Here is a 111,759-nt window from a genome sequence, read left to right as displayed (position 1 = left end):
ACACAGCCCGCGACCTGGACCTGATGCGCCAGGTGCTGGGCGACACGAAGATGCACTACTTCGGCATCTCGTACGGCACCGAACTCGGCGGCGTCTACGCCCACTTGTTCCCCCGGCACGTGGGGCGGCTGACCCTCGACGCGGTCGTCGACCCGAGCGCCGACACCGTGGGTCACGCCGAGAACCAGACCAAGGGCTTCCAGCGCGCCCTGGACGACTACCTCAAGTCGACCGGCCAGGACCCGAAGCAGGGCGCCCAGAAGATCGCGAACCTGGTGAAGCGGCTCGACACGAACCCGCTGACCACCTCGTCCGGGCGGAAACTGACGCAGACGCTCGCCCTGACCGGCATCGTCCTGCCGCTGTACAGCAAGGCCGGCTGGCCGACGCTGACCAGCGCTCTGAACTCGGCGGAGCAGGGCGACGGTTCGGAGCTGCTGGCGCTCGCCGACGGTTACAACGACCGCGACACATCGGGGCACTACGGCACGACCACCCACTCGCAACGAGTCATATCGTGCCTGGACGACAAGCAGCGGCCGACCGCCGAGGAGACGAAGAAGCTGCTGCCGGCGTTCGAGAGGATCTCGCCCGTCTTCGGGGACTTCCTCGGCTGGGACACGGCCGGCTGGTGCCACGACTGGCCGGTGGCCGGACAGTACGACAACCCGGAGGTGAGCGCGCCCGGTGCGGCACCGATCCTGGTGGTCGGCAACACCGGCGACCCGGCGACTCCGTACGAGGGCGCCCGGAAGATGGCCGACGAGCTGGGCAGAGGCGTCGGCGTGGAGCTCACCTGGAAGGGCGAGGGACACGGCGCGTACGGCAGTGGGAGCGACTGCGTCGACTCGACGGTGAACGCGTATCTGCTGCAGGGGACGGTGCCGAAGGACGGCAAGGTCTGCGCCTCGTAGCCCGGGCACTCCCGGTCCGGGAAGCGGACAGGGGCCCGGCACGCGAAGTGCCGAGCCCCTGCCGAGAAGGCGTGCGCCTGGTGCGCCGACCAGTACACCGGCCTGTCGGGCCAGTACACCGGCTTGCCGGACTAATACACCGGCTTGCCGGGCTCGATCTGGTGGACCCAGCCGATCACGCCGCCTCCGACGTGCACGGCGTCCGAGAAGCCCGCGGACTTCAGGACCGCGAGGACTTCCGCACTGCGGACACCCGTCTTGCAGTGCAGGACGATCTTCTTGTCCTGCGGGAGGCTCTCCAGGGCGGTGCCCATGAGGAACTCGTTCTTCGGGATCAGCTTGGCGCCGGGGATCGAGACGATCTCGTACTCGTTGATCTCGCGCACGTCGATGATCTCGATGTTCTCGCCGTCGTCGATCCACTCCTTGAGCTGCTTGGGAGTGATCGTCGAGCCGGCGGCGGCCTCCTGGGCCTCCTCGGAGACGACGCCGCAGAAGGCCTCGTAGTCGATGAGCTCGGTGACGGTCGGGTTCTCGCCGCAGACCGCGCAGTTCGGGTCCTTGCGGACCTTCACCTGGCGGTACTGCATCTCCAGGGCGTCGTAGATCATCAGGCGGCCGACGAGGGGCTCGCCGATGCCCGCGAGGAGCTTGATGGCCTCGTTGACCTGGATGGAGCCGATGGACGCGCACAGCACGCCCAGGACGCCGCCCTCGGCGCAGGAGGGGACCATGCCCGGCGGCGGGGGCTCCGGGTAGAGGCAGCGGTAGCAGGGGCCGTGCTCGGACCAGAAGACGGAGGCCTGGCCGTCGAAGCGGTAGATCGAACCCCACACGTACGGCTTGTTGAGCAGCACGGCCGCGTCGTTGACCAGGTAGCGGGTCGCGAAGTTGTCCGTGCCGTCGACGATCAGGTCGTACTGGCTGAAGATGTCCATCACGTTGTCGGCCTCGAGCCGCTCCTCGTGAAGGATCACGTTCACGTACGGGTTGATGCCAAGGACGGAGTCGCGCGCGGACGCGGCCTTGGAGCGGCCGATGTCGGCCTGGCTGTGGATGATCTGGCGCTGCAGGTTCGACTCGTCGACCTCGTCGAACTCCACGATGCCGAGCGTGCCCACGCCCGCCGCGGCCAGGTACATCAGCGCCGGCGAGCCCAGGCCGCCGGCGCCCACACAGAGCACCTTGGCGTTCTTCAGCCGCTTCTGCCCGTCCATCCCCACGTCGGGGATGATCAGGTGGCGGGAGTACCTGCGGACCTCGTCTACGGTGAGCTCAGAAGCGGGCTCGACCAGGGGTGGCAGCGACACGGGGACTCCGTTGGTCGGTCAATCACTACAGTTGTTCTCCCCGTAACACTGCCACGGCCTTCTTCATTCCGAGACACCCGTTCCAATCCGCGAGACGATTTCGTCCCAGTAGCCGGGCATGGTCGCCCAGGGGTCGCTGCGGCCACTGCGGTCGGTGTGATCGGTGAAGTAGATGGTCGAGGCGCCCTGCCAGCGGGCGATGCGCAGTGCCTCCTCCAGGTGCGGGCGGGGCACCCCGTGGACGAAGTGGCAGAAGCGCTCGGGCGGGTGGCCGGCCGTCCACTCGGCCACCTGCGACCAGCGGTAGTCGCTCCAGGGGCCGCGGAAGGTGACCATCTGGTCGGCGCTGTCCGCATAGCCGGGGTGCGGGTGGGTGCCGTGGCCGAGGACGATGTGGGCACCGTCACGGATCGTGCGGAGCGTGCCGGCGATGCGGCGGATCTCGGGGAGCGAGACGCGTTCGCTCGGGCAGCGGTCCAGGAGGAAGCCGTCGACCTGGTACCAGTCGATGTGGCGGTACGCGTCGGAGATCGCCTCGCCGAAGGACCGGGCCCCGTACGCGCAGTCGAGATGGCCGAGGACCCTCACGCCCGCGTTGCGCAGGCGTCCGGCTGCCTCGAGACAGTGTGGATCGGGGCGGGAGCCGGGGCCGTCGGACACGTTGAGGACGACCCAGTGCAAGGGCGTTCCCGGGCGGGTGAGTTCGGCCCACTCGGTGGGGGCGACGAGGGGGTGTGCGTAGCCGGGGATGCCGAAGCCGGTGCGGACGTCGGTGCTCGCGGTGCCCGCTCTGGTGCTGGTCAGATACGACATGCAGCCTCCATCCAGATGTCGGCGAGGGACTCTTCGAGGTTGATCCGGGGACGCCAGCCGAGCCGGTCGCGTGCGGTACGCACGTCGGCCTGCTGCCAGCTGCCGCAGCCGTCCGGGTACGGGTACGCGACCGGGGCCGCGTGGTCGGGTTCAGGGCGCGGGTGGCCGATGGTCGGCCGCAGGGCTCCGGGCGGGGCGTCGAGTTCGTGGAGGGCGCCGCCGTATCCGGCCACGCGGGCGAGCACGCCGGCGGCGTCACGCAGGCGGATGGCGCGGCCCGAGCCGATGTTGATGACGCCCTGTGCGGCCGAGAGCGAGGCCGCGTGCACGGCGCGGGCCACGTCCCGTACATCGATGAAGTCGCGCTGGACGCCGAGGCCGCCGAGCTTGAGTTCGCCGTCGCCGGACTGCATGGCACGGCGCATGGCCTCGGCGAGGCGACCGAGCGGCGAGCCGGCGGGGGTGCCGGGGCCGGCCGGTGAGAAGACCCGCAGGACGACCGCGTCCAGGCCGGAACCGAGGACCAGTTCGGTGGCGGCGAGCTTGCTCACGCCGTACGGGCCGCCGGGGCGCGGCACCGCGTCCTCGGCCGTGGAGGAGCCCGCCTGGCTCGGGCCGTACTCGGCGCCACAGCCGATCTGCACCATGCGGGCGCCGCAGCCGCTGCGCCTGAGGGCTTCGCAGACGGTGGCGACGGCGACGGTGTTGTGGCGGGTGAGGTCGCGGGCTCCGCCCCGGGTGGCGCCGGCGCAGTTGACGACGACTCCGGGGTGGACCGCGTCGAGGAAGCGGGTGAGCGCTCCGGGGCTGCCTGACGCGAGGTCGAACCGGACGTCGGCGTCGTCCCCGCGGCCGAGCGCGGTGAGCTGGACCGCCGGGTCGGCGAGCAGACGGTCGGCGACGAAGCGGCCGAGGTAGCCGTTGGCTCCGATCAACAGGACTCTCATCGGGCGGCTCCCGGGGCCGAGGCGTCGGGTCGGGAGGTGATCATCTGGACTTCTCCTTCGGAGGGGGTGGTGCGGTTGCCTCGCGCGGCGGGACCGGGCGGCTGCGGCGTGGTGCGGGCCGAAGCTCGCCGGCCTGGGGGCGACTTGTGGAGGTGCTCCGGGGGTGTCCGGCGCGTCAGCACGGCCGGTCCTCGGGGGCGTGGGCCGAGGCCCGGGTGAGGGTGCGGGCCGAGTGGATCAGCAGGGTCAGCGCCGCCGCCCCGCAGGCGAGCGCAGGGACGCTGCCGGGGCCCCAGGCGTCGGACACGGTTTCCACCGGGACGGCGAGGAAGCCGCACCCGGGCAGGCGGCCCGCGAAGACCGTGGCCAGGGCGGTCGCCTCGGCCGTGGCCGTGGCGGTGAGAGCGAGTGCCGGACCAAGGGTGAAGCCGTGTGTGGTGAGGAGGCGGGCGAGGAGCAGCAGGGCGCCCAGGGTGACGGTCTGGGCGTAGGCCGCGCTCTCCCCCAGGGCTGTGCCGCACAGGGCGAGCAGGGCCGTCAGGGCGCACAGGAACAGGGCGAACGCACCGAGCAGCAGCGGCCGTACGGAGACGGCGAACTCCTCCAGGCCGCGGCTGGCGGTCAGTCTGCGACGGGCGCGTACGGCGAACAGGTGGGCGCACCAGGCGGCGGGGGCGCAGGACAGGGTGAGGGCCAGGACGGGGGCCGTGGCGAGGGGCCAGGAGCCGTCGGCGACGGCCTCCTGCGCGCGGACCTCGGGGCCTCCGGCGAGGGCCGCGCGCAGGAGGCCGTCGCCGAGGACGGCGTAGGCGACGAGCCAGTACGTCCACACTCGGCTGCCGGACCCGCGCCCGGATCCCGGAGGTGTGCGGTTCGTGGCGCCGAGGGGACCGCGGGTGAGCGCGGTGCGCAATGCGAGGGCCACGGCGAGGACGCCGACGCCGGCCGCGATCGCTCGGGACTGTCCGTGGGTGAGGTGCAGGGCGGCCACGGTCGCGGCGCACAGTGCTCCGGGCAGGAGGGTGAGCAGGGCCCAGTCGGCGCGCGCCCGGGGGGTGTCGAGGGGTGCGGGGCGGGCAGGGGCGTCGTCGTCGCGGCCCATGCGCGCGAACATCTCCTCCGCCAGGGAGAAGACGTCCCGGTGGCGGAAGCGGGTGGCGGTCCGGTCCGTGACGCCGTGGGCTTCGAGGCCCGCCGCGATCTCCAGGGAGTCCACTGCCCGCTCGCACAGCTCACGGTGACGGTGCATCAACGCCTTCACGGGGTCGGCGCCGGCCCGCCGGGGGGCGGGTTGCCGCCGGGCGGCCGGGGCGTCGGCGTTGGCATCGGCACGCGCGCGTAAGGAAGCCTCGGTGCCGGCGCCCCCGCACCCGGTGGCCTCCGCCTCGCCACCGCCGCACCCTGGTGTCTCGTCACCGTCGGGCAGACCCGGCGCCGCTTCGCCTCCGGCGGCGCCGTCCGCCATGGAGGTCTCCTCGGCGAGCCACCCCTGTGACCGTTCGTCCCAGGCTCCGGGGCTGTGCATGCCGGGACGGTCCAGTGCTCCCAAGTCGCTCATCGCGCACCCCCCGTGGCCGGCATCGCGGGCCTGGCAGGCGCAGGCCGCGTCGCGCGTCCCGGTGCGTCCGCCGCCGCCCAGCCGGGTCCGCCCCGGGCCACGACGCGTTCTGCCGGGTCGGTCCAGCGGCCGGGCACATGGGCCTCGGCGGGGGCGGCGAAGGGCAGCGGCTCCCCGGCGGCATCGAGGACGACCCGGCGCACCGGCGTGTGCGAGACGATCTCCAGGTAAATGCCGTGAAATGCCGTGGTGTTCTGCTCGACGGTGAACAGTTCGAGCGCACGCGCGCGTGCGGCGGCGCCCAAGCGCTCACGGCGCTCGGGGTCGCGCAGGAGCGCCAGGCACGCCTCGGCGAGCGCCCGCGGGTTGCGCGGCGGTACGACGAGCCCCGTGCCCCCGATGACCTCCACGACCGCGCCGACGTCCGTGGACACCGTCGCGCGGCCGCAGAACATGGCCTCGATCAGGCTGATCGGGAATCCCTCGACGACGCTGGACAGTACGGTCACGGCGCCGGCGGCGTACGCGTCGGCGAGGTCCGGGAGTTCGGGGCCGCCGACGTCCTGGAAGGAGACGGGGTTGTCGCCGACGGAGTGCAGCCCTTCGGCCTCGTCGGGGAAGAGCTGCGCGGCCAGCACCCGGCAGTGCCCGAGATAGGCCTCGCCCTCGCTGCCGGCCGGTGTGCCGACGATCCGCAGCCGGGCCTTCGGCTCCTCCTTGCGGATCTCCGCGAAGGCGTGCAGCAACGAGACCAGGTCCTTGGCGGGTTCGACTCGGCCGACCCAGACCAGGGTGTCGGGGTCCGCGCATTGCGGGGACTCGCCCACCTCCGCGAAGCGGGAGGCATCCATGCCCGGGTAGACGGTGCGGAGCTTCGCGCGGTCGGCGCCGCAGCGTTCCTGCCAGCGGCGGGCGTGCGCGTTGCCGGGCGTGACGACCTCGGCCCTGTCGTAGATCTCGGCGGCGAGCCTGCCGTGGAAGGAGGCGAGCAGGGACCGTACGGCGGGCGGAGCGTCCGTGGCGGCCAGGTAGTGCGTGCGCAGCCGGACACCGTACTCGGTCACGAGCAGGGGTACGCCGTGGAAGTGGCCGGCGAGCAGGCCGGGCAGGGCCGCGGGGCCGCCGGACGTCGCGTGGCACAGGTCGACCGAGCCGAGCCCGTCGTCCTCGTACCAGTCGAGCGAGAGGGGGCGCAGGGTGTGTTCCAGATGTGCGGCGACGGCGAGCAGATCCGGTACGCGGGCCTCGCGCGCCGCCCTCAGGGCGCCCGGCGCACGACAGGCGCGCTCCAGGGCGCGTACCGCCGTCTCGGAGCGGAGCGCTCCCACCAGCCCGCCTTCGTCGCGGGCGAGTTCGGCGAGTGCGTACAGCGCGCTGCCGAAACGGTCCGCCTCAGTGGCGTGGGCATTCCCGGACGCCTCGGAACGGTCCCCGGCGCTCCCCGCGCACAGCGCGGTCGCCAACTCGCCGTAGCACTCGGCGAACCGTCGGCGCGCCCGCCGCCCGTAACGGATCCCGTCGTCGTCGGCCGTCCACAGCGGTGCCGTCCGCACGCGGCTGACCTGCGGTGGCAGCGGGATCCAGCCCTCGTCTTCCTGGTGCTCGGTGCGGCTGAGCGCGTAGACGTCGAACTCGTGCTGCCCGAGCCCGCGCACGAGCCGGTCGCACCAGAGCCTGGCGTCACCGCTCACATACGGATAGCCACCCTCCGTAAGCAGTCCGATGCGCACAAGCGCACCCCCGATCTCCCGTTTGGAGAGCCGCCGTTGACCCGGCGGCTCGCAGCGGGAAGAACGTATGCGGACAAGGCGGTGGCGCGACGGACGGTTGTCCGTCGCACCACCAAAAGGGGTGAACGCTCGTAACTTTCCCGTGCGGGTGGCGTTCGATCGCGCTAAGAGATCAAGTAGTTACGTTACGTCAGGCGGCGGCCAACTCCCGCCGGACCGCCCTGCGTCGGGCCGCGACCTGGGGGTCGAGCGCCGGCACGGCGGCCAGGAGCTGCTTGGTGTACGGGTCCTGGGGGTTGTCGTACACCTCGTCGGCGGGCCCGGACTCGACGATCCGGCCGCCGCGCATCACCATGACCCGGTCGCTGACCTGACGGACGACGGCGAGGTCGTGCGCCACGAAGACGAGCGCGAGCCCGAGTTCGCGCTGGAGTGCGCCGAGGAGGGCGACGACCTGGGCCTGCGTCGTCACGTCCAGCGCGGAGACGGGCTCGTCGCAGACGATGACGCGCGGGTCGGCCGCGAGTGCCCGCGCGATGCCCACACGCTGGCGTTGGCCACCACTGAACTCGTGCGGGTAGCGATCGTAGTGCGCCCCGTCGAGCCCCACGCGCTCCAGCAGCTCCGTCACCCGCCCCCTGATCCGCTTCTCGTCCCGCTCCCCACGCGCGCGCAGCGGGTCGGCGATCGACTCGCCCACGCTGCGGCGGGGGTTGAGGGAGGAGACGGGGTCCTGGAAGACCATCTGCACGGCCGGGTTCACGCCCACGCGCGCGTGCCCGTCGTAGCGGACCTCCCCCGCGGTCGGCTCCAGCAGCCCGACCAGCATGCGCCCCAGGGTCGTCTTGCCGCTGCCGCTCTCGCCGACGACGCCGAGGGTCTCGCCCCGGTGGATGGCCAGCGACACGTCGTCCACGGCCGCGAACGCCCGCTTGCCGCGCCCGAACTCCCGCCTGAGGCCCTTCGCCTCCAGGAAGACCTCGTCGGACGCCTCCGAGGGTGCGCGCGGCGCGTCCACGCGCGGGACGGCACCGAGGAGTTCGCGGGTGTACGCCTGGGCGGGCGATCCCAGCACGGTGCCGACCGGCCCGTGTTCGACCACGCGCCCGTGCCGCATGACGAGCACCTCGTCGACGCTCTCGGCGGCCACGCCCACGTCGTGCGTGACGAGCAGCAGCCCCATGCCGGTCTCCTCGCGCAGCGTGTGCAGCAGGTCGAGGATCTGGGCCTGGACGGTCACGTCGAGCGCGGTGGTCGGCTCGTCGGCGATCAGCAGGCCGGGCTCGCAGGCCAGCGCCATGGCGATGAGCGCGCGCTGCCGCATACCGCCGCTGAACTCGTGCGGACGGGACCGCGACCGGCGCCGTGCGTCCGGAATTCCCACCCGGTCCAGCACGTCCGTCGCACGCGCGCGTGCCGCTCGTCGCGACACGCGCGTGTGCACGCGGTACACCTCCGCGATCTGGTCGCCGATCGCGTAGTACGGGTCGAGGGACGACAGCGGGTCCTGGAAGACCATGGCCGCCTTCGCGCCGCGCAGCCTCCGCAGGCCGTCTTCGGACGCCTGCTGTACGTCGACGCCCGCGACCTCGATCGAGCCGCCGACCCGCGCGCCGGTGCCGCGGTGCAGCCCCAGCAGGGCCGAGGCGACCGTGGACTTGCCGGAGCCGGACTCGCCGACCAGGGCCAGGGCGCCGCCCTGCTCCAGGCTGAAGGAGAGGCCGTCGACGGCCCTGAGGTCCCCGAACTCCACGGACAGATCCGTGACTTGGACGAGACTCACGTCAGTACCACCCGTCGGTCGGCCACCGCGTACAGAACGTCCGCGACGGCGTTGGCGAGGACCACGAAGAAGCCGATCACCAGGACCATGCCGACCACGACCGGGAGGTCCACGACGGTCACGGCATGCACCAGTTCCTGGCCGATGCCGGGCAGACCGAAGAGCGACTCGATGAGCACGGCACCGCCCACCGCACTGCCGAAGTCGTTGGCGTTCAGGGCGATGATCGGTGCCATGGCGCCCCGCAGGGCGTGCCGGCCCACGATGGACCGCTCGCCCACCCCGTAGGCGCGGAAGGTGCGGATGTGGTCCTCCGCGAGCGTCTCCAGCATCGACGCCCGGGTGAGCCGGGCGAAGTAGGCCGACTCGCCGAGGGCGAGGGTGAACCAGGGCAGCAGCAGGCCCCAGGCCCACTGCTCGGGGTCGTCGGAGAAGGAGACGTACTCCGGGAAGGGCAGCAGCTCCAGTTGCCCGCAGACCACGATCATCAGGACGAGGCCGATGACGAAGACGGGTGTGGAGATGCCCGCGAGGGTGAGGCCGGTCAGCGCACGCTCGGTGAACCGGCCGCGCCGCCAGGCGGAGAGCACCCCGGTGCCGACGCCCAGCAGGAGCCAGAGCACCATCGCTCCGACGACCAGCGAGAGGCTGACGGGCAGCTTCGTCAGGATGATCTGGGTGACCTGCTGGTCGGTCTGGTACGAGAGCCCGAGGCAGGGTGCCGAGCAGTGCTCGACGGACGTGCCCGTCGAGTAGTCCTGGCCGACGACGATGCCTTCCAAGAAGTGCCAGTAGCGCAGGTACAGGGGGTCGCCGAGCTTGAGCTGCTGGGCGACCTGGTGGACCTGTTCCGGTGAGCAGCGCGGGCCGCAGGTGATCTGGGCGACGTTGCCGGGAGTGGCGTAGAAGACGACGTAGATGATCACCGAGATGGCGAGCAGGGTGATCACGGTGGCCACGGTCCGGCGCAGCGCGAAACCGGCGAAGCCGCTCATGACCGCGCCTCCGGCTCGGCGCCCGTGTCCGCCTTGGCCTCCTGCTTGCGGCCCGTGCCCACGCGCAGGCGGGAGGCCGCGCGCGGGTCCAGGGCGGTGCGGATGCCGTCGCCGAGGACGGTGAGCGCGAGCACGGTCACGAACAGCGCGCCCGCCGGCAGCAGCAGGTACTGCGGGGCGGCCTGGTACCAGACGTTGGCGGAGGTGAGCATCTGTCCCCAGGACGGCGTCGGAGGCTTCACACCGACACCGAGGAAGGACAGCGCGGCCTCGATGGAGATGTTGGCCGGAACCATGAGCGCGGCGTAGGTGATGACGGGCGCGGCGAGCCCGGGCAGCAGTTCCCGGCGGGCGATCCGCCAGGTGCTCCAGCCACTGAGCCGGGCGGCGGAGACGTAGTCGAGTTCCTTCAGGCCGAGCGTCGCGGCGCGCGCGATCTTGGCGATGGTGCCCCAGGCGACGAAGCCGATGATGAGCGCGACCAGCACCGGCCTCGGGAAGCTGCTGGGCACGATGGCCAGCAGAGCCAACGCCATGATCATCAATGGCATGGCGACGATGATGTCCGCGAGCCGGCTCAACAGTTGATCAACCCATCGGTTGCCGAGCGCGGCCGCGACGCCGACGACGACACCGAGGAAGACCTGCACGGCGGTGGCGGCGAGCGCGACGCCCAGGGAGACCCTGGCGCCGTAGACCAGCCGCGCGAACAGGTCGCGTCCGGTCTGCGGTTCGACGCCGAGCCAGTGGTCCCCGCTCACGCCTCCGAAGGAGCCGATCGGTACGCCCCCGCGCGCGGAGTCGACGAGCGAGGGGTGGTACGTGGTCGGGTCCTGGCCCTCGATCGCCGTGAGCAGCGGCGCGGCGAGCGCGACCAGGACCAGCAGCGCGACGACGGCCGCCGCGACGAGGGCGGCGCGCTGCGTACGCAGCCGCCGCCAGAACTGACGGGCCCCCGAGGTCCCCGAGGAGGACACCTCGGGGACCTGGGAGGCGACAAGGGCTTCGCTCACGGCGCTACTTCACCGAGACCTGCGAGATGTCCAGCACGCCGGTCCAGTCGCTGATCACGACGTTCTTGATGTCGCTGCCGACCAGGCGCTTGTAGACGGGGTGGAACAGCGGCACGGTCAGGGCCTGCTCGCCGATCTTCTTGTCCAGTGCACCCCACCTCTTGGCGGCAGCGTCAAGATCGGTCAACTTGTTGATCGCGTCAATCTCGTCATTGACCGACTTGTCGTTGAGCAGGCCGTTGTTGAAGTTCGCGCCGTCCTTGACGATCTGGCGGCCGTCGAAGATCGGGGCAAGGAAGGGACCGCCGGAGGGCCAGTCGGCACCCCAGTGGGCGAGGAAGAAGCCGGGCTCGGTCTTCACGTTGTGGATCTTGTCCCGGTAGTCGTTGTCCTCCAGGCCCTGCAGCTTGACCGTGATGCCGGCCTTCTTGAGCGCGTCCTGGATCGCGGTCGCGATCTCCGGGCTGGTCTCGAAGTCCTTGGCGTTGGAGTGGCTCAGGGTGATCGTGAACCCGCTCTTGTAACCCGCCTGGGCCAGCAGCTGCTTGGCCTTCGCGGCGTTGCCGGTGGGGCCCGCCGGGAAGAGGTCGTACGGCGTGTAGCCGAAGGACTTCTGGTTCGGCAGGTAGGTGGTGGCCGCCTCGGCGAGCGCGGAACCGCCGGCCGCGTTGATCACCGACGACCGGTCGACGGCGTAGGAGATCGCCTGCCGCACCTTGACGTTGTTGAACGGCTTGACGGTCGGGTTGAACGCTATGTAGTTCGTGTAGCCGAAGTGGCCCGTGCCGACGCGCGCGGCCAGGGACTTGTCGCCCGACACCTTGGCGAGTTCGGCCGGACCGAGGTTGGTGTCCGTCGTGACGGCGGACGCGTCCGCGCCCTGGGACGCGGACAGCCGCTGGTTGATCACGGACGAGTCCAGACCGGACCGCACGTCGACCTTGTCCGGGTAGGCCTTGCGCTCGTCGTCCACGGCCGTGGACCAGTACGTGTTGCGCTCCAGGACGAGGTGCTCACCGTCGTTCTCGTTCTTGACGACCTTGTACGGGCCGGACGAGATCGGGTGCTCCTCGTACTTCGTACCCGCGTCCTTGGCCTTGGGTACGGGCGTGAACTGCGTCTGCGTGGCCAGGTACGGGAACTCGCCCTCGGGCTTGTTCAGGTGGAAGACGACGGTCCGGCTGTCCGGCGTCTCGATCGCCGACAGGCCCTTCGTGTCCTTCTTGTTCTTGTACGGGCCCTGGTAGCCGGCCGCGCCGACCAGCCAGTCCCTCAAGTAGGGGGCACCGCCGGACAGTTCGGGCGCGAACGAGCGCTCGACGCCGTACTTGATGTCGGCGGAGGTGATCGGCGTGCCGTCCTCGTACTTGAGGCCCTTCTTCAGGGTGTACGTCCACACGGTCGCGTCCTTGTTGGGGCGCCCGGTGTCGGTGGCGAGGTCCGGGACGACCTTGGCGCCGGCCGCGCCGTTCTCGCGGTTGCGGGTGGTGAGCGTACGGAAGACCAGGGACGGGACGTTGCCACCGCCGGAGGTGTACAGACGCGCGGGGTCGAAGTCCGTCTGGGCCTCGGAGTTCAGGACCGTGAGCGTGCCGCCCTTGTGGGGGGTGGAGTCGCCATCGGAGCCCTTGGCATCGTTGTCCTTCGGCCCGCAGGCGGCGGCGCCCGCTGCCAGAACCAGGCCTACGGATGCCGCAGCCACACGGCGCGCTGTGGGGGACGGTTGACGCATCGGAATTGACGACCTCTCGGGGTGGTTCGGGCCCGTTGGCCCGAATCGTGAGACAGGTGGACGAGGAGTGAGACGGAAGCGAACAGACCTCTGCCCGGGCGTCAGGTCGTCGAAATCCGTGACCGAGTCACTGGGACCGAATCGCAGTGACCGGCTCACGGAAGGAAGAAAGATCGCGACGCGAACGCCTGAAGGCGGACGTCAGCGACAGTGGATGTCGGCCACGCACAGCGAGGTCACGCCGATGAGCGCCAGCTCGAAGGCGGCGCGCGCGAAGGCGTGGGGGGTCGACATGCCCAGAAATATGTATGAACTTTCTGCGCATGTCAACGTGACATATGAGGCGTCCGTCAATTCCCCGGGTACGGCCAGGGATTGGGCAGACAGTGGATCCCGTCGTGGTCGAGGAACTTGGTCTGCTGCTGCATGACCGGCGCGAGCTGGCCGTTCCTGCTGCAGGAGACGTGGCCGTGGCCGAGCCGGTGACCCACCTCGTGATTGATCAACATCTGCCGGTAGGCGTGAATTTGATCACCGTAGGTCTTGGATCCCTGCGCCCATCTGTACGCGTTGATCATCACGCGCTCGGTCGAGGCCGAGTCGCAGGAGACGTTGTCCTCGGTGGTGTCGAGGCCGGACTTGGCGCACCAAGTCGCCGTCGTTCCGGGGCTGGCGAGTGTGATCACGAAGTCGGGCTTGCCGGTGTGGATGCGCTCGAAGGTCCGGGCGCCGTGGTGCGCCCAGCTCCGGTCGTCGTTCAGCGTCTTCTGCACGGCCTGGGCGAACAGTGCGCCGTCGAGCCCGAGCCCCTGCTCCACGTCCACACGGTAGGTGTACTTCTGTCCCGTGCCCGGCGCCTTGTCGAACCCGGGGACCGCGTCGAACTTCCCCGACCCCTTGAGCGTCGCGCCGAGCGGGTACTTCTCCCCCATCGCCTGCGCATACGTCAGCGTCGCCACGCTCGGCGACGAGGACGGCCGCGCGTCCGGGCCCCGGGCGTCCCGCGCCTGATCGGTGGCCGACCGCGTTCCAACGGCGTCGTCGTCGCGCCCGTTCGCGACCTGCCCGGCGACGATCACGGCCAGCACCGTGGTGACGGCGGCGGCTGCGATTCCGGTGAACGTCCGCCCCTTGCCGCCCTTGGCCTGCGCCGGCACACCGGTCGGCACGCCGGTCGGCGGTGCGTCGTCGTCGGTCTCGGAGGGGACACCGATACCGGTGCGCGGATCCCAGTCGGTGACGGAGGCGTACGGGTCCGCGGCGTGTGCGGCGACGGCGTTGCGAGGCGCGAAGACGTCGTCGTCCTCGCCGAAGGCGTCGAGGTAGTCCTGCCGCGGCCCCCCGGGTGGCGCCTGCCGCTGCCGCGGTATGGAGACGCCGGCCCCCCTCAACTCACCCCATCCGCCGCCACCTTCGCGCTGCTCGGGGTGACCACCACGGACCTGGGGCGTGCCGCGGGCGGGGGTGCCGTCAGCGAGCCGGGGAACACCACGCGCGGGCGTGCCGTCAGGAAGAAGCGGCACCCCACGCGCGGGCGTACCGTCCGCAATCCGTGGCACACCATGTGCCGGCGTACCGTCCGCCGGCCGCGGAACCCCACGGGCAGGCGTGCCCTCCGCCCTGCCCGGCGCCCCGTACGTCGAAGGCTGCTGCCCGGACGGCGGCCCGGGCACCCGGCGACCACCGGCACCGCCCCGCGGCCCCTGCCCCTGCCCCTGCCCCTGCCCCTGCCCCTGCCCCTGCGGCACCGACTCCTCCGAGCCCCGAGCGCCGCGACGCCCCCTGGCATCCCAGGGCCCCGCAGAAGCTCCAACTCCCTCAGGCTCCGCAGAAACCGGGTATCCCGCAGAGCCGGGGGAAGCACCCGCGCTCCCGGTACCCGCAGCGGCTCCGGGCGACCCGGAGCCCCCGGATTCCCGCCCCTCGCCCATGTCCCCTGCGCCCTTCGCGGAGGTCGGGCCTCCGCGGCGGCTGTGGCGTCCCACGTCGGCCCTCAGCTCCCCGAGCTCTCGGCAGCGGTCTCGCCGTCGCCGACGACCGCATCACCGCCGTCGGCGGAGGCCGAGCCCTTGACGGCCGGCTCCCCGGACGGAAGACCCGCCGCCAACTCGCCTGCATCGCGGAGGAGTTCGCAGAAGGCGCGGGCCACGGTCTCCGGGTACTCCATCATCGCCACGTGCCCCGCCTCCGGCAGCGTGAGCAGGCGGGAGTCGCGGAAGGCGCGAGCCGCCCGCCGGGCCATGCGGAAGCCGACGAGCTGGTCCCGGCCGCCGTACACGAGCAGGGCCGGGGCGAGGACGCGCTCGGCCTGGCGCCACAGCCCGTGCTGGCCGCCGAGCGTGTACGCGTTCACGATCCCGCGCGCGGAACGCGTCATCGCGTCCCAGAAGTACGGCAGTTGAAGGCGCCGCTCCATCTCCTCCACGGCGTTGCTGAAACCTTCCGGCGATACCCGTCCGGGGTCGCCGTAGCACAGCGCCGTCACCCCGTGGACGCGCTGCTCCGCGGTCCACTCCCTGGTGAGCCGGGTGAACAGGCCGGTGACTCCGGGCAGCGCGAGCAGCGCCGTCGGCACCGCCGTCCGCTGGACGAGGATCTCCGGCAGCGCCGGCGACACGAGCGTGAGCGTCCGTACGAGGTCGGGGCGCAGTGCCGCGACACGGGTGGTGACGGCGCCACCGAGCGAGTTGCCGAAGAGGTGCACCGGCCCGCGCCCGGCCCCGTCGAGGAAGCGGATGACCGCGCGCGCGTGCCCGGTGACCGAGTAGTCGCCGTCGTCCGGCGGCGGGGAGTCGCCGAATCCGGGCAGGTCGACGGCCTCGCCGTCGACGACTCCCTCCAGCTGCTCCATCAGCGCCGACCAGTTCTGCGAGGAACCGCCGAGCCCGTGGACGTACAACGCGGGCGGCAGCCCCTCTCGTGTCGGTGGTCTCGACCGCACCGTCAGCGTGATCCCCGGCAGTCCGACCGACCTGAGCCGCTCGCCCTCCGCGACCCTGACGGGCGCCACCTTCGGGAGCACATTGGTCGCCGGCACGGACGGCAGCTCGGTCGAAGACATGCGGCAATGTTACGAGACGATCACGTAGTGGCTGGTGTGTTCGCCGTCACAGATCGTCCGTACACCGCATAGCGTCCGGATGCCGTGTCTCCTAGGCTCGTATTGAGGGCACCCGCTGTGGCCCCTGCTTCTTTCAGGGACATTCGTAGGAAGGGAGCCCAACCATGGCCGTAGACCCCACCGATCCCGAGACGTTCGAGGTCGAGGACACGCAGGAAGCCCAGGAGATCGACGTCGAGGCCCCGGAGAACGACGCCGCGGAACAGCTCGCGGGCCTGACGTCGGACCGCGACGACCCTCTTGAGGACGTGGATCCGGCCAAGGCGAACGAGGCCGACATCATCGAGCAGCGCCGCGTCGTCTCCATCGACGAGGACGATTACCGCTGACGCGGGATGCCGAGGGTTACGGAGGCGCCGGAGGGTGCCACTGAGCTGGAACGGGGCCGCTTGTTGCCCGTTTCAGTCTGGTTTGAAACCCTCTGCGGCGCTTTCGTCACCGTCCGGTCCGTGAAATTCTGCGCTCGCACCGCGCACACCAGGGTTACCGAAAAGTACGATGGCGGCGCGGCGCACACCGCATGTGGACGATTTTGGGAGGCGGCGTGACAGCCATCGAGCAGACAGAGGCAGCACGCCCGCGAGGCACGCGCCTGCCGCGCCGTGCCCGACGGAACCAGTTGCTGGGCGCCGCCCAGGAAGTCTTCGTGGCGCAGGGCTACCACGCGGCTGCCATGGACGACATCGCCGAGCGCGCCGGCGTCAGCAAGCCGGTGCTCTACCAGCACTTCCCCGGCAAGCTCGACCTCTATCTCGCCCTGCTTGACCAGCACTGCGAGTCGCTGATCGGGGCGGTACGCGAAGCGCTCGCGTCGACGACCGACAACAAGCAGCGCGTACGGGCGACGATGGACGCCTATTTCGCGTACGTCGAGGACGACGGCGGCGCCTTCCGCCTGGTCTTCGAGTCGGACCTGACGAACGAGCCGGCCGTGCGCGAGCGCGTCGACAAGGTCACGACCGAGTGCGCGGAGGCGATCTGCGAGGTCATCGCCGAGGACACCGGTCTCTCGCGGGCGGAGTCGATGCTGCTGGCTTCCGGTCTCGGCGGTCTCGCCCAGGTGGTGGCGCGTTCGTGGCTGCACAGCGACCGCAGCGTGCCGCGCGACCAGGCGGTGCAGTTGCTGACCTCGCTGGCCTGGCGGGGTATCGCGGGTTTCCCGCTGCACGGCATCGAACAGCACCACTGACGGCGCGGCGGTCCTCTCCGGCGGGCGTTTGTTCCCGTCGCCTGTTCGCTCTTGGCGTTCCGGGGCGGAGCGTGTACGTCCCCTCACCGGGCTAATGTGTGCTGGGTACGGCGCGTAAAGGTCGCGCACTTCACCGACCGTCGGAGGGACTTAGCCGTGGAGGTCAAGATCGGCGTGCAGCACGCGCCCCGCGAGATCGTTCTGGAGAGCGGTCAGAGTGCCGAGGAGGTCGAGCGGATCGTGGCCGAGGCACTTGCCGGGAAGTCGCAGCTGCTGACCCTCGTGGACGAGCACGGCCGCAAGGTCCTCGTCCCGGCCGAGCGCCTCGCCTACGTCGAGCTCGGCGAGCCGGCCCCGCGCAAGGTGGGCTTCGGAGCGCTGTAGGCACACATCACGCGAAGGGGTCCGGCGGCCATCGGCTGCCGGACCCCTTCGCGTTTTCCGCAAGATTTCTTTTCTCCACATCTGGAGCACAACTCGCGCACAGGGGAGGATTGCATTCCGCAGGTCACGGGTATGACGGGCTACGACCGCGATACTCACCGTGACGCGCAGTGCGGCTGTGGGAGGGACCCTCATGATGTTGTTCGAAGCGCTCGGCTCCGCCCTGCTCGGCCTCGTGCTGGCGTGGGGCGCGGACCGCCGCCTCTCCCACCGCCTGCCCGCCCGTTCGCTCGTACTGGCGACGGGTGTCACCGGAGCCCTCTTCGGCGCCTTCATCACCGAGAGTGCCTTCGACCCCGGTTACGCGCTGCTCGTCCTGATCGGCGCGGCGATCGTCTCGACCGCCTCCCTGTCACTGCTGCTGCGCCCGGCGGGAAGACTCCGCCGCCGCTCGGCCCCGGCGTAGGCAGACGGCGCCGGTTCGAGCGACGGCGCCGGCAGCGCCCTTAGGGGCGCGGGGCTGTACCGATCTGTGGCTGCGCCGCGTGGGCTGCGCCGGCCCCATGCCGCCACAGCCCCCACCCCGCCTCAGCCCTCAGCGCCCCGCCGCAGCCCTCACTCGCACCGCCGCAGTCCTCGCTGCGGCGCATAGGGCCGGGCCGCGCGGGGTGCTACGCGGCCAGGCCCAGCGCAGCCATCCGCTTCGTGTGCGCCTCTGTGATCCGGGAGAACATCCGCCCCACCTCGGCGAGATCGAACCCGTCGGCCACACCCCCGACCAGCATCGTCGACAGCGCGTCCCGGTCCGCGACGACCCGCTGGGACTGAGACAGGGCCTCGCCCATCAGCCGCCGCGCCCACAGCGCCAGTCGGCCGCCCACGCGCGGATCGGCGTCGATGGCGGCCCGCACCTTCTCCACGGCGAAGCCGGCGTGCCCGGTGTCGTCCAGAACGGCCAGCACGAGTTCACGCGAGTCCGAGTCGAGCCGGGCCGCGACCTCCCGGTAGAAGTCACTGGCGATCGAGTCGCCGACGTACGCCTTGACCAGCCCTTCCAGCCAGTCCGAGGGCGCCGTCTGCTTGTGGAAGCCGTCCAGCGCGGCGACGAACGGCTCCATCGCGCGCGTGGGCTCCTCGCCGATCTCCGCGAGCCGGTCGCGCAGCCTCTCGAAGTGGTGGAACTCGGCCGACGCCATCTTCGCCAGCTCCGCCTTGTCCGCCAGCGTCGGCGCCAGCTTGGCGTCCTCCGCGAGCCGCTCGAACGCCGCGAGCTCGCCGTACGCGAGCGCGCCGAGCAGGTCGACGATCGCGGCGCGGTACTGGGGGTCCGCGGACGACCGGTCCCAGTCCTGGGCGGCCACTCCGGTGTGCTCGGCGGGTGCGTCAGAGGTGTTGTCAGGCGTCGTCATGAAGCGCACAATAGTCCGCTTGCCGAGCCGCGGAAGTCCCTGGTCAATCAGTGTGATGACGGCTACGTGACCAAATCGGCCACCGCATGTGCGAGATTCCGGGGTATGGTGGTAATGCGCCTGCCGACTACTCGACGGGCCGCACGTATGAGGATGCCCGGTCGGTGGCCCGATCGGCTCCGACCCGACAGCCCTCCTTAGTCCGTACGGCACATTGCGTGCGGCGTCCGGAGGGACATCCCTCAGCGGTACGAGCGCTAGAGCGTCGGCAGTGGTCCCGTGCGTTACGGCAAGCCCGTAAGGCAGCCGACGTCCCCCGGCACGGTCCGTCAAAGACCCCCGCGCTCGCCTCGCACCGCGCACACAGAAGAGGCAGCACCCTGACTACCACGTTCAGAGATCTCGGCATCCTTCCCGAGACCGCCGAGGCCCTCGAAGCCGTCGGCATCATCACCCCCTTCCCCATCCAGGAGATGACCCTCCCCGTCGCCCTCTCGGGCACGGACGTCATCGGCCAGGCCAAGACCGGCACCGGCAAGACGCTGGGCTTCGGTCTCCCGCTCCTGGAGCGCGTCACCGTCCCCGCGGACGTGGAGGCGGGCCGCGCGAAGCCCGACGACCTGACCGACGCCCCGCAGGCGCTCGTCGTCGTCCCCACCCGCGAGCTGTGCACGCAGGTCACCAACGACCTGCTGACCGCGGGCAAGGTGCGCAACGTACGCGTTCTCGCCATCTACGGCGGCCGGGCCTACGAGCCCCAGGTCGAGGCCCTGAAGCGGGGCGTCGACGTGATCGTCGGCACCCCGGGCCGCCTTCTGGACCTCGCGGGCCAGAAGAAGCTCAACCTCAAGCACATCAAGGCACTTGTCCTCGACGAGGCCGACGAGATGCTCGACCTGGGCTTCCTGCCCGACGTCGAGAAGATCATCAACATGCTGCCGCCCCGCCGCCAGACGATGCTGTTCTCGGCGACCATGCCGGGCGCGGTCATCGGTCTCGCGCGCCGCTACATGTCGCAGCCCACGCACATCCGTGCCACCTCGCCGGACGACGAGGGCGCGACGGTCGCGAACACCACGCAGCACATCTACCGCGCGCACAACATGGACAAGCCCGAGCTGGTCGCCCGCATACTGCAGGCCGACGGCCGGGGCCTGGCCATGGTCTTCTGCCGTACCAAGCGCACCGCGGCCGACCTCGCCGACCAGCTCAAGCAGCGCGGCTTCGCGGCCGGCGCGGTCCACGGCGACCTCGGCCAGGGCGCCCGCGAGCAGGCGCTGCGCGCCTTCCGCAACGGCAAGGTGGACGTCCTCGTCTGCACCGACGTCGCCGCCCGCGGCATCGACGTCGAGGGCGTGACGCACGTCATCAACTACCAGTCGCCGGAAGACGAGAAGACGTACCTGCACCGCATCGGCCGTACCGGCCGCGCGGGTGCGAAGGGCATCGCGATCACGCTCGTCGACTGGGACGACATCCCGCGCTGGCAGCTCATCAACAAGGCGCTGGACCTGGGCTTCAACGACCCGCCGGAGACGTACTCCACCTCCCCGCACCTCTACGAGGAGCTGAGCATCCCCGCGGGCACCAAGGGTGTCCTGCCGCGTGCCGAGCGCACCCGCGCGGGGCTCGACGCGGAGGAGCTCGAGGACCTGGGCGAGACCGGCGGCCGCGGCGCACGCGGTGGACGCGGTCGCGGTGGACGTGACGAGCGCGGCGGACGTGACGAGCGCGGTGGACGTGACGAGCGCGGCGGTCGGGGCGAGTCCCGGCCCGCCGAGCGTGAGCGCCCGGACCGTACGCCGCGTCGTCGCCGCCGTACGCGCGGCGGGTCGACGGTGGACGCGACGGCCACTCCGAACATCTCCGCCGAGGTCTCCACGGAGGTCTCGTCGCCCGAGGAGGCCTCCGGTCCCCGCACGCTGCGTCGCCGTCGTCGCACCCGCGGCGGTTCGGGGTCGGAGCCGGTGACGGCCGCGGCCACGGCGCCCGAGGCAGCGGAAGCCGCCGTCACGACGGCGGAGGGCCCCGCCCTGGACGCCGCCCCCGAAGCGCCGGTGACGTCGCGTCGCCGTCGCACCCGCAAGTCCGCGGAGACGACGGCAGCGGAGACCGTTGCTCACGAGACGCCGTCGGTCGCGGAGGCTCCGGCAACCGTGGCGGCATCCGAGCCCGAGGCTCCCGCCGCCAGGCCGCGCCGCCGCACCCGCAAGGCGACGACTGCCGCGGAGACCGCGGTCGACACGGCCGAGGGGACCACCGAGTCCGCCCCGGAGCCGACCGGGACCACCCCGCGCCGCCGTACCCGCAAGGCGACGGCAGCGGCGGAGGCCACCGTCGACACGGCCGAGGCCGCGGAAGCCAAGCCGCGCACCCGGACGCGCAAGACGACGGCTGCCGCCGAGGCCGCCGTCGACACCGCCGAAGCGGTCGAGGCGAAGCCCCGCACCCGGACGCGCAAGGCGGCCTCCGTAGCCGAGATCCCGGCGCAGGCCGCCGAGGAGCCCGTGGCCAAGCCGCGCACCCGGACCCGCAAGGCGACGGCTGCGGCGGAGGCCGCGGTCGACACGGCCGAGGGCACGGAGACCAAGCCGCGCACCCGGACCCGCAAGACGGCTGAGGCCGCCCCGGAGACCACCGAGGCGGCAGCTCCCCGTCGGCGTACGCGCAAGGTCGCCGAGTCCGCCGACGTCGCTGCGGCGCCGGAGGTCACCGAGGCGAAGCCGCGTCGTACGCGCAAGGCGACGGCTGCGGCGGAGACCGCGGTCGACACGGCCGAGGCCACGGAGACCAAGCCGCGCACCCGGACCCGCAAGGCGGCCGCCGCCACCGTGACCCCGGTCGACACGGCCGAGGTCACGGAGGCCAAGCCGCGTACCCGTACGCGCAAGACGACGGCGGCCGCCGCCTCGGAAACCACCGAGGAGACCAAGCCCCGCCGCACGCGGAAGGCAGCGGCCTCCGCGGTCGACACGGCCGAGGCCACCGAGGCCAAGCCGCGCCGCACCCGCAAGGCCGCCGCCGTCGCCGTCGCCGCGATCCCGGCGCAGGCCGCCGAGGAGCCCGAGGCCAAGCCCCGCACCCGCGCCCGCAAGGCCACGGCATCCGCCGAGGCCACCGCGGAGGCGGCCGAGGCAAAGCCCAGGACGCGCCGTACGCGCAAGGCCACGGCCGCAGCGGAGCCCGCGGAGAGCTGATCCCTCCCTCACCGACGGCCCGGTCCACCTCGTGTGGACCGGGCCGTCGGCGTTCCGGCACCGGCCTTCGTGCCTGCCCCCTGCCCGGGCAGACCGCCGGCCCCTTCCGCGACACCGCCCGGACAGACCGCCTCGCTCCCCTCCGCGACGGTCGCATGCCACCCCGGATGCACCAGCCCGTCCCCCTCCCCGTCACCGTCGCCCGATAACCTCACCTCATGAGCAGGCCCCCGAGCTTCACCCCGCCCCCCGGCGCCCGCGCGTACCCGCTGCGTACCGCGCGCGGAGAGTTCGCCGTCGTCGACTCGCCCGTGGCGGACGGAGTCGCGCCCAGGGGAACCGCGCTGTTGCTGCCCGGGTTCACCGGCAGCAAGGAGGACTTCAACCCGCTGCAGGAGACACTTTCGGCGCGCGGTTACCGGACCGTCGCGGTGGACGGGCGGGGGCAGTACGAGTCCGACGGGCCCCAGGACGACGAATCGGCGTACGCCCAGGCCGAGTTGGCGCAGGACGTGCTCGCCCAGGCCGCCGCCCTCGGCACCCCCGTGCACCTCGTCGGACACTCCCTCGGCGGCCAGATCGCGCGGGCCGCGGTCCTGCTGGACCGCGCTCCCTTCCTGTCTCTCACGCTGATGGCCTCCGGCCCCGCCCAGATCTCCGTCTCCCAGCAGCAGCGTGTCAAGCTGCTCCGGGACGCGCTCGCCGTGATGAGCATGGCCGAGGTGTGGGAAGCGATCCAGGCCATGGAGCCGCCCGAGGAGACCGACACCGGTGACCTGGACGCGGGGCTCGACGACCAGGACGACCTGCGCCGCCGCTGGCTCGGCAACAAGCCCGCCCAGCTCATGGCCACGGGCCTCCAGTTGTGCGTCGAGCCGGACCGGGTGGCGGACCTGGCCGCCGTGGCCCTGCCGTTCCACGTCCTGTCGGGTTCCCTCGACGACACCTGGGCGGTGCCTCTCCTCGACGACATGGCGCTACGGCTGCGCGCGCACCGTACCGTCGTACAGGGCGCCGAACACTCACCGAACACGGATAGTCCACTCGAAACGGCCCGCGCGTTCGCGGACTTCTGGGACCGCGCAGAGGCCCGCTAGGGTTCTGCACCGCAACGGGGGAATGCCCACCGAGGGCCCACCGACGGATTTCAGGCGCAGGACACTGGTGCTGTCCGGTGACGGCTAGTACTGCGTTTGCAGGTGCTCCCAGAACCCGTCCCGCAGCGCGCGCCGCAGATCCGCCTGGCCGCGCAGCGAGTACTGCAGCAGGCCCTCCGCCTCCACCAGCAGGTCCTGGTCCACCGAGCCCGGCAGGTAGGGGTGCCCGGGCAGCAGTTCCACCAGGGAGTCACGGCCCCGCGCGGCCAGCCACTTCGCCGCGATCTGCGCGCCGACGAAGCGGACGCCGTCGCGGGTGGGCCGCGCCGTGGCGGACTCGTAGGCGGCCGGGGTGCGCCGGGAGACGTACGGCTTGAAGAAGTCGAGATCGAGGGTGCGCTGGCTGTCGACCTCCCAGAGCAGGGGCTCCGCCTGGTTGCGCCCCTCGGGGGCTTCGATGCCCCACAGGTGGACGCGCGCCCCGTACCCCTGCGCCGCCTCGACCGCTGACACCAGGTCCTCGTCGCCGCCGAGCAGGGCCGCGTCGCTGATCGCGCGGTGTCGGGCCAGTGACTCCAGATCCGACCTGATCAGGGAATCGACGCCCTTCTGCTGGTTGTTGGCGTTGAGATTTCCCAGCCGGACCTTCACGTCCGGGAGCTCGGCGATCGACTGCTGCTCGGCGGTGTGGATACGGCGTCTCGCGCCGTCGTACCAGTAGACGCGGAGCAGCCGGCTGTCCGCGAAGATCGTGCGGGCCTTGTCGATGAGTGCGTCGATCAGGCCCTCCGCGTCCAGGTCGAAGGCGCGACGGTCCTCCGTGCCCGCCACCAGCCGGCCCGCGGCCGCGTACAGGTATCCCGCGTCGACGAAGATCGCATGCGTCGAGGGTGTCTTCGCCACCTCGGCGAGCATGCGCTGCAGCAGCTCGTTCGTGCGGTCGATGCGGGCACTGAGGCCCACGAGGTCGTCGTTCATCGCCTCCATTGTCCCGGCGGTCACGCTGTGGACACAACTGCTCCCGGTCGGTCTCCCCCGCGATGGCTTACCGCCGAGTAGTTAGCCGTTCGAAAAATTTCCTTAGCGTAGGGAATGTTTGTAACACGCAGCCCGTTGACTGCTACGAACACAGCGAGACGAAGGGAGAGGCCATGCGCTTCGAAATCATGCGACTCGACGAGGTCAACGGCACGACCGTGGACAGCACTGTCGTGGACGCCGCCTCCGTCAACCGGATCGTTCAGCAGGCTGCCGCCATCGGGCAGCGGCTCTGGATCCGGCCGGCCGAGAGTGCGGCCGTGTAACAGACGCGGATCACCGCTGAATCTTCAGAGCCCCCGTACGGCATCGATGCCGTACGGGGGCTCTGCGTATACCGGGCGAAGGGCGGGGCGGGCTCACGCGCCCTTGATCACCTGCATGACGCCGTTGATGATCTGCTGCACGGCGATGGCGGAGAGCATCATGCCCGCGAGCCGTGTCACCAGGACCACGCCGCCGTCCTTGATGACCCGGATGATCAGCAGCGAGTACCGCATCACCACCCACAGCACGACATGGATGGCGAGGATCGCGCACCACACCGACACCTGCGTGGCCACACTGTCGGCCTTCTGCACGGCGAGGATCACGGAGACGATCGCGCCCGGACCCGCCAGCAGCGGCATGCCGAGCGGTACGAGCGCCACGTTGACGTCCTTGGTCTGCTTCGGCTCGTCGGTCTTGCCGGTCAGCAGGTCGAGGGCGATGAGCAGGAGCAGCAGCCCGCCCGCGATCATCAGCGCGGGCACGGAGACGTGCAGGTAGTCGAGGATCTGGTGCCCGAGCAGCCCGAAGACGGTGATCACGCCGCCGGCGACACAGACGGCCTGGAAGGCCATCCGCCTCTGCACCTTGCCGGGGCGTCCGGCGGTCAGGGCGAGGAAGATCGGGGTGATCCCGGGGGGATCCATGATGACAAAAAGGGTCAGGAAGAGAGAGCCGAAGACGGCGAGGTCGAACATGGGTGAGTCACTGGCCTTGCAGGAGAGGGACGGTGAGGAACAGACGTGAGCGTGAGCGGGAGGGGGACCGTTGCTCAGGCCCCGCCGGTCCCCGGCACCGGGAACGCCCCCGTCGCCCGCCGCGTGATCTCCCCGTACACCTCGGGATCCGTGACGTACTCGCCGAGCACGCACGTCTTGCGACTGCCGTGGTAGTCGCTGGAGCCGGTGGTCAGCAGCCCCAGTTCCTTCGCCAGCCCGCGCAGTCGCGCACGCGTCTCCTCGTCGTGGTCCATGTGGTCGACCTCGATGCCGTCGAGCCCGGCGGCGGCCATCTCGGCGATCGCGGACTCCGGTACCGTCCGACCGCGCTTGCTGGCACCCGGGTGCGCGAAGACGGTGACGCCGCCCGCAGCCTTGACCAGCCGGATCGCCTCGAAGGGGTCCGTCTCGTGCTTCTCGACGAAGGCCCGGCCCCCGTCGGCCAGCCAGTCCGCGGTGAACGCGTCGCTCACGGTCGGTACGACGCCGAGCTCGACGAGCGCGGTGGCGACGTGCGGGCGCCCGACCGAACCGTCACCGGCGACACGCGCGACCTGCTCCCAGGTGACCGGCACACCCAGCCCGTTCAGCTTGGCGACCATGCCCTGGGCCCGCGGCACCCGGTCGTCCCGCACCAGCTCGCGCTCGGCGAGCAACGCCGGCTCCTCAGGATCGAAGAGGTAGGCGAGCATGTGCATGGAGACACCGTCGACACGGCAGGACAGCTCCGCACCGGTGACGAGCGTGAGACCCTCGGGCAGCGCGCCGATCGCCTCGGCGTATCCACGGGTCGTGTCATGGTCGGTCAGGGCGACGACGTCCAGCCCGGCCGCGGCGGCATTGCGCACCAGCTCGGCCGGCGTGTCCGTACCGTCGGAAGCGGTGGAGTGGGCGTGCAGATCGATACGCACTACGCGAACTCCAGGCGATGACGGGACGGAAGGGAACGCTCAAGGATAACCGGATTTTCCGGCTCCCCTGTCACACCCGCACCCGCCCGGCGCCCCCTACGGACACCCTGTGGGCAGCACCCCGAAGGGGAGCGGGGAACTGCGCGGCCAGCCACGACACACGCACCCCAGCAGCCGCTACGGCTCAAGCAAGCGCGGCGAAAGCGCCCCGCAGGGCACCAACTCCAGCTCGGCCCCGGCATCCCGCAGATCCGTCAGCACCAGCTCGTCGTACATCAGCAGTCCCGACTGCTCGGGCCAGACAACCGCCCAAAGCCACAGGCCGCGCGCCTCACCCGCGAACACCGCACGGTCGGCCGGGCCGCCGGAGACATGCCAGAGCGGAGTGGGCCGGCCGCCGGCCAGCACCTTGGCCTCGGGCGGCTTCTCGACGTTCAGATACGGCCCCGGGTCCGGACCGTCGACACCCGCGTACCGGGCGCCGAGCCCGACACCGAGCTCCTCGGCGACCAGGATCAGCTCTCCCACGCCACCGAGCGGCCCCGGCCCGGAGCAGGCCACCGCGGTGGCCCGGCCGCCGTGGCGGTCGTCGCCCGCGCAGGCCACACCCGTGAACAGCCAGCCGACCGGCAGGGGCCACGGCATCCACACCGGCACCTGAGTGCGGTGCACCACGACACTGAGGGCCTCGACGCTGGGCGGGACCACGGGCTGCACCGGATGCACGGTGCCGTGCTCGTCGCACTGCCACGAATCGGCGAAGAGTCCGGGAGCCCTGACCCGGCCACCACACTTCGGGCAACTGGGTTCGCCCCTCATAGGGCCCCACGGTCCTACCCTCGCTCCCCCACGTCAAGGACGATCACCCGTCCGGACGGAACCCTTCGCCGGAACCCTCACCGGGCAAAACTAGATGCTACTTGCATTAATTAGCATCGCTAACTTGCTATATGCATACACCAATTACTTTCTGGCCGAAGCGAACCGGAGTGAACCGGAGTGGAGGAAGCATGGACGACCCATTCGACGCGGGAGCGGGCAGCATTCTGCGGCAGCCGAAGGCCGTGTGGGCGACGGCCGGCGCGTCCGTCGTGGCGTTCATGGGCATCGGACTCGTCGACCCGATCCTGCCGTCCATCGCCAAGGGCCTGGACGCCACGGCCGGCCAGGTCTCCCTGCTCTTCACCTCGTACTTCCTGATCACCGCCGTCGCGATGCTGGTCACGGGCTTCGTCTCCAGCCGCATCGGCGGCAGGAAGACCCTGCTGCTCGGCCTCGCGTTCGTCGTGGTCTTCGCGGGCCTGGCGGGCACGTCGAACTCGGTCGGCGAACTCGTCGGCTTCCGCGCCGGCTGGGGCCTCGGCAACGCCCTCTTCGTCTCGACGGCCCTCGCGGTCATCGTCGGCGCGGCCGCGGGCGGGAGTGCCGCCGCGATCCTGCTGTACGAGTCCGCGCTCGGCCTCGGCATGGCGTGCGGCCCGCTGCTGGGCGCGCTGCTCGGCAACCAGAGCTGGCGCTACCCCTTCTTCGGCACCGCCTTCCTGATGGCGGTCGGATTCCTGGGCATCACGGCGTTCCTCAAGGAGCAGCCGAGGCCCGCCGGGAAGACCTCACTGCTCGACCCCGTCAGGGCGCTCGGCCACGGCGGGCTCGCCTCGGCGGCGGTCTCGGCGTTCTTCTACAACTACACGTTCTTCACGGTGCTGGCCTTCACGCCGTTCGTGCTGAACATGACCCCCTACAAGTCGGGGGCCGTGTTCTTCGCCTGGGGTGTGCTGCTCGCCGTCTTCTCGGTGCTGGTGGCCCCGCGGATGCAGGAGCGGTTCGGCTCGCTGAAGGTGCTCGGCGGCTCGCTGGTGCTGCTCGGCGCCGACGTCCTCGTCCTCGGATACGGCAGCCACACCACGGCCGTCGTCTGCACGATCCTCTCCGGTGCCTTCATCGGCGTGAACAACACCGTGTACACGGAACTTGCTCTCGGCGTCTCGGACGCGCCCCGCCCCGTGGCGAGCGCGGGCTACAACTTCGTGCGCTGGTTCGCGGCCGCGGCGGCGCCGTACTTCGCGCCGAAGATCGAGGGGTGGAGCAACATCCGCATCCCGTTCGTGGTGGCGGCCGTCACCGCGGTGCTGGGCGCGGTGGTCGTGTTCGTACGACGCGCCTCCCTCACACACGAGGCCGAGGAGCCGGAGCCGAGGCACGCGACCGAGGACGGCGTCGCGGTCTTCGCCAACTGACCTGTTCCAGCGGCGCGTTGGTGAGCTTGCTCACCCGGCGCGGTCAGTCCAGCGGGACGGACCTGCGGGAGGGATCCCGCAGGTCCGTCCCGCTGGTCAGCCAGCGCTCCTGGAGCGCCTGGGCGCCGTGCACGCGCTTCCAGGCGGCCTCGTTCGCCGTCATGGGAAGCAGGGGCAGGAACCGCACGGGGTCCAGGGGCTCGTCGAGGTCGAGGTCCTCGGCCAGGCCGCCCGGCTCGGCGACCAGCACCGAGCTGAACGGGGCGCCGGGCCACAGGGGTTCGCCGACGTCGAGCGAGGCGCCGGGGGCCACGATGACCCCCTCGACCTGCGGGGACGCGGCGAGTACGGCGAGCGGGCGAAGGACCTTGTCCGTGTCGGCGAGGCCGCCGCGCACCGAGAGGATCAGCTCGGCGCGCGGACCCCTGACCGGGTCGGCGAGCGCCGAGGTGGGATCGCTCATCGGCTGGGCGGACATGCCGAGCGTGGCGTAGCGGACGATGTCGCCCTGCTGGAAACGCAGTACCTCGATGCGGTCCGTGCCCAGGAACGTGACCGCCGCGCGGGCGTCCGGTTCACCCAGCGCGGTGCGCAACCGGGCCTCGACCAGAGGGAGAACATCAACCATGCGGTGAGCATAGAACTCGTCAGTACCGGGCAAAGCAGCGCCTTGACAGTTTGGGCGGCTGGTACTCTGGCCCGGTCGTTCGGGGCAGCACGCAGAAGCGTCGCGATCGAGCCCCGACGCCATTGAGACTCCCTTACGGGATTGAACCGTCCCTTACGAGGGACCGGCCGGAGGAGGTGGGGCTGTCATGGATCGAAGTCACCCGTGCAGTACCACTCGCTCTTCCTGCCGCTGATACAGCTGATCCGGCTCTGGCTGACTGCCGCCTTTCACGCTCACGTCTTCTTGCGGAAGAGCACTTCGTTTCGTTTTGCCTGATCTGTCTGAATCTGAATCAGCAGCGAAGCTCACCACCGCGACGGTGCGGTGCTCCCCGCTTTGTGGACGTGCCAAACACCCGCACGCAGGACGTCCCCATTCCGGGTAGTTCCACCCCTCGTCGGTGCCCTTTCGTTGCCTGCCACGAAGGAGCCAGCCATGTCGATGATCCGTGACCTCCGGGCCGCCGTCCGGCCGTCCCGCGCCCCCCTGCGCAAGGACACCGGCGCATACGACACGACCCGCGACCCCGCGACGCCCTCCGCCGTCGTCGACTGCGCGGTGTACCGCGACGGCGCCCGCGTCGACAGCGGCAAGCCGATGACCCCGCAGGAGGCGATGCGCCTGGTGCGTCGCGACGGAGGCTTCGTGTGGATCGGCCTGCACGAGCCGACGGAGGCCGAATTCGCCGGTATCGCGGGCGAGTTCGGACTGCACCCGCTGGCCGTGGAGGACGCCGTCCAGGCCCACCAGCGGCCCAAGCTGGAGCGGTACGACGACTCCCTCTTCACCGTCTTCAAGACCATCCACTACGTCGAGCACGACCAGCTCACCGCCAACAGCGAGGTCGTCGAGACCGGGGAGGTCATGTGCTTCACCGGACGGGACTTCTTCATCACCGTCCGGCACGGCGGCCAGGGCTCGCTGCGTGCGCTGCGGCACCGGCTGCAGGACGACCCCGAGCTGCTCGCCAAGGGCCCCTCGGCGGTGCTGCACTCGATCGCCGACCACGTCGTCGACGGCTATGTCGCGGTCGCCGACGCCGTCCAGGACGACATCGACGAGGTCGAGACCGAGGTGTTCTCGCCGGGGCGCCGGGGCGGCGTCTCGCGCGGTGTGGACTCGGCGCGGATCTACCAGCTCAAGCGCGAGGTGCTGGAGTTCAAGCGGGCCGTCTCGCCGCTGCTGCGCCCCATGCAGCTGCTGAGCGAGCGGCCGATGCGGCTGATCGACCCCGACATCCAGAAGTACTTCCGGGACGTCGCCGACCACCTCGCCCGCGTCCAGGAGCAGGTCATCGGCTTCGACGAGCTGCTCAACTCGATCCTCCAGGCCAACCTCGCGCAGGCGTCCGTCGCACAGAACGAGGACATGCGGAAGATCACGTCCTGGGCCGCGATCATCGCCGTACCGACGATGGTGTGCGGGGTGTACGGGATGAACTTCAAGTACATGCCGGAGCTGCACTGGAAGTACGGCTACCCGGTGATCATGAGCGTCACCGTGGTGCTCTGCCTGGGCATCCACCGTGCCCTCAAGCGCAACGGCTGGCTGTGAGGGCGCCTGGATAGGCTGGGCGCATGACAAGCGAGCTGCTCGACCAGGCCCTCGTCGAGGAGGCCACCAAGAAGTCCGGCCTCATCTGGGTCAGGGGTCCCGGCGTCCCGGCCCGGGCGCTGTGGCACGTGTGGCACGAGGGTGCCGCGTGTGTGATCGGCGACGGACCGGGCGAGCAGCCGCTGCCGGGACTGGCCGACGGGGCAGCGGCCGAGGTGACCGTCCGCAGCAAGGACAAGGGCGGCAGGCTGGTGTCCTGGCCGGCGAAGGTCGTGGAGCTGGCGCCGGGTTCCGAGGTGTGGGGGGCGACGGTCGCCGAGCTCAAGGGCAAGCGCCTCAACGCCCCCGACGGCGAGGCCATGCCGGACCGTTGGGCCCGCGAGTGCCGGGTGCTGCGCCTGGAGCCGGCAGGGGCCTCGGCGCCCCTGCCCGACGGCAGCCTGGCCGAGGCGCCCCTGCCCTCACCGGCCACGACCCGCGAGCCGGTGCCCGCGGGACTGCCGCGCCTGCTGCTCAAGAAGCGCAAACGCCGCCAGTAGTGCCGACGAGCGGGCTACGACGTCGGCAGCTGCTTGCCGTAGTCCACCGTCTCGTTCTTCTTCGGCTCGGTCAGCGCGAAGTCCTTGCCCCAGGACGAGAAGGTCAGCGTGCCGGCGCCACCCGCGCGCTCCAGGCGGAGCGGGTAGGGCCGGCCCTCCAGGGAGACGTCGAGCGTGCCCCCGGAACCCTTGTCGCCTGTGATGCGGACGGTGCGGGTACCTGCCTGCTCGTGGTGGCCGTCCGTGGCCAGCGCGCCGTGCAGGGTCAGCAGACCGTCGAGGAGGACGTCCTTGTCCGTGAACCCGCTGAACTTCTTGTACGAGGGGTCGCCCTGCGGCACCTTCACGTACTTGCCGTCGAGCGTGCCCGAGGTGGCTGACTCGCTGTCGCCGTCCGCGTGGTTCCAGAACCGCGCGTCGGCCTTCAGATACAGCTTCTCCCCGATGCGCAGCAGCCCGAAGGCCGCGCCCTTGGAGGTGACCGTGCCGCTGCCGCCACCGGACTTCAGGCGCATGTCGAGTGTGTACGTGCGCCCGTTGGTGACCACGGTTCCGGAGAGCCGTACCGCCTCGGCCGAGTCGGCGGCCGCCCTGGTCTTCGACTGGATCGTGTCGGCCGGCAGCTTTCCGACCCCGTTCGTACCCGCGTCGGCATCCTCGCTGCACCCCGCGAGCAGCCCCGTCCCCGTCACCACCAGAGCGCACATCGCACCCACCAGCGTCGTCCGACGGATCCGGCCCTGGCGCATCACAGTCACAGGCGGGGCTGCCTTTCTGTCGCGGGACGTGGGCCGACAGGGCCCCAACGGCTACCGCAGCGTACCGGGGTCGTACGGACCGAACGGAGGCAGTCCGTCCGGACCCCCCACCAGGGCGGACTCGATCGGCACGGGCTAGCCTGAAGCCCACCTGAGCGGGCAATTCGGAAAAGACCCACAGCAACTCCACGCACCACACTCCCGGAACACCCGTACGAAAAGGAGGCGCAGCCATGGCAGCGGGCGCCCCCCGGATCTTCGTCTCACACCTCGCCGGCGTCCCCGTCTTCGACCCGAGCGGCGACCAGGTGGGCCGCGTGCGCGACCTGGTCGTCATGCTGCGGGTCGGGCGGCGGCCTCCCCGGGTGCTCGGACTGGTCGTCGAAATCTCCACGCGGCGCCTTGTCTTCCTGCCCATGACCCGGGTGACCGGCATCGAGTCCGGCCAGGTCATCACCACCGGGGTGGTCAACGTCCGCCGCTTCGAGCAGCGGCCCACCGAGCGCATGGTCTTCGGCGAACTCCTCGACCGGCGCGTCACGCTCGTCGAGACCGGCGAGGAGGTCACCGTCCTCGACATCTCGGTGCAGCAGCTGCCGGCCCGACGGGACTGGGAGGTCGGCCGGGTGTTCGTACGGAAGGGCAAGGGCGGCGCCTTCCGCCGGGCCAAGGGCGAGACCCTGACCGTCGAGTGGTCCGCCGTCACCGGCTTCTCCCTGGAGGAGCACGGACAGGGCGCCGAGAGCCTGCTGGCCACCTTCGAGCAGTTGCGCCCCGCCGACCTGGCGAACGTCCTGCACCACCTCTCCCCCAAGCGCCGTGCCGAGGTGGCCGCCGCCCTCGACGACGACCGCCTCGCCGACGTCCTCGAAGAGCTCCCCGAGGACGACCAGATCGAGATCCTCGGCAAGCTGAAGGAGGAGCGCGCCGCCGACGTCCTGGAGGCCATGGACCCGGACGACGCCGCCGACCTGCTCTCCGAACTCCCCGAAGAGGACAAGGAGCGGCTGCTGAGCCTGATGCAGCCCGCCGACGCGGCCGACATGCGGCGCCTGATGTCCTACGAGGAGCACACGGCCGGCGGCCTGATGACGACCGAGCCGATCATCCTGCGCCCCGACGCCACCGTCGCCGACGCCCTCGCCCGCGTGCGCAACCGCGACCTGTCGCCCGCCCTCGCCGCCCAGGTCTACGTCTGCCGCCCGCCCGACGAGACACCGACCGGCAAGTACCTCGGCACGGTCCACTTCCAGCGCCTGCTGCGCGACCCGCCGTACACCCTGGTCAGCTCGATCATCGACGACGGCCTGCAGCCGCTGGCCCCCGATGCCCAGTTGCCCGTCGTCGCCGGGTTCTTCGCCACGTACGACATGGTCGCGGCGCCCGTCGTCGACGAGGCCGGGTCGCTGCTGGGCGCGGTGACGGTGGACGACGTACTGGACCACATGCTGCCCGAGGACTGGCGGGAGACCGAGTTCCACCTGGACGAGGGCGAGGGTGCCGAGGGGGCGAAGGCCCATGGCTCCTGAGCGCGACCACGGCCGCGAACGGTTCCCGGCGGGGGCGACGGCGTCCTCGCGCACGCGTGCCCGGCTGGACCAGCCCCGGCCGGCGCGCCGCCGGATCCTGCCCGAGTGGGACCCGGAGGCCTTCGGACGGTTCTCGGAGCGCATCGCGCGCTTCCTGGGCACCGGACGGTTCATCGTCTGGATGACGGTCGTCATCATCGCGTGGGTGCTGTGGAACATCTTCGCACCGCGTGACCTGCGCTTCGACAACTACCCGTTCATCTTCCTGACCCTGATGCTGTCGCTCCAGGCCTCCTACGCCGCCCCCTTGATCCTGCTCGCGCAGAACCGGCAGGACGACCGGGACAGGGTCAATCTGGAACAGGACCGCAAGCAGAACGAGCGGTCGATCGCCGACACCGAGTACCTGACCCGTGAGATCGCCTCCCTGCGCATCGGTCTCGGCGAGGTCGCCACCCGCGACTGGATCCGCTCCGAGCTGCAGGACCTGGTCAAGGAGCTGGACGAACGGCACGACGGGCACCACGAACATGCCGTATTCCCGGCAGAACGGTCGCGCGGACGTGATGTAGAAGACCGCTGACCGGCATCCCGGGCGCACCTCGCGGCGCCGTACCATCGTCCTTATGGCTAGCGAAGACGCGGTGCGCGAGGCACTGGCGACGGTGAACGACCCCGAGATCAACCGGCCCATCACCGAACTCGGGATGGTGAAGTCGGTGGAGATCGGCGCGGAGGGGACGGTCGCGGTCACCGTGTACCTGACGGTCTCCGGTTGCCCGATGCGCGAGACGATCACCCAGCGTGTGACCGAGGCGGTCTCCCGCGTCGACGGCGTCACCCGCGTCGACGTCACGCTCGACGTCATGAGCGACGAGCAGCGCAAGGAACTGGCGACCGCCCTGCGCGGCGGTACGGCCGAGCGCGAGGTCCCCTTCGCCAAGCCGGGCTCGCTCACGCGCGTGTACGCGGTCGCGTCCGGCAAGGGCGGCGTCGGCAAGTCCTCGGTGACGGTGAACCTGGCGGCGGCGATGGCCGCCGACGGACTGAAGGTGGGCGTCGTCGACGCCGACATCTACGGCCACTCCGTGCCGCGCATGCTGGGCGCGGACGGGCGCCCGACCCAGGTCGAGAACATGATCATGCCGCCGTCGGCCAACGGCGTGAAGGTCATCTCCATCGGCATGTTCACCCCGGGCAACGCCCCGGTGGTGTGGCGCGGCCCGATGCTGCACCGCGCCCTGCAGCAGTTCCTCGCCGACGTGTACTGGGGTGACCTGGACGTCCTGCTGATGGACCTCCCGCCCGGCACCGGGGACATCGCCATCTCGGTCGCCCAGCTGGTCCCGAACGCCGAGATCCTGGTCGTGACGACGCCTCAGCAGGCGGCCGCCGAAGTGGCCGAGCGCGCGGGTTCCATCGCCGTCCAGACCCACCAGAAGATCGTCGGCGTCGTCGAGAACATGTCCGGCCTGCCCTGCCCGCACTGCGGCGAGATGGTCGACGTCTTCGGCACGGGCGGCGGCCAGTCGGTGGCGGACGGCCTGACCCGTACGACGGGCGCGACGGTCCCCGTCCTCGGCTCCATCCCGATCGACGTCCGCCTGCGCGAGGGCGGCGACGACGGCAAGCCGGTCGTCCTCACCGACCCGGACTCCCCCGCGGGCGCGGCCCTGCGCGGGATCGCGGGGAAGCTCGGGGGCCGTCAGCGCGGCCTTTCGGGGCTGTCGCTGGGGATCACGCCGAAGAACAAGTTCTAGGGCAGGTGCAGGCCCGGCCCAGGGCAGTTCCAGGGCCGGATACGACTGTGGGGGCGCCGTCCTGTGTGACGGCGCCCCCACAGTCGTCACGCCTTGCTAGGCGTACGTGCTGATGTCCTTGATCATGGCGAAGCCGAGGCCGTACGCGCTCATGCCTCTTCCGTACGCCCCCACGTGCACCCCTTCACCCGTGGACCCCGCGAGGACCCAGCCGAACTCGGACTCGCGGTAGTGGAACGGCGTGGGCACGCCGTCCACGGGGAGGGAGAGCGTGGACCATTCGGAGCCGGAAAGGTCGTCGGCCAGGGCCCACGCCGTCTCCGTCTGCTGCTCCAGCCAGTCGTCCCGCAGGGAGTGGTCCATCTGCCCGGGCCAGGTGAAGGACAGCAGCCCCACACCCGCGAGCCAGGCCGCCGAGGACACCGACGTGGCCTCCAGCAGCCCCGTGCCGTCGGCACTGCGCCGTACGGGGCTCGCCGCGACGGTCACCACGACCGCGAACTTCTCCCGCGGCTCACCGGAGCCGACCGTGTGCTCGTTCTTCAGGGAGGGCTCGTCGCCGTGTCCGATCGAACCGTGTTCGACGGCTCCGTCGGCCGCCGTCCCGACCTGCATCAGCCAGCGCGGCCCCGTGAACGCCTCGTCGAGGCCGTACCACGGGAAGGGCGCCAGCAGGTAGCCGTCGACCGTGCGCCGGGCGGAGGGAAGCTGTTGTCCGCCCTCCGCGGCCGGCGCCTGCGCGACTGCCTGACTCGTCGTCTCCATGTGCCCGGACGCCTCCTTGCTCTCGTCGGACCGGAGCGGCCCGCCCCCCTTCGGGCGGCGTTACTCCTCGAAGTACGGTCCGCACAACAACTCGGCAGCATAGCCACCCCACTCAAGACAGCAGGGAAACCGCCCGGCACGTGGGTCGCGCAGAGGCCCGGTTCGGGCCGCGCGGAGGCATCGTCGAGTATGAAACGCGTCACGTACGACGGGGGTGAGCGGCCGGAGCGTACGGCTCAGGTGGCGTCCGCGTCGAACGGCGGGCGGTCGTCTTCCTCGGGCTTCTTCGTCATGTCGACGCGGCCACCGGTGGAGTCGGAGGACGACGAGGCCGACGAAGCTGACGACGGCGAGTCCGCTTCGCGGCTGTGGACGGCGTCCGTGACTTCGGCCATCTCCTTCTTCAGGTCGAAGCCGTTGCGGATCTCCTTGAGCCCCAGGTCGTCGTTGTCCAGCTGCTTGCGGATGAACGTCTTGGGGTTGAGGTCCTCGAAGTCGAAGTCCTTGAACTCCGGGCCGAGTTCGGACCGGATGTCCTCCTTGGCGCTCTCCGAGAACTCACGGATCTTGCGGATGGTCCGCGTGACGTCCTGGATGAGCTTCGGGAGCTTGTCCGGACCGAAGACGAGTACGGCAAGGACAACGAGCGTGACCAGCTCGAGCGGTCCTATGTCATTGAACACCTGAAGCTCCTTGCGATGTCCTCGGTCCTCGGCCCTCGTGGTCTGTGCGGGTCTTCCGTGGTCCGGGCCGGACCCACGGTACCCGGCCACCCCGTAGGACCGGTACTGTCCCGGGGCTCCGAGTGGGTCATCGTGGGTGGTTTTGGGGGTTGTTTGCCTTGTGCGGCCCCGGGTGAAGCGGCGGCAGGGGCTCCCGCTGACGTTTTCTGTGAACTTTGCCTGAGTCTCGCCGCGTATCCCCTGGATCTCGCCACCGTTCCTCAGCCGCCGTCCGAGGAGCCGAGCACCAGCGAGATCCTCTTCTCCTTGCCGTCGCGCAGCACCGTCAGCTCCAGGCGGTCGCCGGGGCGGTGGGCGCGCGTCTTGACGATCAGTTCCTCGCCGGAGTGCACGCGCTGACCGTCCACCGCGGTGATGACGTCGCCCGCCTTGATTCCGGCCTGGTCGCCCGGGCCGCCGGCGTTCACCGCGGGGCCGCCGCCCCGTGCCTTGGTGCCGACGCGGGCGCCGTCGCCCGTGTAGTCCATGTCGAGCGTGACGCCGATGACCGGGTGGGTCGCCTTGCCGGTGTTGATGAGCTCCTCGGCCACACGCTTGGCCTGGTTGACGGGAATGGCGAACCCGAGGCCGATCGAACCCGCCTGGCCACCGCCCGAGTCCGCGCCGTCGTCGGCGGAACGGATGGCGGAGTTGATGCCGATGACACGGGCCTCGGAGTCGAGGAGGGGCCCGCCGGAGTTGCCGGGATTGATCGGCGCGTCGGTCTGCAGTGCGTCGACGTACGACACATCGCTCCCGCCTGCGCTGTCGCCGCCGGCCGTGATGGGCCGTTCCTTGGCGCTGATGATGCCCGAGGTGACGGTGCCCTCCAGATCGAAGGGAGCGCCGATGGCCACGACGGGGTCGCCGACCCGGACGTTGTCGGAATTGCCCAACGGCATGGCCTTGAGCCCGCGCACATTGCTGACCTTCACGACGGCGAGGTCGTAACCGCTGTCCCGTCCGATGACGGTGGCCCTGGCCGTGTCCCCGCTGTTGAACGTGACGGATATCTGGCCGGAGGAGCCGGCGGCCGGTTCGACGACGTGGTTGTTGGTGAGGATGTGCCCCAGGTCGTCGAGCACGAAGCCCGTCCCGGTGCCGGACTCCTCGGCACCGGTCACATGCAGGGTCACCACGCTCGGCAGGGCCCGTGCGGCGATCCCGGCCACGCTGTCCGGCGCCCGCCCAGCGGGCTCCTTCCCGGCCTGCGGCAGCTCTACGGCCCCCACACCGCCGTTGCGCTCCAGGTAGGCCCCGACGACACCACCGACGCCCCCGGACACCAGCGCGAGCACCACTGCACCCCCGACGAGGGCCCTCTTCACCCGCCTGCGCCGCTTGTCCTTGCCTTCGACGACCGCTCCGTTCTGCTGGAGGGGGGCGGGGGCCCAGGGGTCGTAGTTCCGCCAAGGGGTGGAGGAGGGTGGGGAGGGGGGTGGGGAGAGGGCTGCTGCTGGGCTTTGGGAAGAGGGGTCGGCGAAGGAGGGCGGTGCGCTGGGGGCAGCCATGCCATGAGCCGCAGCCGGAGCAGGAGCAGGCGCAGGAGCAGGTGAAGCGTGCAGCGCAGCTGCCTCGGGGGCGGAGGTGCCGGAGACCGGCGTCGGCGCTACGCCGTGAGCCGTTGCCGGTACCTGGGGCAGCGCGCCGTGGGTCGCGGGAGCCGTCTGTAGTGCCGCACCGTGGTGGGAGGCCGGTGTCGGTATCGCCGTGGTCCCCTGGGCGGGTGTCGCCGCAGGGTGCTGCACCGGCGGGGCGGGGGCCCAGGGGCCGGGCTCGCCGTAGGGCGGGGTGCTGTAGGGGTCGGGGTCGTGCAGGGGCTTGGGACGCTCACTGGTGGGAGCGGTAGGAGCGGTGGAGGCGGGCGCCTGAGCCGGGTCCACCTGGGCGGCAGACTCCGTCGCTGCGGGCCGGTCCAGCTCGAAGTCACCGTCGGCGCCGGGTCTGTCCGACACCGCCGCCTCGGAGTCGCCCGCGGGACCGGCAGCCAGGGTGCCCGCCGCCTCGCCGACCAGACCGACGGCCGTGCCGCTGTCCGCTTCCCCACGGACCACATCCCGCGGAGCCCCTGGAGCCCGCAACTCGAAGTCGCCCTCGGGCAAGGGTGCTTGCCCGAGGCCGGCCTCTCCGGAACGCCCCGTCACGGCGCCCTCCACGGAAGCCGCGCCTTCGCTCACGACACCGTCCGGCCGGTCCACCGCAGGGCCGCCGTCGGAGACAGCCGTGCCCTTGCCGGTGCCGGTGTCCGGACGTGCCGACTCGTCGTCACCCCCGGTGACAGCGACCCGCCCGCTGCCCCCACCCTCCGGGCGCGCCAGCTCGAAGTCACCGTCAGAGATGTACTCGGCGTCCGGCGGACCCACCGCCCCGCCAGCACCGGGACCCGATGCGGTCGCGGCCCCCTCCGCCTGCCCCGCGGAATCCTGCAGGCGTGGCCGGTTCCACCACTTCGGCTTCGTGGGCTTCCCCTCGTTCATGCTCTCCCCACAGCTGGCCACAGCACGGCACGGCTCGTCAGCCGTGGCCTCAGTTGTCGACTCCGCGCGCGGCTGCCTGCCGTGGGCGCGGCCCACCCTGGATTCAACCAGGTTCGCGGGCCGTCGCGCAGAGGCCGGTCAGCGGGAGGTGTGAGGTGGGGAGGGAGGGGTGGTCGAGTCGGCGAGGGGAGCGGCGAGAAGGCCGGGGGACGAGGCCTCGGGGGCTGTGGACCACGAGGTCAGGGTGAGCGGAGGGGTGGTGGACAGCGGGCGTATCAGTGGGGACATCACGGCGGCGCCCGCCATCACGGGGGTCGTCAGTGTGTGCATGGCCTGCTGTCCGGCCCGCAGCAGGCCCGCAGGGCTCGGAACGCCCGGCAGCAGGGGCGCGGACACCTCGGTCGGGGCCGCCAGGGCGTCACCGAGCGACTGCCGGCCCTGCGCGAGCAGCGGGCCGCTGCCTCGCCGTCGCTGGTTCTCGGGAGCCGTCGCGGCACCCGTGCCCTGCGTACGCGCAGGAGTCACGTTGCTGCCCGCGCCCGTGGCACCGCGTGCGTCCGCGGTGTCCGTCGGGCTTACCGTCGTGACACCGCCGAGCGCGATCGCGGCGAGCGACACCGCACCGGCGGCGACGAACGCGAACCGCATCCCGCGCGAGGCCGATCGCTCGGCCTCATGGCGGCTGACGTCGTGCATGCGGAAACCGCGGCCGGACTCGGGGAGCACGGATGCGGGGGCATGCGGGACGGAGGGGACGTGCGGGGTGGAGGGGGCGTAGCCGAACTCGAAGCGGTCGCCCCGCTTCATGCCGAAGACGCCGGTGGTGCCGAACCTCCCGGAGGCCGAGCCGGGGAGTCCTCCCCCGCCGAACGGCGAGCCACCGTCCGGATCGTCACCTCCCTCGGGCAGCCCCTGGAGGCGGGCCAGGAAGCTCTCGGAGGGCGGCGGCGGGGCGGCCTCCGCGAACACGTTCTTCAACTGTCGCTGCGCATCTGCCTCCGCCTTGCACCTGGAACAGGTGGCCAGGTGCGCGAGGACTCGGTCGCGCGACTCATGACCGAGCTCTCCGTCCACCAGGGCGGAGAGTCGGTCTCCCAGGTGCTGCTCGGCCAGACGCCTCTCGGCGGGGCTGGGTCGTGATCCGCTCACGCGCTCGCGCCCCCTCCCCCCAGTGCGGCCACACGCGGCACGAAGGAGCGCCGCTCGGCCGCACGGGCCTCCGGCGACCGATGTGCGAGGGCCTTGCGCAGCTGCGAACGGCCGCGGTGGATCCGGGAGCGGACCGTGCCGAGCTTGACGCCCAGGGTCGCGGCGATCTCCTCGTACGACAGTCCTTCGATGTCGCACAGGACGACCGCGGCACGGAACTCGGGTGCGAGGGTGTCGAGGGCCTGCTGGACGTCGGCGTCGAAGTGCGCGTCGTTGAAGACCTGCTGGGGCGAGGGATCCCGGCTGGGCAGCCTCTCGGCCGCGTCCTCGCCGAGCGCGTCGAAGCGGATCCGCTGCTTGCGGCGGACCATGTCCAGGAAGAGGTTGGTGGTGATGCGGTGCAGCCAGCCCTCGAAGGTGCCCGGCGTGTACGTCGACAGCGAGCGGAAGACGCGGACGAAGACCTCCTGTGTGAGGTCCTCGGCGTCGTGCTGGTTGCCGGTCAGGCGGTATGCGAGGCGGTACACACGGCCGCTGTGCGTGCTGACGATCTCCTCCCAGGTGGGCGGAGTCCACGCCTGCCCGTCCGCGTCGGTGGAGAAAGTCGCGGTCTGGGCGTGGTCAGCGGCGTGGCTGGGGTCAGCAGCGGTGTCGTTCACGGATTTCGGCCTACCCGCCGATCCGAGAAAGCGCCGCAGCGCTCCTCCCCGATCCACAGGCGCAGCCGCACCTCCCCTGTCGGCTCTGGTGGTGTCCAGCGGAGCCCCTACCATAGCCACCTCGCCCGTTAGCTCCGGATAAGCGGTTTTACGAGAATTTGATCTGGGCTGATACCGCTCGGACCGCTGCGTCAGCAGTTGCTCGGGCGCCTGCCCCTCATCGTGATCCAACTGTGTCCCCCCGCCATCGTTCCCACCCCTCTAAACGCCCGGTCCCATCAGCAGGTTCCCGGGCCCAACGGATACAGTCACGCCGAGGCAACCACGGGGACAGGAGAGGGTCATTACCGGCAACCGGCAGACGAGCTGGGCGTTCGCCGACGCCTACGTCGCCGAGGACGAAGTACTGCACTGGGCCCGTGACCGGGCCCGTGATGCGGGGCTGCGCTCGGTGTCGCCCGGCACGGGCTCCGCGCTGCGGTTGCTGGCCGCCTCGGTGGACGCCAAGGCGGTGGCGGAGATCGGTACCGGCACCGGCGTCTCCGGCATCCATCTGTTGCACGGCATGCGCCCGGACGGGGTGCTGACCACGGTGGACCCCGAGCCCGAGCACCAGCAGTTCGCCCGCCAGGCCTTCCGTGCCTGCGGTTTCGCCAGCAATCGCGCCCGGTTCATCCCGGGCCGCGCCCTGGACGTCCTGCCGCGCCTCGCGGACGCCGGCTACGACCTCGTCTTCTGCGACGGCGACCGGCAGGAGGTCATGGACTACCTCGCTGAATCGTTGCGCCTGCTGCGTACGGGTGGCCTGGTGGTCTTCGAGGGGGTCTTCGCGAGCGGCCGTACCGTCGACTCGGGACCGCAGCCGACGGAGGTCCTGCGGCTGCGGGAGCTGCTGCGTGCGGTGCGCGAGACCCAGGAACTGGTGCCGTCCCTGCTGCCGGTCGGCGACGGGCTGCTGTGCGCCGTCAAGCGCTGAACCCCGCACGACGCTGAGCCCCCGCACGGCGGTGACCTGCACAAACACCAACCCCGGCACCATTTTGGATGCCGGGGTTGTCGAAAGGGTATGGTCGCTTCCGCGTCAGCCGACGACCTTCTTGAGGGCATCGCCGAGCGCGTCGGCCTCGTCAGGGGTCAGCTCGACGACGAGCCGACCGCCGCCTTCGAGCGGAACGCGCATGACGATGCCCCGCCCCTCCTTGGTCACCTCGAGCGGGCCATCGCCCGTTCGCGGCTTCATGGCCGCCATGCTCGTTCCCCTTCCTGAAACCAGCTCATCGTCAAAGCCGACGGCCCTGGGAGGGCACGCGTGTCTAGCGTGGGACACGCGACACCGGCGTCGAACACATTGCTTCCAAGCCATTATCCCGCATCTCAGGACCCGATGACCAACATCAGTCGGCATCGCTTGGGCAACGCGCGCGAGCAAAACCACCCAATTCGGCGATGTGACTGCGATACTGCGCCGCCGCACGGACTCCTGCGGCCCGGAATCCGTCCAGAATTCTTTGACGCAGGTCACACGTCCACTCAGGTCTCCCGGCGGTGATCTCCGCCATGCTGTCCTACGGACAGGGGCGTACCGACCGGTACGCCCGAGCCGCGACAGCGGAGGGGACACACCATGGCGGACACCGTGCTCTACGAGGTGAGCGACGGACTCGCGACGATCACGCTCAACCGCCCCGAGGCGATGAACGCGCTGAACATCGCGACGAAGGTCGCCCTGCGGGAGGCGGTCGGCTCCGCAGCCGAGGACGACGCGGTACGGGCGGTGCTGCTGACCGCCGCCGGGGAGCGGGCGTTCTGCGTGGGACAGGACCTCAAGGAGCACATCGGGCTGCTCGCACAGGACCGGGAGACGGGGTCCAGGCAGACGATGAACACGGTGAAGGAGCACTACAACCCGATCGTGCGGGCGCTGGCGGGGATGCCGAAGCCCGTGGTGGCCGGGGTGAACGGGGTTGCCGCCGGGGCCGGCTTCGGGCTCGCTCTCGTCGCGGACTACCGGGTCGTGGCGGACACGGCCGCCTTCAACACGTCGTTCGCGGGTGTCGCGCTGACCGCCGACTCCGGCATCTCATGGACCCTGCCGCGGGTCATCGGGCCGGGACGGGCCGCCGACCTGCTGCTCTTCCCGCGGAGCATCAAGGCCCAGGAGGCCTACGAGCTGGGTATCGCGAATCGTCTTGTGCCGGCCGGTGAGCTGCACGCCGAGGCCGCGAAGGTGGCCCGGGCGCTGGCCGAGGGGCCGACGGTGGCGTACGCGGCGATCAAGGAAGCGGTGGCCTACGGGTTCTCGCACTCGCTCTCCGAGACCTTGGACAAGGAGGACGAGCTGCAGACTCGGGCGGGGTCCTCCGAGGACCATGTGATCGCGGTGCAGGCGTTTGTGAACAAGGAGAAGCCGAAGTATCTGGGGCGGTGAGCGCCGTCGGGGGTGTGGGTTCGTACCCTTCGCCCCCACGCGGCGCAGCCGCACGCGGATACGGCCCCGCTCCCCTAAGCGGCCTTCCGGGCGACGCATGCTTCCAGGTGGTCGTCGACCAGTCCGCACGCCTGCATCAGGGCATACGCCGTTGTCGGGCCGACGAAGCGCAGGCCCCGCTTCTTCAGGGCTTTGGAGAGAGCCGTCGATTCGGGGGTGACCGCCGGGACGTCTCCCAGGGTCTTGGGCGCCGGCCCCGGGGGCGGGGCGTAGGACCAGATGAAGCTGTCCAGCTCGTCCGGCGCCCACTCCGCCAGCACGCGTGCGTTGGCCAGTGTGGCGTCGATCTTGGCGCGGTTTCGGATGATGCCCGCGTCGGCGAGGAGCCGGTCGCGGTCCCCGTCCGTGAAGGCGGCGACCTTCTCGATCCGGAAGTCGGCGAAGGCGGCGCGGAAGCCCGGGCGGCGGCGCAGGATCGTGATCCAGGACAGACCGGACTGGAAGGCCTCCAGGCTGAGGCGCTCGTAGAGGGCGTCGTCGCCGTGGACCGGGCGGCCCCACTCCTCGTCGTGGTACGCCACGTAGTCCTCGGTGGACAGGGCCCAGGGGCAGCGCAGTCCGCCGTCGGGGCCGGCGAGGGCGGTGCCGTCACTCACTGCTGGTCCTCCCGGCCGTGCGTCGGCTTGTCCATGGAGACGTGGTGGGCGGCGGCCTGGGCGCCCGCGAGCGCGGACTCCAGGTCGGCGATGCGGGCGTCGCGCTCGGCGAGCTCGGCGCCGAGCCGGTTCAGGGCGTCGTCGACGTCCGACATGCGGTAGCCGCGGGCGGCGAGCGGGAAGCGCAGGGTGTCGACGTCGGCGCGGCCCAGCGGGCGGTCCGGCGGCAGCGGGTCCTGGAGTCGCTCGGGGGCCACCTCGGGCAGCGGGCCCTCGCCCTCTCCGCCGCCGACCACGGCGAGTGTCACCGCGGCGACCACGACGGCGAGAGCGATGACCAGGAACAAGAACATAACCATCGCTGTGGTCCCCACGCTCGATGTCCGGAAGCTGAATCTGTCAGGGTCCGATCGTGCCATGCGACTCTGACAGTTAGGGTCGCAGGCGGCCGAAAGGCCGGGACACCCAGGACGTACTAGGAGAGGTCACAGGGGATGCTCAGGCTGGGCAGGCGCGAATTCGAGGCGCACGAGCCGGTGATCATGGCGATCGTGAACCGGACCCCGGACTCCTTCTACGACCAAGGAGCGACCTTCCGCGACGAACCCGCGCTCGCGCGCGTGGAGCAGGCCGTCTCGGAGGGCGCCGCCATCATCGACATCGGCGGGGTCAAGGCCGGTCCGGGGGACGAGGTGTCGGCCGAGGAGGAGGCGCGGCGGACCGTCGGCTTCGTGGCCGAGGTGCGACGGCGCTTCCCGGATGTCGTCATCAGTGTGGACACCTGGCGGGCCGAAGTCGGCGAGGCCGTGTGCGAGGCGGGGGCTGATCTGCTGAACGACGCGTGGGGCGGTGTCGACCCCGGGCTGGCGGAGGTCGCGGCGCGGTACGGCGCCGGGCTGGTGTGCACGCACGCGGGTGGGGCGCAGCCCCGGACCCGTCCGCACCGGGTGACGTACGACGACGTCGTGGCCGACATCCTGCGGGTGACGCTCGGGCTGGCCGAGCGGGCGGTGGCGCTGGGGGTGCCCCGGGAGTCCGTGCTGATCGATCCCGGGCACGACTTCGGGAAGAACACGCGGCACAGCCTGGAGGCGACGCGGCGGCTCGGGGAGATGGTCGGGACGGGCTGGCCCGTGCTCGTGTCCCTGTCCAACAAGGACTTCGTGGGCGAGACCCTGGACAAGCCGGTGAAGGAGCGGGTGGTCGGGACCCTCGCCACCACGGCGGTCTCGGCCTGGCTCGGCGCGCAGGTCTACCGCGTGCACGAGGTCGCCGAGACCCGCCAGGTGCTGGACATGGTGGCGTCGATCGCAGGTCACCGACCCCCGGCGGTCGGCCGCCGGGGGCTCGCGTAGGCCCGTGTTACCGGGCGGCCTCCTTCGAGACCAGGGCGACCGCCTCGTCCACGTCGTCCGTGACGTGGAACAGGAGCAGGTCCTTCTCCGAGGCCTTGCCCTGGGCGATCAGCGTGTTCGTCAGCCAGTCCACCAGGCCGCCCCAGTACTCGCTCCCGAACAGCACGATCGGGAAGCGGGTGACCTTCTGCGTCTGAACCAGGGTGAGGGCCTCGAAGAGTTCGTCGAGGGTACCCAGGCCACCGGGCAGGACCACAAAGCCCTGCGCGTACTTCACGAACATCATCTTGCGGACGAAGAAGTAGCGGAAGTTCAGGCCGATGTCGACGTAGGGGTTCAGCCCCTGCTCGAAGGGCAGCTCGATGCCCAGCCCGACCGAGACGCCCTTCGCCTCCACGGCGCCCTTGTTGGCCGCCTCCATGGCGCCGGGGCCGCCGCCCGTGATGACCGCCCAGCCGGCCTCCACCAGGCCCCGCCCGAGCCGTACTCCCGCCTCGTACTCCGGTGAGTCCGCCTTGGTGCGCGCCGAGCCGAACACGCTGATCGCGGGCGGCAGTTCGGCGAGTGTGCCGAAGCCCTCGATGAACTCCGACTGGATGCGCAGTACGCGCCAGGGGTCCGTGTGGACCCAGTCCGACGGACCGCCCGCGTCCAGCAGCCGCTGGTCCGTCGTGCTCGCCGTGACCTGGTTCCGCCGCCGGAGGACCGGTCCAAGGCGCTGTTCCTCCGGTGGCTGCTTCTTTCCCTCGGGGTTCCCGGTAGCCATGTGCGCTCCCTCCGCTTGCGGGGTGTTTCCACCTCAGCGTAGATCCACGCGGGTTACGGACGGGGGACGTGGGCATGTCCGCCGTGGAGCGGCACCGGCACGACGGTCGCACCGGCCCGCCGTCAAGCCGTCAGCCAGGCCCGCAGACGCTCCTCGCCCGCAAGGATCTTCGCTGTTTCGACCCGTTCGTCCCGTTTGTGGGCCAAGTGCGGGTTCCCGGGGCCGTAGTTGACGGCGGGGATGCCGAGGGAGGAGAAGCGTGACACGTCCGTCCAGCCGTACTTGGGCTGCGGGGTGCCGCCGACCGCCTCGATGAAGGCCGCCGCGGCCGGACGGCTCAGGCCCGGCAGCGCGGCGCCGCTGTGGTCGTCCACCACGATTTCGTCCACCCCGCAGTCCGCGAAGACCTCCCTGACGTGGGCGATCGCCTCTTCCTCCGTGCGGTCGGGCGCATAGCGGAAGTTGACGGTCACGACGCATTCGTCGGGGATGACATTGCCCGCCACTCCGCCCGAGATGCCCACCGCGTTCAGGCCCTCCCGGTACTCCAGGCCGTCGATCACGGGGTAACGGGGTTCGTACGAGGCCAGGCGGGCCAGGATCGGCGCGGCGGCGTGGATCGCGTTGGAGCCCATCCAGCTGCGCGCCGAGTGGGCCCGCTCGCCCGTGGTCCTCAGCAGGACCCGCAGGGTGCCCTGGCAGCCGCCCTCGACCTCGCCGTCCGAGGGCTCGAGGAGCACCGCGAAGTCGCCCGCCAGCCAGTCGGGGTGCGCCTCGGCCACGTGCTTGAGGCCGTTGAGCTCGGCCGCCACCTCTTCGTTGTCGTAGAAGACGAAGGTCAGGTCTCGGTTGGGGGCCGGCACCGTCGCCGCGATGCGCAGCTGCACCGCCACACCCGACTTCATGTCGCAGGTCCCGCAGCCCCACAGGACGCCGTCCTCGTCCAGCCGGGAGGGGACGTTGTCAGCGATGGGCACCGTGTCGATGTGGCCGGCCAGGATCACCCGCTGCGACCGGCCCAGGTTCGTCCGCGCGACGACGTTGTTTCCGTACCGCTCGACGGTCAGGTGCGGCAGGGCGCGCAGGGCGGTCTCGATCGCGTCGGCGAGGGGCTTCTCGGTACCGCTCTCGGACGCGAAGTCGACGAGCTGGGCGGTGAGCTCGGCAGCGTCCAGAGTGAGGTCAAGCGGGGTGTCGGCCATGCCGCCGACCCTAACCCGCCCGCACTTCGGCCCACTGTCCACACCCGCCACGTGGGACACAGTGCCCTCCGCTACCTTGGACGGCGTGCCAGAGCCGTCACCCACCCTCAAACGCCGTGGCCGCCTCTTCCGCATCGGGGCGGCGTTCGTTGTCCTGCTCGCCGTCGCGGGCTATCTCGTGGTGCAGTACGTCACCGGAGGCAGCGGCGGGCCGCGCTGCAAGGTGGTCTCGGACGAGGCCGGAGGGGCGACGTACGAGTTCACCCCCGAGCAGGCGGTGAACGCGGCGACGATCGCAGCCGTGGGCACCGGACGCGGTATGCCCGAGCGGGCGGTGACCATCGCGCTGGCGACCTCGCTGCAGGAGTCGGGGCTGCGCAACATGGAGCACGGCGACCGGGACTCGCTCGGCCTGTTCCAGCAGCGGCCCTCGCAGGGCTGGGGCACGAAGAAGCAGATCCTGGACCCGACCTACGCGGCGGGCGTCTTCTACCGGCACCTGGCCAAGGTGCGCGACTATCCGAAGCTTCCCCTCACGGTGGCCGCGCAGCGTGTGCAGCGCAGCGGCTTTCCGGAGGCGTACGCCAAGCACGAGATGGACGCCACCCTCCTGTCCGCCGCCCTCACCGGGAACTCGGCCGCCACGCTGACCTGCGACGGCCGCCCGGCCGAAACCCGGGCGGCGGGCCCGGACGCGGTACGGGCCGCGCTGGTACGGGACTTCGGGCGCGACGCGCTGCAGCCGGCCGGCGCGGAAGTGGGCGCCGCGACGACGCCGACGCCCTCGGCGACCCCGAGCACACGGGCCACGGCGCGGACCGTCACGCTCCCCGTCGACGAGGACGCGGGCCACGCCAAGGGCCGCAGCGCGGGGCAGCGCGGCTGGCAGCTCGCCCACTGGGCGGTGGCCAACTCCTCGGCGCTGCACATCGAACGGGTCTCCTACGGCGGGCGGGAGTGGATCGCCGGGAACACCGACAGCAAGTGGCGCACTGCCACCGCGTCGGGTGCCGAGGAGGCGCGCACGACCGCGGGCGCGGTGCGGATCGTCACCGGCCAGTAGTACGGGCCTTCACCCGCACGGGTCACCTGCGGCATGCGCGGGACGTGGAGTGGGCAGGTTTTCGCGCCCTCACCCCTGGATCCGTAAAAGCCCTTGGAAACAAAGAGCTGTAAGGATTCCGCACACTTTCCGACCGTGCACTTTTTGCCCGTTTTTATCCGCAGCCGATTATGCGACGCATTGCCAACTCTTTACTTTTGGCCGCCGCAACCTTCGAGGCCTTCGAGCGGTAGTTACAGCGTCCGACCCGGACGATCACATCCATCGAAGGAGCATCATGTCCCTCCCCCTGACCCGTCGGATCGCCCGTGCCGCGCTGCTCGTCGCAGCGGGAGCGGCTGCCGGGGTCGGTGCGGCCGGCTCCGCGAGCGCGGCCCCCGAACTGCCCGCCACTCCGAACGTGGGCGGCCTGACCGCGCTGGACGGGGCGAGCGTCGGCAACACCGTCGACGGTGCGGCGCAGAACGTCACCGGGCTCGCGGGCGCCACCGGTGCCAACGCCGTCAAGAAGGCCGTGCCGAACGCGGGCAAGACCGGCGGCGGTGTCGCGAAGAAGGCGGCGCCGGCGGCGCGGAAGGCCGCGGGGGTCGCGGCGGGCTCCGTCGGGGAGATCGTCGGCGCCACCACGCAGACGGCGGCCAAGGGCGGCGCCAGCCTGCCGACGGACTCGCTGACCAAGGGCGGCCTGCCGGCGACCGGCAGCCTGCCCGTGAAGGGCCTGCCGATCGGCGGCTGAGCAACCCGTACGACGAGGGGGCCCGGGACATTTCCCGGGCCCCCTGATCGTGCGTGAGGCGGCTTTGCCGCCCGCGCCGGATCTACAGACGCGCCACGGCCGCCCGCACCCGCTCGTCCGTCGCCGTCAGCGCCACCCGTACGAAGCTCTCGCCCGCCGGGCCGTAGAAGTCACCCGGCGCGACCAGGATGCCGAGCTCGGCGAGGTGGGCCACCGTGTCCCAGCAGGACTCGTCCCGCGTCGCCCACAGGTAGAGGCTGGCCTCGCTGTGCTCGATGCGGAAACCGTGGCCGAGGAGCGCCTCGCGCAGGACCGTACGGCGGGCCGCGTACCGCTCCCGCTGCTCGCGGACGTGCTCGTCGTCGCCCAGGGCCGCCACCACGGCCGCCTGCGTGGGCGCCGACGTCATCATGCCGCCGTGCTTGCGGATCTCCAGCAGCGGGCCCAGGACGGCCGGGTCGCCGGCCAGGAAGGCCGCGCGGTAGCCGGCGAGGTTCGAGCGCTTCGAGAGCGAATGGACGGAGACGATGCCCTCGTACGAGCCGCCGTTCACGTCCGGGTGCAGGACGGAGACGGGGTCGGCCTCCCAGCCCAGCTCCAGGTAGCACTCGTCGGAGAAGACGAGGACGCCGTGCTCGCGGGCCCAGGCGACGATCCGGGCCAGCTCGTCCTTGCTCAGCACCTTGCCGGTCGGGTTCGACGGCGAGTTGAGCCAGAGGAGCTTCAGGCTCGCCGGGTCGAGGCCGGCCCCCGCGGGGGCCGCCGCGAAGGTCTCCGTGTCGTAGGCCACGTGGTGTGCGCGGGCCAGGCGGGCGCCGACCTCGTACGTCGGGTACGCGAGCCGTGGAAAGGCGACCGTGTCGCCGGGACCGAGACCCAGCTGGGTCGGCAGCCAGGCGACCAGCTCCTTGGAGCCGACGATGGGCAGGACGTGCTTGTGGGTGACCCCGCGGGCGCCCAGGCGGCGCTCCAGCCAGCCGGTGATCGCGTCGCGCAGCGCCGGGGTGCCCCAGACGGTCGGGTAGCCCGGGGAGTCCGCCGCGTCGATGAGGGCCTTCTGGACCAGCTCCGGGACCGGGTCGACCGGGGTGCCGACGGAGAGGTCGACGATGCCGTCCGGGTGCGCGGCGGCCGCTTTCTTGTACGGCTCCAGCTTGTCCCAGGGGAAGGTGGGCAGGCGGTCGGAGACTGCGGACACGGGATCTGGCTCACTTTCTGGTACGGCAGAAGGCCCTCGCACGGCAAACGCCTCGGTCCCGTACGGCGATCAGAGCGATCAGGCCGTACGAGGCCGAGGCGGCGCGGGTGTGTGCGGGCCGCTTGCGGATTACTCGGCGGCCTGCGGCGGCAGCGCGGCGATGAAGGGGTGGTCGCGCTCGATCAGGCCCAGCTTGCTGGCGCCGCCGGGGGAGCCGAGCTCGTCGAAGAACTCGACGTTCGCCTTGTAGTAGTCCTTCCACTCCTCGGGAGTGTCGTCCTCGTAGAAGATCGCCTCGACCGGGCATACCGGCTCACAGGCACCACAGTCGACGCATTCGTCCGGGTGGATGTACAAGGACCGCTGGCCCTCGTAGATGCAGTCGACCGGGCACTCTTCGATGCACGCCTTGTCCTTCAAGTCGACACAAGGCTGCGCGATGACGTAGGTCACGCTGTCGTTCCTCCTCGATAGGGCGCCGGCGGGCCTCCTCAGGCTCCGCCGCCTGGCGCGCGGGAGCGCGGCGTCGTCGATGCCCGCCTCTAGTATCTCCGTTCTTGGGCATGATCCGAACAGGAGGGGTGAACTGACCTGTGGAAATCTCGGCCGCCGGACGTCTTGAGGTTCGTATCACCGCTGCTGACGTGGGGAAACGAGTCTCCGTACGGCGCTTGATCGAAAGTGGAGTTCCGGCAGAGAAGTTCACCGACACGGTGGGTGTTCTCACATCATGGGACAACGGTGTGCTGCTGATCACACGGAAGGGCGGCGAGAGCGTCCGGATTCCGGAGTCCTCGCTGGTCGCGGGGAAGACGGTGCCCGCGGCGCCCGCCCGGCGCAGGGGTCCCGCCGCCTCGTACGAGGAACTCGCTCGCGTCGCCTCGCGCGCGTGGCGGCCGGTCGAGAGCGAGCGGCTCGGCGGGTGGGAGCTGCGGGCCGCGGGCGGATTCACCCGGCGGGCCAATTCCGTGCTGCCGCTGGGAGACCCCGGGGTGCCGCTCGACGAGGCGCTGAGCGCCGTACGGCGGTGGTACGGCGACCGTGGGCTGCCCGCGTACATCCAGACCGCGACCGGCGCCGAGGGCACGCAGGAGCTGCTGTGCGCGGAGCTGGAGCGGCGCGGGTGGGTGCGCGAGGTGACCGCCGAGCTGTGGACCGGGGCGCTCGCGCCGGTGGCCGACCTGGCGGAGGGCTCGGGCGTCGTGCTGACCCGGGAGGCCGACGAGGCGTGGCTTGCGCGCTACCAGCGCAAGGGCGTGAGCGAGGTGGCGCTGAAGGTGTTGGCATCGGGGTCCCCCCGCTCGAACGAAGCCGAGAGCGGAGGAGGGCCGTCGGTGTGGTTCGCGACGGTCCCCGGGGAGCAGGCGCCCGCGGCGATCGGGCGGTGTGTCGTGGACGGGCGGTGGGCGTCCTTCGCGGCCGTCGAGGTGGACCCGGCGCTGCGGCGGCGCGGGCTGGCGAGCACCGTCATGGCCGCGCTGGCCCGGCGGGCTCTGGACGAGGGCGCCTCGGCCGCCTGGCTGCAGGTCGAGGAGGACAACGCGGGCGCGCGGGCGCTGTACGCCGGTATGGGATTCGCCGCGCACCACGCGTACCACCACTACCGGGAGCCGGCGGCTCCCGGCAGCGGCCAGTAGTACCGATCGCCGTGAGAGGGCACGAGCCTGCTATGCGTCCCCCATACCCACCACCGCCCGAGCGGTCCGCCGAACTGCGGCGGCGGTTCGCCGCGGAGGCGCGGTCCGAGCGGCCCGATCTGTCCACGCTGTGCCTGCTGGTGGGGGCCGCGGCGGACGGGACGCTGGACGAGACGGGCATGGACGCCGCCCAGGTGGAGCTGGACCGGCTGGCGGGGCAGCTGCCGTTCCGGCCGGGCGGGTCGCTGTCCTGGGCGACGGCGCTGCACCACCTGCTGGGCGTGCAGAACGCCTTCCGCGGCTCTCCCGCCGACTACCAGCGCCTGGAGTCGTCCCTGCTGCACGAGGTGCTGCGGCGGCGGCGCGGGCTGCCGATCCTGCTGTCGGTGGTGTGGATGGAGGTCGCGCGGCGGGCGGGGGCGCCGGTGTACGGGGTCGCCCTGCCCGGGCACTTCGTCGTCGGGTTCGGGCCTGCGGAGGAACAGGTGCTCGTCGATCCGTTCGACGGAGGGCGGGTGCTCGGCGGGGGCGACGCGGAGTTGCTGGTGGCGGGGGCCACGGGGGCGCCGTTGGATCCGTCGATGCTGGTGCCCGCGGCGCCTTTGGAGGTGGTGTCGCGCATCCTGAACAACGTCCGTGCGTGGGCTGCCGCGCGGCCCGAGCGGTCGGATGTGGCGTTGTGGGCGGTGGAGCTGGCACTGCAGGTGCCTTCGCATCCGGCGCGGTTGCGGTACGAGCGGGCTCAGTTGCTCGTGCAGCGGGGGGACTTCGTCGACGGTGCGGTGGAGCTGGAGGAGTACGCGGAGTTGATCAGGGTGGTGGATGAAGGGGCCGCGGAGCGGGTGCGGGGGCAGGCCCGAGCCGCTCGGGCACTGCTCAACTGAGTGCGTCGGCGCTTCAGAGCCAGCCCTTTTCTCTCGCGATGCGCACCGCCTCGGCCCTGTTGCGTACCGCCAGTTTCTGGATCGCCGTCGAGAGGTAGTTGCGGACCGTGCCCTGCGACAGATGCAGCGCCGCGGCCAGTTCCGCGTTGGTGGAACCGTCGGCCGCCGCGCGCAGGATCTCCCTTTCGCGCCCGGTCAGGGGGTTCGCGCCCCCTGCCAGGGCCGCGGCGGCGAGAGTGGGGTCGATGACCCGCTCTCCCGCCAGCACCTTGCGTACGGCCTCCGCCAGTTGGGCGGCCGGGGCGTCCTTGACCAGGAAGGCGTCGGCGCCCGCTTCCATGGCGCTGCGGAGGTAGCCGGGGCGGCCGAAGGTGGTGAGGACGACCAGCTTCACCGCCGGGAGTTCCCTGTGGACCAGGGCCGCCGCCTCGATACCGGTGCAGCCCGGCATCTCGATGTCGAGGAGGGCCACATCCACGTCGTACTCGCGGGCGGCCGCCAGCACCTCGTCGCCGCGCGCCACTTGGGCGACGACCTCGATGTCGTCCTCAAGACCGAGGAGGGCGGCCAGCGCCTCGCGGACCATCGACTGGTCCTCGGCGAGCAGAACCTTGATCGTAGGGCTCATGCACCGGATCCTACGGCCGGCGGCGAGCCCGCGGGGACGCGGGCGACCAGCCGGAACCCGTGCTTCGTGCGCCCCGCCTCCAGGTTTCCGCCCGCCTTCTCCAGACGCTCGGTCAGGCCTGTCAGGCCGTTGCCCGGCCCCTTGCCCGAGCCGCCGGATCCGTTGTCCTCGACGGAGAGTTCGAGCATCTGCCCGTCCAGGGTCTGCCGCCTGAGCACCTCCACCGTGCACCGTCCGGCACCGCTGTGGCGCACGACGTTGGTGATCGCCTCGCGCAGCGCCCAGGCCAGGGCCGACTCGCTCCCCTCCGGGACGCCCGCGAGGTCGGGTTCGGCGGGCACGTCGGCGGTGATGCCGGCCGTCGTCAGGGCGACCTGCGTGCCCGCGAGCTCCGCGGACAGCCGGGGGCGCCGGTAACCGGTGACCGCCTCGCGGACGTCCACCAGCGCCTGGCGGCTGACCTGTTCGATGTCGGCGACCTGCTGGGCCGCCTTGTCGGGGTCGCCGGGGAGCATGCGGCCCGCCAGCTCGCTCTTCAGCGTGATCAGCGAGAGGGAGTGACCGAGCAGGTCATGGAGGTCGCGGGCCAGGCGCAACCGCTCCTCGTTGGCGGCCAGTTGGGCGACCGTGGCGCGAGCCTTGCGCAACTCGACGGTGGTGCGCACCAGTTGCTTCACGCCCGTCATCGCGAAGCCGAGGAGCACCACCACCAGCAGCAGGCTCCAGTCGAACTTGCTGTTGTACAGGCCCACCAGGAGCATCGCCAGGGCGTTCAGCCCGATCGCCCAGTACGTCACCGGCATCGGGAGAGTGGCGCCGCAGGCGACGGAGACGTAGACGAAGAGACCGATCCATGGGTAACCGAGGGTGAGGCCCAGGACAATGGCGAGCGCGGCGAGCAGGACGACGAAGGCGCCGACGGCCGGGCCCGAGAACGGGCGGCCCATGTTCCGGAAGACCAGCGTCAGATAGACGCCGGTGAAGGTCGCCAGGGCCACCCAGCCCGCCGCGGTCGCGGCGGGGGTGTGGTGGCCGGACGCCAGGTCCTGCATCGGCGCCCCGAGGAAGATCAGCCAGGGCAGGATCCAGACCAGCTTGCGCATCGCGTCGCCCCGGTCGCGGGGCGGCTGGCCGATCCGGACCGCGTGGTCGTCCCGGCAGTCCTCGGGCAGCCCGTCGTCCGTCATCGTGCTCACGCCTTCAGCGTGTCCTTCCGGTACAGCCAGGCCGCGCCACCCGCGAAGAGCAGGAAGAAGGCGACGAGGATGGCGATGTCCTGGGCGTGCGGGGCCTGGCTCTGTTCGATGGCGCGCCCCAGGGCAGCGTACGCGTGCGTGGGCAGCCACTCGGCGATGTCCTGCAGCCAGGACGGGAAGCTGGTGGACGGGAACCACAGGCCGCCGAGGATCGACAGACCGAAGTAGATGATCATCGTGATCGGGCGCACCGCGTCCCCGGAGGCGAGGTAGCCGATGGCGACGCCGAGCGCGGCGAAGACCAGGCTGCCGGCCCAGATCGCGCCGGTGAGGGCGAGCCACTGCCAGGCGTCCAGGCGTACGTCCTTCACGGCGGCGGCGACCACGAAGACGACCACGATGGACGGCAGGCTGACGACGGCGGCGCTGGCGGTCTTCGCGAGGACGTAGCCCCGCCCCGGCAGCGTGGTCAGCCGCAGCTGCCGTACCCAGCCGCTCTCCCGCTCCTTGGCGATGCGCTCGCTGTTGCCCATGAGGACCGCGGTCAGGGCGCCGAAGGAGGCCATGGACACCATGACGTACGACGCGACGCTCAGGCCGGTGCCGTCGACGGTGCCCCTCTGGCTGGAGGCCAGCAGGAAGATGACCGACGGGTAGATCACCGAGAAGAACAGGAACTTCCGGTTGCGCAGGGCGCGCGCCAGTTCCAGCTTGATCAGGCCCCGCGAAGCAAATGTGTTCAGCATGACTGCTTGGCCTCCTCGGCGGCGGTGATGGCGACGAAGGCCTGCTCCAGGCCGAGCCCGGCGACTTCGAGGTTGCGGGGGTAGACGCCGAGGCCGTACAGGGCGTGCACGGTCGCGTCGGCGTCGGCGGACTGGATGCGGACGGTCTGGCCGCTGACGGCGAGGGAGGTGAGGAAGGGAAGAGCGCGCAGAGAGGCCTCGTCGATGGTGCCCTCCAGGTCGAAGGCGACCCGCCTCGCTCCCGCCTTCGCCTTGATCTCGGCCGCCGTCCCGTCGGCCAGCAGCCGGCCCCGGTGCAGCACCAGCACCCGGTCGGCGATCGCGTCCGCCTCCTCCAGGTAGTGCGTGGCGAACAGGACGGTCCGGCCCTGGTCCGCCTGCTCGCGCATGGTGGCCCAGAAGGCCTGGCGGGCGGAGACGTCCATGCCGGTGGTGGGCTCGTCGAGGACGATCAGGTCGCTGTCGCCGGCGGTGGCGAGGGCGAAGCGGACGCGCTGGGCCTGGCCTCCGGAGAGCTTGTTGACCTTGCGGTCGGCGATCTGCGCGACACCGGCGCGGGCGAGGACGTCACCGGCCTTGTACGGCTTGGGGTGCAGGTCGCAGGCGAGCTTCACCAGTTCGGCGACCGTCACCTCGTCCATCAGCCCGCCGCTCTGCAGCATCGCGCCCACCCGGCCGGCCACGATGGCCTCACGCGGGCTGGTGCCGAAGACACTGACCGTGCCGCTGTCGGCCTGCTTCAGGCCCAGCAGCAGGTCCAGGGTGGTCGACTTGCCGGCCCCGTTGGGCCCCAGCAGGGCCACGGTCTCCCCCGGGTGCAGGGCGAGCGTCAGCCCGTCCACGGCCCGCACGCTCCCGTAGGTCTTGCTCACCTGCTCGAACCCGACCACCGGGGTGGCGGTCGTCGTCGCTGTCGTCGTCATGTGCACCATCGTGGCCGCGGGGGCCCCGGCCGCGGCAGTGCCGACGGTCCTGACTGCCGGATGACAGATGTCATGCCGGGGGCGGTGGCCATACGACGAGAGGGCACCCGGCGGGTGCCGGGTGCCCTCTCGTGCGCTGTGCCGCTAGCTGGGGTTCGACTCGATGACGCCGACCCTGTTGGTCTTGCTCAGGAGTGCCTGGCGCAGGGCGACATAGACGTCCTGGGGGGTGACGGCCGTCTTCTTGCCGGTGCCCCGGGTGATCAGGACGCCGTTGAACTGGCGGCCGTAGAGCTGCTTGAGCGCGGTGAGGTCCGGCTTGTCGACGAGCTTGCCGTTGACGGCCTCGACCCTGAGGAACTTCCACAGGGAGTTCTGCGGGCTCAGCGGCAGCGAGACACCCGTGTCCGTCTTGACGGTGGCAAGGCCCGACATCGCCGGCTCGGCGAACGCCTTCATCTCGCGGTCGACCTCGGCATTGGTCACCGACGGCTGCTGGGTCGTCGTCGCGACCGTCACCGGGGAGGTCGCGTCGGTCTCCACCTGGTTCCGGTACGCCTCCTTGACCGCCTCGGTCGACTTGGCGACGTCGATGCCCTTGCCCGCCTTGCCGTAGACGGCGACGGCCTTGCCGGACTTGAACTCGATCGTGCCCTCGGTCATCGATCCGGAGCCGCCGGCCGAGGACTTCAGGGCCGCGGTCAGCTTCTCCTCGTCGACGGGCATCACCGGGTCGACGACACGGTGGTTGCCGAAGAGGGAGCCGATGACGGAGACCGGGTTGTAGTCGCTCTGCGCGGCCGCTGCGACCGTGGCCTGCTCGTCGAACTGGAGCCCCGCCTGATCCGGCTTGAGGGTGACGGTGTCACCGCCGACCGACAGCTTCAGCGGCTTGTTCACCCGGTCGCCGAAGGCCTCGTCGAGCTTCCTGACGGCGTCGTCGCGGGTGCCGCCGCCGACGTCGACGCCGAGCACGGTGGTGCCCTTGGGTACGTCGGAGTGGTTCATCAGCAGCCCGGCGCCGTACGCTACACCGCCGAGGACGAACACGCCGGTGCCGGCCAGCACCAGCTTGTTGCGGCCCTTCTTCTTTTTCTTGGGTGCGGGGGACGCCGGAACGTTCTGTGCGACCGGCTCGGGCAGCTTCGGGGGGGTGTGCGGCAGCGGGCCGTCGGTGTGGGCACCGGGCCCGAAGGGCGAGTTGGAGTCGGTGGGCATGACCGGCATGCTGCTGGTGACGGTGTGCCCGGAGACGTTGTCGGGGGCCGGGTAACCCGGCGTGCCCGGCCCGGGGGCCGGCTTCTGCGGGGTGAGGATCGCGGTGTCGTCGCTGAGGCCGCCACCGGGGCCGAGACCGGCGCCGTGCGGGCCGCCCATGCCGCCGGGACCGGCGGGTGCGCCGAGTCCGGAAGGCGCGCCGGGTCCGGCAGGCGCGCCACCGAGGGGTGTGCCGCCGTGGGGTGCGGTCAGGGGGCTGTCGCCCATGACCGGTCCGCCGGTCGGGCCCGCGGGGCCCTGGGCGCCACCAGGGCCGCCGTAGCCGCCCGGACCGTTGAAGCCGCTCGCGCCGCCCGGGCCGCCGTAGCCGCTCTGGCCGCCTGGCCCGTTCGGGGCGCCGTGCTCCCCTTCCGAGAAGTACGGCAGGTCGTCGCGGCGCGGTTCGCCGCCGGGACGCGAGCCGTTTCCGAGCGGTCCCGCGGCCAGCGCCTCGGTGACGTCGAAGGAACCGGTGCCGCCGCCGTGCCCGGGAGCCACCGGCCCGCCGGTCGCACCGGGCAGCCCGGCGCCGTTCGTCCCGCCGGGGCGGGGGGCGCCGCCGTTCGCACCACCGGGGCGGGAGCCGCCCGGCACGCTCATGGAGCCGACCACGCCGCCGGGACGACCGGCGCCCGGCCGTGCGCCGCCGGGAGCGGCTCCCGCACCAGGAGTCCCGGCGCCCGCGGCGGGCGCGCCCTGCGCACCCGAACCGCCCGGCAGACCGGCCCCGTTGGTGGCGCCGCCGCCCTGACCGCCCGGGCCCGGCCCCGACTTGCGGGGCGCGAACCAGTTGCTGGTCTTCTCCTCCGCGGCGGGGGCGGGCTCGGCCGGGGACTCGACCGTGCTCATGGCCTGGGTCACGCCCGGCGCAGGAGTCTCGGTCTGCGGGGTCTCGTCGGAGCCCTCGGTGTCCGCGACGGGCGTACGCACGACGACCGGCGGAATGGGTCGCGACCCGGGGATGTTGATCCGGATCCGGGTCGTCAGTGTGGTCTCGGTCTTGCGGTCCTCCGGCTGCGCGGCCGAACGGCCCGCATCCGTACCGGCGTCGGAAGCCGTGGGTGTCCCGTACGGCGGCGTGCCCGACGGGTATGCGGCTCCGCCGCGCCCGTTGGGCCCGGAGGACGGAGTGTCAGTTTCACGACTCAAGGCAGGTTCTCCCGGTTGGCTCCGCCGCCCGACACAACCTCACGGGCGGCTCGGCGGCGCGCACCACCATACTGGCCACCTCTGGCGCGTATCCCATGACCGCCTGGGAAACCCACACGGGACTCGCACGCAGACTTAATGGCGAAGTAGTACGTCACTTCCCAAGTCGGACGTCACGGCCACCTGGTTGCCGCCCCTGTCCAAGGGTGGCGCAGATCACAGCCACGGCCATCCCTCCGAGCAGGAAGAGATAGGAGCCGCCTCCTGCGCCGAAGAGGAAGTCGCCCTCGGGTCTGCTCGCGGTGAGCAGGATGACGGCGATCATCCAGCCGGCGGCGGGCGCGATGGACCCGCCCCGGCCGCCGGTGGCCCGTCCGCCGCCGAGGCACAGGCCCGCCTCGCCCGCGAGCGCGAGCAGCAGCCCGCCCGGGAACCAGCCGGCCTGCACCAGCGCACCGGCCGCGCCGACGACCAGGCCGAGCACGAAGAGACCCACGTACAGCAACGTCCGCCCGACGGAGGGCCGCTGCAGCGGCTGGGCGAGCAGGGAGCCCCGCTCGGTCATGACGCCTCCCCGGTCCCGGCGAACAGATCGGTCTCCCGGGCCGCCCCGTCCGGCCCGCGCACCAGCTCGTAGTACTCGGTGGCGAACAGGGGCTGCGCCTGCTGGTTCGAGAGCGCGAAGTACGGCTCCGCCACCTCGATCTGGGTGGCGTGCGCCCGCATCGCGGCGGCCTTGGCGGCGGCGTGCGCGGTGCCGTCGATCTCGGCGGTGATCCGCTCGTCCGGCACGACACCCGGTACGTCCTCGATGACGGCGGCCTTGGAGAACGGCAGAGCGGTCAGTTCCTCCGCAAGCCGGGCAAAGGCACCCTCGGCGACGGACCGGGGCACCCGGTTCCAGTAGATCTTGGGGATCGGCCGGCCCGCCTCGGCCGCCAGCTCGGCGGCGCGCATGGCGACGCGGTGGGCCTGGATGTGGTCGGGGTGGCCGTACCCGCCGTTGTCGTCGTAGGTGACGAGGACCTGGGGGCGTACCTCCAGGATCACCTCGACGAGATGCCGGGCCGCCTCGTCGACGTCCGCCTGCCAGAAGCAGGCCGGGTCGTCGTTGTCGGCGAGGCCCATCATCCCGGAGTCCCGGTAGCGGCCCGGGCCGCCGAGCAGACGGAAGTCCTCGACGCCGAGCTCACGCATGGCGGCCGTGAGCTCGCGCAGCCGGTACTCGCCGAGGGCGGTGCCGGTGAGGTGCCGGAGCTCCGGCGGGATGACCTCGCCGCGCTCGCCGAGGGTGCAGGTGACCAGGGTCACGCGAGCACCCCCGGCCGCATACGCGGCCATGGTCGCGCCGTTGTTGATCGACTCGTCGTCCGGGTGCGCGTGCACCAGTAGCAGACGCCGGGCAGGCAGTTCCGTCATGGACCCCACCCTACGAGGCGGTACCGACAGCACCACGCAGCCCGGGGGGTCGGAACCTTCGGCCCGGGCGTCAGAACTTGATGCTGCCGATCATCCCCGCGATGTTCGTCGTCAGCTCGCTGATCGTGGGAGCGATGGTCGAGGAGGCCAGATAGAAGCCGAGCAGCATGCAGACGATCGCATGCCCCGCCTTCAAGCCTGACTTCTTGACCAACAGGAAGACGACGATCGCCAGCAGCACCACCGCCGAAATCGAGAGTGCCACGGCGGTTCACCTCCAAAGGTCCCAAGGGCGCGGGGGTCGGACTGAGGGGGCAGATAAATCCATGCGATAACCAGCAGGTTCATACCCACTATGCGGTAGTGATCATAACTATCCGAACGCGCGCATCGCTCGGCGCACGGCCGCACAAGGGGGCGCATGGCCAATATGGTCGGTCCATGACGACGAGGTCCGATTCCTTCCCCCGCCGGCACGCCCGCACCCAGCGCTTCACACTGGGCGCGCCGCGCGCTTTCACCGTCGCACCCGACGGCGCCCGTGTGGTCTTCCTGCGCTCCACCTCCGGTACGGACATGGCGAGTTCCCTGTGGGTCCTCGACGCGGCGCAGGGCGGGGAGCGCGTGGCGGCCGACCCGCGCGCCCTGCTGGGTGGCGCCTCGGAGGACCTCCCGCCCGAGGAACGGGCGCGCCGCGAACGCAGCCGCGAGGGCGGCGCCGGCATCGTCGGCTACGCCACCGACGCGGCCGTGGAGTTGGCGTCCTTCGCGTTGTCGGGGCGGCTTTTCGCGGCCGAGCTGCGGGCCGGCACGGCCCGTGAACTCCCCGCCGCCGGGCCGGTGATCGACCCGCGCCCCTCCCCCGACGGCAGGCATGTCGCCTACGTCGCGCACCGTGCGCTGCGGGTCGTCGGCGCCGAGGGCAAGGACGAACGGGCGCTCGCCGAGCCGGAGTCGGCGAACGTCACCTATGGACTGGCCGAGTTCATCGCGGCCGAGGAGATGGGCCGTTCGCGCGGCTTCTGGTGGTCGCCGGAGTCGGACCGGCTGCTGGTGGCACGCGTGGACGACACACCGGTGGCGCGCTGGTGGATCTCCGACCCGGCCCGGCCGGAGCGTGATCCACAGCAGGTGGCCTACCCGGCTGCGGGCACCGACAACGCGGAGGTGCGGCTGTTCGTGATCGGCCTGGACGGGGTGCGCACAGAGGTCGTCTGGGACCGGGCGCGCTATCCGTACCTGGCCCATGTGCACTGGTCGGACGCGGGTGCGCCGCTGCTGCTCGTACAGGCGCGCGACCAGCGCAGTCAGTTGTTCCTGGCGGTGTCCCCGGAGACGGGTGGGACCCGGCTCGTACACGCGGATGAAGATCGAGTTTGGCTTGATCTTTTCCCCGGAGTGCCCTGCTGGAGTCCGTCCGGGCAGCTCGTGCGCATCGCCGACGAAGGGGGCGCACGGGTTCTCGCGGTCGGTGAACGCCCGCTGACGGGACCGCAGTTGCACGTCCGCGCGGTGCTGGACGTCACTTCGGACGACGTGCTGATCTCCGCGTCGGCCGGCGCGGAGGCGGCCGCCCCCGAGACCGGCGAGGTGCACGTCTATCGCGTCAACGAACTGGGCCTGGAGCGCATCTCGCAGGAGCCCGGCGTGCACTCGGCGGTGCGGGCGGGAAGCGTGACCGTACTGGTGTCCGCCTCGCTCGACCGGCCGGGCGCCCGCGTACAGGTCCTTCGCGACGGCGGCCGAAGGGAGGCCGGGGCCCCGCCGGCCGGAGGCCCGGGAAGCGCGGTGATCATCACCTCGTACGCCGAAGATCCCGGTATGTCCCCGCGCGTGATCCTCACCGAGGGGGGCGCACGGCGCATCCCGTGCGCCGTCCTGCTCCCCCGTGATCACGACGGTGCGACCCCGCTCCCCGTCCTGATGGATCCCTACGGCGGTCCGCACGGACAGCGGGTGGTCGCCGCCCACAATCCACATCTGACCTCGCAGTGGTTCGCCGACCAGGGGTTCGCGGTGGTGGTCGCGGACGGGCGCGGCACCCCGGGCCGCTCCCCGGCCTGGGAGAAGGCGGTCCGCGACGACCTCGCGGCGGTCGTCCTTCAGGACCAGGTGGACGCGCTCCAGGCGCTCGCCGCCGACTTCCCGCTGGACCTGAGCCGGGTCGCGATCCGCGGCTGGTCCTTCGGCGGCTATCTGGCGGCGCTCGCGGTGCTGCGCCGCCCGGACGTCTTCCACGCGGCCGTGGTGGGCGCCCCGGTCACCGACCTGCGCCTGTACGACACCCACTACCAGGAGCGCTACCTCGGCCACCCGGGCGAACAGCCGGAGGTCTACCGGCGCAACTCGCTGATCGACGACGCGGGCCTGGTCGGTCCGGCCGAGCAGCACCGCCCGATGATGGTCATCCACGGCTTCGCCGACGACAACGTGGTGGTCGCCCACTCCCTGCGCCTGTCCTCGGCCCTGCTCGCCGCCGGCCGCCCGCACGAGGTGCTGCCCCTGTCCGGCGTCACCCACATGACCCCGCAGGAGTCGGTCGCCGAGAATCTGCTGCGGCTCCAGCTGGATTTCCTGCGGCGTTCGCTCGCACAGCCGCGCAAATCTGCATGAACCGCGTTAACACGCAGGCAACTTCGAGGAAGTGATACCGATATACGGACGCGCGAGGCTGAACAGCGTACGGCCGTGCGGGTGCCGTAAACGGGCCGGGGTGTCGCCATGTCACCCCGGCCCGTTGCTCTGCCCCTCCGGACCCTTTGGCCTCCCCGGCCCTTTCGGCTCCTCCGGGGGCACGACGACCTTCTCCTCGGCGAAGTGGCAGGCGGAGTCGTGGGCGGCCGGCCCGCTCGCGAGCCGGAACTCGGCGGGCACCGCGAGCGCGGGCACTTCCAGCGCGCACCGCTCCTGCGCCTTCCAGCAACGGGTGCGGAAGCGGCACCCGGAGGGGACGTTCGTCGGCGAGGGCACGTCACCGGCGAGGATGATCCGCTCCCTGTGCTCACGTGCCTCCGGATCGGGCAGGGGAACGGCCGACAGCAGCGCCTGGGTGTAGGGGTGCGTCGGATGGTCGTAGATCTCCTCGTCCCTGCCGGTCTCCACGATCCGCCCGAGGTACATCACCCCGACCCGGTCCGAGATGTGCCGGACGATCGACAGGTCGTGCGCGATGAAGACGTACGACAGCTCGAACTCGCTCTGCAGCCGGTCGAGAAGGTTGATCACCTGGGCCTGGACGGAGACGTCCAGCGCGGAGACCGGCTCGTCGGCGACGATGATCTCGGGGCGCAGTGCCAACCCCCTTGCGATGCCGATGCGCTGGCGCTGGCCGCCGGAGAACTGGTGCGGATAGCGGTTGATGTACTCGGGGTTGAGCCCGACGACGTCCAGCAGGTCCTGCACCTTCTGGCGCCGGTCCCCCTTGGGCGCCACCTCGGGGTGGATCTCGTACGGCTCCCCGATGATGTCGCCCACGGTCATCCGGGGGTTGAGGGAGGTGTACGGGTCCTGGAAGACCATCTGGATGTTGCGCCGCACGGACCGCAGGGCCTTGCCGGAGAGCCTGGCGATGTCCTCGCCCTTGTAGCGGATGTTCCCGGCCGTCGGCTTCTCCAGGTTGACCAGCATCTTGGCGACCGTCGACTTGCCGCAGCCGGACTCGCCGACGATGCCGAGGGTTTCTCCGCGGCCGAGTTCGAAGTCCACGCCGTCGACGGCCTTCACCGCGCCGACCTGTTTCCTGAAGAGGATCCCCCGGGTGAGCGGGTAGTGCTTGACGAGTCCGCTGACCTGCAGAATCGACTCAGCCATTCAGGCACTCCCTCCAGAAGTGGCAGGCGCTGTGCCGGGCCGAGTCCGGACCGTCCACCTCGTGCAGGGGCGGTACGTCAGTACGGCACACGTCCTGGGCCATCGGGCAGCGGGGGTTGAAGGCGCAGCCCGGTGGGATGTGCATGAGGTTGGGCGGCAGGCCCTTGATGGCGTAGAGCTCCCGGCCCTGCTGGTCGAGCCGCGGGATCGACTCCAGCAGGCCCTTGGTGTACGGGTGCGCGGGCAGCTTGTAGATGTCGTGCACCGGGGCCGACTCGACGATCCGGCCCGCGTACATGACGGCGATCCTGTCGGCGACGTCGGCCACCACGCCCAGGTCGTGGGTGATGAGGATGAGCCCCATGTGGTACTCGCGCTGCAACTCGGCGAGCAGGTCCATCACCTGGGCCTGCACGGTGACGTCGAGGGCGGTGGTGGGTTCGTCGGCGATGATGAGGGCCGGCTCCAGGGCGAGGGCCATCGCGATCATGATGCGCTGGCGCATACCGCCGGAGAACTGGTGCGGGTAGTCCCTGACCCGCTCCCTGGCCGCCGGGATCCGCACCCGCTCCATCAGCTCGACGGCCTTGGCCCGCGCGTCCTTCTTCGACATGCCCCGGTGTACGACGAACATCTCGCCGAGCTGGTCGCCCACGGAGAGCACGGGGTTGAGGGAGGACAGCGCGTCCTGGAAGATCATCGCCATTTCAGCGCCACGGACCTTGCGCCGCTCGTCCTCCTTGAGCTTCAGCAGGTCCCTGCCCTGGAAGAGGATCTCACCGCCGGTGATCTTCCCGGGCGGGATGTCGAGGATGCCCATGACCGCCTGCGCGGTGACGGACTTCCCCGACCCGGACTCCCCGAGCACGGCAAGGGTCTCCCCCGCGTCCACGCTGTAGTTGACCCCGTTGACGGCCTTGGCGACCCCGTCCCGGGTCCGGAACTCCACATGCAGGTCCCGCACTTCGAGCAACATGGCGACGACTCACCTCAGCTTCGGATCGAGGGCGTCGCGGACCGCGTCGCCCATCATGATGAAGGCGAGCACGGTGATCGCCAGGGCTCCGGCCGGCCACAGGAGCATGTGGGGGGCGTTGCGGATGTAGGCGGAGGCCGCGGAGATGTCGATGCCCCAGCTGACCGTCGGCGGTTTGAGGCCGACACCGAGGTACGACAGGGTCGCCTCCAGCGCGATGTACGTGCCGAGCGCGATGGTCGCGACGACGATCACCGGGGCGACCGCGTTGGGTGCGATGTGGCGGAGCAGGATGCGGGAGTCGGAAGCGCCGAGGGCGCGGGCCGCCTGAACGTAGTCGTTCTGCTTGGCGGTGATGACCGAGCCGCGCGCGATGCGGTAGACCTGCGTCCAGCCGAGCAGCACCATGAACCCGATGACCGGCCAGATCGTGTTGCTGGTCACCACGGAGAGAAGGACGAGACCGCCGAGTACGACCGGGATCGCGAAGAAGATGTCGGTGATCCGGGACATCAGCGAGTCCCAGCCCCCGCTGAAGTACCCGGCGAGCCCGCCCAGGATCGAGCCGAGGAGCGCGACGCCGAGCGTGGCCAGGACACCGACGCTGATGGAGATGCGGGTCCCGTACACGGTGCGCGTGTAGACGTCGCAGCCCTGACCGTCGTAGCCGAAGGGGTGTCCGGGCTGTGAGCCCTCCTGTGCCTTGGCGAGGTCGCACTTGAGGGGGTTGCCCGAGGCGATCAGCGACGGCCAGATGGAGATGACGACCAGAAAGAGGATCACCAGCGCCGAGCTGATGAAGACGGGGTTGCGGCGCAGGTCGCGCCAGGCGTCGGACCAGAGGGAGCGGGGTTTCTCCGCCGGGCTCGTGCCATCCGGGCCGCCGGGAGTCCTCTCCAGGGTCTCCGCCTCGGTCACCGCGAGGTCCATCGCGCCGCCCATGCCCGCGGAGGAGATGGCGCCCTCGGACTCGTACTGCTCAGGCATAGCGGATCCTCGGGTCGAGTACGGCGTAGAGGAGGTCGACGAGCAGGTTGGCCACCAGGAAGACGAGGACGAGGACGGTCACGAAGCCGACGACGGTCTGGGTGTTCTGCCGGAGGATGCCCTGGTAGAGCTGGTAGCCGACGCCGTGGATGTTGAAGATCCGCTCGGTGACGATCGCACCGCCCATCAGCGCGCCGATGTCCGTGCCGATGAAGGTGACGACGGGGATGAGCGAGTTGCGCAGCAGGTGGCGGATGATGACCCGCTGCCGGGGCAGGCCCTTGGCGACGGCGGTGCGGACGTAGTCGGAGCGCCGGTTCTCCGCGATGGAGGTGCGGGTCAGCCGGGTCACGTAGGCGAGCGAGACGGACGCGAGGACCAGGCCCGGCACGATCAGCTCGCCGAAGGTGGCGTCCGTGGAGACCGACGGTTTGATCCACCCCCACTCGACGCCGAGGAGGAGTTGGAGCAGCAGACCGGTGACGAAGGTGGGGACGGAGATGACGACGAGGGTGAGAACGAGGGCGGAGGTGTCGACGGCGCTCCCGCGCCGCAGCCCCGTGATGACGCCCAGCGTGACGCCGATGACGATCTCGATGAGGATCGCGACGACGGTGAGGCGGATGGTGATCGGGAACGCCGTCGCCATCAGCTCGGTGACCTTCTGGCCGTTGAACGCCGTACCGAAGTCGCCGGTGAAGACGTTCCCCATGTAGGTCAGGTATTGCTGCCAGACGGGCTTGTCGAGCCCGAACTCCTTCTTCAGCTGGGCGGCGGTGGCCGCGTCGCACTGCCGCTCGCCGCACAGGCCCGCGATGGGATCGCCCATCACGTTCACCATCAGGAAGATCAGCAGCGTGGCCCCGATGAACACCGGGATCATCTGGAGCAGACGCCGGACCACGTACCGTCCCATGCCCGGTCAGCCGACCTTGATCTCGTTGTAGACGGGGACGCTGAACGGGTTGAGCGCGACGCTCGAGAGGCGCTCGGACCAGCCGGCACTGCCGTTCTGGTACCAGAGCGGGATCGCGGCCATGTTGTCGCGGACGACCTTCTCGGCGTTCTGGAAGATGCCGATCGCCTTGGTGGTGTCGGTCTCCGTGTTGGCCTGGTCGACGAGCTTGTCGAAGTCCTTGTTCGACCAGTGGCCGTCGTTGGAGGAGGCGTTGGTGTAGTACAGCGGCTGGAGGAAGTTCTGGATGAGCGGGTAGTCCATCTGCCAGCCGGCCCGGAACGGACCCGACATCTTCTTCTGGGTGATCTGGGTGCGGAAGTCGGCGAAGGTGCCGATCGGGTTGCCGACACAGGCCTTGTCGTTGCCGAGCGCGTTGTTGATGGAGTTGCAGACGGCGTCCACCCACTCCTTGTGCGAGCCGGTGTCCGCGTTGTACGTGATCTTGACCTGGCCGCCGGGGAGCCCGCCGCCCTCCTGGACCAGCTTCTTGGCCTCGCTGGGGTTGTACTCGCAGCCGCTCCCGCACAGGCCGTCCTGGAAGCCGCCCTTCGTGCCGAGGACCGGGGAGGTCCAGTCGGTCGCCGGGGTCCGGGTCTTCTGGAAGATCGTGTCGGTGATCTGCTCGCGGTTGATCGCCATGGACAGGCCCTTGCGGACCTTCACCGCGCCGCTCGTGTTCCAGTCCTTGTCGTAGAAGGGAAAGGCGAGCGTCTGGATGATGCCGGCGGGGGTGTTCAGATAGCGGTCGCCCAGGTCGCTCTTGACGTTCTTGAGCTGGGCGGCCGGGACGTCGTCGACCAGGTCGAGGTTGCCGGCCATCAGGTCGGTGTAGGCGGTGTTGTTGTCGGTGTAGACCTTGAGGTCCACGCCGCCGTTCTGCGCCTTGTCGGTGCCGGGGTACGCGTCCCACTTCCGCAGGGACATCTTCGAGCCCTTGGTGTACGACTGCACGGTGTAGGGGCCGTTGCCGACCGGCTTCTTGATCCACCCGGCGTGGTCGGTGTAGAAGGCCTGGGGCAGGGGCGCGAACGCCGGGTAGCCGAGGGTGTCCGGGAACGTCGAGAACTTCTGCGTCAGCTTGACGGTGAAGGTCCTGTCGCCGGTGACCTTCAGGCCGGTGAGCGTGTCGGCGGTCTGCGCGCCGGTTTCCGGGTGGACCTTGTCGTAGCCCTCGATGTAGCCGAAGAAGTACGCGTTCTTCTGGTTGTTCTTGAGGCTGGCGCCGTAGTTCCAGGCGTCCACGAAGGACTTGGCGGTGACGGCCTCGCCGTTGCTGAACTTCCAGCCCGCCTTGACGGTGACGGTGAAGTTCTGCGAGTCCGTGGTGTCGATCTTCTCGGCGAGCATGTCCTTGGCGGCGCCGGTCTTGGGGTCGTACCTCTTCAGCCCCCGGAAGATCATGTCGAGGACCTTGCCGCCCTGCACCTCGTTGGTGTTCGCCGGCTCCAGCGGGTTCTGCGGGTCCCCCCAGGAGGAGCTGAGCACAGCGCTGCTGTCACCACCGCTGCTCCCGCTGCCGCTGCCGCTGTCGCCGCCGCAGCCCGTCGCGGCGAGCGCGACCGCCGCCGCACATGCGGCCCATTTGGCGTGCGTGGCTCCACGCATGGAGTGCCTCCTCGGGACATGCCAATCCGTTACCGGTCAATATCCGAGGAAAGGAGACATGGTGCACATTCGGTGCACCCATCTGCGGGACGGATCGCCCGAAGGAGGGTGGCACCATCCGGGCGAGGGCAGCCCCCAGCCGTCACGGAGGCGGCGCGAACACAGTGGAAAGAGGACGCCGGAACGTGCGCGGAGGTTCCGCACTTGATGGAAATCTGAGCATTCCGACCCCGCGTGGCCCACATCACATTATGTGGCCCATAAATCGCATCCAATCCATACCAATGTGATGAATGGTCGCCCCTTTTCTCCCTTGTGGCCGCTTTGCCGTCAGGGCGCCCGAGCGTAAATTCAAGGAAGATCGTATTGCGGCACGGAATGGCGGTTGCCATCTCGACGCAACACAGCCAATCTTCAGTCGCTGCGTCTTGATCGACCGCTCGACAGCCGTCGACAGAAGGCCAGTTGACCAGCAGAACGGGGGTTCTGATGAGTGCTGCTTTCCATCACGGTCGCACGTGCCGCCATGCATTGGCGCGCCTTCGCGCGAATACCTCCACGAACCAGAACCGATTCGCCCGTCGGGAATTGCCCGACCGAAGGGAATTCACTTCCGTGAGGAAAATCGTAAGCTCTGCCATCGCGTCCGCCGTCGTCGCCGGCGGCATGGTGGGAGTCGCCGCCGCGCCCGCCTCCGCCGGGTGCGCGCCGAGCCCGGGTACCGGCTACGAGATCTACGACAAGCACACGGTGTACCCGGGGACCAACCTCGCCAGCACGTGGGTCTTCGACAACACCGACCCCACCGTCAGCTACAACCAGAGCAAGACGGGAACCTGGAGCGCCAGTGGCACCGCGGGTGTCGAGGCCGAGGCCGGGGTGATCTTCGCGAAGGCCAGCACGTCGTTCAGTGTGACCGTGGGCAAGTCGTGGTCGCACTCCGACAGCTGGAACTACGCGCTGCACGCCAAGGACAAGGCGGGCAAGACCCAGGTCCGCATGCGGCTGTTCCACGAGGCCAAGAAGTTCAAGGCCCGCAAGTACACGTACTACTACGACGGCCACTGCAAGTTCCACAGCACGACCAAGTGGCGCAAGCAGTTCACGGCGCCGGTGAAGAAGAACAGCAACGTCTGGGGACTCGAGTACAAGTAGGCACAAGCAGGCTCCGCAGCACGGCCCGCCGGTTTCCCGGCGGGCCGTCCTGCTGTCGGCCCCTCCCGCGGCGAGACTCCGGCCTCATGGCCTTTCACCTGCGCGGGACCGTGCTCCCCGACGGTTGACACGGCACCGCCTGCGTACCCACCCTCACCGCCTTCGCGCGCAGTGCCCCGCACCGCACCCGGGACACCTCCCGCGGCCGCCTCTGGCACGCCGGCCACGCGACCATGATCCGCCGGGTCCGCGAGGCCCATGACGCCGGAGTCACCGTCCTCGCCGGCACGGACTCCCCGCCCTTCGGCAACGTGGGCACGGAGGTCGGGCACCTGATCGCCGCGGGACTGCCCGCCGAGACCGCCGTCGGTGCGGCGAGCTGGACGGCCCGCGCCTTTCTGGGCCTGACCGCTCTCGCCGAGTCCGCTCTCGCCGACATCACCGTCTACGACGCCGACCCGCGCCGCGAACCGGCCGTGCCGCGGTATCCCCGCCGCATCGTGCTGCGCGGGCGGCTCATCCGCTGACCGGCGGGAGCGTCACGGTGACAGACCCGGCCGCCAACCGCCGCCAGCGCTCCACCAGGACCCCTTCACCGGTCTGGACCAATAGTTGCGGACTCGAACATCAACTCGCCGTTTCCGCAGGCCACGCAGGCTTCCCGCGCCGTTGACGCACGGAGACCGCCGCTGATAGACACACTCATCATCCAGCTGGCGTCACCAGGCAAAACCCGGTTCCGAAGTACGAACAAGCCGTCCCTGTGCGAGCGATGACGCGAGGTCACGATTCATGAGCACACAAGACCAGTACGGCACCAGGCGTTCACACCCGAGAATCCCTCGACCCCGCATGCTCCGGCTCGTCGCGACCGCCGGCGCCGTCGCTCTGACGCTCTCGGCAGGCCTCGCGACTCCGCTCAACCCGGCGCCCCAGCGAGCGGAGGCCGCAGGCGGCAAGAAGGTCCTCACCGTGGCGGTCGCGCAGAGCGTCGACTCGCTGAGCCCGTTCCTGGCGGTGCGTCTGGTCAGCACGAGCGTCCTGCGGCTGACGTACGAGTACCTCACCGACTACGACCCCGGTGACGCCCATCCGGTCCCCGGCCTCGCCACCAAGTGGGCGCCGTCCGCCGACAAGCTCACCTGGACGTACACCATCCGCTCCGACGCGAAGTGGTCGGACGGACAGAAGGTGACCGCCCAGGACGCGGCCTGGACCTTCAACAAGATGATGACCGACCAGGCAGCCGCCACCGCGAACGGCAGCTTCGTCGGCAACTTCCGCAAGGTGACGGCCCCCAGCCCCACCAAGCTGGTCGTCGAGCTGAAGAAGCCGCAGGCGACGATGACCGCCCTGGACGTGCCGATCGTGCCCGAGCACGTGTGGAAGAACGTCTCGGACCTGTCGAAGTTCAACAACGACAAGTCCTTCCCCATCGTCGGCGACGGGCCGTTCGTCCTCACCGACTACAAGGCGGACAGCTACGTCCGCCTGAAGGCCAACAAGAGTTTCTGGCGCGGGGCGCCCAAGTTCGACGAGCTGGTCTTCAAGTACTACAAGGACCAGGACGCGGCCGTGGCCGCCCTGCGCAAGGGCGAGGTCTCCTTCGTGGCGGGCCAGCCGGCCCTGACGCCGGCTCAGGCCGCCTCCCTCAAGGGCCAGAAGGACATCAAGGTCAACGACGCCCCCGGCCGCCGCTTCTACGCCCTCGCCACCAACCCGGGCGCCCGGTCGAAGAACGGCCGGAAGTTCGGTGACGGCGACCCGTCCCTGCTGGACGAGCGCGTGCGCAAGGCCCTGTTCATGGCCGTGGACCGCAAGACCCTCATCGACAAGGTGTTCCAGGGGCACGCGGTCGAGGGCCAGGGCTACATCCCGCCGCGCTTCTCGACGTACTTCTGGAAGCCGTCGGCGAGCCAGACGCTCTCCTACGACCCCGTGAAGGCCGGCCGGCTCCTCGACCAGGCCGGCTACAAGAAGAACGCCGGCGGCAAGCGGGTCGGCAAGGACGGCAAGCCGCTCGACTACCGCGTGCTGTGCCACGCCACCGACCCCAACGACAAGGCCGTGGGCCAGTACCTCAAGGAGTGGTGGGCGGGGCTGGGCATCGGCATGACGCTCGACTGCCTGGACAACGTCACCGACCCCTGGCTCGCCGGCAAGTACGACCTCGCCTTCGACGGCTGGTCCGTCAACCCGGACCCGGACTACGTGCTGTCCATCCACACCTGCGCGGCCCTGCCCGCGACCCCGAAGGACACGGGCGCCACCGACAACTTCATCTGCGACAGGACGTACGACGAGCTGTACGCCAGGCAGCTCGCCGAGTACGACTCGGCCAAACGGGCCGACATCGTCCAGCAGATGGAGTCGCGGCTGTACGACCTGGGGTACATGAACGTCATGGCGTATCCGAACGCCGTCGAGGCCTACCGCACCGACCAGATCAAGTCGATCGAGACGATGCCCAGGGCCGCCGGCAACATCTACGGCCAGGACGGCTACTGGAGCTGGTGGTCGGCGGTCCCGGCCGGCTCCGGCAGCTCTTCCGGCGGCAGCTCGACCGGGGTCGTCGTGGGGATCGCCGCGGGTGTCGTGGTCCTCGCCGGCGCCGGATTCCTCTTCGCCAGGCGCCGCAGCGCCACCGCCGACGACCGCGAGTAGCCGATGCAGCCGACAGCCCCTGACGCAGCGTCCGCCGCGGTCGACAAGGCCGCCGTACCGGTCCCGGCCGGTCCGGCGGTCCGCGGACCACGGGCCCGCACCGCCACCGCGTATCTGCGGTACGGGGCGGGCAAGGCGGGCGGTGCCGCCGTCTCGCTGCTCGCCGTGCTGGTCACCGGGTTCTTCCTGTTCCGGCTGATCCCCGGTGACCCGGTCAAGACGATGACCGGCGGCCGCCCCATCTCGGCGGAGCAACTGGCCGCCTACCGCAGGGAGTTCGGACTCGACCTGCCCGTGTGGCGGCAGTTCACGGACTACTGCGGCAAGGCGCTCACCGGTGACCTGGGCACGTCGTACCAGTTCCGCACCCCCGTCATCGACAAGATCACCGAGGCGCTGCCGAACACGCTGCTGCTGACCGGCACGGCCTTCGTGCTCTACACCGCGCTCGGCATGTTCCTCGGCACCCGCTCGGCATGGCGGCACGGCCGGCTCGGCGACCGGCTCAACACCGGTCTGGCGCTGACCCTGTACTCCGTCCCGTCGTTCTGGCTGGGCCTGCTGATCATCATCGTGTTCGGCGTGGGCCTCGGCCCCGTCCCCGGGCTGTTCCCGACCGGCGGCATGGAGTCGGGCGGCAAGGAGGGCTTCGCCTACGTCCTCGACGTCGCCCACCACCTCGTACTGCCGGTGATCACACTGGTCGCGGTCGAGTACGGGCAGACGCTGCTGGTCACCCGCTCGGCGCTGCTCGACGAGATGGGCAGCGACTACCTGACCACCGCCCGCGCCAAGGGCCTCAGGGACGACCTGGTCCGGCGCCGGCACGCCGTACCGAACGCGCTGCTGCCCACGGTCACCCTGGTCTTCGTCAACCTGGGCCGGACCGTCGCCGGCGTCATCCTGGTCGAGACCGTCTTCTCCTGGCCCGGCCTCGGCGGACTGTTCTACCAGGCGCTGAGCGTGCCCGACCTGCCCCTGGTGCAGGGGCTGTTCCTCTTCTTCGCCTCGGCGGTGATCGTCATGAACACACTGGCCGACCTGCTCTATCCGCTGCTCGACCCCAGGGTGGGCCGATGACGACCGAAGCCCCTCCCCCGGTACCGGGGACCCGGCCCGCCGGACCGCGGGCGCTGGCCTGGCAGCGCCGCCGCCGCTCCGTCCTGCGGTTCTGGCGGGAGTACCGCACCCATCGCGTCGGGCTGGTCGGGCTGGCCGCGCTCGCCCTGTTCGCGCTGCTCGCGCTGACGGCGCCGTTGACGGTGGGCTCGGACGTGGCCGGGGTGACCCACGCGCCGGGCAGCCCGCTGGAGTCCCCGAGCGGTGAATTCCCGCTGGGCACCGACCGGTTCGGACGGAACCTGCTGGGCCTGGTGGTGTGGGGCTCACGCGTCTCGCTGCTGGTCGGGCTGCTCGCGGCCGTGCTGTCGGTGGTGATCGGCACGCTCGTCGGGATCACGGCCGGGCACTTCCGGGGGGCGTACGCGACCGTGCTGATGCGGGTCACGGACTGGTTCCTGGTGATGCCGGCGCTGGTGCTCGCCATCGCGCTGGCCACCGTGATGTCCCGCTCCCTCGGCACGGTGATCCTCGCGATCGGCGTCACCTCCTGGCCGACGACGGCCCGGCTGGTCCGCGCGCAGACACTCGCGGTCGAGTCCCGGCCGTACATCGAGCGGGCCAAGGCGCTCGGCGGCGGCCACTGGCATGTGATGACCCGGCACGTGCTGCCCAACGTGATGCCGCTGGTCCTCGCCCAGACGACCCTGATGATCTCCTCCTCCGTGCTCGCCGAGGCGACGCTGGCCTTCCTGGGCCTCGGTGATCCGACGGTCATCTCGTGGGGCGGCCTGCTGCAGGACGCGCGCGAGGCGGGCGCGGTCAGTTCGGGCGACTGGTGGTACCTGGTGCCGCCGGGCATCGCGATCGCGGTGGTCGCGCTGGCGTTCACGCTGTGCGGGCGCGCGGTGGAGTCCGTTCTCAACCCCAGGCTGGGGGTGGCCCGTTGACGCTGCTGGAGGTCCGGAACCTGGAGGTGACCTACCCGGGCGGGGTGGCGGCCGTACGGGGCGTGGACCTGTCCCTCGACGCGGGCCGCAAGCTCGGTGTCGCGGGCGAGTCGGGCTGCGGCAAGTCCACGCTGGCTCTCTCCCTGCTCAGGCTGCTGCCGGCCCAGGCCCGTGTGTCCGGGGAGATCCTGCTGGACGGCGAGGACGTCCTGACGATGCGCTGGGGGCAGGTGCGGGCGGTGCGCTGGGCGGGCGCCTCGATCGTCTTCCAGGGGGCGATGCACTCGCTCAACCCGGTGCACCGGATCGGCGACCAGATCGCCGAGCCGATCCTGCTGCACCGCAGAGCGACCGCGGCGGCGGCGAAGAAGCGGACCGGTGAGCTGCTGGAGCAGGTGGGCCTGCCGGTGTCCCGGGCCTCCGCGTACCCGCACGAACTCTCCGGTGGACAGCGCCAGCGCGTCATGATCGCCATGGCGCTCGCCTGCGACCCGCGGCTGATCATCGCCGACGAGCCGACGACGGCACTGGACGTGATGATCCAGGCGCAGATCCTGCGGCTGATCGAACAGCTCGTCGCCGAGCAGGACGTCGGCCTGATCATGATCAGCCACGATCTGGCGGTGCTGGCCGACACCTGCGACCGGCTCGCGGTGATGTACGCGGGCCGGATCGTCGAGGAGGGCCCCGCCCGGCAGGTCTACGAGGACGCCCGGCACCCGTACGCCAGGGCCCTGTCGGCGGCGTTCCCGAGAATCGGCGACCCGGCCTCCCGGTTCGCCCCGCGCGGCCTGGCCGGCGACCCGCCCGACCCGTCCGCCGTGCCGTCCGGCTGCGCCTTCCATCCGCGCTGCCCGGAGGCGCTGGCGGCGTGCGCCACCGAGGACCAGGCACTGCGGGACGCCGGCCCCGGACGTCAGGCGGCCTGCGTGCACGTGGGGCCGACGGTCCCGGGGCCCGCCGTGGCGGCCGAGGACGCGAGGAGCACGACATGACGACAACACCCCCGCAATCACCACTCCTCAGCGCCCAGGGACTGCACATGACCTCCCCCGGACGACAGGCGGCCAGCGTGCACATGGCCCCCACGGCCCCCAGGCCCGCCACGGCGGCCGAGGACGCGAGGAGCACGACATGACGACAACACCCCCGCAATCACCACTCCTCAGCGCCCAGGGACTGCACATGACCTCCCCCGGACGACAGGCGGCCAGCGTGCACATGGCCCCCACGGCCCCCAGGCCCGCCACGGCGGCCGAGGACGCGAGGAGCACGACATGACGACAACACCCCCGCAATCACCACTCCTCAGCGCCCAGGGACTGCACATGACCTCCCCCGGACGACAGGCGGCCAGCGTGCACATGGCCCCCACGGCCCCCAGGCCCGCCACGGCGGCCGAGGACGCGAGGAGCACGACATGACGACAACACCCCCGCAATCACCACTCCTCAGCGCCCAGGGACTGCACATGACCTCCCCCGGACGACAGGCGGCCAGCGTGCACATGGCCCCCACGGCCCCCAGGCCCGCCACGGCGGCCGAGGACGCGAGGAGCACGACATGACGACAACACCCCCGCAATCACCACTCCTCAGCGCCCAGGGACTGCACATGACCTCCCCCGGACGACAGGCGGCCAGCGTGCACATGGCCCCCACGGCCCCCAGGCCCGCCACGGCGGCCGAGGACGCGAGGAGCACGACATGACGACAACACCCCCGCAATCACCACTCCTCAGCGCCCAGGGACTGCACGTGACCTTCCCCGGGCGGCACGGCGCCGCGCCCGTACGGGCCGTGGGCGGCGTCGAGTTGGACATCCGGGCCGGCGAAATCGTGGCGCTCGTCGGCGAGTCGGGCTGCGGCAAGACGACGCTGGCGCGGGCGCTGCTCGGCCTGGTGGAGCCGACGGCGGGACGGGTCGGCTTCGCCGGAAAGCCACTGGAGTACTCCTCCCGGGCCCTGAAGGCGTACCGCAGGCGGGTCCAGTTGGTGCTGCAGGATCCGAGCGGGTCGCTGAATCCGCGGCACACCGTGTACGAAGCGGTGGCCGAGGGGCTGCGGATCCACGGGTACGCGGGGGACGAGCGGGCGGCGGTCGCCGAGGCGCTGTCGCGTGCGGGCCTGCGCCCCCCGGAGCGCTTCTTCCTGCGCTATCCGCACGAGCTGTCCGGCGGCCAGCGCCAGCGCGTCGTCATCGCGGGCGCGCTGGTCCTCGAACCCGAACTCCTCATCGCCGACGAGCCGGTGGCCTCGCTGGACGCCTCCGTGCGTGGCGAGATCCTGGCCCTGCTGCTGCGCCTGCGCACCGAGCTGGGCCTGTCCGCGCTGGTGGTGACCCATGACCTTGGCCTGGCATGGAACATCGCCGACCGGGTCGCGGTGATGTACCTGGGCCGGATCGTGGAGACGGGCGAGGTGGAGCAGGTCCTGACGGCTCCTCGCCACCCGTACACCCAGGCACTGTTGTCGGTCCTCCCGGAGGCCCCGGGCGCCCCGGTGGTCCTGACGGGCGAGCCCCCGGACCCGTCCCGCGTCCCCACCGGCTGCCGCTTCCACACCCGTTGCCAGATCCTGTCGTCGGGCGAGGCGGAACAGGCGGGAGTCGCGGACCGCTGCCGCACCGAGGACCTGGAGGTCCTGAACGGCGGGGACGAGGCCCAGGTCGCCTGCCACTGGGCCCGGGCTCGGGTCGCGACATGACGCTGCCGCCCACGGCCCCGGCCTCGCCAGAGCCCCCCGAAACCCGAGACAGGCCGCCCACCGCACGAACCCACCCGCCTCAAGGCCCTGACACCACCCGGCACGCACCGCGAGGCCATCGAGCCCTCAGCGCCTCATCTCACCGCGCCGGCCCGCACATACCGCTGCCCCGGCAGACGCCGGTCGGCCACCGCAGCCCCACGACACGCCCCGCACCGCACGGGACCACCCACCTCACCTCAAGGCCCTGACACCACCCGGCACGCACCGCGAGGCCATCGAGCCCCCAGCGCCCCATCTCACCGCGCCGCCCGCACACACGAGTGCCCCGGCAGGTCTCGGTCGACCGCCGGGGCACCCGTCTCAGCTGCTCTCACGACGCGTTGACGACGTCCTTCTCCTCGGCGAAGTGGCACGCCGATTCGTGGGCCGCCGGCGAGTCGGCGCCCTTGAAGCGCTCGGGGATCGCCAGCAGCGGGATCTCCTCGGCGCACTTGTCCTGCGCCTTCCAGCAACGGGTGCGGAAGCGGCAGCCCGAGGGCGGGTTGGCCGGGGACGGCACATCGCCGGTGAGGATGATCCGCTCGCGGTTCTCGCGGGCCTCCGGGTCCGGAACCGGGACCGCCGACAGCAGCGCCTGGGTGTAGGGGTGCGTCGGGTGCTCGTAGATCTGCTCGTCGGTGCCGATCTCGGCCATCTTGCCGAGGTACATCACGCCCACCCGGTCCGAGATGTGCCGGACGATCGACAGGTCGTGCGCGATGAAGATGTACGACAGGTTGAACTCGTCCTGCAGCCCCTCCATCAGGTTGATGACCTGTGCCTGCACCGACACGTCCAGTGCCGACACCGGCTCGTCGCAGATGATGACCTCGGGGTTGAGGGCAAGTCCGCGGGCGATGCCGATGCGCTGGCGCTGACCGCCGGAGAACTGGTGCGGATAGCGGTTGATGTACTCGGGGTTGAGCCCGACGACGTCCAGCAGCTCCTGCACCTTGCGGCGCCGGTCTCCCTTCGGGGCCACCTCGGGGTGGATGTCGAAGGGCTCCCCGATGATGTCGCCCACCGTCATACGGGGGTTGAGCGAGGTGTACGGGTCCTGGAAGATCATCTGGATGTTCCGGCGGACGGCCTTGAGCGCCTTGCCGGACAGCTTGGTGATGTCCTGGCCCTTGTAGAAGACCTCGCCGGACGTCGCCCGCTCCAGGCTCATCAGCAGCTTGGCCACGGTCGACTTGCCGCAGCCGGACTCACCGACGATGCCCAGCGTCTCGCCCTGGTACAGGTCGAAGGAGATGCCGTCGACGGCCTTCACGGCGCCGACCTGCCGCTTGATGACGATGCCCATCGTCAGCGGGAAGTGCTTCACCAGGTTGCGGACCTGCAGAATCGGCTCGCCGCGCTCCACGTGCGCGTCGAGAGCGGCGACCGCCTCCTCCTCCGAGTGCGCGTCGACGGCGTCCACCTCGGAGACGTTCGGCGTCGCGTCCGTCGGCGCGTCGGTCTGGGTCGACTCAGCCATGGATCGTCTCCTTCCAGAAGTGGCACGCGCTGGCGCGGCCCGGCAGTTCCGTTCCGTCCCGCTCGCTCACCGGGACCAGCAACGGACGGTCGACGCGGCAGACGTCCTGCGCCTTCTCGCACCGCGGGTTGAAGGCACAACCGCTCGGCACCTTCAGCAGGTTGGGCGGCAGACCCTTGATCGCGTAGAGGTCCTGGCCCTTCTGGTCCAGACGCGGGATCGAGTCGAGCAGGCCGCGGGTGTAGGGGTGCGCGGGGCGCTTGTACAGCTCGTGCACCGGCGCCGTCTCCACGATGCGTCCCGCGTACATCACCGCGATCTTGTCGGCGACGTCCGCCACGACACCCAGGTCGTGGGTGATGAGGATGAGCCCCATCTGGTACTCGCGCTGCAACTCCGCGAGCAGGTCCATCACCTGGGCCTGCACCGTCACGTCGAGGGCCGTGGTCGGCTCGTCGGCGATGATCAGGTCGGGCTCCAGGGCGAGCGCCATCGCGATCATGATGCGCTGGCGCATACCGCCCGAGAACTGGTGCGGGTAGTCGTTCACCCGGGCCGCGGCGGCCGGGATCTTCACCCGGTCCATCAGCTCGATGGCCTTGGCCTTGGCCTGCTTCTTGGAGAGGCCCTGGTGGACGCGGAACATCTCGCCCAGCTGGTATCCCACGCTGAGCACGGGGTTGAGCGAGGACAGCGCGTCCTGGAAGATCATCGCGATCCGCGCGCCGCGCAGCTTGCGCCGCTCCTCGCCCGACATGGCGAGCATGTCCTGGCCGTAGAAGCGGATCTCGCCCTGGGGGATGCGGGCCGGCGGCATGTCGAGGATGCCCATGATCGCCTGCGCGGTCACGGACTTGCCGGAGCCGGACTCGCCGAGCACGGCGAGGGTCTCTCCGGAGTTCACGGAGTAGTTGACGCCGTTGACGGCGCGGACCACACCCTCGCGGGTCTGGAACTCGACGTGCAGATCGCGCACTTCGAGCAGTGGGCCGGTCCGCTCCGGGTCGCCGGGCCTCGGGGCCGGGATGGCGTCCGTCGGGTCGATGATGGTCACGTACGCCTCCCTCAGCGTGTCTTGGGGTCGAAGGCGTCGCGGACGACGTCGCCGAGCATGATGAACGCCAGCACGGTGATGCTCAGGGCGGCGGCCGGGAACAGCAGCGCGTGCGGCGAGGTCAGGAACCGGTCCTGGGCGTCACTGATCATCACGCCCCAGGAGATGTTCGGGTACTGGATGCCGATGCCCAGGTAGGACAGGGCGGCTTCGGCGGAGATGTAGACGCCGAGGTTCATCGTGGTGATGACGATGACGGGGGCGAGTGTGTTCGGCAGGATGTGCCGGAACGCGATCCGCCAGGAGTCCGCGCCCAGCGCCCGCGCGGCCATCACGTAGTCGTTGTATTTGTTGGCGATGACCTCGCCGCGCATGATCCTGAAGACCTGCGGCCAGCCGAGGATCGCCATGATGAACGACACCGACCAGACGTCACCGCCGCCCCAGATCGACATGATCAGCAGACCACCGACGATGAGCGGCAGGGCCGAGAACACCTCGGTGATCCGGGAGACGAGCGCGTCGAGCCAGCCGCCGAGCAGACCGGCCAGCATGCCCAGCAGACCGCCGATGAGGGTGGTGACCACGGTCGTCACCACACCGACGACGATGGAGTTGCGGGTGCCGTACACCGTCCGCGTGTAGATGTCGCAGCCCTGGACGTCGTAGCCGAACAGGTGCCCGGACGAGGGCCCGTTCATGGAGTTCTGCAGCTGGCAGAAACCGTCCGAGAACGGGGAGCGGCCCGTGAAGAGACTGGGCGCGATCGCCAGCGCGAGCAGACACACGATGACGAAGCCGGTGACGATGAACATGGGCCGCTTGCGCAGGTCCACCCAGCCGTCCTTGAGCAGGCTCGCCTGCCGGGACGCCGCCTTCTCCTCGGCCTCGATCTCCTTGGCGAGGGCGGCCTCGTCGGTGGTGGGCCTCTCTATCGTCTTCTCACTCATAGCGAATCCTCGGGTCGAGCACGGCGTACAGCAGGTCTACGAGGAGGTTGGCGACCAGGTAGATCAGTACGAGCAGGGTCGTCAGACCGACGACGACGGGCCGTTCGCGCAGATAGACGGACTGGGCCAACTGGCCGCCGATGCCAGGCAGGTTGAACACGCGCTCGGTGATGATGGCACCACCCATGAGAGCACCCAGGTCGAAGCCCAGGAAGGTGACCACCGGGATCAGGGAGTTGCGCAGCGCGTGCACGCCGATGACCCGCCGCGTCGGCAGACCCTTGGCGATCGCCGTGCGGACGTAGTCGGCTCGGGTCGACTCCGACATGCTCGTCCGGACCAGGCGCGCGATATAGGCCATGGAGGTCGAGGCGAGCACGACGGCCGGGAGGATGTAACTCTGCGGCCAGCCCTTCTCGATGCCGGCGACCGGCGTGATCTTCAACTTCACGCCGAACTCCAGCTGGAGCACGCTGCCGAGCACGAAGACGGGGATCGAGATCAGCACCAGCGTCGAGATGAGCACGACGTTGTCGATAAACTTGCCCTTCTTCAGGGCGGAGAAGATGCCGGCGACGATGCCGATCACGGCCTCGATGGCGAAGGAGGTCAGCCCCAGCTTGAGCGTGATGGGGAAGCGCTCGGAGACGATCTCGGAGATGGCACGTCCGTTGTACGTCTCACCGAGGTCACCGGTGAAGACGCCGCTGATGTAGTGCCAGTACTGCTGGTACAGCGGCTCGTTGAGGTGGTAGTGCGCACGCAGAACCGCCGCGATGTTGGGGTCGGCGCGTTTGTCGCCGGCCAGTGCCTGGATCGGGTCGCCGGGCAGAGCGAAGACCAGGCAGAAGATGATGAACGTGACGCCTATCACCACAGGGATCACCTGCAGCATGCGGCGCACGACGTATCGGCCCATGGGTACTCCAGAGGGGTGCTCGACCCGACCGTGGCCGAGGGGATGGCACGGTCGGACGGGAGACGGCAGCAGGAGTGAGCAGGGGAAGGCTGATCCTCCCCCTGCTCACCCCGTAACGCTGTGTCAGGACTGCTCAGAAACTGGTCAGCTGAGCTTGACCGAGTCCCACAGGATGTTGTGGCCGGCGATCTTCATCGACTTGATCTTGTCGCTGAAGCCGGTGTTCAGGGTGTAGAAGTACACCGGGATGTACGGCAGGTCCTTCAGGAGCACGTCGTCGGCCTGCTGGTACTGCTTGACGGCGTCCTCGTGCGTGGCGGCCTGGTCGCCCTTGACGAGCAGCTTCTCGAAGTCCTCGTTGACGTAACCCGAGTAGTTGGAGCCGTTGGTGATGGCTTCCTTCGAGAAGATCGGACGGAGGTAGTTCTCCATGTCCGGGTAGTCCATGTTCCAGGCCATACGGAACGCGCCCTTGTACTTCTTGGCGTCCAGGTCGTTGAGGATCGTCTGGAACTGCTCGAACGGCTTGGCCGTCACCTTGATGCCCAGGTTCTGCTGGATCTGGTTGGCGACCGCCTCGATCCACGCCTTGTGGTCACCGTCGGCGTTGTAGCCGATCTCCAGCGTGTTGCCCGGCAGACCGCCGCTCGCCTTGTAGAGCTCCTTGGCCTTGGCCGGGTTCAGCGTGCAGGCGTCACCGCAGGCTCCCTTGCGGTAGCCGTCGATGATGGGGCTGATGAAGTCGTCCGCGGGCGTCCGGGCACCGAGGAAGATCTTCGAGGCGATCGTCTTGCGGTCGATCGACATGGAGATGGCCTTGCGGAGGTCCGCGTTCTCGAAGGCCTTGTTGTACTTGATCGGGAAGCCGATGTAACCGACGCCCGAGTCGGCCTCGTCGATGTAACGGCCCGGCAGGTCCTTGTGGTACGTCGGCAGACCCGAGTTCGGGATGACGAGCTGGACGTCCAGGTTGCCGGCGACGAGGTCCTTGTAGGCCGTGTCGAGGTTCGAGTAGATCTTGAAGTTGACGCCCTTGGCCTCGATCTTCGAGGCGTCCGGGTACTTGTCGTACTTCGTGACGTCGATCTCTTCGTTGTGCTTGAACTTGCCCTTGATCTTGAAGGGGCCGTTGCCGATGGGCGCCTCGCCGAAGCCCTTCGGGTCCTTGAAGAACGCCTTGGGCAGCGGCACGAAGGCGGTGAAGGACAGCTGCGACGGGAACGCCGAGAACGCGCCGTTCAGCGTGATCTGGAGCGTGCTGTCGTCGACGGCCTTCAGACCGGACATCTTGTCCGTCTTGGGCTTCTTGCCCTCGCCCGGGTTCAGGTCGCTGTAGCCCTGGATGTGGCTGAACAGCGGGTTGGTCTGCTGGGCGTTGGTCTGGTTGGCGCCGTAGTTCCAGGCGTCGATGAAGGACTGGGCGGTCACCTTCTCGCCGTTGTGGAACGTGTAGCCGGACTTCAGCTTGATCGTCCAGACCTTGTTGTCCTTGGTCTCGACCGACTGCGCCATGGCGTTGACGACCTTGTTGTCGGCGTCAAGCTTGGTCAGACCCGTGAAGAGGGCGTTGATGACCTGGCCGCCCTCGGTCTCGTACGTGTTGCTGGGGACCAGGCCGTTCTGCGGCTCACCGATCTCCACCGACACGACGCCGTTGCCCTTGCCCTTGCCCGAGCTGCCGTCGTCCCCGCCGCCGCCACAGGCCGTCGCACCCAGCGCCACAACGGCGGCTATCGCAACCCACTTGGCGCTCTTGGCACCACGCATGGGGCTCCTCCTCATGAGTCCATTGATTCACCGCAGAGGGAAGCACACGACACTCCGCCGTCACCGGCGCCTGAAACAGTGAGGTGCGCTTTCCCGCGCTCGTGAGGTCGGCGCTGCCTCAGCGCCTGACCCGTTGACCCGAGCTCTACGCGCCTAACTATCTGCCATGCGCCATGACCGAACCACACTCAAAAGGTCTCGGTTCGATCACACCTGACGCGTACATCTTCCAAAATCCGGACAAAGGGTTTGCTGAAAGATCCCTGCGAAAAGGACTTGTTACACATCAATCGGTCCCGCATGTCCGTATACCGAACGCCAGGGGCATGAAAATTCAGTTGCGGATTCGTGGTGGCTGTGCAGGGGGTGCACGGCCCACCGCTTCCAGCCAACAGGCCTGTGCCCCGAGGGGGTTCGCCGGGTCGCACAGGGGACGGACAGCACCACGTCGGCAGAAGACTAGTGCCATGTGATCCGCTTCTACGGATCCACGACAAGAACTAGGGTTTTCCCTACCCCTGCCTCAACAGAAGACCGGGCACCCCGCGTTGCGGAGTGCCCGGCAGCTTCGTGGAACGGGGTGCGTGTCAGCCGTTCTTGGCGCGGCTCGCCGCGCGGGCGCGCTCGCGGGCGTCCAGGTTCACCTTGCGGATGCGCACCGCCTCCGGGGTGACCTCGACGCACTCGTCGTCGCGGCAGAACTCCAGCGACTGCTCCAGCGAGAGCTTGCGCGGCGGGACGATCGCCTCGAACGAGTCGGCCGAGGAGGACCGCATGTTCGTGAGCTTCTTCTCCTTGGTGATGTTCACGTCCATGTCGTCGGAGCGCGAGTTCTCGCCGACGATCATGCCCTCGTACACCTCGGTGCCCGGGTCGGTGAACAGCACGCCGCGCTCCTGGAGGTTCGTCATCGCGAAAGCGGTGACGGCACCGGAGCGGTCGGCGACCAGCGAGCCGTTGTTACGGGTCGTCAGCGTGCCGAACCACGGTTCGTGGCCCTCGTGGATGGAGTGGCCGATGCCCGTGCCGCGGGTCTGGGTGAGGAACTCGGTACGGAAGCCGATCAGACCGCGGGAGGGAACCACGAACTCCATGCGGACCCAACCCGAGCCGTGGTTGGACATGTTGTCCATCCGGCCCTTGCGGACGCCCATGAGCTGCGTGACCGCGCCCATGTGCTCCTCGGGCACGTCGATCGTCATGCGCTCGACCGGCTCGTAGACCTTGCCCTCGACGTCCTTGGTGACGACCTGCGGCTTGCCGATGGTCAGCTCGAAGCCCTCACGGCGCATCTGCTCGACCAGGATGGCGAGCGCCAGCTCACCACGGCCCTGGACCTCCCAGGCGTCCGGACGCTCGGTGTCGAGCACGCGCAGGGAGACGTTACCGATCAGCTCGCGGTCGAGACGGTCCTTGACCTGACGGGCCGTGACCTTGCGGTCCTTGACCGCGGCCTTGTTCTCGGCGCCCTTGCCGGTACCGCCACGGCCGACCAGCGGCGAGGTGTTGGTGCCGATGGTCATCGAGATCGCCGGCTCGTCGACCGTGATCAGCGGCAGCGGGATCGGGTTCTCCGGGTCGGCCAGGGTCTCGCCGATCATGATGTCGGAGATGCCGGCGACCGCGCAGATGTCACCCGGGCCCGCCTTCTCGGCCGGCTTGCGGGTGAGCGCCTCGGTCATCAGGAGCTCGGTGATGCGCACGTTGGACATCGTGCCGTCGCGCTTGATCCACGTGACGGTCTGGCCCTTGCGCAGCTCGCCCTGCTCGACGCGGAGCAGCGCGATACGGCCGAGGAAGTTGTCGGCGTCCAGGTTGGTGACGTGCGCCTGGAGCGGGGCCTCCTCGTCGAACTGGGGGGCCGGGACGTGCGACAGGATCGTGGAGAAGAAGGGCTCCAGGCTGTCGCTGTCCTGCGGGACGGTGCCGTCCTCGGGCTTGGTCAGCGAGGCCACGCCGTCACGGGCACACGCGTAGACGATGGGGAACTCGATCTGCTCCTCGTCCGCGTCCAGGTCCAGGAAGAGGTCGTAGGTCTCGTTGACGACCTCGTCGATCCGGGAGTCCGGGCGGTCGGTCTTGTTGATGCACAGGATGACCGGCAGACGCTGCTGGAGTGCCTTGCGCAGCACGAAGCGGGTCTGGGGCAGCGGGCCCTCGGAGGCGTCGACCAGCAGGACCACCGCGTCCACCATCGACAGACCGCGCTCGACCTCGCCACCGAAGTCGGCGTGGCCGGGGGTGTCGATGATGTTGATGGTGATGACGTCGCCGCCATCCTTCGGGTGGTACTTCACGGCCGTGTTCTTGGCCAGGATCGTGATGCCCTTCTCACGCTCCAGGTCGTTCGAGTCCATCATTCGGTCGTCGAGCGACTCGGCGGCATGCGCCGCGAAGGCACCGGCCTGCTTCAGCATTGCGTCGACGAGGGTCGTCTTGCCGTGGTCGACGTGGGCGACGATGGCGACGTTGCGGATGTCGTGGCGCGTGGCCATGAAGGCGTACTCCTGGAGTGTGAGGAAGGCCGACGCGTACGTCTGTGTTACGCGGACCCTGCCGGGCTGAACACGCCACGGCCTCACCCCATGGTACGGGGCCGCTGCGGCGGCGGCTCGCCGGGCGGCCGGGGTCAGGCGTTCCGGGTGGCCGGCGAGCCGGGTTCGCAGGAGTGCCGGGCCGCCTGACGGGCGAGGCCCGAGTCGCCGACGCCCTCCTGGCAGTCGAGGAATCCGGTCATGTCCACCTGCCAGGTCCGTGCACGCCCCCTGGTCGTGGTACCGCCCGGGCAGGTGTAGCTGAAGTCACCCGCCACCTCGCGCACTCCGGCGTACTCCACGTTCTCCCCGGCCCCCTTGACCGTGATGCGGCCCCCTCCGAGGGGCGGGGGCTTGACGTTCACGTCGGTGAAGCTCCATGTGTCGCCACCCGTGTCCGCCAGGGTGCGGGCCTCCGACTCGATCGCGCCGGCCTTCTTGCCCAGCGAGAAGAGGACTTCCGCAGAGGAGACGGCCGGACCCGAGGCCTTCACCGACGCCCGCGGGGTGTACATCCGCTGGAGCGGACCCGACAGACTGCCGCCGCCCGGGCCCACCGTCTGCACCTCGGAGACACCGGTCAGCTTCTCCGTCTTCTTGACGGCGGACCAGGTGAACGTGCCGTCCGTGCAGGCCTTCGCCACGGCCGGGGCACTGCTCTTGGCGGCCGCGGCCGCCCTGCCGTCGCCGTCCCCGCTGCAACCCGTGAGCCCCGCCACCAGCGCCACCCCGGCCAGTCCCGCCGCCCAGGTCCCCCGTGTGATGCCGCGCATCCGCCGTCCCCGTTCCCCCGCGTACGGACGCCCGGCGCCCGCACCACGATCACTGGTGATCATCGTGCGGGCGCCGGGCGTGACACGGCAAGCGATCTGAGGACGAACTGAGCTTCAGCTGCCGGACGAGGGGCTCGCCGACGGCTTCGCGCCCTTCGCCAGGAAGCCCATGTTCTCGTAGACCGGGGTCTGGAAGCCGAAGGAGCCCGCGTTCACCACGTTCTTCCTCGCGGCCGTCAGCTGGGGGCGCTGGTAGAGGGGGATGGAGCCGGCGGCGGCCCAGATGCGGGAGTCGGCCTTGCGGATCAGGGCGCGGTTGTCGTCGTCGTCCAGGGTGGCGAGGGCCCGGTCGAAGAGCTGGTCGACCTGGTCGGTGCCGACGCGGGTGTAGTTCTGCTCGACGTCCAGGGAGCCGTCGGCGGCCGGGACCGGCTTGGCGTAGATGGGCCGGGCGTCGGTGGCCGGGAAGGCGGACGCGGGCCAGGAGTACAGGGCGAGGTCGAACTGCCCGGACGCGATGTGGTCCTTGAAGTAGCTCTCGTCGGAGACCTTCGTGATCTGCGTGGTGATGCCGACCCGCAGCAGCATGCGGCTGATCCGGTCGGCCACGGTCCGCAGGACTTCCGAGCCGGCGCCCGACGGCAGCACGAAGCGGAGGCTGAGCGGCTTGCCGTCCTTGGCCAGCGTCCCGGCCGCGGCGCCCGCGGGGACTGCGGTGCCCTTGGGGGCGTAGGCGCCGGGCGCGCCGCCCTGCATCACCCGCTGTTCGGCGTACTGACCGCCGTCCGCGAGGTGCTTGCCGCTCCCCTCGCCGCCCTTCGCGTTCTCGTGCTTCGTGTGGCCCTTGGGGTCCTTGTCCTCCCCGTCCCGGCTGTCTCCGTTCTTGGTGTCCCCGGCGACCCCGGTGTCGCCGGTGTCGCCGCTCTTGTCGTCCTCGCCGACGACGTACGTCCCGTCGTCGCCGCCCTCGGAATCGTCCTCGGCCTTCTTGCCCTTGGCGCCGGCGGCCTTCTCGGTCTTCTCCTGCTGCTCCTTGACCGGACCGCCGCGCACCCATCCGGCGTCCGCGAGCAGCGCCTGCGCCTCCGCGGTGTCCTGGCCGCCGAGCGCACCGCTGCTGTCGGCGTAGGCGGCCTGTCCGGACAGCGCGAGGTGGCTGCCGACGGGCACCGCCGGCAGGCCGAGCGGCTTGAGGACGGCCTCGGCGAGGGCCGCGCGGTCCAGGGCGCGGGCCACGGCGCGCCGGACGCGCTCGTCCGCGAGGGGTCCCGTGGAGCCGTTGAGGGCGAGCTGGGTGTAGGCGGGCTCCAGCGACTTGCGGACCACGAAACCCTCCAGGCCCTTCGCGGCGGCACGACGGCCGCCAGGACCCATCAGGGGTGTGCCCGTGCCCTTGGCCCGGTCGGCCACGGCGAAGTGCCCGGCGTCGGACGGGTCGATCTCGGCCAGGTCGATCTTGCCCTCGGCCAGCGCCGTGGCCCGCTTGTCGAGCGGTACGGCCTTCAGGTCGATCTCGTCGAGCTTGGCGGGCCGGCCCCACCAGCGTGGGTTGCGGACCAGGGTGACCTGCTGGTTCTTGGTGTCGACCTGCTTCAGTGCGAAGGGCCCGGCGGTGACCTTGAGCTTTCGTCGCGCCGCGTCGTTGAAGGCGTCCGGCGTACCCATGACGTCCTTCGGGTACAGCGGCGAGAACAGCGACCGCCAGTCGGCGTACGGCCGGGCGAAGGTGACCTTGACCTGCAGGTCGTTGGCGCCGCGCTCGATCTTCTCGATGCGGTCGTAGCCGGCGTTGCGGGCCGTCCAGTACGCGCTGTCCTTGCCGGACAGGGCGCGCCACTGGGCGGCGAAGTCGGCGGCGCCGATCTCGCGGCCGTCGCTCCAGACGGCCTGCTGGTTCAGCTTGTAGAGCACGACCTGCTTGGGCTCGGTGTCCACGACCTTGGCGGACTCCAGATAGTCGGCGTTGCGTACCGGCCGCCCCTTCCGGTCGAGCCGGTACATGGACGGCAGAACCGCCTGCGCGACACGGCTCGTGGCGGCGTCGGCGTCCGACTGGAAGGTGTTCAGGGTCTCGGGCACGTCGTCCACGGCCCAGTGCAGCGTGCCGCCGTCGACGACCAGGTCACGGGCGGCGGGCGCGTAGTCCGGCCCCGCGAGCGGCTTGCCCGCCTTGTTCTCGGAGCTGCAGCCGGCGAGCGCGGACACGGCCAGCGCGCCTGCGGTGAGGAAGGCCGCCGAGCGAAGCGCTCCGCGGGTGGTGCCGTGACGGGCTGTCGATGCTCTGCGGGTACGTCGTGGCTGGTCGCGCAGTTCCCCGCGCCCCTGTGGCGCGCTGATGAACCGCGGCTGACTTCGGCGGGGCGTGGGTCCGACGCCGTCGTGGGACATCTCTGCTACCTCCGAGGAGCCGCTCCAGCCGATGACACGGGTGGGGGTCTGATCACATTTGGCGGTATTTTGGAGTTGATCAGATCTACGGCCCCACTGAAGAGGAAAGGGTTCGCCGACCGGCGGCGACACGGCGACAGGCGCGGGGAAACCCACTCGTGCGGCGTAACGTGCGCCCCCGGCGCACACAGAGCGCTTGCGGGCGTGCAGTGGAGGCATGCAATCCGCCAATCGCTGCACATCCCTTCCCACCGGCAGGTGTGACGCGCAACACTCGCAGGCGCATGAACGTTGCCACCTGGGGCCGGACGGCCCATGGAAGTGAGGTCACGTCATGTCCGTGCAAGACGACCTGACAGCAGTACAGCGTTGCCTGGACGACCTGGCGCGGTCCGTGGGCCGCCTGGAGAAGCAGCTGGGCGGCGGCGGGCTGGACATGCGCCGCGTGCGTGCCGACGCGGATCACCTGCGTGAGAGCGTCGCGCTCCTGCGCGAGACGGCGTCGAGTCCGAGCGCGCCCCGCCAGCCCGAGCTCGTCACCATCCCCGACACCCCGTACGACCCCTCACTGTGGATCGACACGGACGACGAAGGACTCGGCGCCCGCGACCGCCACGCCCCCTGAACCCGACCGGAGTCATGAGTTGGCCACTGGTACGGAACCACATCTGAACAGCGGCGGCGTACGGACCGGTACGCGCGCCGCGATCGACGCCCCGCATCTGCGGACCGACCGCTGGTGGCTGGCCCCGGCCGTCACCGCGGCCGGTCTGCTGGCCTTCATCGTGTACTCGACATGGCGGGCCTTCGCGAACGCGGACTACTACTCGGCGCCGTATGTCTCGCCGTTCTACTCGCCGTGTCTGGCGGAGAACTGCAAGAACATGCCCTCGGGCCCGAACGCCGACCTCTTCGGCAGCTGGTGGGGGATCTCCCCGGCGATCATCATCCTGATCTTCCCGCTGGGCTTCCGCCTGACCTGCTACTACTACCGCAAGGCCTACTACCGGGGCTTCTGGGCGTCCCCGCCGGCCTGCGCTGTGGCCGAGCCGCACAAGAAGTACACCGGCGAGACCCGCTTCCCGCTGATCCTGCAGAACATCCACCGGTACTTCTTCTACGCGGCGATCCTGGTCGCCTGCGTGCTGTCGTACGACACGGTGCTGTCCTTCCGGGACACGGACGAGAACTGGGGCCACATGGGCCTCGGCACCGTCGTGTTCCTGATCAACATCACGCTGATCTGGGCGTACACGATCTCCTGCCACTCCTGTCGGCACATCGTCGGCGGCAAGCTCAAACACTTCTCCAAGCATCCCGTGCGCTACAAGGCCTGGCAGTTCGTCGGGAAACTGAATGCCCGGCACATGCTGCTCGCCTGGGCGTCGCTGGTGAGCGTGGCGCTCGCCGACTTCTACGTCTATCTGGTCGCCTCGGGCGCCTTCGACGATCCGCGCTTCTTCTAGATTGGGTGGGGCTTTCTGATGTCCGTGGTCGACCGGCAGGAGTGGGACGTCGTCGTGGTCGGTGCCGGGGGCGCGGGCCTCCGCGCCGCCATCGAGGCACGCGAGCGGGGTGCCCGTACGGCCGTGATCTGCAAGTCCTTGTTCGGCAAGGCCCACACGGTGATGGCCGAGGGCGGCATTGCGGCGGCGATGGCCAACGCCAACGAGCACGACAACTGGCAGGTCCACTTCCGCGACACCATGCGCGGCGGCAAGTTCCTCAACCAGTGGCGGATGGCCGAGCTGCACGCCCAGGAGGCCCCGGACCGGGTGTGGGAACTGGAGACCTGGGGCGCCCTCTTCGACCGTACGAAGGAAGGGAAGATCTCCCAGCGCAACTTCGGCGGCCACGAGTACCCGCGCCTCGCGCACGTCGGCGACCGTACGGGCCTGGAGCTGATCCGCACGCTGCAGCAGAAGATCGTCTCGCTGCAGCAGGAGGACAAGCGGGAGACCGGCGACTACGAGTCCCGTCTGAAGGTCTTCCAGGAGTGCACGGTCACCAGGATCCTCAAGACCGTGCCCGACAGCGGCTCCACCGCGGGCAGCCGCGTCTCCGGTGTCTTCGGCTACGAGCGCGAGACCGGCCGTTTCTTCGTCCTGGAAGCCCCGTCCGTGGTGATCGCGACCGGCGGCATCGGCAAGTCCTTCAAGGTGACGTCGAACTCGTGGGAGTACACGGGCGACGGGCACGCGCTCGCCCTGCTGGCCGGGGCGCCGCTGCTGAACATGGAGTTCGTGCAGTTCCACCCGACCGGCATGGTCTGGCCGCCGTCGGTGAAGGGCATCCTCGTCACCGAGTCCGTCCGCGGCGACGGCGGGGTGCTCAGGAACTCCGACGGGAACCGCTTCATGTTCGACTACGTTCCCGACGTCTTCAAGGAGAAGTACGCGGAGTCGGAGGAGGAGGGCGACCGCTGGTACGAGGACCCGGACAACAACCGGCGTCCGCCCGAGCTGCTCCCCCGCGACGAGGTCGCCCGCGCGATCAACTCCGAGGTCAAGGCGGGCCGCGGCTCCCCGCACGGCGGCGTCTTCCTCGACGTCTCGACCCGTATGCCCGCCGAGGTCATCAAGCGCCGGCTGCCGTCCATGTACCACCAGTTCAAGGAACTGGCGGACGTGGATATCACGGCCGAGGCGATGGAGGTCGGGCCGACCTGTCACTACGTGATGGGCGGCATCGCGGTCGAGTCCGACACGGCCGCCGCACGCGGCGTGCCGGGGCTGTTCGCGGCCGGTGAGGTGGCGGGCGGCATGCACGGCTCGAACCGCCTGGGCGGGAACTCCCTGTCCGACCTGCTGGTCTTCGGGCGCCGGGCGGGCTGGCACGCGGCCGAACACGCGGCGGCCCTGGCCTTCGAACGGCCCGCCGTCGACGAGGTCCAGGTCGACACGGCGGCCGCGGAGGCGCTGCGCCCCTTCTCCGCCGAGGGCCCCGCGCCCGGCGCGGACGACGGCCGCCCGCCGGAGAACCCGTACACCCTCCACCAGGAACTCCAGCAGACCATGAACGACCTCGTCGGCATCATCCGCCGCGAGGCCGAGATGGAGCAGGCGCTGGAGAAGCTGGCGGATCTGCGGGTACGGGCCCGCCGGGCCGGTGTCGAGGGGCACCGCCAGTTCAACCCCGGCTGGCATCTCGCCCTGGACCTCAGGAACATGCTGCTGGTCAGCGAGTGCGTGGCCCGGGCGGCGCTGGAGCGCACCGAGTCGCGCGGCGGCCACACCCGCGAGGACCATCCGACGATGGACCGCACCTGGCGCCGGATCAACCTGCTGTGCCAACTGACCGACCCCACGGGCGGGTTGGCGGCCACGGACCCCGTGCGCGGCCAGATCGCCCTCACCCGCGAGACCACCGAATCCATCCGCGCCGACCTGCTCGCCCTCTTCGAGAAGGAGGAGCTGGTCAAGTACCTCGCCGAAGAGGAGCTGTACGAGTGAGCAGCTACGAGGCCCGCTTCAAGGTGTGGCGGGGCGACATCAAGGGCGGCGACCTGGAGGACTTCGAGGTCGAGGTCAACGACGGCGAGGTGGTGCTGGACATCATCCACCGCCTCCAGTCCACCCAGGCCCCCGACCTCGCCGTGCGCTGGAACTGCAAGGCGGGCAAGTGCGGTTCGTGCTCGGCGGAGATCAACGGGCGGCCGCGCCTGATGTGCATGACGCGCATGTCGGTGTTCACGCGGGAGGAGACGATCACCGTCACGCCGCTGCGTGCCTTCCCCATCGTACGCGACCTGGTGACGGACGTCGGCTTCAACTACACCAAGGCGCGCGAGGTCCCGGCCTTCGTGCCGCCGGCGGACCTCGGTCCCGGTGAGTACCGGATGATGCAGGAGGACGTGGACCGCTCCCAGGAGTTCCGCAAGTGCATCGAGTGCTTCCTGTGCCAGGACACCTGCCATGTCGTCCGCGACCACGAGGAGAACAAGCCGGCGTTCGCCGGCCCGCGCTTCCTGATGCGCGTCGCCGAGCTGGACATGCACCCGCTCGACGCGGCCGCCGACAGCGGCCTCGACCGCAAGAAGACCGCCCAGGACGAACACGGCCTCGGCTACTGCAACATCACCAAGTGCTGCACGGAGGTCTGCCCCGAGGGCATCAAGATCACGGACAACGCGTTGATTCCCCTGAAGGAACGCGCGGTCGACCGCAAGTACGACCCGTTGGTGTGGCTGGGGTCGAAGATCAGGCGGCGGTCCTCGTAGATCGCGGGGTGCGGCCGGGGCGCTGAGCGAGGTACTGGACTGCCAGGCCCGCCATGAAGGCGACCCAGCCGCACCACGCGACGGCGCCACGCACGCCGTGCGGCGGTCCCGCGAACGGGCCCAGGAACATGAACAACCCCCCGCCGACCGCGCAGGTCAGCGATCCGTACCCCCAGAGCCTCGGGCGCAGAACCCTGGACCGGCGCCACGGCATCACCCAACCGGTCACGACGGCCGCGACGCCTCCCGCCGCCAACAACGTCACGGCCAGAGCGCCCGCCACCACCAGGTACATGTGCATGCCGATCAGCATCGCACCAGGCGCAGGGCCTGCACCAGGTTGTACTCCGCGATCGCACGGAACGCCGCCCGGTCGGGGAAGTCGCCGTCCAGGAGACGCAGCGGGCCCGCGACCAGGGACAGACGCATGGCCAGGTGATAGAGGCGGAGGCGGTCCTCGTCGAGGTCCGGGGTGCGCAGGCTTGCGTAGTGCTCGTGGAAACGGATCCGCAGAAACACGTGCTCCCACTCCACGTCGAAGTACAGCAGGCCCTCGATGTCGATGAGGGCTGGGCGGCCGTCCGGAGTCAACAGGACGTGGTCCGGGCCGAGTTCGCCGTGGATGAGGACGTGACGGGTGCGAGGGCGGACGGCGGCCGACAACGCCCGTACGGTGTCCGTCAGTTGTTCGCGGGCGGCGGCAGCCCGTGGATCCCGTACGACGATCTCGTCGATGGCGCGCAGGGCGCCCTCGGTGACGTGCTGCTCGCACGAGCCGGCCGCCGGAGTCCCGCCGTTGTCGACGAGGGCGACCTTGCCGAAGGTCGGGCCGACCTGTGCGTGCAGTTCCCCGAGCTGGGCGGCCAGCAGGTCCAGGGACGCGCGGGCCGTGTCCGGATGCCGTTCCAGCGCCTGTTCCAGGCTGCCGCCCGTCATGTCCTCGACGACCGCCGCGTCCGCCGGGAGACGAGTGTGCGTGGCGTCGCTGTACAGGAGGCGGGGGGTGCGGACACCGGCCGCGGACAGGCGGTCGTGCGCCGCTGTGAAGAGGTCGAGGCCGGTGCCGTGGGAGAAGGGGTCACGGGGGTCGGCGGGGCCCGCGTCCCAGTAGTCCTCGTCGGTCGACCAGACGTAGGCCACGGCCGTCGAGTCGTCGTCGAAGGCGAGGCGGTAGACACCCTTCTTGGTGCCACCGCGCAGGCGTGTGACGGCGGAGAGGCTGCGGTGGGGGCCGACGGCGGCTCGGGCGAGCGGGGCGAGGTCACCCCGGGTGAGCCGCTTGCGGGTAGCGGTCATTCTGCCGATCCTCGCAGCTCGCCCGCGCCCACGGCACGCCGTTTTCATCGCACCCAGTCCTCCCGGTACGCCGTCCAGTCCGCCTCCGTGGCCGCGAAGTCGACGTAGAGCGCGACGCCGAAGCGGGCGCGATCGGCATCCGTGCGGGACAGGCCGAGGCGGACGCCGCGGACGGCCGCGGGGACGGTCTCCGCATGGTTCCAGTGGCCGAACCGGTTCTCGTGGTAGAAGGGCAGGCCCATCAGCAGGTCCGTCGACTTCGGGGTGACCTCCAGGGCGAGCGAGGTCTGCTGGGCCACGTAGCCGCCGTACAGGCTCTGCAGCGGCTGCATGGTGTCGTACGACATCACGGCGATCTGGTCGACCCGGCGCGCGACCTGCCCGAAGAACCTCTGCGACCATCACTTCGGATGCCCGGCGACCGTGCCCCAGAAGGAGTGGAACCCGGGGAGCGGGTCGATCTGATGGGCGGCGACGGACAGCAGGGCGTGATGCGCGCGGGTGACGGAGCGGAGGGAGTCCAGGAGGGTGAGGTAGTCGCGGTCGCCGGAATGCAGCGGTTCCAGGTCGAAATGGGTGCCCTCGAAACCGGCGGCCAGGATCTGCCGGGTGGAGGTGACGACGGCCGCGCGGGTCGCCGGGCGCTCCAGGCGCATCCCGGTCGGGCTCTCGGTCGCGAGCACGTCGCCGAGCCAGGCCTGCACGCGGATGCCGGGGGCTTCGCGGTGCACCGCCGCGATGAGCCAACCTGCTTTGGGATAAGCCGACTTGGGAAGCGTGCCGTCGTGTTCGAGCGGGCCCGCGTGGACGTACAGGTCGCGGATGCCGGTGCTCCTGAGGCGGCGGGCGAGCGCGGTGACGTCGGCCTCGGTCTTGCGGCCGTCGACCCAGCCGTGCCCCAGCCAGATGGCGTCACGGTCTCTGCTGTACGTGCCCGTCTTCGGGTCACCCGTGTAGTTCAGGCGGAGAGCGGACTCGGCGGCGAGGACGGGGAGGAGGAGCGCGAGGACGACGGCGAGCGCGAGACGTCTCGGCCGGCGACGGCGACGGGACGGCGGCGGCTCGTTCTGCTCGGTCGGCTCGGTCGGCTCGGTCGGCTCGCCGTGGTCGTGGTCCTGGTCGTGGTCGTGGTCCTGGTCGTGGTCCTGGTCGTCACTGTCCGTCCCGGCCCCCGTCCCGGTCCCCGTCCGCTCGGTGTGCTCCGTATGCTCCATAGCCGCTCCCCCTGCCGCGATTCCGTCCGGGCTCACACGCATCCGCGCGTCCCGTCTCCCCCACCCCTGACACATCCCGGTCGCGCCGCCGCATTCCTGCTCATACGCTCCGAAATGTGATGTCATCCTTGATCCGGGGCCGGCCGCGGCGCGCCACCTCTCACATATCCGTGCGGTTGGTGCACACCCTGTTGGGAGTCCTGGCCGGGGCGGTGTGGCTGGTGTTGCCGTGGATGACGATCAACAGCGACGTGCCGGTTCCGGTCGCGCGTGCGAATCCGGGCGCCGCGAGTGCCGCCGAGGCGGAGCAGGACGGGACGTCGGCCGCCGACCTGGTGCTGCCGTTGGCGGCGGTGGGAGCGGCGGTCGTGCTCGGGGGGTACGGGTATGTGCGGCGCACACGGCGGGCCCGGACGCGTACCACGCCGGGTGGTACCGCCGTCCCCGCCGGGCCTGCCGTGCCACCGCTCTCCGAGGCCGACGAGCGGGCGCGGGCGTCGCTGGTGGAGGCCGACGACTGCGTACGAACCAGCCGGGAGGAACTCGGCTTCGCCGAGGCACGGTTCGAAGCGGCGGCCGTGGAACCGTTCGCCCAGGCCGTGCGGGACGCCGAGTCCGAGCTGGCGGCGGCCTTCCGGATGCGGCAGCAGTACGACGACGGCGTGCCGGAGGACGAGGCGTCGCGGCGGCACGCGCTCGCGGGGATCGTCGGGCGGTGTCAGGAGGCGGGGCGGCGGCTGGACGCGGAGGCCGCGGGGTTCGACCGACTGCGTGCGCTGGAGGGGGGCGGTCTGCACGAGGCGCTGGAGCCGGCGGAGGCCCGGTTCCGGGAGCTGGCCGGGCGTACCGGGGCCGTGGACGCGACAGCGGCCGGCCTCGGCGAGCGGTACGGGCCCTCGGCGGTCGGTTCCGTCACCGGCTACGTCGAGCAGGCCAAGGACCGTCTGGTGTTCGCCACGACCTGTTTCAATCAGGCCCGCCAGAGGGCCGACACGGGGGACGGGGAGGGCGCGGCACGTCATCTGCGGGCCGCCGAGGGTGCGACGGCCCATGCCGCCGTGTTCGTGACCTGCGTGGAACGGCTCGCCGCCGACCTGACCGCGGCCGCGGCACTGGTTCCGGCCGCGCTGACCGGGGCGGAGGCGGGGCTCGCGGTGGTGAGGGCGGACGGCCCGACCGGCCTTCCGGTCGGCGAGCTGCACGCCCGTGCGGCGCACGCCGACATCGTCCTGGCCGCCGTACGAGAGGAGCTGACCGCCGGGCCTTACGACCCTCTCGATGCCCTGCGGAGGATCACGCGGGCGACCGTGCCGGTCACCGGAGGGCGGGCCGGTGTGCTGTCGGTCGCCGCGCTGCTCGCCGCGCGTAGTGCCCTCGCCGCCGCGGACGGCTTCGTCACGACGCATCGGGGCGCCGTGGGCAGCAAGGCCCGGACCCGGCTGGCGGAGGCCGGGCGGCTGCTCGCCACGGAGCCACCCGACGCCCTGGCCGCCGACGCGCGGGCCCGGCAGGCCCGCGACCTCGCGGAGCAGGACGTACGGGTGCGCGGCAACCCGATCGCCGGCGCGGCCGAACACGCCACCGGAGCCGCCGGAGCCGTCCTCGGCGGAATCCTCCAGGGCACAGCCCCCGACGGCGGCCCACCCGTCAGCTACGGCGGCCCCCACACCCGCGCCCGACGGGCCGGGGAGCCGGGCTAGGACGACGGAGCCGTCCTCGGCCGGAGCCGTCCTCAGCAGCATCCTCCGGGGCCGGGGCAGGGCAGCCGATCGAGCGGCCGGGGTCAGAAGAGGCTCAGCAGTGCCTCCGCCGGATCCGCGAGCCCCGTCTCCCCGTCCGGCAACGGGAGTTCGAACCAGACCGTCTTGCCGCGCGGTGTGCGGCGGGAACCCCAGGCCGCGCTCAGGAGGCCGACGAGTTGCAGGCCTCGGCCGCCCTCGTCCGTGTCGCGGGCGCGGCGGCGGCGGGGCTGGACTAGGCCGGAGTCCCAGACCTCGCAGACCAGGGTGCGGTCGAGCAGGAGCCTCAGTCTGATCTCGCCCTCGCCGTAGCGCAGGGCGTTCGTGACCAGCTCGCTGACCAGCAACTCCGTTGTGTCGATGAGGGGTTCGAGGTCCCAGGCCTTTAGCTGGCCGCGGGCGTACTCACGGGCCCTGCCCACGCTGCGCGGCTCGCGCGGCAGCGCCCAGTCGCCGACGGAATCGGTCGGCAGACCCTGCACACGGGCCATCAGCAGGGCGATGTCGTCCTCGCCGTGGTGGGTGTCGAGGGTGTTGAGGACGTGGTCGCAGACGTCCTCCAGGGGGAGGGTCGGGTCCGTCAGCGCTCCCACGAAGGCCTGGAGGCCCTCGTCCAGGGGATGGTCGCGGGATTCGACCAGTCCATCCGTGTAGAGCGCGAGCAGTGCGCCTTCGGGAAGTTCGACCTCGACCTCCTCGAACGGCTCCCCGCCGACGCCGAGCGGCATGCCGGGCGGCACGTCGAGCATCAGCGCGTCCTCGCCGGGTTCGACCAGGACGGGGGGCAGATGGCCCGCGTTGGCGAAGGTGCAGCGGCGGGTGACGGAGTCGTAGACCGCGTACACACAGGTCGCGAGGTACACCTCGGAGAGGTCCGCCTCACGGGGGCGGCGGGCCGAGCGGGTGGCCTGCTGGACGCCGCCCGGCGCCCCGAGGCCTCGCGCGATCTCGTCCAGCGCACTCAGCACTTCGGCCGGTTCGAGGTCCAGGAGGGCCAGTGTTCTGACCGCCGAGCGGAGTTCGCCCATCGCCACCGCCGCGCGTAGACCACGGCCCATGACGTCGCCCACCACCAACGCCGTACGGTGCCCCGGCAGTTCGATGACGTCGAACCAGTCGCCCCCGACCTCGCTGGGGCGGTCCGCGGAGGAGTTGCCCGGCAGATAGCGGCAGGCGATGTCCAGGCCGGAGGCCACCGGGTCGCCCGGCGGGAGCAGCGACCGCTGCAGTATCAGGGCGCGTTCGTGTTCACGACGGTACAGGCGTGCGTTGTCGATACAGACGGCGGCACGCGCCGCGAGCTCCACCGCGAGATCCCGGTCCCGGTCCCCGAACGGCTCGCTCCCCTTCGTACGGGCGAACTGCGCGAGTCCTACGACGGTGTCGTGGGCGACCATCGGCACGGCCAGCGTGGACTGGACGAGGCCGCCCTCCTCGGCCGGCACGAACTGGGTGCGGGCGGTGCGCAGGGCGTCGGCGCAGCGGGAGTTGAAGGGGTAGTGATGGACGGCGCCCACGGCGACGGACGCGCCGCCCCCGACGAACGGCGCGTCGGACACCGCGCTGGCGAAGGCGACCCGGCGCAGTTCCGCACTGCCGTCGGCAAGTCCCGGCGGGGCCTCGTCACCCGCCAGCAGGCCCTGGTAGAGGTCGACCGTCGCGAGGTCGCAGAAGCCGGGGACGACGACGTCGAGGAGTTCGCGGGCCGTGGTCTCCAGGTCGAGGGAGTTTCCTATGCGGGCGCCGGCCTCGTTGAGAAGGGCGAGATTGCGCCGCGCCGCGGCGGCCTCACGGGCTGCTGCGCGCCGCGAGGTGATGTCGGTTCCGAGCCACGCGACGCCGATGGTGCGACCGGAGCCGCTGTGCACGCGGTAGAGGTTGATGGACCAGTGACGGCGGCTCTCCGAACCCGGCACGAAGCCCGTGACGTGCATGTCCGTGATCGAGTCGCCGGTCTCCAGGACCCGGCGCAGCGTGGCCGCGACCCGCTCGGCCTCGGGCCGCTGCAGATAGTCGTGGACGCCACGGCCGCGGTGGTCGTCGGGCATACCCCCGAAGGTGCCGGCGAACTGCTGGTTGACGCGGCGGATCCGCAGATCGGTGTCGATCAGCAGGAAGCCGAACGGAGATTGACCGAAAATCGACTGCGATGCGGCAAGGTCGGTCTCGATGCTGCGCAGGGTGCGTACGTCGACGACGATGCAGACGGCTGCCTTCTCACCGTCCTCGGTCCGCGTCGGCATGACATAGACCTCGGCGAGGCCCTCCCGGCCGCCCTCCCCCGACCCCGTCTCCGGCGTCCGGAAGGGGACCACACCGGTCCACTCCCGCCCGTCGAGGATCTCGGCCATCTTGCGCTGACCCTGTTCGCGCAGGTCGGAGTCGATGAACGCCTCGATGGGGTCCATACCGACCGCACGCTCGGCGGCGATCCCGAAGAGCTGCTCGGCGCGCAGACTCCACTGGTCGACGAGCCCGTCGGGGCCGATCGAGAAGGACGCGACCTTGATGTAGTCGTAGATGGAGCCGGGCGGGCTGCTCTGCCACATGGGGTCACCAGGAGGCGCGTCACCGGGAGGCACGTCGCCGAGGCCGGTGTCACGGAGCCCCGCACCGGACGAGGAGCGCCGTTCACCACAGGATGAGGAGAGCCGTTCGCCATCGGCTGAGGAACGCCCGCCACCGGTGGCGGGCAGACCCGTCCCGCCCGTCGTCCCGCTCGTCACGTCGGCCTCGGCATCACCCGCGGCCTCCGTCCTCGCGCCGTCCGACGGGTCCTTGGACTCCGTGGCCCTCGCTGGTATCTCGCTCACGCGAACCGTCCCCTCCAGCTCACCGCGTCCGGTACCGGTCACCGGGGGCGGCTGCCCGCAGTATCCAGCACTACGGCGCCGCACAACACGGTGTTCACGATCACAGCACGGTCCCGACGGTTTTCGGTCCCGGCTGCGACAACACTTCCAGTCTTCTAACCAGCCAACACCTCGTCGAATCACGCCCACCGAACACTGCCACTGGCCTGAACCTGTCGCTCGACTGGGCAGCGGCCCCCGTACAACGTCCGACGGACAGGCCCACGCCCGCACGTGCGGCGTCCGACGGACAGGCCCACGCCCGCACGTGCGGCGTCCGACGGACAGGCCCATGCCCGGACGTGCGGCGTCCCACGCACCAAATCCGGCCCGTCTTCAGCCCGGTACGGCTAGCTCGAACCACACCGTCTTACCCGCGTCACCGGGCCGGGTACCCCAGCGGCGCGAGGAATGGGCGACCAACTGCAGTCCGCGGCCGCTCTCGTCCTCGGGGTGGGCGACGCGCTCGCGCGGTGGATCGGGGAGCGGATCGGACACCTCGACCAGCAGCACGTCACGAAGGCCCACGGGCCGCACCAGACGCACGCCGATCGGGCCGGTGGCATGGCGCAGAGAGTTGGTCACCAGCTCGCTGACCAGCAGGGTCGCGAGATCACCGAGGGCGTCGAGCTCCCAGTGGTGCAGCTGGCCACGGACGGCGGCACGGGCGTTGCGGACAGCGCCCGGCTCCGCGGGAAAGCTCCACTCGGCGCAGTCGCCTTCGGGGTCGATCACGCCGATCACTTCCCAGGCCAGAAGCCCACCCATGTCCGGTTTCGTGGGGTTAATGGGCACATACCCGATATCCAGGACCGAGTACCGTCCCCAGCGGCGCGCTGTGGCACGAACGGCGTACGAAGGCGCACCGCGCGTGAGCCGGCCGCCAAGCAGCCCGGGGCGTGCGCTCGCCGGGCGATGGCAGGCCCGCGACGTCGACCACGTCAGCACGCCAGGTCGGCTACCTCCACCACGTCGGCTACGTCGCCTACGGCCTGTCGCGCCCACACGACGGTGGCCACGGCGTCATGACGGCTCCGCGTCCCTCGCCGGGCCGTGCCCAGACCAGGAGCGGGCGGCCACCTCTCTGACCGCCGACACGTCCTGGTCCAGCCAGGCCACGTCCCAGAGTTCTCCGGGGCCGAGCCAGCGCAGCGCGTCATGATCCTGGAGCGGCTTGGGGTCGGCCGAGCCGGGGCGCAGCCGGACGGTCCACACCTGGAGCACGTAAGGCGACTTCAGGGGCCACTCCCCCGGTACGCGTGCGACGGTCTCGGCGTCCACCCCGAGTTCCTCGCGCAGTTCACGCACAAGGGCCGCCTCGGGCGTCTCGCCCGGCTCCACCTTGCCGCCGGGCAGTTCCCAGCGGTCGGCCAGCTCAGGGGGTGCGCTCCGGCGGGCGGCGAGCAGGCGGCCGTCGTCCAGCAGGGCGGCGCCGACCACCACGATCCGTTCCGTCATGCGCGGGAGCCTACGGGACCGGCGGATCCGCGGTTGACGACCGCTGAGGACCGTCGGATCCGTGACTGAGGCCGTACGGGAAGCCCATTGGCCTGGCCCTCAGGTGTGGACGGGGTCTCCGTTCTGACCGATCCGCTCGACCCAGTAGAGCTGCTTGTGTCCGCGGTCGTCGAGGCTGTCCGCGATCTTCTGGGCCTCCGTCCTGGTCGCATACCTGCCCACACGGTAGGTGTTGCCGTTGTCGTCCTGCCGTATGACGAGCCAGGGAAGAGTGATCGTGCTGTCGTTCATCGCGCCCCAGCGCTCCTTCCCGCCCCGGCCCGACCGCGTCCCACCCGCGGTTCGTGCCGTGCCCCGCCCACTAAGGAAACCGCAATCCGCATATGCCCGAGCCTACGCCTAACCTTTACGCAGCGAACACGCAATTTCACAAAGAGGTACGCAACCGGCCAGAGCGGGGGGGGCGCGCGACCTCGAACGCGCCGCCCGCGAGGCGTCGACGCATCCGGTCAGGGGCATACCGAGCAGCGGCAGCCACGCACGGGACGACCTGCGAGAACGGCCAGATTCCACCGGCGGAGGGAGAGGCTCCGCGGGTGCCCCGAGGGGGTTGCGGCGCGGGGATACCGGGGCCCGGCGCCGTAAAGGTGTGCGCTACTTCACCGGGAGGTGGTACGCGACCCGGTAACGGTCCGCGGGGATCACGACGTCGGCCGTCTCCACGGGACGTCCCGAGGCGAAGAAGGTGCGCTGGATGACCAGGACGACATGGCCGGGGACTCCGCCCAGAGCGAGCAGTTCCTCGGCGAGGCCGGGGCGGGCGCCGACCTCCTCCGTGACGTTGTCCACGATCACGTCGATCCCCGCCATGCGCTCGACGACGCCCATGCCGCCGAGCGGGCCCTCCTCGGGGAGCATCACGGGTGTGCGTCCGGTGACGGCGAGGGGCTCCCACGAGGTGGAGAGCATCATCGCCTCGCCGGCCTCCCGGAACACGTACCTGGTGCACATCACGCGGTCGCCGGGCTTGATGCCGAGCCGCTCGGCGACACAGCTGCCCGCCTCGGCCTGTGCGCTGCTCGACTCCCAGGTGCCGCGCCCCTCGCCGTCGGCCTGCTCCTGACGGAAGGGCGTGGCGCCGCCGGCCGGGCGGAAGCCGGAGCGGGCGACGCTGCGGGGCACCGCACGCTCGCGGACGTACGTCCCCGACCCGGAGCGGCCCTCCACCAGGCCTTCCGCCATCAGCACCTTGCGCGCCTCCAGTGCGACGGTGTCCGAGACGCCGTACTCCTCGCGGATTCTGGCCTGGGAGGGGAGACGTGTGTGCGGCGGCAGCGAGCCATTGACGATCTTCTTGCGGAGATCACCCGCGACGCGCAGGTACGCCGGCTGCTCACCGAAAGTCACTGGCCACTCCCATCAGGTTGTACAGACAGCAACAGCCTGGCAACCGTGGGTTGTGCTGTGCAAGCAAAGGCCAGAGAATCACTCGATGTGATGACATGTGCCTACGGGGGGCTTTACGCAGGCACTTTCTCCCCGCTATAGCCTCGCTCACACCTCGAACTGGGAGCCGCCCCCGCCGCTGCCCCCGCCGTCGTCCCCGTCCAGGGAAGAGGGCGGAGTCGCGGTCAGGCCCAGAGCCTTGCGGGCGGTGATGGAGGTGTCGGGAGTGGAGAGCACCATGGCGCGGTCGTAGTGCGCGTAGAAGCTGTCCGCGTCGGTCGCCTTCGCTGCCCGGGCCCACTCCTTTCGGGTCGCCTCGACCGCCGTGGCGACCTTCGCGACCGGCTTCCTCGCATCCGCGGGCCAGTGATGGTCACGCAGTGTCCCGGTCTCCGCGGTGAGCGCGGCCGACATCCGCCCGGCCCATGCGCGGCTGCCCTGGAGGTCGTCGTCGGGGCTGTCCTCGGGCTGCGCGTCCAGGACGGCGTTCTCGAGGTTGACGGCCTTGAGATAGGCGACCTGGTCGGCGTCCAGGGTCCGCGCGTCGTTGCGCAGCGAGCCGGTCAGACCGGCCTTCTCGTCGGTGTTGCCGAACAGGCAGGTGATGTCGCGGTCGCCGAGCCGCCAGCTCTGCCGGGTCGGCGTCAGGTAGTACACGTCGACGTCGTCGGGCACGGCCCAGGCGTCCATCGCGTAGCCGTACCGGAGCGCGTAGCACCTGGTGTCGGCGATGTCCGTGACCTTGCCGTCCCCGGGGTAGTCGGCAACGCCCGTCATCTTGAACGCGGCGAAGACCTCGGCGTCGTGCCGGCCGTCGCAGGGCACCCTGTCGACGTCGTAGGCCAGGCCTTCCAGGGATCCGCTCGGGGCGTCGAAGCACTCGCCCGTCGTGAGGGAGTAGGCGCTGCCGTGGTCGTGCGCGGCGTCCTTGAGGCCGGTCCAGACGCCGAAGGTGATGCCGCCGGTGAGCCCCACCACCCACAGCGCGAGCCCGACGGAGGACAGGACCGCACCGGTGACGGCCATGCCCTTGCCCCGCTCACCCTTCCTCCTGATCTGGGCGAGCGCGATCAGGCCCAGCAGCAGCCCGCCGGCCGGGACGAAGCAGAGGATGCCGAGGACCAGGGAGGCGATGGCGATCCCGTTGACGGGCGCCGGCCGGTTGTACGGGCTGTAGCCCTGGCCCCAGGGCTGGTACGGATAGGGTCCGGGAGCGGCGTACGGCCCCTGCGGGTACGGGTGCTGGTCCTGCGAGTGCTGGCCCTGCGGGTGCGGCCCTGGGGTTTCCTGGGGCTGGTGGGGCCCAGGGGGCGGGAGTGTGGACACGGGCACCGTGCTCCTGTTTCAGGGGCTGACGCGCAGAACTGGCGTACGACTGGGCGCATGGTAAGCGTGAGGGCGGCGGGGGCGGAATGGTGATCACGGATCGGGCAGCCATGGCAGTGCGGGCGGCGAACGCGCTGACCACGCGGTGGGCCGCAGCGGCGGACCGCGGCACGGTGTTCTCCGCGGCGGGAGTGTGGCCGCTGCTGGCGTTCCTGGCAGACGGGGCCGGGGGTGCGGCGCGGGCCGAGCTGGAAGGGGCGGTGGGAGTGCCCGCCGGTCAAGCGGCTTTTGCGGCACGGGAGTTGCTGGGCGTGATGGGGTCCGTGCCCGGCCTGGACTCCGCTCTCGGGCTGTGGACCGACCGTGCGCTGGAGCTCGACGAGGCGTGGCTCGGCGGGCTGCCCGCCGAGTCGCACGGCGTTCTGACCACCGACCTCGAAGCTTCCCAGGAGGCGCTGGACGCGTGGGCGGCGAAGCGGACCGACGGGCTGGTCGACCGCACGCCGGTCACGCTGACCGAGGACGCCCGGATGGTCCTCGCCACCGCCTTCGCCCTGCGCACCGACTGGCCACGGCCCTTCACCGAGGTGATGCGGCGCCCGGACACCGGCCCCTGGCAGGGCCGCACGCTCCTCGGGCTGCACCGCAGAAGCGTCCGGCCGGACCGGGTCGGCGTGACGAGCACGCCCGAGGGCCATGTCACGGCACTGCGGGTGCCCGGCGACAACGGCATCGACGTCCACCTGCTCCTCGGCGAGGACCGGATGGCCCCCGGGCAGGTACTCAGGGCGGGCATCGGCGTCCTGGAGGGCACACTGCCGGTCACCGGAGGCGGCCGGCTTCCCCATGGACACGTGGGGCCGGGCCTCCACGTGGAGCAACAGCCCTCCCTGACTCCGGAGCCGGTCACCTTGGACGTGACGACCGTGGCGTTCGAGGTGACGGCGGACCACGATCTGCTGGCGCTGCACGGCCTTTTCGGACTCACGACGGCACGGGACGACCGGCAGGGACACTTCCCCGGCATCAGCGCCGCCCCGCTCGCCATCGGGGCGGCGGGGCAGTCGGCGGTGGCCGAGTTCGGCGCTCTCGGCTTCCGGGCCGCCGCGGTGGCGGCCATGATGCCGGTGGCGGCCGGCGGCCTTCCCCGGTACCGGTACGAGACCACGGTCGTCCGAGCGGAGTTCGACCGCCCCTTCGCCTTCCTCGCAGTGCACCGGGAGACCCGGCTCGTACTGGCCGCGGGGTGGGTCACGGACCCGAAGCCGCATCCCGCCCGGGGGCCACGATGACGACCACCCACGGCCGCCTGCCGGTCGTCCGCTCGCAGTTCGACAGGGGCGGGCCGATGGGGGCCGGGCATGCCGGGGAGCCGTTCGCCGTGGTGTGGGTGGGAGCCGGCTGACGGCCAGTCGACCGGTTCGCCGGCCGGTCTGCGCAGCGCGACGACCATCCGGTGGTCCGGGGTTCGGGCCGGTCGACGTCGATCCGCACCGTGACCGTCTCCTCGACCGCCCGGGCGGTCTGCCGGGCGGCGGCGAGGGCCTGGTCGGCGGTCTGGGCGCCGACGCCGGGGATCTGCCGGAGCTCGTACCGGCCCGCCCGGTACACCGCGCGCACCGAGGAGCGCCCGGCCGCCTCGACGGCCGCGAGGCGCAGCCGACCCTCGGTGGCGTCCTTGAGCCGGGCGACCGGGATGCACTCCAGTTCCTTGGCGACGGGTTCGTCCCGGATCGGGGCCGGCGCCGAGCGGACCGCCTCCAGGGCGCGGGCGTGATCGGCGAGCACGGTGCGGGCGGGGCCTCGTACAGCCGCATGCCCTCCGCGCACAGCTCCCGGGCCCGCCGCCCCACGGGCGGCATCCGCACCTCCCCGACCTCCACCATGCCCCCAGGTGCCGTCCGCCCCGGTACGCACATCCTTGAACCGGGGTCTGGCAGTGGGGGCGGCTGTGGACGACCCACTTGTGGGCAACCCGCTCCAACCCGCTCAGTCGTCGAAGGCGGTGGCGCGGGTGCGCTTCTCCCAGGCCGCGATCTCCGAGCGCACCTGGTCGAGCTTGCCGAGGACGGCGCCGACCGCGTCCTCGCCGAGCGGCAGGTGCAGCGGGGTCTGCTCGGCGTCGAGGGCGGCGAGGATGAGGGCGGCTGCCTTGGCGGGGTCACCGGGCTGGGTGCCGTCTCCGCCGGAGACGAAGCCGCGGGTCCGGCTCACGCTCTCGTACAAGCCGCTGTCCGCGCTGACACCGGCGCGGCCCGTGTCGAACAGGGACGTACGGAAGCCTCCCGGCTCCACGACCAGCACTTTGATGCCGAACTCCCGCACCTCGTCGGCGAGCCCCTCCGACAGGCCCTCCAGCGCGAACTTGGTCCCGCTGTACGCGGAGAAGCCCGCGAAGGACATCTGTCCGCCCATGCTGCTCATCTGCACGATCGCTCCCGAGCGCCGCTCACGCATGTGCGGCAGCACCGCGCGGGTGAGAGTCGCGGGCCCGAAGACGTGCAGGTCGAACAGTTCGCGCAGTTCGGCGTCGGTGGTCTCCTCGAAGGCGCCGACATGCGTGCGGCCGGCGTTGTTGACCAGGACGTCGATCCGGCCGTACCGCGCCACCACATCCTGTACGGCCGCCTCGGCGGCGGCGGTGTCGGTGACGTCCAGGGGCAGTGCCTCCAACTGGTCGGCGTGGGCCGCCACCAGCTCGTCCAGCGCCTCGACGCGGCGGGCGGCGCCGACGACCACGTCACCGGCGGCGAGGGCCGCCTCGGTGATGGCCCGCCCGAAGCCACTGCTCGCACCGGTGATCAGCCAGACCTTGTTCATGACTCCTCCTGGTCTCTTCGTCCGATCACCAGGCTGCCGCCCGTCCCCGTTGCCCGTCCAAGACCTACGCTGATAACCAATGGCTATGACGACGGACGTTCATGTGCGGGACCTGCGGTACTTCGTCACGGTCGCCGAGGAACTGCACTTCACGCGCGCGGCCGAGCGGCTGTACGTCTCGCAGCCCGCGCTGAGCAAGCAGATCCGGGCGCTGGAACGGCAGTTGGGCGTCGAGCTGTTGCGCCGGGACCGGCAGGGCGTGGAACTGTCCGAGGCCGGCGCGGCGCTGCTGCCGCACGCCCGGCGGGTGCTGGACGCGTGGGCGCGGGGCGCGGCCGTGGTGGAGGAGGCGCGGGCCGCGCAGCGCAGCACGCTGATGGTGGGCATGAGCACCAGCCCCGGCCGCGGCGGACTGCTGCCCGCGATCCGCTCCCGCTTCACCGCCGCGCACCCCGACACCACGGTACGGCTGCGTCAGGCGAGTTGGGCCGACCCGACCGCGGGCCTGGTGGACGGCGACACGGACGTGGCCTTCGTCTGGCTGCCTCTGCCCGACCAGGGCCGCTACGCCTGGACGGTCGTCGCCGAGGAACCCCGCCTGGTCGCCCTCCCCGAGGCCCACCCCCTCGCGCCCCGCACGGAGATCGACTTCACGGACCTGGCCGAGGAGCCCTTCCTCGCCCTCCCCAAGAGCGCGGGCCCGCTACGGGACTACTGGCTCGCCCTGGACGAACGCGCCGGCCGCCCGCCCCGCGTCGGCGCGGAGATCGCGAGCACGGAGGAGACGTACGAGGCCCTGGTCGCGGGCCTCGGCGTGTGCCTGGTGGCCGCGGGCAACGTCCCCCTGATCACGCTGGGCGGTGTGGTGACCCGCCCGGTGCGGGGCGTGACACCGAGCCGGTACGTCCTGGCGTGGCGGAGGGAAGATCGCAGGCCACTGGTACGGGGCTACGTGCAGGCGTGCCGACGGGTGACGGAGCGGGAGCGCGAGGCGTGATCCGGTACGTGATCGCCGGCCCGCCTCCGCATACCCCGTACGGCCCGCGGCACTGAGGCCAGGAGTCCGAGGCCGAGGATGGCCAGGCCATGCCGATGCCGACCGCCCCGCCTCACCCGCCGATGGCCCTGGCCCGCTTCTGCGGTTCCGGAAAGGCGTTGGCGAGGAGGGCCATGACCACCGGCAGGCCGGACACGGAGCAGTGCAGGTCTTCCTGGGTCGAGGGCAGGGCGACATTCAGGATGGCGGTGTCGAGGCCGACGAGCAGCACACTCAGGCAGCACCCCGCCGGGACCGACGTGGGCCTGATGCGGTCGGGGTGGGGCACGCGGGCCGCCCCTTTGGAGTCAGTGCTGCGGCCGGTCGGTGCCGTGGGCGTCGGCGAAGTCCCAGAGCACGGGGAGGAGTTGCTCGGGCGTCTCGGTCTGGGGCATGTGGCCGGTGCCCTCCAGCAGTCGGAACTCCGCGTCCGGGATGGCCTGTGCGTAGGCGCGACCGTAGTCGGCGTCCACGACCTGGTCGCTCGCGCCCCAAGCGACCAGCGTCGGACGGGTGACCTTGGCGAGACGCTCGGGCAGGGTGGGGTCCGCCATGGCGTGCGAGCCCGAGTAGATCTGCAGGGTCTCGCGGTTGGCGGCCATGACGGCGCGCTGCGCCTCGGTCAGCGTGCTGGGGTCGAAGCGGAACTTCGAGGGATCGTGGAAGGAGAGGCGCGACAGCTCGACGGGCGTCAGGGAGAAGGTGTCGGCTATCGGGTGGCCGGGGACGGGGATGCCGACCGCGTTGACGAGGATGACGCTGCTGACGCGGTCGCTGCCCAGGGCCGCCAGTTCCGCGGCGATCCAACCGCCGATCGAGTTCCCGACGACGGCGACGTCCCGTAGGTCGAGCGTGTCGAGCAGTTGGGCGTACACCTGGGCCAGGGTCGTGACGTCGGTCAGCCACGCAGGGCGGACGGTGCCGTCGAAGCCGGGGTGGACGGGGGCGAACACCCTGGCCGCCCGCTGCCCGGCCAGCAGGCCGGCGAACGGGGCGACGGTCCCCGGGCCGCCGCCTCCGTGCAGAAGCAGGAAGGGGCGCGCCTGCTCGCCGTGGGGGTCGAGGGGGGCGTTGAGGGTGACGTCGACGGTGATGTCGAGGGTGCCCTGGTCGAGCGTGAGGGGGTGGGTGCCACGAGTCGTGCGCGTCATTTCCGTGCTCATATCCGTGCTCATTTCGGTGCTCATTTCCGTGGTCCTCAAGTGGGTTGCGTTCAACGGAAATTGGGGTGTCTTCACGCGAAATCGGTCGCGGGGACCGTGGCGTAGCGGCTCATGACCTCGACGGTCGACTCCGGGGTCAGTTCCCGGCCGCCCGCGATCATGCTCCGCAGGTCGCGGAAGTACTGCACGTACAGGTCGGGTGTGAAGGTGTTGAGCATGACCGCCGGCTCGTCGCCGAGGTTGGCGAAGGTGTGCGGGGCGCCGGGCGGGATCATCGCGAGCGTGCCGGCCGAGGCCGCGTGGGTGGTCTCCCCGATGGTGAAGTGGACGGTGCCGGAGACGACGTAGAAGCCCTCGTCGTGCTGGGCGTGCCGGTGCTGCGGCGGGCCCTCGGTGTGCGGGGCGATGGTGATCTCTCCGATGCCGAGGCGGTGCCCGGTGGTGCTGCCGTCCTCGAGGATGCGCATCTGTGTCGGGCCCAGCCGGATCGTCTCGCCGTCGTCCGGGCCGACCAGGGAAACCGTGCTCGCTGTGCCCATGACTCCACTCCTCCTTTGTGAGAGCTGACTCTCATGAAGATAGGGAAGTCTCAGCCCGTAATGCAAGTCGACTCTCATAAAGAGAGTCGACTGCTATCGTGTGCAGGGATCGACAGGAGGGGTCGCACGATGACGGCGCAGACGGACACCGGCCGCACCAACCAGAAGCGGCGCACACGGACGGCGATCGTGGCGGCCGCCCGGGAACTCATCGGCACGGGCGCCGAGGTGACCATGCCCGCGATCGCCCGCGCGGCCCTGGTCTCCGAGGCCACCGCCTACCGGTACTTCCCCGACCTTCCGTCGCTGATCATCGAGGCCCTGGCCGGCGCCTGGCCACCCCCCGCCGAGGCGCTCGCGCCGGTCGCGGACTCCACCGACGCCGTCGAACGGGTCGCCTTCGCCTGCGAGTTCCTGCTGCGTGGCATCCTCGCCCGGCAGGGCTCGGTGCGGGCGATGATCGCCGCCACCGTCACCCGGCCCGAGACGGTGACCACGCGCCCCGGCATCCGCTTCGGACTGATCGACCACGCGCTCCACCCGCTGGAGGACACGCTCGGCGCGACGCACCCGGAGGCGTTCGCACAGCTCAAGCGGGGCCTCGCGGTGGTGGTGAGCGCCGAGGCCCTCTTCACCCTCACCGACCTGTGCGGCCTCGCCCCCGAGGAGGCCGTCACCAGCGCCGTACGGACCGCGTCGACGCTCACGGACGCGGCGGTGCGCTCGATCGCGTAAGCGCCGGGCGTACGACTGGGCGTCGGGGCTGGGCGTCGGGGCGGCGAGAGTGGGATGACCAGGGAAGGCGACAGGTGACGAAGGGGCAGCCATCCCAGCACCATCCCGGATCGAAAAAACAAAGGGCCCGACTCCGAAGAGACGGACCCTCCCTGACCTGCGTGTTTGCGGCCAGATCAGCGACGTGAAGATATGTCAGCCGCTACACGTTGAACCGGAACTCCACCACATCCCCGTCCTGCATCACATAGTCCTTGCCTTCCATCCGCGCCTTGCCCTTGGCGCGGGCCTCGGCGACCGAACCCGTCTCCACCAGGTCGGCGAAGGAGATGACCTCCGCCTTGATGAAGCCCTTCTGGAAGTCGGTGTGGATGACTCCGGCGGCCTCGGGGGCGGTGGCGCCCTTCTTGATCGTCCAGGCGCGGGATTCCTTGGGGCCGGCCGTGAGGTAGGTCTGCAGGCCGAGGGTGTTGAAGCCCACGTGCGCGAGGGTGGCGAGGCCGGGCTCCTCGGCGCCGACGGACTCCAGGAGCTCCAGGGCGTCCTCCTCGTCGAGCTCGGCGAGGTCCGCCTCGAGCTTGGCGTTGAGGAAGATCGCCTCGGCAGGGGCGACCAGGGCGCGCTGCTCGTTCTTGAAGTCGTCGTCGACCAGTTCGTCCTCGTCGACGTTGAAGACGTAGAGGAAGGGCTTGGTCGTCAGGAGGTGCAGGTCGTGGAGGAGTTCCTCGTTGCCGGAGCCCTGGACGATGCCCTGCGAGAAGAGGGTGTCACCGCGCTCCAGGATCTCCTTGGCCTCCTCGACGGCCTTGACCTTGGGCCCGATGTCCTTCTTGATCCGCGACTCCTTCTGCAGGCGCGGCAGGACCTTCTCGATGGTCTGGAGGTCGGCGAGGATCAGCTCGGTGTTGATCGTCTCGATGTCGTCCTTCGGCGAGACCTTGCCGTCGACAT

108 protein-coding genes and 1 pseudogene (2 of these 109 only partly in view) are annotated in these 111,759 nt (G+C 70.6%); 42 read left to right on the top strand and 67 right to left on the bottom strand.

Going from position 1 to position 111,759, the window contains the following annotated elements; translation table 11 throughout:
• Positions 1–914, top strand: partial view of an alpha/beta hydrolase gene (locus tag ACYUED_RS29405; RefSeq protein ID WP_491286779.1) — the 3' portion only. Its footprint begins 649 nt before the window's first position; the window shows 914 of its 1,563 coding nt (coding positions 650–1,563); the start codon falls outside the window, past its left edge; its stop codon occupies positions 912–914.
• A 131-nt stretch (positions 915–1,045) separates the two neighbouring features.
• On the opposite strand, the gene moeZ is transcribed toward ACYUED_RS29405, so the two are convergent.
• From moeZ to ACYUED_RS29345, 12 genes are all read right to left on the bottom strand, one after another.
• The gene (moeZ, locus tag ACYUED_RS29400) at positions 1,046–2,224 is read right to left on the bottom strand and encodes an adenylyltransferase/sulfurtransferase MoeZ (protein ID WP_491286777.1); all 1,179 of its coding nucleotides are present in this window, start codon (positions 2,222–2,224) and stop codon (positions 1,046–1,048) included.
• Positions 2,225–2,287: 63 nt separating this feature from the next.
• Entirely contained in the window at positions 2,288–3,037 is a 750-nt protein-coding gene (locus tag ACYUED_RS29395; protein WP_491286775.1) for a spherulation-specific family 4 protein, read from the bottom strand.
• Positions 3,025–3,984 (bottom strand): NAD-dependent epimerase/dehydratase family protein, encoded by a 960-nt coding sequence (locus ACYUED_RS29390; RefSeq protein WP_491286773.1) that lies wholly within the window; start codon positions 3,982–3,984, stop codon positions 3,025–3,027. Before ACYUED_RS29390 ends, ACYUED_RS29395 begins: the two co-directional genes overlap by 13 nt.
• Before the next feature lie 175 nt (positions 3,985–4,159).
• Positions 4,160–5,542 carry a hypothetical protein gene (locus tag ACYUED_RS29385; RefSeq protein ID WP_491286771.1) on the bottom strand — a complete coding sequence of 461 codons (1,383 nt, stop codon included), beginning with the start codon at positions 5,540–5,542 and terminating at the stop codon, positions 4,160–4,162.
• Positions 5,539–7,272 (bottom strand): DUF3492 domain-containing protein, encoded by a 1,734-nt coding sequence (locus ACYUED_RS29380; RefSeq protein ID WP_491286769.1) that lies wholly within the window; start codon positions 7,270–7,272, stop codon positions 5,539–5,541. The genes ACYUED_RS29385 and ACYUED_RS29380 overlap by 4 nt, the downstream gene beginning before the upstream one ends.
• Positions 7,273–7,462: 190 nt before the next feature.
• Positions 7,463–9,055 carry a dipeptide ABC transporter ATP-binding protein gene (locus ACYUED_RS29375; protein WP_491286767.1) on the bottom strand — a complete coding sequence of 531 codons (1,593 nt, stop codon included), beginning with the start codon at positions 9,053–9,055 and terminating at the stop codon, positions 7,463–7,465.
• Positions 9,052–10,050 carry an ABC transporter permease gene (locus tag ACYUED_RS29370; protein WP_491286765.1) on the bottom strand — a complete coding sequence of 333 codons (999 nt, stop codon included), beginning with the start codon at positions 10,048–10,050 and terminating at the stop codon, positions 9,052–9,054. Before ACYUED_RS29370 ends, ACYUED_RS29375 begins: the two co-directional genes overlap by 4 nt.
• The gene (locus ACYUED_RS29365; RefSeq protein WP_491286763.1) at positions 10,047–11,063 is read right to left on the bottom strand and encodes an ABC transporter permease; all 1,017 of its coding nucleotides are present in this window, start codon (positions 11,061–11,063) and stop codon (positions 10,047–10,049) included. The genes ACYUED_RS29370 and ACYUED_RS29365 overlap by 4 nt, the downstream gene beginning before the upstream one ends.
• 4 nt (positions 11,064–11,067) lie before the next feature.
• Entirely contained in the window at positions 11,068–12,795 is a 1,728-nt protein-coding gene (locus tag ACYUED_RS29360; protein ID WP_491286761.1) for an ABC transporter substrate-binding protein, read from the bottom strand.
• Between the two features lie 201 nt (positions 12,796–12,996).
• A complete protein-coding gene (locus tag ACYUED_RS29355) occupies positions 12,997–13,089 on the bottom strand; it encodes an Ms4533A family Cys-rich leader peptide (RefSeq protein WP_491286760.1) in 93 nt (30 codons plus the stop codon).
• Between the two features lie 56 nt (positions 13,090–13,145).
• Positions 13,146–14,780, bottom strand: coding sequence for a DUF3152 domain-containing protein (locus ACYUED_RS29350; protein ID WP_491286758.1), 1,635 nt, complete (start codon positions 14,778–14,780; stop codon positions 13,146–13,148).
• Positions 14,781–14,788: 8 nt separating this feature from the next.
• Positions 14,789–15,856: an alpha/beta fold hydrolase gene (locus tag ACYUED_RS29345; RefSeq protein ID WP_491286756.1), complete on the bottom strand. Its 1,068-nt coding sequence runs from the start codon at positions 15,854–15,856 to the stop codon at positions 14,789–14,791.
• A gap of 164 nt (positions 15,857–16,020) precedes the next feature.
• Here ACYUED_RS29345 and ACYUED_RS29340 point away from each other — a divergent pair, with 164 nt between their 5' ends.
• From ACYUED_RS29340 to ACYUED_RS29325, 4 genes are all read left to right on the top strand, one after another.
• The gene (locus tag ACYUED_RS29340; protein ID WP_491286754.1) at positions 16,021–16,245 is read left to right on the top strand and encodes an Rv3202a family protein; all 225 of its coding nucleotides are present in this window, start codon (positions 16,021–16,023) and stop codon (positions 16,243–16,245) included.
• 215 nt (positions 16,246–16,460) lie between these two features.
• A complete protein-coding gene (locus tag ACYUED_RS29335) occupies positions 16,461–17,105 on the top strand; it encodes a TetR/AcrR family transcriptional regulator (RefSeq protein ID WP_266521147.1) in 645 nt (214 codons plus the stop codon).
• 156 nt (positions 17,106–17,261) lie between these two features.
• Positions 17,262–17,489 carry a DUF3107 domain-containing protein gene (locus tag ACYUED_RS29330; RefSeq protein WP_142142321.1) on the top strand — a complete coding sequence of 76 codons (228 nt, stop codon included), beginning with the start codon at positions 17,262–17,264 and terminating at the stop codon, positions 17,487–17,489.
• A gap of 196 nt (positions 17,490–17,685) precedes the next feature.
• Positions 17,686–17,955, top strand: a complete 270-nt coding sequence (locus ACYUED_RS29325) for a hypothetical protein (protein ID WP_491294487.1) — start codon at positions 17,686–17,688, stop codon at positions 17,953–17,955.
• A 205-nt stretch (positions 17,956–18,160) separates the two neighbouring features.
• Here the strand turns inward: ACYUED_RS29325 and ACYUED_RS29320 are convergent, their stop codons facing one another.
• A complete protein-coding gene (locus tag ACYUED_RS29320) occupies positions 18,161–18,898 on the bottom strand; it encodes a ferritin-like fold-containing protein (protein WP_491286751.1) in 738 nt (245 codons plus the stop codon).
• A gap of 473 nt (positions 18,899–19,371) precedes the next feature.
• Between ACYUED_RS29320 and ACYUED_RS29315 the strand changes: the two genes are divergently transcribed.
• Both ACYUED_RS29315 and ACYUED_RS29310 read left to right on the top strand, forming a co-directional pair.
• Positions 19,372–22,095: a DEAD/DEAH box helicase gene (locus tag ACYUED_RS29315; protein WP_491286749.1), complete on the top strand. Its 2,724-nt coding sequence runs from the start codon at positions 19,372–19,374 to the stop codon at positions 22,093–22,095.
• 218 nt (positions 22,096–22,313) lie between these two features.
• Positions 22,314–23,192 carry an alpha/beta fold hydrolase gene (locus tag ACYUED_RS29310; protein WP_491286747.1) on the top strand — a complete coding sequence of 293 codons (879 nt, stop codon included), beginning with the start codon at positions 22,314–22,316 and terminating at the stop codon, positions 23,190–23,192.
• Between the two features lie 84 nt (positions 23,193–23,276).
• On the opposite strand, the gene ACYUED_RS29305 is transcribed toward ACYUED_RS29310, so the two are convergent.
• Positions 23,277–24,170 (bottom strand): NYN domain-containing protein, encoded by an 894-nt coding sequence (locus ACYUED_RS29305; RefSeq protein ID WP_491286745.1) that lies wholly within the window; start codon positions 24,168–24,170, stop codon positions 23,277–23,279.
• A gap of 173 nt (positions 24,171–24,343) precedes the next feature.
• Here ACYUED_RS29305 and ACYUED_RS29300 point away from each other — a divergent pair, with 173 nt between their 5' ends.
• The gene (locus tag ACYUED_RS29300) at positions 24,344–24,496 is read left to right on the top strand and encodes a DUF8834 family protein (protein ID WP_491286743.1); all 153 of its coding nucleotides are present in this window, start codon (positions 24,344–24,346) and stop codon (positions 24,494–24,496) included.
• 93 nt (positions 24,497–24,589) lie between these two features.
• On the opposite strand, the gene ACYUED_RS29295 is transcribed toward ACYUED_RS29300, so the two are convergent.
• From ACYUED_RS29295 to ACYUED_RS29285, 3 genes are all read right to left on the bottom strand, one after another.
• Complete coding sequence (locus ACYUED_RS29295) at positions 24,590–25,195, bottom strand: MarC family protein (protein WP_491286741.1); 606 nt, start codon at positions 25,193–25,195, stop codon at positions 24,590–24,592.
• A gap of 74 nt (positions 25,196–25,269) precedes the next feature.
• A complete protein-coding gene (locus ACYUED_RS29290) occupies positions 25,270–26,127 on the bottom strand; it encodes a PHP domain-containing protein (protein ID WP_491286740.1) in 858 nt (285 codons plus the stop codon).
• A 177-nt stretch (positions 26,128–26,304) separates the two neighbouring features.
• Positions 26,305–26,946: a DUF6758 family protein gene (locus ACYUED_RS29285; protein ID WP_491286738.1), complete on the bottom strand. Its 642-nt coding sequence runs from the start codon at positions 26,944–26,946 to the stop codon at positions 26,305–26,307.
• A 191-nt stretch (positions 26,947–27,137) separates the two neighbouring features.
• Between ACYUED_RS29285 and ACYUED_RS29280 the strand changes: the two genes are divergently transcribed.
• Complete coding sequence (locus ACYUED_RS29280; protein ID WP_491286736.1) at positions 27,138–28,364, top strand: MFS transporter; 1,227 nt, start codon at positions 27,138–27,140, stop codon at positions 28,362–28,364.
• A 43-nt stretch (positions 28,365–28,407) separates the two neighbouring features.
• On the opposite strand, the gene ACYUED_RS29275 is transcribed toward ACYUED_RS29280, so the two are convergent.
• Complete coding sequence (locus ACYUED_RS29275) at positions 28,408–28,992, bottom strand: suppressor of fused domain protein (protein WP_491286734.1); 585 nt, start codon at positions 28,990–28,992, stop codon at positions 28,408–28,410.
• A gap of 477 nt (positions 28,993–29,469) precedes the next feature.
• Between ACYUED_RS29275 and ACYUED_RS29270 the strand changes: the two genes are divergently transcribed.
• Both ACYUED_RS29270 and ACYUED_RS29265 read left to right on the top strand, forming a co-directional pair.
• Positions 29,470–30,588, top strand: a complete 1,119-nt coding sequence (locus ACYUED_RS29270) for a magnesium and cobalt transport protein CorA (protein WP_491286731.1) — start codon at positions 29,470–29,472, stop codon at positions 30,586–30,588.
• A 23-nt stretch (positions 30,589–30,611) separates the two neighbouring features.
• On the top strand, positions 30,612–31,127 hold the full coding sequence (locus ACYUED_RS29265) for a hypothetical protein (RefSeq protein WP_491286728.1): 516 nt from the start codon (positions 30,612–30,614) through the stop codon (positions 31,125–31,127).
• A gap of 14 nt (positions 31,128–31,141) precedes the next feature.
• Here the strand turns inward: ACYUED_RS29265 and ACYUED_RS29260 are convergent, their stop codons facing one another.
• Positions 31,142–31,876, bottom strand: a complete 735-nt coding sequence (locus ACYUED_RS29260) for a hypothetical protein (RefSeq protein WP_491294486.1) — start codon at positions 31,874–31,876, stop codon at positions 31,142–31,144.
• Between the two features lie 242 nt (positions 31,877–32,118).
• Between ACYUED_RS29260 and ACYUED_RS29255 the strand changes: the two genes are divergently transcribed.
• From ACYUED_RS29255 to ACYUED_RS29245, 3 genes are read left to right on the top strand one after another with little or no spacing between them, the layout of a single operon-like run.
• Positions 32,119–33,414: a magnesium transporter MgtE N-terminal domain-containing protein gene (locus ACYUED_RS29255; RefSeq protein ID WP_491286727.1), complete on the top strand. Its 1,296-nt coding sequence runs from the start codon at positions 32,119–32,121 to the stop codon at positions 33,412–33,414.
• Positions 33,404–33,997, top strand: a complete 594-nt coding sequence (locus ACYUED_RS29250; RefSeq protein ID WP_491286726.1) for a DUF1003 domain-containing protein — start codon at positions 33,404–33,406, stop codon at positions 33,995–33,997. The genes ACYUED_RS29255 and ACYUED_RS29250 overlap by 11 nt, the downstream gene beginning before the upstream one ends.
• 43 nt (positions 33,998–34,040) lie before the next feature.
• On the top strand, positions 34,041–35,174 hold the full coding sequence (locus tag ACYUED_RS29245) for an Mrp/NBP35 family ATP-binding protein (protein WP_491286724.1): 1,134 nt from the start codon (positions 34,041–34,043) through the stop codon (positions 35,172–35,174).
• A 96-nt stretch (positions 35,175–35,270) separates the two neighbouring features.
• Here ACYUED_RS29245 and ACYUED_RS29240 read toward each other — a convergent pair whose 3' ends face one another.
• The 5 genes from ACYUED_RS29240 to sigE all read right to left on the bottom strand — a co-directional run bounded on the left by ACYUED_RS29240 (position 35,271) and on the right by sigE (position 41,060).
• Positions 35,271–35,939: a hypothetical protein gene (locus ACYUED_RS29240; RefSeq protein WP_491286721.1), complete on the bottom strand. Its 669-nt coding sequence runs from the start codon at positions 35,937–35,939 to the stop codon at positions 35,271–35,273.
• A 236-nt stretch (positions 35,940–36,175) separates the two neighbouring features.
• Positions 36,176–36,622, bottom strand: a complete 447-nt coding sequence (locus ACYUED_RS29235; protein ID WP_491286719.1) for a sec-independent translocase — start codon at positions 36,620–36,622, stop codon at positions 36,176–36,178.
• Positions 36,623–36,882: 260 nt separating this feature from the next.
• Positions 36,883–39,138, bottom strand: a complete 2,256-nt coding sequence (locus tag ACYUED_RS29230; protein ID WP_491286717.1) for a S1C family serine protease — start codon at positions 39,136–39,138, stop codon at positions 36,883–36,885.
• Between the two features lie 138 nt (positions 39,139–39,276).
• Positions 39,277–40,287: an anti-sigma factor family protein gene (locus ACYUED_RS29225; protein ID WP_491286715.1), complete on the bottom strand. Its 1,011-nt coding sequence runs from the start codon at positions 40,285–40,287 to the stop codon at positions 39,277–39,279.
• Entirely contained in the window at positions 40,284–41,060 is a 777-nt protein-coding gene (sigE, locus tag ACYUED_RS29220) for an RNA polymerase sigma factor SigE (RefSeq protein WP_491294485.1), read from the bottom strand. Before sigE ends, ACYUED_RS29225 begins: the two co-directional genes overlap by 4 nt.
• A gap of 163 nt (positions 41,061–41,223) precedes the next feature.
• Here sigE and ACYUED_RS29215 point away from each other — a divergent pair, with 163 nt between their 5' ends.
• The gene (locus ACYUED_RS29215; protein ID WP_491294483.1) at positions 41,224–41,922 is read left to right on the top strand and encodes an O-methyltransferase; all 699 of its coding nucleotides are present in this window, start codon (positions 41,224–41,226) and stop codon (positions 41,920–41,922) included.
• 105 nt (positions 41,923–42,027) lie between these two features.
• Here the strand turns inward: ACYUED_RS29215 and ACYUED_RS29210 are convergent, their stop codons facing one another.
• Entirely contained in the window at positions 42,028–42,195 is a 168-nt protein-coding gene (locus ACYUED_RS29210; protein ID WP_003966491.1) for a DUF3117 domain-containing protein, read from the bottom strand.
• A gap of 375 nt (positions 42,196–42,570) precedes the next feature.
• On the opposite strand from ACYUED_RS29210, the gene chcB reads away from it, so the two are divergent.
• On the top strand, positions 42,571–43,374 hold the full coding sequence (chcB, locus tag ACYUED_RS29205) for a 2-cyclohexenylcarbonyl CoA isomerase (protein ID WP_491286667.1): 804 nt from the start codon (positions 42,571–42,573) through the stop codon (positions 43,372–43,374).
• Positions 43,375–43,448: 74 nt separating this feature from the next.
• On the opposite strand, the gene ACYUED_RS29200 is transcribed toward chcB, so the two are convergent.
• Both ACYUED_RS29200 and ACYUED_RS29195 read right to left on the bottom strand, forming a co-directional pair.
• Entirely contained in the window at positions 43,449–44,030 is a 582-nt protein-coding gene (locus ACYUED_RS29200) for a DNA-3-methyladenine glycosylase I (protein WP_491286665.1), read from the bottom strand.
• Positions 44,027–44,383 (bottom strand): DivIVA domain-containing protein, encoded by a 357-nt coding sequence (locus ACYUED_RS29195; RefSeq protein ID WP_491294482.1) that lies wholly within the window; start codon positions 44,381–44,383, stop codon positions 44,027–44,029. The genes ACYUED_RS29200 and ACYUED_RS29195 overlap by 4 nt, the downstream gene beginning before the upstream one ends.
• A gap of 141 nt (positions 44,384–44,524) precedes the next feature.
• On the opposite strand from ACYUED_RS29195, the gene folP reads away from it, so the two are divergent.
• A complete protein-coding gene (gene folP / locus ACYUED_RS29190; RefSeq protein ID WP_491286663.1) occupies positions 44,525–45,385 on the top strand; it encodes a dihydropteroate synthase in 861 nt (286 codons plus the stop codon).
• A 7-nt stretch (positions 45,386–45,392) separates the two neighbouring features.
• On the opposite strand, the gene ACYUED_RS29185 is transcribed toward folP, so the two are convergent.
• The gene (locus tag ACYUED_RS29185) at positions 45,393–46,151 is read right to left on the bottom strand and encodes an LOG family protein (protein WP_491286661.1); all 759 of its coding nucleotides are present in this window, start codon (positions 46,149–46,151) and stop codon (positions 45,393–45,395) included.
• A 122-nt stretch (positions 46,152–46,273) separates the two neighbouring features.
• Entirely contained in the window at positions 46,274–47,353 is a 1,080-nt protein-coding gene (dapE, locus tag ACYUED_RS29180; RefSeq protein WP_491286659.1) for a succinyl-diaminopimelate desuccinylase, read from the bottom strand.
• 85 nt (positions 47,354–47,438) lie between these two features.
• Here dapE and ACYUED_RS29175 point away from each other — a divergent pair, with 85 nt between their 5' ends.
• On the top strand, positions 47,439–48,416 hold the full coding sequence (locus ACYUED_RS29175; RefSeq protein WP_491286657.1) for a heavy metal transporter: 978 nt from the start codon (positions 47,439–47,441) through the stop codon (positions 48,414–48,416).
• 277 nt (positions 48,417–48,693) lie between these two features.
• Entirely contained in the window at positions 48,694–49,152 is a 459-nt protein-coding gene (locus ACYUED_RS29170; RefSeq protein WP_491286655.1) for an ATP-binding protein, read from the top strand.
• An 82-nt stretch (positions 49,153–49,234) separates the two neighbouring features.
• On the opposite strand, the gene ACYUED_RS29165 is transcribed toward ACYUED_RS29170, so the two are convergent.
• Positions 49,235–50,350, bottom strand: a complete 1,116-nt coding sequence (locus ACYUED_RS29165) for a bifunctional succinyldiaminopimelate transaminase/glutamate-prephenate aminotransferase (RefSeq protein WP_491286653.1) — start codon at positions 50,348–50,350, stop codon at positions 49,235–49,237.
• 129 nt (positions 50,351–50,479) lie between these two features.
• Positions 50,480–50,803, bottom strand: a complete 324-nt coding sequence (fdxA, locus tag ACYUED_RS29160; protein ID WP_210585670.1) for a ferredoxin — start codon at positions 50,801–50,803, stop codon at positions 50,480–50,482.
• A gap of 140 nt (positions 50,804–50,943) precedes the next feature.
• Here fdxA and ACYUED_RS29155 point away from each other — a divergent pair, with 140 nt between their 5' ends.
• Complete coding sequence (locus ACYUED_RS29155) at positions 50,944–51,987, top strand: GNAT family N-acetyltransferase (protein ID WP_491286651.1); 1,044 nt, start codon at positions 50,944–50,946, stop codon at positions 51,985–51,987.
• A gap of 32 nt (positions 51,988–52,019) precedes the next feature.
• Positions 52,020–52,871, top strand: coding sequence for a transglutaminase family protein (locus tag ACYUED_RS29150; protein WP_491286648.1), 852 nt, complete (start codon positions 52,020–52,022; stop codon positions 52,869–52,871).
• Positions 52,872–52,884: 13 nt separating this feature from the next.
• Here the strand turns inward: ACYUED_RS29150 and ACYUED_RS29145 are convergent, their stop codons facing one another.
• From ACYUED_RS29145 to ACYUED_RS29110, 8 genes are all read right to left on the bottom strand, one after another.
• On the bottom strand, positions 52,885–53,499 hold the full coding sequence (locus ACYUED_RS29145) for a response regulator (protein ID WP_491286646.1): 615 nt from the start codon (positions 53,497–53,499) through the stop codon (positions 52,885–52,887).
• Positions 53,496–54,686 (bottom strand): sensor histidine kinase, encoded by a 1,191-nt coding sequence (locus ACYUED_RS29140; RefSeq protein ID WP_491294481.1) that lies wholly within the window; start codon positions 54,684–54,686, stop codon positions 53,496–53,498. The genes ACYUED_RS29145 and ACYUED_RS29140 overlap by 4 nt, the downstream gene beginning before the upstream one ends.
• 5 nt (positions 54,687–54,691) lie before the next feature.
• A complete protein-coding gene (locus ACYUED_RS29135; RefSeq protein ID WP_491286644.1) occupies positions 54,692–55,441 on the bottom strand; it encodes an ABC transporter permease in 750 nt (249 codons plus the stop codon).
• Positions 55,435–56,364 (bottom strand): ABC transporter ATP-binding protein, encoded by a 930-nt coding sequence (locus ACYUED_RS29130; protein WP_491286642.1) that lies wholly within the window; start codon positions 56,362–56,364, stop codon positions 55,435–55,437. The genes ACYUED_RS29135 and ACYUED_RS29130 overlap by 7 nt, the downstream gene beginning before the upstream one ends.
• A 144-nt stretch (positions 56,365–56,508) precedes the next feature.
• Positions 56,509–58,770 (bottom strand): hypothetical protein, encoded by a 2,262-nt coding sequence (locus ACYUED_RS29125; protein ID WP_491286639.1) that lies wholly within the window; start codon positions 58,768–58,770, stop codon positions 56,509–56,511.
• 154 nt (positions 58,771–58,924) lie between these two features.
• Positions 58,925–59,335: a DUF6113 family protein gene (locus ACYUED_RS29120; RefSeq protein ID WP_491286637.1), complete on the bottom strand. Its 411-nt coding sequence runs from the start codon at positions 59,333–59,335 to the stop codon at positions 58,925–58,927.
• The gene (gene mshB / locus ACYUED_RS29115) at positions 59,332–60,189 is read right to left on the bottom strand and encodes an N-acetyl-1-D-myo-inositol-2-amino-2-deoxy-alpha-D-glucopyranoside deacetylase (protein WP_491286635.1); all 858 of its coding nucleotides are present in this window, start codon (positions 60,187–60,189) and stop codon (positions 59,332–59,334) included. Before mshB ends, ACYUED_RS29120 begins: the two co-directional genes overlap by 4 nt.
• Before the next feature lie 70 nt (positions 60,190–60,259).
• Positions 60,260–60,454, bottom strand: coding sequence for a hypothetical protein (locus ACYUED_RS29110; protein ID WP_491286633.1), 195 nt, complete (start codon positions 60,452–60,454; stop codon positions 60,260–60,262).
• Between the two features lie 176 nt (positions 60,455–60,630).
• Between ACYUED_RS29110 and ACYUED_RS29105 the strand changes: the two genes are divergently transcribed.
• On the top strand, positions 60,631–62,802 hold the full coding sequence (locus tag ACYUED_RS29105; protein WP_491286630.1) for a S9 family peptidase: 2,172 nt from the start codon (positions 60,631–60,633) through the stop codon (positions 62,800–62,802).
• A 111-nt stretch (positions 62,803–62,913) separates the two neighbouring features.
• Here the strand turns inward: ACYUED_RS29105 and ACYUED_RS29100 are convergent, their stop codons facing one another.
• From ACYUED_RS29100 to ACYUED_RS29080, 5 genes are read right to left on the bottom strand one after another with little or no spacing between them, the layout of a single operon-like run.
• Complete coding sequence (locus ACYUED_RS29100; protein ID WP_491286626.1) at positions 62,914–63,999, bottom strand: ABC transporter ATP-binding protein; 1,086 nt, start codon at positions 63,997–63,999, stop codon at positions 62,914–62,916.
• Positions 63,992–64,975: an ABC transporter ATP-binding protein gene (locus tag ACYUED_RS29095; RefSeq protein WP_491286624.1), complete on the bottom strand. Its 984-nt coding sequence runs from the start codon at positions 64,973–64,975 to the stop codon at positions 63,992–63,994. Before ACYUED_RS29095 ends, ACYUED_RS29100 begins: the two co-directional genes overlap by 8 nt.
• Before the next feature lie 9 nt (positions 64,976–64,984).
• Complete coding sequence (locus ACYUED_RS29090) at positions 64,985–65,962, bottom strand: ABC transporter permease (protein WP_491286622.1); 978 nt, start codon at positions 65,960–65,962, stop codon at positions 64,985–64,987.
• The gene (locus ACYUED_RS29085) at positions 65,955–66,878 is read right to left on the bottom strand and encodes an ABC transporter permease (protein WP_491286620.1); all 924 of its coding nucleotides are present in this window, start codon (positions 66,876–66,878) and stop codon (positions 65,955–65,957) included. Before ACYUED_RS29085 ends, ACYUED_RS29090 begins: the two co-directional genes overlap by 8 nt.
• 6 nt (positions 66,879–66,884) lie before the next feature.
• Positions 66,885–68,525 (bottom strand): peptide ABC transporter substrate-binding protein, encoded by a 1,641-nt coding sequence (locus ACYUED_RS29080; protein ID WP_491286619.1) that lies wholly within the window; start codon positions 68,523–68,525, stop codon positions 66,885–66,887.
• Between the two features lie 615 nt (positions 68,526–69,140).
• Between ACYUED_RS29080 and ACYUED_RS29075 the strand changes: the two genes are divergently transcribed.
• From ACYUED_RS29075 to ACYUED_RS29020, 12 genes are all read left to right on the top strand, one after another.
• On the top strand, positions 69,141–69,680 hold the full coding sequence (locus ACYUED_RS29075; protein ID WP_491286617.1) for a hypothetical protein: 540 nt from the start codon (positions 69,141–69,143) through the stop codon (positions 69,678–69,680).
• A 233-nt stretch (positions 69,681–69,913) separates the two neighbouring features.
• The gene (locus ACYUED_RS29070; RefSeq protein ID WP_491286615.1) at positions 69,914–70,207 is read left to right on the top strand and encodes a hypothetical protein; all 294 of its coding nucleotides are present in this window, start codon (positions 69,914–69,916) and stop codon (positions 70,205–70,207) included.
• Between the two features lie 265 nt (positions 70,208–70,472).
• Positions 70,473–72,344, top strand: a complete 1,872-nt coding sequence (locus ACYUED_RS29065; protein WP_491286613.1) for an ABC transporter substrate-binding protein — start codon at positions 70,473–70,475, stop codon at positions 72,342–72,344.
• A 3-nt stretch (positions 72,345–72,347) separates the two neighbouring features.
• A complete protein-coding gene (locus ACYUED_RS29060) occupies positions 72,348–73,424 on the top strand; it encodes an ABC transporter permease (RefSeq protein WP_491286611.1) in 1,077 nt (358 codons plus the stop codon).
• Complete coding sequence (locus tag ACYUED_RS29055; protein ID WP_491286609.1) at positions 73,421–74,353, top strand: ABC transporter permease; 933 nt, start codon at positions 73,421–73,423, stop codon at positions 74,351–74,353. Before ACYUED_RS29060 ends, ACYUED_RS29055 begins: the two co-directional genes overlap by 4 nt.
• A complete protein-coding gene (locus tag ACYUED_RS29050; RefSeq protein WP_491286607.1) occupies positions 74,350–75,348 on the top strand; it encodes an ABC transporter ATP-binding protein in 999 nt (332 codons plus the stop codon). Before ACYUED_RS29055 ends, ACYUED_RS29050 begins: the two co-directional genes overlap by 4 nt.
• Complete coding sequence (locus ACYUED_RS29045) at positions 75,345–75,491, top strand: hypothetical protein (RefSeq protein ID WP_491286605.1); 147 nt, start codon at positions 75,345–75,347, stop codon at positions 75,489–75,491. The genes ACYUED_RS29050 and ACYUED_RS29045 overlap by 4 nt, the downstream gene beginning before the upstream one ends.
• The gene (locus ACYUED_RS29040; RefSeq protein WP_491286605.1) at positions 75,488–75,634 is read left to right on the top strand and encodes a hypothetical protein; all 147 of its coding nucleotides are present in this window, start codon (positions 75,488–75,490) and stop codon (positions 75,632–75,634) included. The genes ACYUED_RS29045 and ACYUED_RS29040 overlap by 4 nt, the downstream gene beginning before the upstream one ends.
• Positions 75,631–75,777, top strand: a complete 147-nt coding sequence (locus ACYUED_RS29035; RefSeq protein WP_491286605.1) for a hypothetical protein — start codon at positions 75,631–75,633, stop codon at positions 75,775–75,777. Before ACYUED_RS29040 ends, ACYUED_RS29035 begins: the two co-directional genes overlap by 4 nt.
• On the top strand, positions 75,774–75,920 hold the full coding sequence (locus ACYUED_RS29030) for a hypothetical protein (RefSeq protein ID WP_491286605.1): 147 nt from the start codon (positions 75,774–75,776) through the stop codon (positions 75,918–75,920). The genes ACYUED_RS29035 and ACYUED_RS29030 overlap by 4 nt, the downstream gene beginning before the upstream one ends.
• The gene (locus ACYUED_RS29025; RefSeq protein ID WP_491286605.1) at positions 75,917–76,063 is read left to right on the top strand and encodes a hypothetical protein; all 147 of its coding nucleotides are present in this window, start codon (positions 75,917–75,919) and stop codon (positions 76,061–76,063) included. Before ACYUED_RS29030 ends, ACYUED_RS29025 begins: the two co-directional genes overlap by 4 nt.
• The gene (locus ACYUED_RS29020; RefSeq protein WP_491286603.1) at positions 76,060–77,058 is read left to right on the top strand and encodes an oligopeptide/dipeptide ABC transporter ATP-binding protein; all 999 of its coding nucleotides are present in this window, start codon (positions 76,060–76,062) and stop codon (positions 77,056–77,058) included. The genes ACYUED_RS29025 and ACYUED_RS29020 overlap by 4 nt, the downstream gene beginning before the upstream one ends.
• 373 nt (positions 77,059–77,431) lie before the next feature.
• On the opposite strand, the gene ACYUED_RS29015 is transcribed toward ACYUED_RS29020, so the two are convergent.
• The 8 genes from ACYUED_RS29015 to ACYUED_RS28980 all read right to left on the bottom strand — a co-directional run bounded on the left by ACYUED_RS29015 (position 77,432) and on the right by ACYUED_RS28980 (position 88,965).
• Positions 77,432–78,580 carry an ABC transporter ATP-binding protein gene (locus tag ACYUED_RS29015; protein WP_491286601.1) on the bottom strand — a complete coding sequence of 383 codons (1,149 nt, stop codon included), beginning with the start codon at positions 78,578–78,580 and terminating at the stop codon, positions 77,432–77,434.
• On the bottom strand, positions 78,573–79,634 hold the full coding sequence (locus tag ACYUED_RS29010; protein WP_491286599.1) for an ABC transporter ATP-binding protein: 1,062 nt from the start codon (positions 79,632–79,634) through the stop codon (positions 78,573–78,575). Before ACYUED_RS29010 ends, ACYUED_RS29015 begins: the two co-directional genes overlap by 8 nt.
• 11 nt (positions 79,635–79,645) lie before the next feature.
• On the bottom strand, positions 79,646–80,584 hold the full coding sequence (locus tag ACYUED_RS29005) for an ABC transporter permease (RefSeq protein WP_491286596.1): 939 nt from the start codon (positions 80,582–80,584) through the stop codon (positions 79,646–79,648).
• Positions 80,577–81,503 (bottom strand): ABC transporter permease, encoded by a 927-nt coding sequence (locus tag ACYUED_RS29000; RefSeq protein ID WP_491286594.1) that lies wholly within the window; start codon positions 81,501–81,503, stop codon positions 80,577–80,579. The genes ACYUED_RS29005 and ACYUED_RS29000 overlap by 8 nt, the downstream gene beginning before the upstream one ends.
• A 144-nt stretch (positions 81,504–81,647) precedes the next feature.
• Positions 81,648–83,270, bottom strand: a complete 1,623-nt coding sequence (locus ACYUED_RS28995) for a peptide ABC transporter substrate-binding protein (RefSeq protein ID WP_491286592.1) — start codon at positions 83,268–83,270, stop codon at positions 81,648–81,650.
• A gap of 587 nt (positions 83,271–83,857) precedes the next feature.
• The gene (gene typA / locus ACYUED_RS28990; RefSeq protein WP_491286589.1) at positions 83,858–85,765 is read right to left on the bottom strand and encodes a translational GTPase TypA; all 1,908 of its coding nucleotides are present in this window, start codon (positions 85,763–85,765) and stop codon (positions 83,858–83,860) included.
• 134 nt (positions 85,766–85,899) lie between these two features.
• Positions 85,900–86,577 carry a hypothetical protein gene (locus tag ACYUED_RS28985; protein ID WP_491286586.1) on the bottom strand — a complete coding sequence of 226 codons (678 nt, stop codon included), beginning with the start codon at positions 86,575–86,577 and terminating at the stop codon, positions 85,900–85,902.
• 114 nt (positions 86,578–86,691) lie between these two features.
• On the bottom strand, positions 86,692–88,965 hold the full coding sequence (locus ACYUED_RS28980) for an ABC transporter family substrate-binding protein (RefSeq protein WP_491286584.1): 2,274 nt from the start codon (positions 88,963–88,965) through the stop codon (positions 86,692–86,694).
• Between the two features lie 334 nt (positions 88,966–89,299).
• On the opposite strand from ACYUED_RS28980, the gene ACYUED_RS28975 reads away from it, so the two are divergent.
• The 4 genes from ACYUED_RS28975 to ACYUED_RS28960 are packed head-to-tail and all read left to right on the top strand — an operon-like array spanning position 89,300 to position 93,184.
• Positions 89,300–89,590 (top strand): Rv0250c family protein, encoded by a 291-nt coding sequence (locus tag ACYUED_RS28975; protein WP_491286581.1) that lies wholly within the window; start codon positions 89,300–89,302, stop codon positions 89,588–89,590.
• A gap of 19 nt (positions 89,591–89,609) precedes the next feature.
• Positions 89,610–90,431, top strand: coding sequence for a succinate dehydrogenase subunit SdhC (sdhC, locus tag ACYUED_RS28970; RefSeq protein ID WP_266521036.1), 822 nt, complete (start codon positions 89,610–89,612; stop codon positions 90,429–90,431).
• Between the two features lie 18 nt (positions 90,432–90,449).
• The gene (locus ACYUED_RS28965) at positions 90,450–92,417 is read left to right on the top strand and encodes a fumarate reductase/succinate dehydrogenase flavoprotein subunit (RefSeq protein WP_491286577.1); all 1,968 of its coding nucleotides are present in this window, start codon (positions 90,450–90,452) and stop codon (positions 92,415–92,417) included.
• Positions 92,414–93,184, top strand: coding sequence for a succinate dehydrogenase/fumarate reductase iron-sulfur subunit (locus ACYUED_RS28960; protein ID WP_491286573.1), 771 nt, complete (start codon positions 92,414–92,416; stop codon positions 93,182–93,184). The genes ACYUED_RS28965 and ACYUED_RS28960 overlap by 4 nt, the downstream gene beginning before the upstream one ends.
• Here the strand turns inward: ACYUED_RS28960 and ACYUED_RS28955 are convergent.
• From ACYUED_RS28955 to ACYUED_RS28945, 3 genes and pseudogenes are all read right to left on the bottom strand, one after another.
• Positions 93,165–93,485 carry a hypothetical protein gene (locus ACYUED_RS28955; RefSeq protein WP_491286571.1) on the bottom strand — a complete coding sequence of 107 codons (321 nt, stop codon included), beginning with the start codon at positions 93,483–93,485 and terminating at the stop codon, positions 93,165–93,167. The genes ACYUED_RS28960 and ACYUED_RS28955 overlap by 20 nt on opposite strands.
• Positions 93,486–93,490: 5 nt before the next feature.
• Complete coding sequence (locus ACYUED_RS28950; protein ID WP_491286569.1) at positions 93,491–94,480, bottom strand: phosphotransferase; 990 nt, start codon at positions 94,478–94,480, stop codon at positions 93,491–93,493.
• A gap of 44 nt (positions 94,481–94,524) precedes the next feature.
• Positions 94,525–95,769: pseudogene (locus ACYUED_RS28945) on the bottom strand (glycoside hydrolase family 18 protein).
• A 44-nt stretch (positions 95,770–95,813) separates the two neighbouring features.
• On the opposite strand from ACYUED_RS28945, the gene ACYUED_RS28940 reads away from it, so the two are divergent.
• Complete coding sequence (locus ACYUED_RS28940; protein WP_491286567.1) at positions 95,814–97,394, top strand: hypothetical protein; 1,581 nt, start codon at positions 95,814–95,816, stop codon at positions 97,392–97,394.
• Positions 97,395–97,477: 83 nt separating this feature from the next.
• Here ACYUED_RS28940 and ACYUED_RS28935 read toward each other — a convergent pair whose 3' ends face one another.
• From ACYUED_RS28935 to ACYUED_RS28910, 6 genes are all read right to left on the bottom strand, one after another.
• Positions 97,478–100,246: a SpoIIE family protein phosphatase gene (locus ACYUED_RS28935; RefSeq protein ID WP_491286565.1), complete on the bottom strand. Its 2,769-nt coding sequence runs from the start codon at positions 100,244–100,246 to the stop codon at positions 97,478–97,480.
• Between the two features lie 375 nt (positions 100,247–100,621).
• Complete coding sequence (locus ACYUED_RS28930; RefSeq protein WP_491286562.1) at positions 100,622–101,053, bottom strand: ATP-binding protein; 432 nt, start codon at positions 101,051–101,053, stop codon at positions 100,622–100,624.
• A 255-nt stretch (positions 101,054–101,308) separates the two neighbouring features.
• Positions 101,309–101,743 (bottom strand): (deoxy)nucleoside triphosphate pyrophosphohydrolase, encoded by a 435-nt coding sequence (locus ACYUED_RS28925; protein ID WP_491286560.1) that lies wholly within the window; start codon positions 101,741–101,743, stop codon positions 101,309–101,311.
• Between the two features lie 99 nt (positions 101,744–101,842).
• Positions 101,843–102,034: an SPOR domain-containing protein gene (locus tag ACYUED_RS28920; protein ID WP_491286558.1), complete on the bottom strand. Its 192-nt coding sequence runs from the start codon at positions 102,032–102,034 to the stop codon at positions 101,843–101,845.
• A gap of 363 nt (positions 102,035–102,397) precedes the next feature.
• On the bottom strand, positions 102,398–103,150 hold the full coding sequence (locus ACYUED_RS28915; RefSeq protein WP_491286556.1) for a GntR family transcriptional regulator: 753 nt from the start codon (positions 103,148–103,150) through the stop codon (positions 102,398–102,400).
• 147 nt (positions 103,151–103,297) lie between these two features.
• A complete protein-coding gene (locus tag ACYUED_RS28910) occupies positions 103,298–104,515 on the bottom strand; it encodes a DUF4190 domain-containing protein (protein ID WP_491286554.1) in 1,218 nt (405 codons plus the stop codon).
• A 110-nt stretch (positions 104,516–104,625) separates the two neighbouring features.
• On the opposite strand from ACYUED_RS28910, the gene ACYUED_RS28905 reads away from it, so the two are divergent.
• On the top strand, positions 104,626–105,807 hold the full coding sequence (locus tag ACYUED_RS28905; RefSeq protein WP_491286552.1) for a serpin family protein: 1,182 nt from the start codon (positions 104,626–104,628) through the stop codon (positions 105,805–105,807).
• Here the strand turns inward: ACYUED_RS28905 and ACYUED_RS28900 are convergent.
• A complete protein-coding gene (locus ACYUED_RS28900) occupies positions 105,767–106,345 on the bottom strand; it encodes a hypothetical protein (RefSeq protein WP_491286550.1) in 579 nt (192 codons plus the stop codon). The genes ACYUED_RS28905 and ACYUED_RS28900 overlap by 41 nt on opposite strands.
• Positions 106,346–106,504: 159 nt before the next feature.
• A complete protein-coding gene (locus ACYUED_RS28895) occupies positions 106,505–107,335 on the bottom strand; it encodes an oxidoreductase (RefSeq protein WP_491286549.1) in 831 nt (276 codons plus the stop codon).
• A gap of 79 nt (positions 107,336–107,414) precedes the next feature.
• On the opposite strand from ACYUED_RS28895, the gene ACYUED_RS28890 reads away from it, so the two are divergent.
• The gene (locus ACYUED_RS28890) at positions 107,415–108,332 is read left to right on the top strand and encodes a LysR family transcriptional regulator (protein WP_491286547.1); all 918 of its coding nucleotides are present in this window, start codon (positions 107,415–107,417) and stop codon (positions 108,330–108,332) included.
• Positions 108,333–108,444: 112 nt separating this feature from the next.
• Here ACYUED_RS28890 and ACYUED_RS28885 read toward each other — a convergent pair whose 3' ends face one another.
• The 3 genes from ACYUED_RS28885 to ACYUED_RS28875 all read right to left on the bottom strand — a co-directional run bounded on the left by ACYUED_RS28885 (position 108,445) and on the right by ACYUED_RS28875 (position 110,073).
• A complete protein-coding gene (locus ACYUED_RS28885; RefSeq protein WP_491286545.1) occupies positions 108,445–108,660 on the bottom strand; it encodes a hypothetical protein in 216 nt (71 codons plus the stop codon).
• Between the two features lie 19 nt (positions 108,661–108,679).
• Positions 108,680–109,522 carry an alpha/beta fold hydrolase gene (locus tag ACYUED_RS28880; RefSeq protein ID WP_491286543.1) on the bottom strand — a complete coding sequence of 281 codons (843 nt, stop codon included), beginning with the start codon at positions 109,520–109,522 and terminating at the stop codon, positions 108,680–108,682.
• Positions 109,523–109,605: 83 nt separating this feature from the next.
• Entirely contained in the window at positions 109,606–110,073 is a 468-nt protein-coding gene (locus ACYUED_RS28875) for a cupin domain-containing protein (RefSeq protein WP_491286541.1), read from the bottom strand.
• A 129-nt stretch (positions 110,074–110,202) separates the two neighbouring features.
• Here ACYUED_RS28875 and ACYUED_RS28870 point away from each other — a divergent pair, with 129 nt between their 5' ends.
• Positions 110,203–110,808 (top strand): TetR/AcrR family transcriptional regulator, encoded by a 606-nt coding sequence (locus ACYUED_RS28870; protein ID WP_491286539.1) that lies wholly within the window; start codon positions 110,203–110,205, stop codon positions 110,806–110,808.
• A 202-nt stretch (positions 110,809–111,010) separates the two neighbouring features.
• On the opposite strand, the gene ychF is transcribed toward ACYUED_RS28870, so the two are convergent.
• On the bottom strand, positions 111,011–111,759 hold the 3' portion of the coding sequence (ychF, locus tag ACYUED_RS28865) for a redox-regulated ATPase YchF (RefSeq protein WP_266520996.1). Its footprint extends 340 nt past the window's final position; the window shows 749 of its 1,089 coding nt (coding positions 341–1,089); its start codon lies beyond the right edge, outside the window; the stop codon is at positions 111,011–111,013.

This window comes from Streptomyces sp. DF42 (assembly GCF_058267695.1).
The sequence above is the reverse complement of the archived record's forward strand: the minus strand, read 5'-3'. Positions and strand labels throughout refer to the sequence as shown.

What these genes read in the sequence shown, in the direction of transcription:
- ACYUED_RS29280 (WP_491286736.1), top strand. Translation starts at nt 27,138, where the DNA reads ATGGACGACCCATTCGACGCGGGAGCGGGCAGCATTCTGCGGCAGCCG.
- ACYUED_RS29285 (WP_491286738.1), bottom strand. Translation starts at nt 26,946, where the DNA reads ATGAGGGGCGAACCCAGTTGCCCGAAGTGTGGTGGCCGGGTCAGGGCT.
- ACYUED_RS29370 (WP_491286765.1), bottom strand. Translation starts at nt 10,050, where the DNA reads ATGAGCGGCTTCGCCGGTTTCGCGCTGCGCCGGACCGTGGCCACCGTG.
- ACYUED_RS28880 (WP_491286543.1), bottom strand. Translation starts at nt 109,522, where the DNA reads ATGACGCGCACGACTCGTGGCACCCACCCCCTCACGCTCGACCAGGGC.
- ACYUED_RS29245 (WP_491286724.1), top strand. Translation starts at nt 34,041, where the DNA reads ATGGCTAGCGAAGACGCGGTGCGCGAGGCACTGGCGACGGTGAACGAC.
- ACYUED_RS29315 (WP_491286749.1), top strand. Translation starts at nt 19,372, where the DNA reads ATGACCCTCCCCGTCGCCCTCTCGGGCACGGACGTCATCGGCCAGGCC.
- ACYUED_RS29095 (WP_491286624.1), bottom strand. Translation starts at nt 64,975, where the DNA reads ATGTTGCTCGAAGTGCGGGACCTGCATGTGGAGTTCCGGACCCGGGAC.
- ACYUED_RS28940 (WP_491286567.1), top strand. Translation starts at nt 95,814, where the DNA reads ATGTCATCCTTGATCCGGGGCCGGCCGCGGCGCGCCACCTCTCACATA.
- ACYUED_RS29140 (WP_491294481.1), bottom strand. Translation starts at nt 54,686, where the DNA reads ATGACGGACGACGGGCTGCCCGAGGACTGCCGGGACGACCACGCGGTC.
- ACYUED_RS29250 (WP_491286726.1), top strand. Translation starts at nt 33,404, where the DNA reads ATGGCTCCTGAGCGCGACCACGGCCGCGAACGGTTCCCGGCGGGGGCG.
- ACYUED_RS29035 (WP_491286605.1), top strand. Translation starts at nt 75,631, where the DNA reads ATGACGACAACACCCCCGCAATCACCACTCCTCAGCGCCCAGGGACTG.
- ACYUED_RS28995 (WP_491286592.1), bottom strand. Translation starts at nt 83,270, where the DNA reads ATGCGTGGTGCCAAGAGCGCCAAGTGGGTTGCGATAGCCGCCGTTGTG.
- ACYUED_RS29060 (WP_491286611.1), top strand. Translation starts at nt 72,348, where the DNA reads ATGCAGCCGACAGCCCCTGACGCAGCGTCCGCCGCGGTCGACAAGGCC.
- ACYUED_RS28985 (WP_491286586.1), bottom strand. Translation starts at nt 86,577, where the DNA reads ATGCGCGGCATCACACGGGGGACCTGGGCGGCGGGACTGGCCGGGGTG.
- ACYUED_RS29360 (WP_491286761.1), bottom strand. Translation starts at nt 12,795, where the DNA reads ATGCGTCAACCGTCCCCCACAGCGCGCCGTGTGGCTGCGGCATCCGTA.
- ACYUED_RS29130 (WP_491286642.1), bottom strand. Translation starts at nt 56,364, where the DNA reads ATGACGACGACAGCGACGACGACCGCCACCCCGGTGGTCGGGTTCGAG.
- ACYUED_RS28920 (WP_491286558.1), bottom strand. Translation starts at nt 102,034, where the DNA reads ATGAACGACAGCACGATCACTCTTCCCTGGCTCGTCATACGGCAGGAC.
- ACYUED_RS28955 (WP_491286571.1), bottom strand. Translation starts at nt 93,485, where the DNA reads ATGCACATGTACCTGGTGGTGGCGGGCGCTCTGGCCGTGACGTTGTTG.
- ACYUED_RS29015 (WP_491286601.1), bottom strand. Translation starts at nt 78,580, where the DNA reads ATGGCTGAGTCGACCCAGACCGACGCGCCGACGGACGCGACGCCGAAC.
- ACYUED_RS28980 (WP_491286584.1), bottom strand. Translation starts at nt 88,965, where the DNA reads ATGTCCCACGACGGCGTCGGACCCACGCCCCGCCGAAGTCAGCCGCGG.
- ACYUED_RS29340 (WP_491286754.1), top strand. Translation starts at nt 16,021, where the DNA reads ATGGCCGTAGACCCCACCGATCCCGAGACGTTCGAGGTCGAGGACACG.
- ACYUED_RS29080 (WP_491286619.1), bottom strand. Translation starts at nt 68,525, where the DNA reads ATGCGTGGAGCCACGCACGCCAAATGGGCCGCATGTGCGGCGGCGGTC.
- ACYUED_RS29320 (WP_491286751.1), bottom strand. Translation starts at nt 18,898, where the DNA reads ATGACGACGCCTGACAACACCTCTGACGCACCCGCCGAGCACACCGGA.
- ACYUED_RS29385 (WP_491286771.1), bottom strand. Translation starts at nt 5,542, where the DNA reads ATGAGCGACTTGGGAGCACTGGACCGTCCCGGCATGCACAGCCCCGGA.
- ACYUED_RS29275 (WP_491286734.1), bottom strand. Translation starts at nt 28,992, where the DNA reads ATGGTTGATGTTCTCCCTCTGGTCGAGGCCCGGTTGCGCACCGCGCTG.
- ACYUED_RS28870 (WP_491286539.1), top strand. Translation starts at nt 110,203, where the DNA reads ATGACGGCGCAGACGGACACCGGCCGCACCAACCAGAAGCGGCGCACA.
- ACYUED_RS29135 (WP_491286644.1), bottom strand. Translation starts at nt 55,441, where the DNA reads ATGCTGAACACATTTGCTTCGCGGGGCCTGATCAAGCTGGAACTGGCG.
- ACYUED_RS29255 (WP_491286727.1), top strand. Translation starts at nt 32,119, where the DNA reads ATGGCAGCGGGCGCCCCCCGGATCTTCGTCTCACACCTCGCCGGCGTC.
- chcB (WP_491286667.1), top strand. Translation starts at nt 42,571, where the DNA reads ATGGCGGACACCGTGCTCTACGAGGTGAGCGACGGACTCGCGACGATC.
- ACYUED_RS29325 (WP_491294487.1), top strand. Translation starts at nt 17,686, where the DNA reads ATGTTGTTCGAAGCGCTCGGCTCCGCCCTGCTCGGCCTCGTGCTGGCG.
- ACYUED_RS29145 (WP_491286646.1), bottom strand. Translation starts at nt 53,499, where the DNA reads ATGAGCCCTACGATCAAGGTTCTGCTCGCCGAGGACCAGTCGATGGTC.
- ACYUED_RS29395 (WP_491286775.1), bottom strand. Translation starts at nt 3,037, where the DNA reads ATGTCGTATCTGACCAGCACCAGAGCGGGCACCGCGAGCACCGACGTC.
- ACYUED_RS29265 (WP_491286728.1), top strand. Translation starts at nt 30,612, where the DNA reads ATGACAAGCGAGCTGCTCGACCAGGCCCTCGTCGAGGAGGCCACCAAG.
- ACYUED_RS29195 (WP_491294482.1), bottom strand. Translation starts at nt 44,383, where the DNA reads ATGTTCTTGTTCCTGGTCATCGCTCTCGCCGTCGTGGTCGCCGCGGTG.
- ACYUED_RS29120 (WP_491286637.1), bottom strand. Translation starts at nt 59,335, where the DNA reads ATGACCGAGCGGGGCTCCCTGCTCGCCCAGCCGCTGCAGCGGCCCTCC.
- ACYUED_RS29270 (WP_491286731.1), top strand. Translation starts at nt 29,470, where the DNA reads ATGTCGATGATCCGTGACCTCCGGGCCGCCGTCCGGCCGTCCCGCGCC.
- ACYUED_RS29210 (WP_003966491.1), bottom strand. Translation starts at nt 42,195, where the DNA reads ATGGCGGCCATGAAGCCGCGAACGGGCGATGGCCCGCTCGAGGTGACC.
- ACYUED_RS28890 (WP_491286547.1), top strand. Translation starts at nt 107,415, where the DNA reads ATGGCTATGACGACGGACGTTCATGTGCGGGACCTGCGGTACTTCGTC.
- ACYUED_RS29065 (WP_491286613.1), top strand. Translation starts at nt 70,473, where the DNA reads ATGAGCACACAAGACCAGTACGGCACCAGGCGTTCACACCCGAGAATC.
- ACYUED_RS29355 (WP_491286760.1), bottom strand. Translation starts at nt 13,089, where the DNA reads ATGTCGACCCCCCACGCCTTCGCGCGCGCCGCCTTCGAGCTGGCGCTC.
- ACYUED_RS29310 (WP_491286747.1), top strand. Translation starts at nt 22,314, where the DNA reads ATGAGCAGGCCCCCGAGCTTCACCCCGCCCCCCGGCGCCCGCGCGTAC.
- ACYUED_RS29040 (WP_491286605.1), top strand. Translation starts at nt 75,488, where the DNA reads ATGACGACAACACCCCCGCAATCACCACTCCTCAGCGCCCAGGGACTG.
- ACYUED_RS29260 (WP_491294486.1), bottom strand. Translation starts at nt 31,876, where the DNA reads ATGCGCCAGGGCCGGATCCGTCGGACGACGCTGGTGGGTGCGATGTGC.
- ACYUED_RS29100 (WP_491286626.1), bottom strand. Translation starts at nt 63,999, where the DNA reads ATGGCTGAGTCGATTCTGCAGGTCAGCGGACTCGTCAAGCACTACCCG.
- ACYUED_RS29055 (WP_491286609.1), top strand. Translation starts at nt 73,421, where the DNA reads ATGACGACCGAAGCCCCTCCCCCGGTACCGGGGACCCGGCCCGCCGGA.
- ACYUED_RS29070 (WP_491286615.1), top strand. Translation starts at nt 69,914, where the DNA reads ATGATCCGCCGGGTCCGCGAGGCCCATGACGCCGGAGTCACCGTCCTC.
- ACYUED_RS29105 (WP_491286630.1), top strand. Translation starts at nt 60,631, where the DNA reads ATGACGACGAGGTCCGATTCCTTCCCCCGCCGGCACGCCCGCACCCAG.
- ACYUED_RS28875 (WP_491286541.1), bottom strand. Translation starts at nt 110,073, where the DNA reads ATGGGCACAGCGAGCACGGTTTCCCTGGTCGGCCCGGACGACGGCGAG.
- ACYUED_RS28895 (WP_491286549.1), bottom strand. Translation starts at nt 107,335, where the DNA reads ATGAACAAGGTCTGGCTGATCACCGGTGCGAGCAGTGGCTTCGGGCGG.
- ACYUED_RS29230 (WP_491286717.1), bottom strand. Translation starts at nt 39,138, where the DNA reads ATGAACGAGGGGAAGCCCACGAAGCCGAAGTGGTGGAACCGGCCACGC.
- ACYUED_RS29085 (WP_491286620.1), bottom strand. Translation starts at nt 66,878, where the DNA reads ATGGGACGGTACGTGGTCCGGCGTCTGCTCCAGATGATCCCGGTGTTC.
- ACYUED_RS28925 (WP_491286560.1), bottom strand. Translation starts at nt 101,743, where the DNA reads ATGACGGAACGGATCGTGGTGGTCGGCGCCGCCCTGCTGGACGACGGC.
- ACYUED_RS28950 (WP_491286569.1), bottom strand. Translation starts at nt 94,480, where the DNA reads ATGACCGCTACCCGCAAGCGGCTCACCCGGGGTGACCTCGCCCCGCTC.
- ACYUED_RS29300 (WP_491286743.1), top strand. Translation starts at nt 24,344, where the DNA reads ATGCGCTTCGAAATCATGCGACTCGACGAGGTCAACGGCACGACCGTG.
- ACYUED_RS29090 (WP_491286622.1), bottom strand. Translation starts at nt 65,962, where the DNA reads ATGCCTGAGCAGTACGAGTCCGAGGGCGCCATCTCCTCCGCGGGCATG.
- ACYUED_RS29240 (WP_491286721.1), bottom strand. Translation starts at nt 35,939, where the DNA reads ATGGAGACGACGAGTCAGGCAGTCGCGCAGGCGCCGGCCGCGGAGGGC.
- ACYUED_RS29185 (WP_491286661.1), bottom strand. Translation starts at nt 46,151, where the DNA reads ATGGCTACCGGGAACCCCGAGGGAAAGAAGCAGCCACCGGAGGAACAG.
- ACYUED_RS28965 (WP_491286577.1), top strand. Translation starts at nt 90,450, where the DNA reads ATGTCCGTGGTCGACCGGCAGGAGTGGGACGTCGTCGTGGTCGGTGCC.
- ACYUED_RS29020 (WP_491286603.1), top strand. Translation starts at nt 76,060, where the DNA reads ATGACGACAACACCCCCGCAATCACCACTCCTCAGCGCCCAGGGACTG.
- typA (WP_491286589.1), bottom strand. Translation starts at nt 85,765, where the DNA reads ATGGCCACGCGCCACGACATCCGCAACGTCGCCATCGTCGCCCACGTC.
- ACYUED_RS28905 (WP_491286552.1), top strand. Translation starts at nt 104,626, where the DNA reads ATGGCAGTGCGGGCGGCGAACGCGCTGACCACGCGGTGGGCCGCAGCG.
- ACYUED_RS29045 (WP_491286605.1), top strand. Translation starts at nt 75,345, where the DNA reads ATGACGACAACACCCCCGCAATCACCACTCCTCAGCGCCCAGGGACTG.
- ACYUED_RS29305 (WP_491286745.1), bottom strand. Translation starts at nt 24,170, where the DNA reads ATGAACGACGACCTCGTGGGCCTCAGTGCCCGCATCGACCGCACGAAC.
- ACYUED_RS29345 (WP_491286756.1), bottom strand. Translation starts at nt 15,856, where the DNA reads ATGTCTTCGACCGAGCTGCCGTCCGTGCCGGCGACCAATGTGCTCCCG.
- sigE (WP_491294485.1), bottom strand. Translation starts at nt 41,060, where the DNA reads ATGGTAGGGGCTCCGCTGGACACCACCAGAGCCGACAGGGGAGGTGCG.
- ACYUED_RS29005 (WP_491286596.1), bottom strand. Translation starts at nt 80,584, where the DNA reads ATGAGTGAGAAGACGATAGAGAGGCCCACCACCGACGAGGCCGCCCTC.
- dapE (WP_491286659.1), bottom strand. Translation starts at nt 47,353, where the DNA reads ATGGCCGACACCCCGCTTGACCTCACTCTGGACGCTGCCGAGCTCACC.
- ACYUED_RS29025 (WP_491286605.1), top strand. Translation starts at nt 75,917, where the DNA reads ATGACGACAACACCCCCGCAATCACCACTCCTCAGCGCCCAGGGACTG.
- ACYUED_RS29170 (WP_491286655.1), top strand. Translation starts at nt 48,694, where the DNA reads ATGTCCCTCCCCCTGACCCGTCGGATCGCCCGTGCCGCGCTGCTCGTC.
- mshB (WP_491286635.1), bottom strand. Translation starts at nt 60,189, where the DNA reads ATGACGGAACTGCCTGCCCGGCGTCTGCTACTGGTGCACGCGCACCCG.
- ACYUED_RS28930 (WP_491286562.1), bottom strand. Translation starts at nt 101,053, where the DNA reads ATGGGTGGGCTTCTGGCCTGGGAAGTGATCGGCGTGATCGACCCCGAA.
- ACYUED_RS29150 (WP_491286648.1), top strand. Translation starts at nt 52,020, where the DNA reads ATGCGTCCCCCATACCCACCACCGCCCGAGCGGTCCGCCGAACTGCGG.
- ACYUED_RS29390 (WP_491286773.1), bottom strand. Translation starts at nt 3,984, where the DNA reads ATGAGAGTCCTGTTGATCGGAGCCAACGGCTACCTCGGCCGCTTCGTC.
- ACYUED_RS29030 (WP_491286605.1), top strand. Translation starts at nt 75,774, where the DNA reads ATGACGACAACACCCCCGCAATCACCACTCCTCAGCGCCCAGGGACTG.
- ACYUED_RS28975 (WP_491286581.1), top strand. Translation starts at nt 89,300, where the DNA reads ATGTCCGTGCAAGACGACCTGACAGCAGTACAGCGTTGCCTGGACGAC.
- ACYUED_RS29295 (WP_491286741.1), bottom strand. Translation starts at nt 25,195, where the DNA reads ATGTTCGACCTCGCCGTCTTCGGCTCTCTCTTCCTGACCCTTTTTGTC.
- folP (WP_491286663.1), top strand. Translation starts at nt 44,525, where the DNA reads ATGCTCAGGCTGGGCAGGCGCGAATTCGAGGCGCACGAGCCGGTGATC.
- ACYUED_RS29000 (WP_491286594.1), bottom strand. Translation starts at nt 81,503, where the DNA reads ATGGGCCGATACGTCGTGCGCCGCATGCTGCAGGTGATCCCTGTGGTG.